This is a genomic window from Acidisoma silvae, assembly GCF_020618775.1.
Lineage (GTDB): Bacteria > Pseudomonadota > Alphaproteobacteria > Acetobacterales > Acetobacteraceae > Acidisoma > Acidisoma silvae.
In genome coordinates this window covers 1-115343 of record NZ_JAESVB010000004.1, presented here as the reverse complement: position 1 = coordinate 115343, position 115343 = coordinate 1, and the positions used below count along the sequence as shown (strand labels likewise).

At 64.4% G+C, this 115343-nt stretch carries 99 protein-coding genes, 1 tRNA gene and 1 riboswitch (1 of these 101 running past the window's edge); of the genes, 48 read left to right on the top strand and 52 right to left on the bottom strand.

Annotated features, from left to right (window positions below):
* Window positions 1-279: the start of a glycosyltransferase gene (locus ASILVAE211_RS11120; RefSeq protein WP_227321390.1), read on the bottom strand. 2844 nt of this gene lie to the left of the window's left edge; only the first 279 of its 3123 coding nucleotides appear in the window; its start codon is at window positions 277-279; its stop codon lies beyond the left edge, outside the window.
* A gap of 481 nt (window positions 280-760) precedes the next feature.
* On the opposite strand from ASILVAE211_RS11120, the gene ASILVAE211_RS11115 reads away from it, so the two are divergent.
* From ASILVAE211_RS11115 to ASILVAE211_RS11025, 19 genes are all read left to right on the top strand, one after another.
* Complete coding sequence (locus ASILVAE211_RS11115; RefSeq protein WP_227321389.1) at window positions 761-1615, top strand: hypothetical protein; 855 nt, start codon at window positions 761-763, stop codon at window positions 1613-1615.
* Window positions 1616-1653: 38 nt separating this feature from the next.
* Window positions 1654-3021 carry a Hint domain-containing protein gene (locus ASILVAE211_RS11110; RefSeq protein ID WP_227321388.1) on the top strand — a complete coding sequence of 456 codons (1368 nt, stop codon included), beginning with the start codon at window positions 1654-1656 and terminating at the stop codon, window positions 3019-3021.
* Between the two features lie 71 nt (window positions 3022-3092).
* Complete coding sequence (locus tag ASILVAE211_RS11105) at window positions 3093-4214, top strand: hypothetical protein (protein WP_227321387.1); 1122 nt, start codon at window positions 3093-3095, stop codon at window positions 4212-4214.
* A gap of 75 nt (window positions 4215-4289) precedes the next feature.
* Window positions 4290-4718, top strand: a complete 429-nt coding sequence (locus ASILVAE211_RS11100; RefSeq protein ID WP_227321386.1) for a hypothetical protein — start codon at window positions 4290-4292, stop codon at window positions 4716-4718.
* Between the two features lie 161 nt (window positions 4719-4879).
* Window positions 4880-5263, top strand: coding sequence for a hypothetical protein (locus ASILVAE211_RS11095; protein ID WP_227321385.1), 384 nt, complete (start codon window positions 4880-4882; stop codon window positions 5261-5263).
* Window positions 5264-5690: 427 nt separating this feature from the next.
* Window positions 5691-6347 (top strand): response regulator transcription factor, encoded by a 657-nt coding sequence (locus ASILVAE211_RS26315; protein ID WP_227321384.1) that lies wholly within the window; start codon window positions 5691-5693, stop codon window positions 6345-6347.
* A 48-nt stretch (window positions 6348-6395) separates the two neighbouring features.
* Window positions 6396-7829: an aminotransferase-like domain-containing protein gene (locus tag ASILVAE211_RS11085; protein WP_227321383.1), complete on the top strand. Its 1434-nt coding sequence runs from the start codon at window positions 6396-6398 to the stop codon at window positions 7827-7829.
* A 294-nt stretch (window positions 7830-8123) separates the two neighbouring features.
* Window positions 8124-8606 (top strand): MSMEG_0572/Sll0783 family nitrogen starvation response protein, encoded by a 483-nt coding sequence (locus ASILVAE211_RS11080; RefSeq protein WP_227321382.1) that lies wholly within the window; start codon window positions 8124-8126, stop codon window positions 8604-8606.
* A 22-nt stretch (window positions 8607-8628) separates the two neighbouring features.
* On the top strand, window positions 8629-9696 hold the full coding sequence (locus tag ASILVAE211_RS11075; RefSeq protein ID WP_227321381.1) for a Nit6803 family nitrilase: 1068 nt from the start codon (window positions 8629-8631) through the stop codon (window positions 9694-9696).
* A complete protein-coding gene (locus ASILVAE211_RS11070; protein WP_227321380.1) occupies window positions 9644-10729 on the top strand; it encodes an MSMEG_0568 family radical SAM protein in 1086 nt (361 codons plus the stop codon). Before ASILVAE211_RS11075 ends, ASILVAE211_RS11070 begins: the two co-directional genes overlap by 53 nt.
* The gene (locus tag ASILVAE211_RS11065; RefSeq protein WP_406566048.1) at window positions 10690-11277 is read left to right on the top strand and encodes an MSMEG_0567/Sll0786 family nitrogen starvation N-acetyltransferase; all 588 of its coding nucleotides are present in this window, start codon (window positions 10690-10692) and stop codon (window positions 11275-11277) included. Before ASILVAE211_RS11070 ends, ASILVAE211_RS11065 begins: the two co-directional genes overlap by 40 nt.
* Window positions 11277-12236: a sll0787 family AIR synthase-like protein gene (locus ASILVAE211_RS11060; RefSeq protein ID WP_227321379.1), complete on the top strand. Its 960-nt coding sequence runs from the start codon at window positions 11277-11279 to the stop codon at window positions 12234-12236. The genes ASILVAE211_RS11065 and ASILVAE211_RS11060 overlap by 1 nt, the downstream gene beginning before the upstream one ends.
* The gene (locus ASILVAE211_RS11055) at window positions 12233-13351 is read left to right on the top strand and encodes an MSMEG_0565 family glycosyltransferase (protein WP_227321378.1); all 1119 of its coding nucleotides are present in this window, start codon (window positions 12233-12235) and stop codon (window positions 13349-13351) included. The genes ASILVAE211_RS11060 and ASILVAE211_RS11055 overlap by 4 nt, the downstream gene beginning before the upstream one ends.
* Window positions 13344-13637: an MSMEG_0570 family nitrogen starvation response protein gene (locus tag ASILVAE211_RS11050; protein ID WP_227321377.1), complete on the top strand. Its 294-nt coding sequence runs from the start codon at window positions 13344-13346 to the stop codon at window positions 13635-13637. The genes ASILVAE211_RS11055 and ASILVAE211_RS11050 overlap by 8 nt, the downstream gene beginning before the upstream one ends.
* 13 nt (window positions 13638-13650) lie before the next feature.
* Complete coding sequence (locus ASILVAE211_RS11045) at window positions 13651-14922, top strand: MSMEG_0569 family flavin-dependent oxidoreductase (RefSeq protein WP_227321376.1); 1272 nt, start codon at window positions 13651-13653, stop codon at window positions 14920-14922.
* Window positions 14915-16723 (top strand): AMP-binding protein, encoded by a 1809-nt coding sequence (locus tag ASILVAE211_RS11040; protein WP_227321375.1) that lies wholly within the window; start codon window positions 14915-14917, stop codon window positions 16721-16723. Before ASILVAE211_RS11045 ends, ASILVAE211_RS11040 begins: the two co-directional genes overlap by 8 nt.
* 49 nt (window positions 16724-16772) lie before the next feature.
* Window positions 16773-18161 carry an amidase gene (locus tag ASILVAE211_RS11035; RefSeq protein WP_227321374.1) on the top strand — a complete coding sequence of 463 codons (1389 nt, stop codon included), beginning with the start codon at window positions 16773-16775 and terminating at the stop codon, window positions 18159-18161.
* Complete coding sequence (locus tag ASILVAE211_RS11030) at window positions 18158-18517, top strand: MGMT family protein (RefSeq protein ID WP_227321373.1); 360 nt, start codon at window positions 18158-18160, stop codon at window positions 18515-18517. The genes ASILVAE211_RS11035 and ASILVAE211_RS11030 overlap by 4 nt, the downstream gene beginning before the upstream one ends.
* A 164-nt stretch (window positions 18518-18681) precedes the next feature.
* Window positions 18682-19575 (top strand): hypothetical protein, encoded by an 894-nt coding sequence (locus tag ASILVAE211_RS11025; protein WP_227321372.1) that lies wholly within the window; start codon window positions 18682-18684, stop codon window positions 19573-19575.
* 139 nt (window positions 19576-19714) lie between these two features.
* On the opposite strand, the gene ASILVAE211_RS11020 is transcribed toward ASILVAE211_RS11025, so the two are convergent.
* The 4 genes from ASILVAE211_RS11020 to ASILVAE211_RS11005 are packed head-to-tail and all read right to left on the bottom strand — an operon-like array spanning window position 19715 to window position 24471.
* Entirely contained in the window at window positions 19715-21016 is a 1302-nt protein-coding gene (locus ASILVAE211_RS11020) for a c-type cytochrome (protein WP_227321371.1), read from the bottom strand.
* A gap of 17 nt (window positions 21017-21033) precedes the next feature.
* Window positions 21034-22806, bottom strand: coding sequence for a GMC family oxidoreductase (locus tag ASILVAE211_RS11015; RefSeq protein ID WP_227321370.1), 1773 nt, complete (start codon window positions 22804-22806; stop codon window positions 21034-21036).
* A gap of 49 nt (window positions 22807-22855) precedes the next feature.
* Window positions 22856-23602, bottom strand: coding sequence for a gluconate 2-dehydrogenase subunit 3 family protein (locus tag ASILVAE211_RS11010; protein ID WP_227321369.1), 747 nt, complete (start codon window positions 23600-23602; stop codon window positions 22856-22858).
* Window positions 23599-24471, bottom strand: coding sequence for a sugar phosphate isomerase/epimerase family protein (locus tag ASILVAE211_RS11005; RefSeq protein ID WP_227321368.1), 873 nt, complete (start codon window positions 24469-24471; stop codon window positions 23599-23601). The genes ASILVAE211_RS11010 and ASILVAE211_RS11005 overlap by 4 nt, the downstream gene beginning before the upstream one ends.
* Window positions 24472-24533: 62 nt before the next feature.
* On the opposite strand from ASILVAE211_RS11005, the gene ASILVAE211_RS11000 reads away from it, so the two are divergent.
* Complete coding sequence (locus tag ASILVAE211_RS11000; RefSeq protein ID WP_227321367.1) at window positions 24534-25466, top strand: LysR family transcriptional regulator; 933 nt, start codon at window positions 24534-24536, stop codon at window positions 25464-25466.
* A gap of 20 nt (window positions 25467-25486) precedes the next feature.
* Here the strand turns inward: ASILVAE211_RS11000 and cobS are convergent, their stop codons facing one another.
* The 4 genes from cobS to cobA are packed head-to-tail and all read right to left on the bottom strand — an operon-like array spanning window position 25487 to window position 29411.
* Window positions 25487-26239 carry an adenosylcobinamide-GDP ribazoletransferase gene (cobS, locus tag ASILVAE211_RS10995; protein WP_227321366.1) on the bottom strand — a complete coding sequence of 251 codons (753 nt, stop codon included), beginning with the start codon at window positions 26237-26239 and terminating at the stop codon, window positions 25487-25489.
* 15 nt (window positions 26240-26254) lie between these two features.
* On the bottom strand, window positions 26255-27265 hold the full coding sequence (gene cobT, locus ASILVAE211_RS10990; RefSeq protein WP_227321365.1) for a nicotinate-nucleotide--dimethylbenzimidazole phosphoribosyltransferase: 1011 nt from the start codon (window positions 27263-27265) through the stop codon (window positions 26255-26257).
* An 8-nt stretch (window positions 27266-27273) separates the two neighbouring features.
* Window positions 27274-28593: a cobyrinate a,c-diamide synthase gene (locus ASILVAE211_RS10985; protein ID WP_227321364.1), complete on the bottom strand. Its 1320-nt coding sequence runs from the start codon at window positions 28591-28593 to the stop codon at window positions 27274-27276.
* Complete coding sequence (gene cobA, locus ASILVAE211_RS10980; RefSeq protein WP_227321363.1) at window positions 28593-29411, bottom strand: uroporphyrinogen-III C-methyltransferase; 819 nt, start codon at window positions 29409-29411, stop codon at window positions 28593-28595. The genes ASILVAE211_RS10985 and cobA overlap by 1 nt, the downstream gene beginning before the upstream one ends.
* 50 nt (window positions 29412-29461) lie before the next feature.
* Between cobA and ASILVAE211_RS10975 the strand changes: the two genes are divergently transcribed.
* Window positions 29462-30541, top strand: coding sequence for a cobalt-precorrin-5B (C(1))-methyltransferase (locus tag ASILVAE211_RS10975; RefSeq protein WP_227321362.1), 1080 nt, complete (start codon window positions 29462-29464; stop codon window positions 30539-30541).
* Here ASILVAE211_RS10975 and cobM read toward each other — a convergent pair.
* Genes cobM through cbiE form a run of 3 tightly spaced genes read right to left on the bottom strand, consistent with a single transcriptional unit; the run spans window position 30529 to window position 32869 of the window.
* Window positions 30529-31290 carry a precorrin-4 C(11)-methyltransferase gene (gene cobM, locus ASILVAE211_RS10970; RefSeq protein WP_227321361.1) on the bottom strand — a complete coding sequence of 254 codons (762 nt, stop codon included), beginning with the start codon at window positions 31288-31290 and terminating at the stop codon, window positions 30529-30531. The two genes, ASILVAE211_RS10975 and cobM, sit on opposite strands and share 13 nt — an antisense overlap.
* Window positions 31287-31661 (bottom strand): cobalamin biosynthesis protein, encoded by a 375-nt coding sequence (locus ASILVAE211_RS10965; RefSeq protein ID WP_227321360.1) that lies wholly within the window; start codon window positions 31659-31661, stop codon window positions 31287-31289. The genes cobM and ASILVAE211_RS10965 overlap by 4 nt, the downstream gene beginning before the upstream one ends.
* A complete protein-coding gene (cbiE, locus tag ASILVAE211_RS10960) occupies window positions 31658-32869 on the bottom strand; it encodes a precorrin-6y C5,15-methyltransferase (decarboxylating) subunit CbiE (RefSeq protein ID WP_227321359.1) in 1212 nt (403 codons plus the stop codon). Before cbiE ends, ASILVAE211_RS10965 begins: the two co-directional genes overlap by 4 nt.
* Between cbiE and ASILVAE211_RS10955 the strand changes: the two genes are divergently transcribed.
* Entirely contained in the window at window positions 32869-33660 is a 792-nt protein-coding gene (locus ASILVAE211_RS10955; RefSeq protein WP_227321358.1) for a cobalt-precorrin-6A reductase, read from the top strand. The genes cbiE and ASILVAE211_RS10955 overlap by 1 nt on opposite strands.
* Here ASILVAE211_RS10955 and cobJ read toward each other — a convergent pair.
* The 7 genes from cobJ to ASILVAE211_RS10920 are packed head-to-tail and all read right to left on the bottom strand — an operon-like array spanning window position 33594 to window position 41421.
* The gene (gene cobJ / locus ASILVAE211_RS10950) at window positions 33594-34409 is read right to left on the bottom strand and encodes a precorrin-3B C(17)-methyltransferase (RefSeq protein WP_227321357.1); all 816 of its coding nucleotides are present in this window, start codon (window positions 34407-34409) and stop codon (window positions 33594-33596) included. The genes ASILVAE211_RS10955 and cobJ overlap by 67 nt on opposite strands.
* Window positions 34406-35131: a precorrin-2 C(20)-methyltransferase gene (locus ASILVAE211_RS10945; protein WP_227321356.1), complete on the bottom strand. Its 726-nt coding sequence runs from the start codon at window positions 35129-35131 to the stop codon at window positions 34406-34408. The genes cobJ and ASILVAE211_RS10945 overlap by 4 nt, the downstream gene beginning before the upstream one ends.
* Window positions 35131-35763 carry a precorrin-8X methylmutase gene (locus tag ASILVAE211_RS10940; RefSeq protein WP_227321355.1) on the bottom strand — a complete coding sequence of 211 codons (633 nt, stop codon included), beginning with the start codon at window positions 35761-35763 and terminating at the stop codon, window positions 35131-35133. Before ASILVAE211_RS10940 ends, ASILVAE211_RS10945 begins: the two co-directional genes overlap by 1 nt.
* Window positions 35760-36860 (bottom strand): hypothetical protein, encoded by a 1101-nt coding sequence (locus ASILVAE211_RS10935; RefSeq protein ID WP_227321354.1) that lies wholly within the window; start codon window positions 36858-36860, stop codon window positions 35760-35762. The genes ASILVAE211_RS10940 and ASILVAE211_RS10935 overlap by 4 nt, the downstream gene beginning before the upstream one ends.
* Window positions 36857-39991: a cobaltochelatase subunit CobN gene (locus tag ASILVAE211_RS10930; RefSeq protein ID WP_227321353.1), complete on the bottom strand. Its 3135-nt coding sequence runs from the start codon at window positions 39989-39991 to the stop codon at window positions 36857-36859. Before ASILVAE211_RS10930 ends, ASILVAE211_RS10935 begins: the two co-directional genes overlap by 4 nt.
* Window positions 39992-40009: 18 nt before the next feature.
* Window positions 40010-41035, bottom strand: a complete 1026-nt coding sequence (gene cobW, locus ASILVAE211_RS10925) for a cobalamin biosynthesis protein CobW (RefSeq protein WP_227321352.1) — start codon at window positions 41033-41035, stop codon at window positions 40010-40012.
* On the bottom strand, window positions 41032-41421 hold the full coding sequence (locus tag ASILVAE211_RS10920; protein WP_227321351.1) for a DUF1636 family protein: 390 nt from the start codon (window positions 41419-41421) through the stop codon (window positions 41032-41034). The genes cobW and ASILVAE211_RS10920 overlap by 4 nt, the downstream gene beginning before the upstream one ends.
* A 102-nt stretch (window positions 41422-41523) precedes the next feature.
* A riboswitch (cobalamin riboswitch) is annotated at window positions 41524-41758 on the bottom strand.
* Window positions 41759-41767: 9 nt separating this feature from the next.
* On the opposite strand from ASILVAE211_RS10920, the gene cobU reads away from it, so the two are divergent.
* The 3 genes from cobU to ASILVAE211_RS10905 all read left to right on the top strand — a co-directional run bounded on the left by cobU (window position 41768) and on the right by ASILVAE211_RS10905 (window position 44252).
* Window positions 41768-42286 (top strand): bifunctional adenosylcobinamide kinase/adenosylcobinamide-phosphate guanylyltransferase, encoded by a 519-nt coding sequence (cobU, locus tag ASILVAE211_RS10915; RefSeq protein ID WP_227321350.1) that lies wholly within the window; start codon window positions 41768-41770, stop codon window positions 42284-42286.
* Complete coding sequence (gene cobO, locus ASILVAE211_RS10910; protein ID WP_227321349.1) at window positions 42283-42903, top strand: cob(I)yrinic acid a,c-diamide adenosyltransferase; 621 nt, start codon at window positions 42283-42285, stop codon at window positions 42901-42903. Before cobU ends, cobO begins: the two co-directional genes overlap by 4 nt.
* 92 nt (window positions 42904-42995) lie before the next feature.
* Window positions 42996-44252: a GGDEF domain-containing protein gene (locus tag ASILVAE211_RS10905; protein ID WP_227321348.1), complete on the top strand. Its 1257-nt coding sequence runs from the start codon at window positions 42996-42998 to the stop codon at window positions 44250-44252.
* A 16-nt stretch (window positions 44253-44268) separates the two neighbouring features.
* Here the strand turns inward: ASILVAE211_RS10905 and ASILVAE211_RS10900 are convergent, their stop codons facing one another.
* From ASILVAE211_RS10900 to ASILVAE211_RS10875, 6 genes are all read right to left on the bottom strand, one after another.
* Window positions 44269-50289: an autotransporter outer membrane beta-barrel domain-containing protein gene (locus ASILVAE211_RS10900; protein WP_227321347.1), complete on the bottom strand. Its 6021-nt coding sequence runs from the start codon at window positions 50287-50289 to the stop codon at window positions 44269-44271.
* 109 nt (window positions 50290-50398) lie between these two features.
* Window positions 50399-56050, bottom strand: coding sequence for a Hint domain-containing protein (locus ASILVAE211_RS10895; protein ID WP_227321346.1), 5652 nt, complete (start codon window positions 56048-56050; stop codon window positions 50399-50401).
* Between the two features lie 335 nt (window positions 56051-56385).
* Complete coding sequence (locus tag ASILVAE211_RS10890) at window positions 56386-57588, bottom strand: autotransporter strand-loop-strand O-heptosyltransferase (protein ID WP_227321345.1); 1203 nt, start codon at window positions 57586-57588, stop codon at window positions 56386-56388.
* 84 nt (window positions 57589-57672) lie between these two features.
* On the bottom strand, window positions 57673-59034 hold the full coding sequence (locus tag ASILVAE211_RS10885) for an alpha,alpha-trehalose-phosphate synthase (UDP-forming) (RefSeq protein WP_227321344.1): 1362 nt from the start codon (window positions 59032-59034) through the stop codon (window positions 57673-57675).
* Window positions 59035-59075: 41 nt separating this feature from the next.
* Window positions 59076-59819 carry a trehalose-phosphatase gene (gene otsB / locus ASILVAE211_RS10880; protein ID WP_227321343.1) on the bottom strand — a complete coding sequence of 248 codons (744 nt, stop codon included), beginning with the start codon at window positions 59817-59819 and terminating at the stop codon, window positions 59076-59078.
* 81 nt (window positions 59820-59900) lie between these two features.
* On the bottom strand, window positions 59901-60308 hold the full coding sequence (locus ASILVAE211_RS10875; RefSeq protein WP_227321342.1) for a YraN family protein: 408 nt from the start codon (window positions 60306-60308) through the stop codon (window positions 59901-59903).
* Window positions 60309-60472: 164 nt separating this feature from the next.
* Here ASILVAE211_RS10875 and ASILVAE211_RS10870 point away from each other — a divergent pair, with 164 nt between their 5' ends.
* Window positions 60473-61567, top strand: a complete 1095-nt coding sequence (locus ASILVAE211_RS10870; RefSeq protein WP_227321341.1) for an aldose epimerase family protein — start codon at window positions 60473-60475, stop codon at window positions 61565-61567.
* 8 nt (window positions 61568-61575) lie between these two features.
* Here the strand turns inward: ASILVAE211_RS10870 and ASILVAE211_RS10865 are convergent, their stop codons facing one another.
* A complete protein-coding gene (locus ASILVAE211_RS10865) occupies window positions 61576-63132 on the bottom strand; it encodes a cryptochrome/photolyase family protein (protein WP_227321340.1) in 1557 nt (518 codons plus the stop codon).
* Between the two features lie 49 nt (window positions 63133-63181).
* On the opposite strand from ASILVAE211_RS10865, the gene ASILVAE211_RS10860 reads away from it, so the two are divergent.
* Window positions 63182-64084, top strand: coding sequence for a PPK2 family polyphosphate kinase (locus tag ASILVAE211_RS10860; protein WP_227321339.1), 903 nt, complete (start codon window positions 63182-63184; stop codon window positions 64082-64084).
* On the opposite strand, the gene ASILVAE211_RS10855 is transcribed toward ASILVAE211_RS10860, so the two are convergent.
* A complete protein-coding gene (locus ASILVAE211_RS10855; RefSeq protein WP_227321338.1) occupies window positions 64081-64998 on the bottom strand; it encodes a LysR family transcriptional regulator in 918 nt (305 codons plus the stop codon). The genes ASILVAE211_RS10860 and ASILVAE211_RS10855 overlap by 4 nt on opposite strands.
* A gap of 134 nt (window positions 64999-65132) precedes the next feature.
* Here ASILVAE211_RS10855 and ASILVAE211_RS10850 point away from each other — a divergent pair, with 134 nt between their 5' ends.
* The gene (locus ASILVAE211_RS10850; protein ID WP_227321337.1) at window positions 65133-65687 is read left to right on the top strand and encodes a hypothetical protein; all 555 of its coding nucleotides are present in this window, start codon (window positions 65133-65135) and stop codon (window positions 65685-65687) included.
* A 1-nt stretch (window position 65688) separates the two neighbouring features.
* Here the strand turns inward: ASILVAE211_RS10850 and ASILVAE211_RS10845 are convergent, their stop codons facing one another.
* Window positions 65689-66138: a MarR family winged helix-turn-helix transcriptional regulator gene (locus ASILVAE211_RS10845; RefSeq protein ID WP_227321336.1), complete on the bottom strand. Its 450-nt coding sequence runs from the start codon at window positions 66136-66138 to the stop codon at window positions 65689-65691.
* A gap of 150 nt (window positions 66139-66288) precedes the next feature.
* On the opposite strand from ASILVAE211_RS10845, the gene ASILVAE211_RS10840 reads away from it, so the two are divergent.
* On the top strand, window positions 66289-66717 hold the full coding sequence (locus ASILVAE211_RS10840) for an organic hydroperoxide resistance protein (protein WP_227321335.1): 429 nt from the start codon (window positions 66289-66291) through the stop codon (window positions 66715-66717).
* Between the two features lie 72 nt (window positions 66718-66789).
* On the opposite strand, the gene ASILVAE211_RS10835 is transcribed toward ASILVAE211_RS10840, so the two are convergent.
* Genes ASILVAE211_RS10835 through betB form a run of 3 tightly spaced genes read right to left on the bottom strand, consistent with a single transcriptional unit; the run spans window position 66790 to window position 70966 of the window.
* On the bottom strand, window positions 66790-67194 hold the full coding sequence (locus tag ASILVAE211_RS10835; protein ID WP_227321334.1) for a DUF2177 family protein: 405 nt from the start codon (window positions 67192-67194) through the stop codon (window positions 66790-66792).
* A 26-nt stretch (window positions 67195-67220) separates the two neighbouring features.
* Window positions 67221-68876 carry a choline dehydrogenase gene (gene betA / locus ASILVAE211_RS10830; RefSeq protein WP_456304492.1) on the bottom strand — a complete coding sequence of 552 codons (1656 nt, stop codon included), beginning with the start codon at window positions 68874-68876 and terminating at the stop codon, window positions 67221-67223.
* The gene (betB, locus tag ASILVAE211_RS10825; RefSeq protein WP_227321333.1) at window positions 68876-70966 is read right to left on the bottom strand and encodes a betaine-aldehyde dehydrogenase; all 2091 of its coding nucleotides are present in this window, start codon (window positions 70964-70966) and stop codon (window positions 68876-68878) included. Before betB ends, betA begins: the two co-directional genes overlap by 1 nt.
* A gap of 291 nt (window positions 70967-71257) precedes the next feature.
* Between betB and ASILVAE211_RS10820 the strand changes: the two genes are divergently transcribed.
* The 6 genes from ASILVAE211_RS10820 to ASILVAE211_RS10795 all read left to right on the top strand — a co-directional run bounded on the left by ASILVAE211_RS10820 (window position 71258) and on the right by ASILVAE211_RS10795 (window position 77091).
* On the top strand, window positions 71258-72220 hold the full coding sequence (locus ASILVAE211_RS10820; protein WP_227321332.1) for a choline ABC transporter substrate-binding protein: 963 nt from the start codon (window positions 71258-71260) through the stop codon (window positions 72218-72220).
* A gap of 197 nt (window positions 72221-72417) precedes the next feature.
* Complete coding sequence (gene choW, locus ASILVAE211_RS10815; RefSeq protein ID WP_227321331.1) at window positions 72418-73266, top strand: choline ABC transporter permease subunit; 849 nt, start codon at window positions 72418-72420, stop codon at window positions 73264-73266.
* A gap of 4 nt (window positions 73267-73270) precedes the next feature.
* On the top strand, window positions 73271-74506 hold the full coding sequence (gene choV, locus ASILVAE211_RS10810; protein ID WP_227321330.1) for a choline ABC transporter ATP-binding protein: 1236 nt from the start codon (window positions 73271-73273) through the stop codon (window positions 74504-74506).
* Between the two features lie 200 nt (window positions 74507-74706).
* On the top strand, window positions 74707-75549 hold the full coding sequence (locus tag ASILVAE211_RS10805) for a hypothetical protein (protein WP_227321329.1): 843 nt from the start codon (window positions 74707-74709) through the stop codon (window positions 75547-75549).
* A 103-nt stretch (window positions 75550-75652) separates the two neighbouring features.
* A complete protein-coding gene (gene parA, locus ASILVAE211_RS10800; RefSeq protein ID WP_227321328.1) occupies window positions 75653-76282 on the top strand; it encodes a ParA family partition ATPase in 630 nt (209 codons plus the stop codon).
* A complete protein-coding gene (locus tag ASILVAE211_RS10795; protein WP_227321327.1) occupies window positions 76279-77091 on the top strand; it encodes a phosphate/phosphite/phosphonate ABC transporter substrate-binding protein in 813 nt (270 codons plus the stop codon). The genes parA and ASILVAE211_RS10795 overlap by 4 nt, the downstream gene beginning before the upstream one ends.
* Before the next feature lie 245 nt (window positions 77092-77336).
* Here the strand turns inward: ASILVAE211_RS10795 and ASILVAE211_RS10790 are convergent, their stop codons facing one another.
* Window positions 77337-78329 carry a fatty acid desaturase gene (locus tag ASILVAE211_RS10790; RefSeq protein ID WP_227321326.1) on the bottom strand — a complete coding sequence of 331 codons (993 nt, stop codon included), beginning with the start codon at window positions 78327-78329 and terminating at the stop codon, window positions 77337-77339.
* Window positions 78330-78469: 140 nt separating this feature from the next.
* Here ASILVAE211_RS10790 and ASILVAE211_RS10785 point away from each other — a divergent pair, with 140 nt between their 5' ends.
* Together ASILVAE211_RS10785 and ASILVAE211_RS10780 are read left to right on the top strand one after the other, a co-directional pair.
* Window positions 78470-79333, top strand: coding sequence for a helix-turn-helix domain-containing protein (locus ASILVAE211_RS10785; protein ID WP_227321325.1), 864 nt, complete (start codon window positions 78470-78472; stop codon window positions 79331-79333).
* Between the two features lie 130 nt (window positions 79334-79463).
* Window positions 79464-82025 carry a GcvT family protein gene (locus tag ASILVAE211_RS10780; RefSeq protein WP_227321324.1) on the top strand — a complete coding sequence of 854 codons (2562 nt, stop codon included), beginning with the start codon at window positions 79464-79466 and terminating at the stop codon, window positions 82023-82025.
* A gap of 147 nt (window positions 82026-82172) precedes the next feature.
* Here the strand turns inward: ASILVAE211_RS10780 and ASILVAE211_RS10775 are convergent, their stop codons facing one another.
* From ASILVAE211_RS10775 to ASILVAE211_RS10765, 3 genes are read right to left on the bottom strand one after another with little or no spacing between them, the layout of a single operon-like run.
* Window positions 82173-82928, bottom strand: a complete 756-nt coding sequence (locus tag ASILVAE211_RS10775; protein ID WP_227321323.1) for an ABC transporter ATP-binding protein — start codon at window positions 82926-82928, stop codon at window positions 82173-82175.
* Complete coding sequence (locus ASILVAE211_RS10770) at window positions 82925-83776, bottom strand: ABC transporter permease (RefSeq protein ID WP_227321322.1); 852 nt, start codon at window positions 83774-83776, stop codon at window positions 82925-82927. Before ASILVAE211_RS10770 ends, ASILVAE211_RS10775 begins: the two co-directional genes overlap by 4 nt.
* Window positions 83769-84749 carry an aliphatic sulfonate ABC transporter substrate-binding protein gene (locus ASILVAE211_RS10765; RefSeq protein WP_227321321.1) on the bottom strand — a complete coding sequence of 327 codons (981 nt, stop codon included), beginning with the start codon at window positions 84747-84749 and terminating at the stop codon, window positions 83769-83771. Before ASILVAE211_RS10765 ends, ASILVAE211_RS10770 begins: the two co-directional genes overlap by 8 nt.
* A 70-nt stretch (window positions 84750-84819) precedes the next feature.
* Here ASILVAE211_RS10765 and ASILVAE211_RS25980 point away from each other — a divergent pair, with 70 nt between their 5' ends.
* The 3 genes from ASILVAE211_RS25980 to ASILVAE211_RS10755 all read left to right on the top strand — a co-directional run bounded on the left by ASILVAE211_RS25980 (window position 84820) and on the right by ASILVAE211_RS10755 (window position 86375).
* On the top strand, window positions 84820-84954 hold the full coding sequence (locus ASILVAE211_RS25980; RefSeq protein ID WP_264478824.1) for a hypothetical protein: 135 nt from the start codon (window positions 84820-84822) through the stop codon (window positions 84952-84954).
* 28 nt (window positions 84955-84982) lie between these two features.
* Window positions 84983-85405, top strand: coding sequence for a cupin domain-containing protein (locus ASILVAE211_RS10760; RefSeq protein WP_227321320.1), 423 nt, complete (start codon window positions 84983-84985; stop codon window positions 85403-85405).
* Window positions 85406-85529: 124 nt separating this feature from the next.
* A complete protein-coding gene (locus ASILVAE211_RS10755; RefSeq protein WP_227321319.1) occupies window positions 85530-86375 on the top strand; it encodes an FkbM family methyltransferase in 846 nt (281 codons plus the stop codon).
* 134 nt (window positions 86376-86509) lie between these two features.
* Here the strand turns inward: ASILVAE211_RS10755 and ASILVAE211_RS10750 are convergent, their stop codons facing one another.
* The 12 genes from ASILVAE211_RS10750 to ASILVAE211_RS10695 form a co-directional block, all read right to left on the bottom strand.
* Window positions 86510-87286 carry an anti-sigma factor family protein gene (locus ASILVAE211_RS10750; RefSeq protein ID WP_227321318.1) on the bottom strand — a complete coding sequence of 259 codons (777 nt, stop codon included), beginning with the start codon at window positions 87284-87286 and terminating at the stop codon, window positions 86510-86512.
* Window positions 87283-87819 (bottom strand): sigma-70 family RNA polymerase sigma factor, encoded by a 537-nt coding sequence (locus ASILVAE211_RS10745; protein ID WP_227321317.1) that lies wholly within the window; start codon window positions 87817-87819, stop codon window positions 87283-87285. The genes ASILVAE211_RS10750 and ASILVAE211_RS10745 overlap by 4 nt, the downstream gene beginning before the upstream one ends.
* Before the next feature lie 134 nt (window positions 87820-87953).
* Entirely contained in the window at window positions 87954-88691 is a 738-nt protein-coding gene (locus tag ASILVAE211_RS10740) for a class I SAM-dependent methyltransferase (protein WP_227321316.1), read from the bottom strand.
* A 149-nt stretch (window positions 88692-88840) separates the two neighbouring features.
* Window positions 88841-89104, bottom strand: a complete 264-nt coding sequence (locus tag ASILVAE211_RS10735) for a hypothetical protein (protein WP_227321315.1) — start codon at window positions 89102-89104, stop codon at window positions 88841-88843.
* A 224-nt stretch (window positions 89105-89328) separates the two neighbouring features.
* Window positions 89329-90774, bottom strand: coding sequence for a flavin monoamine oxidase family protein (locus tag ASILVAE211_RS10730; RefSeq protein ID WP_227321314.1), 1446 nt, complete (start codon window positions 90772-90774; stop codon window positions 89329-89331).
* A gap of 211 nt (window positions 90775-90985) precedes the next feature.
* Window positions 90986-92173, bottom strand: coding sequence for a glycosyltransferase (locus ASILVAE211_RS10725; RefSeq protein WP_227321313.1), 1188 nt, complete (start codon window positions 92171-92173; stop codon window positions 90986-90988).
* 283 nt (window positions 92174-92456) lie between these two features.
* Window positions 92457-93227, bottom strand: coding sequence for an L-iditol 2-dehydrogenase (locus tag ASILVAE211_RS10720; protein WP_227321312.1), 771 nt, complete (start codon window positions 93225-93227; stop codon window positions 92457-92459).
* Window positions 93224-94051 carry a carbohydrate ABC transporter permease gene (locus ASILVAE211_RS10715; protein ID WP_227321311.1) on the bottom strand — a complete coding sequence of 276 codons (828 nt, stop codon included), beginning with the start codon at window positions 94049-94051 and terminating at the stop codon, window positions 93224-93226. The genes ASILVAE211_RS10720 and ASILVAE211_RS10715 overlap by 4 nt, the downstream gene beginning before the upstream one ends.
* Complete coding sequence (locus ASILVAE211_RS10710) at window positions 94048-94977, bottom strand: carbohydrate ABC transporter permease (RefSeq protein ID WP_227321310.1); 930 nt, start codon at window positions 94975-94977, stop codon at window positions 94048-94050. Before ASILVAE211_RS10710 ends, ASILVAE211_RS10715 begins: the two co-directional genes overlap by 4 nt.
* Window positions 94978-95108: 131 nt before the next feature.
* Window positions 95109-96413 carry an ABC transporter substrate-binding protein gene (locus ASILVAE211_RS10705; RefSeq protein WP_227321309.1) on the bottom strand — a complete coding sequence of 435 codons (1305 nt, stop codon included), beginning with the start codon at window positions 96411-96413 and terminating at the stop codon, window positions 95109-95111.
* A gap of 131 nt (window positions 96414-96544) precedes the next feature.
* Window positions 96545-97534: a sugar-binding transcriptional regulator gene (locus ASILVAE211_RS10700; protein WP_227321308.1), complete on the bottom strand. Its 990-nt coding sequence runs from the start codon at window positions 97532-97534 to the stop codon at window positions 96545-96547.
* Window positions 97535-97615: 81 nt separating this feature from the next.
* Window positions 97616-99631: a ComEC/Rec2 family competence protein gene (locus ASILVAE211_RS10695; RefSeq protein ID WP_227321307.1), complete on the bottom strand. Its 2016-nt coding sequence runs from the start codon at window positions 99629-99631 to the stop codon at window positions 97616-97618.
* Window positions 99632-99769: 138 nt separating this feature from the next.
* On the opposite strand from ASILVAE211_RS10695, the gene gltX reads away from it, so the two are divergent.
* From gltX to ASILVAE211_RS10680, 3 genes are read left to right on the top strand one after another with little or no spacing between them, the layout of a single operon-like run.
* Window positions 99770-101182 carry a glutamate--tRNA ligase gene (gene gltX, locus ASILVAE211_RS10690; protein WP_227321306.1) on the top strand — a complete coding sequence of 471 codons (1413 nt, stop codon included), beginning with the start codon at window positions 99770-99772 and terminating at the stop codon, window positions 101180-101182.
* A gap of 15 nt (window positions 101183-101197) precedes the next feature.
* Window positions 101198-102133 carry an aspartate carbamoyltransferase catalytic subunit gene (locus ASILVAE211_RS10685; protein ID WP_227321305.1) on the top strand — a complete coding sequence of 312 codons (936 nt, stop codon included), beginning with the start codon at window positions 101198-101200 and terminating at the stop codon, window positions 102131-102133.
* 23 nt (window positions 102134-102156) lie between these two features.
* Complete coding sequence (locus ASILVAE211_RS10680) at window positions 102157-103431, top strand: dihydroorotase (RefSeq protein ID WP_406566054.1); 1275 nt, start codon at window positions 102157-102159, stop codon at window positions 103429-103431.
* Between the two features lie 32 nt (window positions 103432-103463).
* Here the strand turns inward: ASILVAE211_RS10680 and ASILVAE211_RS10675 are convergent, their stop codons facing one another.
* A complete protein-coding gene (locus tag ASILVAE211_RS10675) occupies window positions 103464-103760 on the bottom strand; it encodes a type II toxin-antitoxin system RelE/ParE family toxin (RefSeq protein WP_227321303.1) in 297 nt (98 codons plus the stop codon).
* The gene (locus ASILVAE211_RS10670) at window positions 103757-103936 is read right to left on the bottom strand and encodes a hypothetical protein (protein WP_227321302.1); all 180 of its coding nucleotides are present in this window, start codon (window positions 103934-103936) and stop codon (window positions 103757-103759) included. Before ASILVAE211_RS10670 ends, ASILVAE211_RS10675 begins: the two co-directional genes overlap by 4 nt.
* 36 nt (window positions 103937-103972) lie before the next feature.
* Here ASILVAE211_RS10670 and plsY point away from each other — a divergent pair, with 36 nt between their 5' ends.
* Genes plsY through ASILVAE211_RS10645 form a run of 5 tightly spaced genes read left to right on the top strand, consistent with a single transcriptional unit; the run spans window position 103973 to window position 112332 of the window.
* A complete protein-coding gene (plsY, locus tag ASILVAE211_RS10665) occupies window positions 103973-104566 on the top strand; it encodes a glycerol-3-phosphate 1-O-acyltransferase PlsY (protein ID WP_227321301.1) in 594 nt (197 codons plus the stop codon).
* The gene (gene dprA / locus ASILVAE211_RS10660) at window positions 104563-105699 is read left to right on the top strand and encodes a DNA-processing protein DprA (RefSeq protein ID WP_227321300.1); all 1137 of its coding nucleotides are present in this window, start codon (window positions 104563-104565) and stop codon (window positions 105697-105699) included. Before plsY ends, dprA begins: the two co-directional genes overlap by 4 nt.
* Window positions 105700-105719: 20 nt before the next feature.
* Complete coding sequence (gene topA / locus ASILVAE211_RS10655; RefSeq protein ID WP_227321299.1) at window positions 105720-108440, top strand: type I DNA topoisomerase; 2721 nt, start codon at window positions 105720-105722, stop codon at window positions 108438-108440.
* An 11-nt stretch (window positions 108441-108451) separates the two neighbouring features.
* On the top strand, window positions 108452-110839 hold the full coding sequence (rnr, locus tag ASILVAE211_RS10650; protein ID WP_264478822.1) for a ribonuclease R: 2388 nt from the start codon (window positions 108452-108454) through the stop codon (window positions 110837-110839).
* Complete coding sequence (locus tag ASILVAE211_RS10645; protein ID WP_227321298.1) at window positions 110836-112332, top strand: S41 family peptidase; 1497 nt, start codon at window positions 110836-110838, stop codon at window positions 112330-112332. The genes rnr and ASILVAE211_RS10645 overlap by 4 nt, the downstream gene beginning before the upstream one ends.
* 55 nt (window positions 112333-112387) lie before the next feature.
* On the opposite strand, the gene ASILVAE211_RS10640 is transcribed toward ASILVAE211_RS10645, so the two are convergent.
* The 3 genes from ASILVAE211_RS10640 to ASILVAE211_RS10630 all read right to left on the bottom strand — a co-directional run bounded on the left by ASILVAE211_RS10640 (window position 112388) and on the right by ASILVAE211_RS10630 (window position 115179).
* On the bottom strand, window positions 112388-113368 hold the full coding sequence (locus tag ASILVAE211_RS10640) for a glutathione S-transferase family protein (protein WP_227321297.1): 981 nt from the start codon (window positions 113366-113368) through the stop codon (window positions 112388-112390).
* A gap of 98 nt (window positions 113369-113466) precedes the next feature.
* Window positions 113467-113541: transfer RNA gene (locus tag ASILVAE211_RS10635), tRNA-Thr, on the bottom strand.
* 391 nt (window positions 113542-113932) lie between these two features.
* A protein-coding gene (locus ASILVAE211_RS10630; RefSeq protein WP_227321296.1) for an IS3 family transposase occupies window positions 113933-115179 on the bottom strand; the annotation gives its coding sequence in 2 pieces (ribosomal slippage) (window positions 113933-114840 and window positions 114840-115179; 1248 coding nt in all).
* Window positions 115180-115343 lie beyond the last annotated feature (164 nt).

The window sequence follows — 115343 nt, the reverse complement described above, 5'->3', positions numbered from 1 at the left end:
CAACCGCAGATCACCGATCAGGAGCGTGATCAGGCTGCTGGAGGGCGCCTGGCGCTGGGCATAAAGCAGATGCGACAGCGCGTGTTCAGCCTGACCGTCGCGCAGCGCCACGGCCGCCATGCGCACCGCATCGACCGCACGGCCATTGGCCTCCAGCCTGGCCAAGGCATCGGCCTGCGATGCCAGAAAGGCCATGCCGCCGTCGCGGACAGCCCAGACCGTCAGCAGTGTTTCGACACCGGGGGGCGCGGCGCCATCGCCCTTCGGGACGATGCTCATGTCACGACCCCGATGTCACGGGATGCCGCCAAGGGACGCAAACACAGCACTGAGCCACAGGACAATAACCTCTCGATACGGGTTTGCCTGTCCCCTGCCATAGCGTGAAAAAACGACGATTTGGTAAAGATCCGCCTCGTCACATGCACCTGCCTTGCCGGCGCAAATTTTTTAAATGCGACGCGCCGCACAAACGCGCGCATTCGTATCGCTAATTTTTAGTTAACACACCGCGTTATTCCCGCCGCGCTTTACCCATTCCTGTCGTCACATCACCTCTCTTCTATAACCGACCGATCAGACCTTCATGATTCTCGGGGGCAGCGCCGTGAGGCTTATGCGCAGAGGATCGCGGTCCTTGTCGTAAAGACAGGCAATACCGACAGCGTTGTTATGAATTCATTCATAATTTGACGATAGTTTTCGCAAAAGCGCTCAGCACTGACGCTCAGCCTCTGACCTTTTGAAGGAGACGGGATAGATGTCAGACTCCGTAACCCAATCCGGCGGCACGCAGCCGGCAAATTATTCCGCCGCCGGAGGAACCAACTCAATCTTCCAGGCCAATTTCGGACCGGGGACGACCTATTCCACGACCACGGATAGCGGCGTCAGCACAATGCCCGGCGCTTTGGTCGTTTACGGCACCGGCACGACGCAGACCATTTCCGGCCCCAGCATCGTCAATGACTCCAATCCCCTCGGCAGCAACGCCTTCACGATCACCAGCCCGACGACCATCATTGCCGCGCCCAGCGATACCATCACGGCGGCGACCGCCGCCACCACGGTCTATGGCGGCTGGGACGGCATCACCCAATTCTCGCTCGGCGGCGACAATAGCTCGATCACGGGCGGTCCTGGTGCCATTACCGGCATCTCGACCGGTGCCAATACAACGCTGATCGGCGGTTCCGGCAACAGCATCTTTACCGTGACCGGCGCGAACAGCCTGGCCGTCGCCGGCCCTTCCGGCATCACCGGCATCGATGCCAGCACCGCCACCGCGCCCATCACGATCGCCACCAATCCCAACGGCAATTCCGGCACGCTGGTCGCAAAGCTGGGATCGGGCGCCGATAGCGTGATCGGCGGCTCCGGTGCTTCCACCGTCACTGCCGGCAGCGGCAAAGACGTCTTCGGTTTCGTCAACGGCCATGCCGGCGGTACGGAAGTCATCATCGGGTTCAACAGTTCCGACAATCTCGCCTTCGGCGGCTATGGCTATTCAGCCAATAATCTTCCGACGGAAACGGTGACATCGGCCGGCGATGTGATGACGCTGACGGACGGCACGCAGATCCTCTTCGCCGGTGTCGACCACAAGATTTTCTGAGACTGGGTCTCGCAGATTCACACGAGGAGGATTAGGATATGGCGAATAGCAACGGCGTTACCTATACATATACCGGCACGACTCTTACCCGCACCTATAACGGCGCTGTCACAGGTTATACCGGGAGCAGCGGTTCTCTCGCATCGGTAACCTCTTTGCCGTCAAGTAACGTATTTACTGACGGAACAACACAAACTCTGACGAGTGTTATATTTACCACGTCCAACTATGCCGTGATGAATGGCGTCACGGATACGGTCAACGTCACCTCTCTTGGTGGGACTATCAACCTCTATGTCGGCGGCACCACGACGATCAACTCCTCACTGAGCGCTCTATCTGGACTCAATGTTTTTGTCGACGGCGGCTCAGCAACCCTCGCCGGGGGCATCACCGCTTTGAGCGGCGCGGTGATTACATTGGACAATGGCGGCACATTCACCAATGGCACGGCTTTGCTCAATGTCCTGTCTGGCATTACGGTCAATTATAGCGTGAATGGCGGTACGTTTTTAATCGATGGCAATGGGTCCGCCGCCACCGTATCGGGCGTTACCATCAATAATTTCAGCACGCAGGCGAATGCCAATCTTGAATTCGCGCATCTGCCCTCAGCCGTGACATCCTATACGATTTCGGGAACTGGCAATCAGACGATCACCTTGTTGAATGGCAGCACCACCATCGGCACTGTCACTGTCAATGGCACGAGTTTCGCCACTGGGACATATACACAAGGTCAATCCGGTCCCCTTACTTTCAGCTATGATGGCAATGGCGATATCTTTGTATCGGCCGGAACTTCGATTTTCTACTGCTTCCTGCCCGGCACGCATATCCTGACACCGCAGGGCGAGGTTCTGATCGAAGACCTGCGCGATGGCGATATGGTCATCACCGCTTCGGGCGAAAGCGTGCCGATCGCCGCCATCACCACCTCCCGCCTATCGACCCAATTCGCCGATCACAGCAAAATCATGCCCGTGCGGATCGCCGCCGGTGCTTTCGCCGAAGGACTGCCGACGCGCGATCTTTATGTCTCGCCTGATCATTCCTTCTTCTTCGATGGCGTTCTGGTGCCGGCGCAGCTTCTCATTAATGGCAGCAGCATCCGTCAGGTCAGCCGGGCCGGGGAGATCACCTATTACCATCTGGAGCTTGAACCGCATGACCTGATCATCGCGGAAGGCGTGGTGACGGAATCCTTCCTCAATACCGGCGGCCGGCAATACCAGAGCCAGGGCAGCGTGGTAACGCTGCTGCCGCCGGCCGAGCCCAAAACCTGGGAAGATGCCTGCGCGCCGCTGCTGCTCGCCGGTCCCCGGCTTGAGGCGATTCGCGCTGCGCTGAACGGGCGGGCCGAGATTGCTCTGGCATCGTCAGGCCCGCTGACCGCCGCCGCCTGATCTGCACGCCAGAATGCCTCAGACACAAAGCCACCGTTTCAACGCGGCCTGTGTCTGAGGTTTCGCGCGCCATGATTCACGACCATGCCGCGACAATCGCGGCCGATATTGCCGCCCTGGCCGATTGCAGTCTTTTCGACGCAGGCTGGTATAGGATGGAATACCCGGACTCCGTCGCCGGCGGCCGCGATGCGCTTCTGCATTTTTGCGACATCGGCTGGCGCCAGGGATGCAAGCCCAATCCCTGGTTCGATCCGGCTTTCTATCTCGACCAGAATAGCGATGTGCGTGACATCGGCCGGAATCCCCTGCGGCATTATCTGGACCACGGCGAGGCGGAGGGGCGTTGCCCCAGTCGCGGTTTCGACCCGAATGCCTATCGCGCGCATAATGCGGATATCCGCGATGCCGGGCTTAGTCCCCTCGCCCATTTTCTGGCCTACGGCGCGGCCGAGGGCCGCGACCCTTGCCCAGTTGTTGTCATGGTCGCAGATCAACACACCCGGGTGGCGGCCGATGACACAGGCTCGGACGGCGATCCCTATGGGCTGATTGACGGCTCCGGGTTGTTCGATGTGGATTTCTATCTTACCAGCTATCCCGATGTGCGCGGCAGCGGCCAAGACCCGCTGACCCATTTTCTGGATTTCGGATGCCAGGAAGGCCGGCGGCCCAATCCCTATTTCGACCCTGACTGGTATCGCCGGCATTATCTGGCCCGCCAAGCCGATGCGGCGAAAAACCCCCTTCTGCATTACATCACGCAAGGGGAGAGGCACGCCTTGCGCCCGATTCTTTATTTCGAGACGGAATGGTACCGACGTAGCTATCGGCTGGCCGATGGCCAGTCTCCGCTTCTGCATTATCTGCGCCACCGCCGCTCGCAGCGCTTCAGTCCGCTCTCCTATTTCGATGTCGACTTCTATATGCGGCAATGGGGCCAGGACGTCGGCCGCAATCGCGACCCTTTCGCGCATTTTCTGCGCGTCGGCATTACGCGCGACGTCGATCCCTCTCCCGCTCTCAACATGGCGCAATACCGCGCGGCCGTTATGCCGGGACGCACGCCGCCGCCTGACCCGCAGCCGGGCGCCGAATTTCTCGAAAAAATTCGTAGAGAGCAATTTAATCCACTCATATTTTTTCTTTCGCAACAAATTCCGCTGGATGATGCTCTCACAACTTCCGGCTGATCATGCCCTTGGCTCAAAGGGCGGATAAGAGACTTAGTACAGTGGGTTTACGTCACATAAGGTAAAGACATGCATATGTTGCCGTTCAAGCTTCTGGATTCGCTGTTTCCGATTTCGCCGGATAACCGCGTGACCATCCCGGCCGCCCTTTTTCGGTTTCTGCTGTCGGAACTGTCACGCAGCACGAAGCTGGATGAGGAGGATTATATGCGGCGCAACCCCGATGTCGCGCTCGCGATTCGCCAAGGTCTTTGGTCCTCGGCGCATGATCATTATGCCATGAGCGGATATTTCGAAGGCCGTACTGGCGCCGGTGCCGGCGCTGTGGTGTCTGAAAGCTGGTATCTGAAGAATAATCCTGATGTCGCCCGCGCCGTGAAGGACGGCGAATGGAAATCCGCCGAGGACCATTACCTCCGGCAGGGCCTGTTTGAATGGCGGATTCCCAATAAGGATATTCAGGATGATATAACGGCCTGGAAACATATGATCGCCGCATCTTAGCTGCGCAGGATTGCGCGGCATATCCTGCTCTAAGACGCAGCACGTCACGACGCATGATACGCGGCCTAAGCTCTGAACTTCAGGAAATATTTTGGATAACCTACTCGCTGACTCATTCTGTGGCGCTCGTTCCATAGCACCCGTTCTGTGGCACTCGTTCTGTGGCAGTGGCCGCTGTCGACAAGATTGTGGCGCAAGATGCAAAAACGTTTTTACTAGGATTTTTACTCAAGGCCCAATCAAGAAGCCGCCTGATTTTTCGAACGTTTTTATCATGTCACGTTGTAAATATTCAGATTTTTAATAAGAATGACCACCATCGCACAATCGTTTTTAACGTCGAGTTCTGCACATTTGACAAATACCAGTCGGTTTTCTTTGATTTTTCTGATTTATCAGAAATATTTCGGCGCTTTCGCCCCATAAATTCGGGGGCTTTTATCGCGATGATGGCGAAATTGACCTCGGGATATTGCGAAGTCGTTCTCAAAATTCTGGTCGAAACGACAGAATTCAACCTACAAGATCTAATGCTTTGGTGCTGATTTTGCAAAAAACCTGACCTTTTGGCGTCACTCTGTCGTGAGGACTCTGCCATAATGCGCTCTGTTGCTTGACCTTATCGGTCACTAAGGCAAGTTGGGACCGGAAATGCTTAAGCCCAAAATTATCCAATGCATCCAAATCTACCCCAAGTGCGTAAACCGGATTAGAGACGAAACCATTGCGGATATGCTATATTCCGTTACAGTATCGTCTATGTAAAAATCCTCGATACGGCGGACCGTCACAGGCTGACGCGTAGTAATCGGATTAATTTACTTTTGCATTGGCGAGATGCGTTTATCTCGTTCAGCTTGAAGGATCATGGCTGTGAATGAATTTTTTCAAGCAGTGGTGTCGCCCCAACGTCAGTTGAGCGCAACTGCGTCGCCATCCGACCGGTTGGCAACCACCCCTCAGATGATTTGCGTGGCTCTCATCGACAGCCATCAATTCACGCGAGAATGCTTCATCAGCGCGGCATTCTCCATGCAGCCGATGTTGGCCTTCACGCCTTACGCATCCGTCGGAGAATTCGCCGGCAGTTCCATCCAATCCGTGGATCTTGTCGTCTATGTTCATCACGGCGCCGCATCGGTCGGGCTTGAGGACGTCACCGCTATTCTGCGTTATGTGCCGCCGCGCTGCCTGATCGTGATTTCGGACTGGCTTACCGAAGATAGCGGCCATCTGCTGAATGAATTCGAAACTCGCTCGGCCGCCGTTGTTCAGGCAAGGCATTCCAGTCTGCAAAAGACGGTTTCAACCTTCTACCTCGTCCATCATGGCCGCCAGGGCAGCATCAGCTTGCCGGTGCAGCATGACAGTTGGATGTCGCAGCGCGAAACGATGCCCCTGCGGCACGGCTACGCGTCCCGGGTCGAAGTGTCGGATCTGACGCGGCGCGAACGGATGGTGCTGGAGCATGTGCGGCAGGGCGAATCCAACAAGGAAATCGCCGAAGGGCTGATCATGAGCATCAGCACCGTGAAGGCCCATGTCCGCAATATCATGCAAAAGACCGGCGCCACCAACCGCATTCAGCTTGCCTTGAATGCCGAGCGCTATTCCGGGCAAGCCAACTGATCAGGCGACCGCCTCACGGATGGTCCGGCTTTTGCTTGCTAGTCGTGCATGCTCAAGAAGCGCGCTGGCCTCCCGGCCGGCCAGGACATGGTGCAATGGGCACCCAGCCTGGTCGGCCGCACCGGACCGATCTACCGCGAACTCGCTGGGGCGATTGCCACAGCCATCCGTGATGGCCGGCTGCTGCCCGGTGACCGGCTGCCGACGCAGCGTATTCTAGCCCAGAAACTGGGCGTCGATCTGGCCACCGTGACGCGCGGCTACGCGGAAGCGCATCGCCAGGGCCTGGTCTCAGCCACCGTTGGGCGCGGCACCTTCGTGCGGGCAGACGTGCCTATGCTGCGCCATGTCGGACGCGGCCACCCCGTCATCGACATGACGATGAACCTGCCGCCCCTCCCGGCCGAACCCGCTTTGCACAGTATGTTGCAGGACGGTCTGGCCCGCCTGCTGCGCCGGCAGGATATCGGCGCGCTCATGACTTATCACTGGGATACCGGCAGCGCCGAGGACCGCGAGGCCGGGCAGTCCTGGCTGACCCCGACGCTCGGGCGGATCGATTCGCAGCGCCTGCTGCTCTGTCCGGGCGCGCAAAGCGGCATGATCAGCGTCATCACCAGCCTGGCCCGCGCGGGGGATGTGATTGCCACCGAGCAGATGGCCTATCCCGGTCTGCGCGCCGCCGCCGCGCAGCTTGGCATCACGCTTGTCGGCGTCGACATGGATGATGAGGGGATGCTGCCGGAGGATCTGGACCGCGTCTGTCATGAAAGCCAGCCGCGCCTCATCTTCTGCACGCCGACCATCCAGAACCCGACGACGTCGACCATGTCGATTCCGCGCCGCCAGGCCATTGCCGATATCGCGCGCCTGCACGGGTTGCCGATTTTGGAAGACGATGCCTATGGGCTGTTTCCGACCGAGCCGCTGCCCTCTCTGGCCCATTTCGCGCCGGAACTCGTCTTTCATCTGGCGACCTTCGCCAAAACCCTGACGCCGGGATTGCGGCTGGCCTATCTGGTGGTGCCGACGCTGAGCCATGTCGACCGTTTGACGGCGGCCTTGCGGGCGACGGCGCAAATGGGATCGGCGCTGATGGCCTCGCTCGTCACCGGCTGGATCAGAGAGGGCGATGCGCAGCGCCTGTTCAAGGCCATCCGGCAGGAAGCGACGGCGCGGCAGGCCATGGCCGATACCATCCTGGCCGGACTGGACAAGGCCCGGCACCCCGAGGGGCTGCATCTGTGGCTGACGATGCCACCGCATTGGCACTCCGCCGATTTCACCGCCTATGCCCGCCGCCATGGCCTCGCTTTGGTGGCCGAGGATAGTTTCGCGGTCGATAGCGCCGCCCATGCCGGCCGCCATGTGCGCATCGCGCTGGGGGCAGCCGAGGATCGCGGTGCTTTGGCGCAGGCTTTGATGGCAATCGCGGCGGCGCTGCGCCACCCCATGCCGCAGGCCTATACGACCGTCATCTGACCTGTGCCGGACCGCAATGCTCACGAATACGTGAAGATCAATGCCTCAAATATAGCCACTGGCCATCGGCGATATTTTTCGGCAATTGCCTGATTTTTGTCCATGGCTTGGCAATTTTCGGAGCGGATTATGTCCGGCATTGGCAGGACTGCCGAAACTTGTCTGTATCGCGCGTGACATTGTCTGCGCTTGTCTGATTTTTTTGCCCGACAATCGCCCTGCATTGTCGCGTTGCGGCGGAATTTTTCCGCGTGCTTCTCTGGCTCGTGGAAACGGGCGTCAGAGGAGAAAACCATGCCGGTTGTCGAAAAAGCCAAGAACGAAATTGGTGAGCATCTCGTTGATTTCGAAGAGAAGGTCTTTGAGGATGTAAAGGCCGAGCCTGGCCAAAAGGCTTTGGTCACCTTCCATACCGTGGCCTTTGAGGGGTCAATCGGCCTTGTCAACCTGTTGCAGGCGACACGCTTGCAGCGCAAGGGGTTTGACACGTCGGTGCTGCTCTATGGCCCTGGCGTGACCTTGGGCGTGATGCGCGGCTTCCCGCGCCTGGGTGACGAAGCCTTCCCCGGCCATCAGAATTTCAACAACCAGATCAAGAAATTCATTGCCGAGGGCGGCAAGGTCTATGCCTGCCGCTTTGCGCTGCAAGCTTTGTACGGCCATGGTGAAGGCGCGCTGATCGAAGGCATTCGCCCCATCAGTCCGCTCGATGTTCTCGACATCGTGCTGCTGCACAAGCGGGACAATGCCGTCATCCTCGATACCTGGACGCTGTGACCGGGCATTGAGGAGACACGCCATGCCGCGCAGTATTCGCGCCGCCGCCGCCCAACTGGCGCCGGTTCTGGACAATGCCGATGGCACCGTCGAGAAGGTGCTGGCCACCATTGCGGATGCGGCGCGGCAGGGCGTGCAGTTCATCGTCTTTCCTGAAACCCTTGTACCCTATTATCCCTATTTCTCCTTCGTGCAGCCACCGGTGCTGATGGGCCGCGAGCATATGCGGCTCTATGACAATGCACCGACGGTGCCGGGGCCGGTGACGGATGCGGTGGCCGCTGCCGCGCGGCAACATGGCATGGTCGTCGTCCTTGGCGTGAATGAGCGCGACCATGGCAGCCTTTATAATGCGCAGCTGATTTTCGATGCCGATGGCAGCCTGGTTCTGAAACGCCGCAAAATCACGCCGACCTTTCATGAACGCATGGTCTGGGGCCAGGGTGACGGGTCCGGGCTGCGAGCCGCGCAAACGGCCGTCGGTCGCGTGGGTGCCTTGGCCTGCTGGGAACATTACAACCCCCTCGCCCGCTACGCGCTGATGGCCGATCACGAGGAAATCCATGCCAGCCAATTTCCGGGCTCGATGGTGGGGCCGATCTTTGCCGATCAGATCGAGGTGACGATCCGCCATCACGCGCTGGAAAGCGGCTGTTTCGTCGTCAATGCCACGGGCTGGCTGACGGATGAGCAGATCAAAAGCATCACGCCGGATGCCGGCTTGCAGCGGGCGCTCCGCGACGGCTGCAATACCGCCATCATCTCCCCCGAAGGCGTTCATCTGGCGCCGGCGCTTAAGGAAGGCGAAGGCCTGGTCATCGCCGATCTGGATATGAGCCTGATCACCAAGCGCAAGCGCATGATGGACAGCGTCGGGCATTATGCCAGACCCGAACTGCTTCAATTGATGCTGCGCGACGCACCCGCCAATCCCCTTGCCCGCGCCAGCGACCTTCCTTCCACGCCCGTTTCATGGAGCAGCAGCGATGCAGACCAGCCTTTCGGAACGCCGTCCTCTGCCGAGCCCGCCACCCGCCTTGAGCCGTCATCTGATTACCGATCTGCAATCGCTCGGGCTGCGGCTGGCTGACCCGGAAGCGGGTGCTGCCGGCAGGCGGGGTGGCGCCGGGCCTTCCGACCATAAGGCGATCACGCTCGGCGGACAGACGGTGATGGTGCCGATCTATACCGGCCAAGCGCAAACCTCGCCCTTCGAGGCCGGGCTGCCGGATGATCTGGGCCGGCGGATTTTGCTGCGCGACGGCGCGCCGGTCGGGCGCATCACCTTTCCACGCCCGCCGCGCTTCTACGGCATGCAGACGCTGGACGGCATTCCCTATTGGAAGATCGCGGTTCTGCATGGCGCGGATGTTCTGGCGACGACATTGATGCAGACCTGCATTCGCTATAACGACCGCCGCACCGCCTGCCAGTTCTGCGCCATCGGCCAGTCGCTGGAAGCCGGGCGCACCATCGCCCATAAGACGCCAGCGCAACTGGCGGAAGTCGCCCGCGCCGCTGTCATGCTCGACGGCGTCAAGCATATGGTGATGACGACCGGCACGCCGAACGTCATCGACCGCGGCGCCAGCCTGCTCTGCGACAGTGCCGTCGCCATCAAGGCCGCCGTCGATCTGCCGATCCAGGGCCAATGCGAGCCGCCGCGCGACCATGAATGGTTCGGCCGCATGCGCGATGCCGGTATCGACACTTTGGGCATGCATCTGGAAGCCGCGACCCAGGCCGTGCGCGCCCGCATCATGCCCGGCAAGGCCACCGTCTCGGTGGACCGGTATAAGGAGGCTTTCGCGCAGGCCGTGCCGGTCTTCGGACGCGGCCAGGTCAGCACCTATATCCTCGCCGGCCTGGGTGACACGGCATCCGAAATCCTGTCGCTTTGCGAAGAGCTTGTCGGCATGGGCGTCTATCCCTTCGTCGTGCCCTTCATTCCCATCACCGGCACGCCTCTGGAGAACCATGCGCCGCCGACGCCGGACTTCATGCATAGCGTGCTGGCGCCATTGGGCCAGATGCTGTCTGAGGCCGGATTGCAGGCGGCGACCGTCAAGGCCGGCTGCGCCAAATGCAGCGCCTGCTCCTCCATCGCAAGCTACGGGGGCTGATGGCCATGTTCGACGGTCCCATCCCCCTCTTCATGCCCGGCGAATACCGCTTCACCCTGGCCACAGCCCCCTGGGAATTGGCCGCTCATCACGCGCTGCGCCGGCAGGTTTTCTGCGCCGAGCAGCGGATTTTCGAAGGTGACGACCGCGACGCCATCGATGACGTCGCGACCCATATCATCGCCTATACCTGCATTGCCGGCGCGCCGGATGAGATTGTCGGCACGGTGCGCATTCACCAGCCCGAGCCAAGCTTGTGGTGGGGGTCTCGCCTGGCGGTTGCCGCCGAGCATCGCCGCCTGGGCCGCCTGGGCGCGGAATTGATCCGCCTTGCCGTCTGCACCGCCCATACGCGCGGCTGCCGCACCTTTCTGGCCCATGTGCAGCGCCAGAACGTGCCCTTCTTTCGGCGCCTGCACTGGGATGATCTGGACAGTGTCGATCTGCACGGCCATCCGCATCACGTCATGCGGGCGCAGCTGGCGCATTACCCGGCGCATGGCCGCGTCGTTACCAGCCTGCTGCGCCCCGTGAAGCAGGCCGCGTGATGCTGGCGCAATCCCTCGCCCAGTCTTTGCGCAATCTGCGGGGCCTCGCGCATAAGACCGATATCGCCACCGTCGCCCGCCATCTGGGCACCGCGCCCGAGGGCATTCGCCTGGGTGACGATTGCGCCGCCATACCGGACGGTGACGGCTATCTGCTCCTCGCCATCGAAGGATTTGTGCCGGACTTTCTGAAGGCGGAGCCCTGGTTCGCCGGCTGGTGCGGCGTCATGGTGAATGCCAGCGATATCGCGGCCATGGGCGGCCGGCCGATTGCGGTGGTGGATGCGCTGTGGAGCGCCGATAGCGCGGAATCAGAGCCCGTTCTGGCCGGGCTGAAGGCAGCCGCCGACGCCTATCGCATTCCGGTCGTGGGTGGACATACCAATGCGCGCGCAAGCTCCGCCCAACTGGCCGTCGCCATTCTGGGCCGTGCCACCAATCTGCTGACCAGTTTTGACGCGCAACCAAACGAAGTTCTGCTGGCGGCGATTGACCTGCGCGGCGCCTATCATGACCCGATGCCCTATTGGGATGCTGCCACGCGCGGCGCCAGCGCCGAAAGGCTGCGCGGCGATCTTGATCTTCTGGCGCAGATTGCCGAGGCCGGATTGAGCAAGGCCGCCAAGGATATCAGCATGGCCGGGCTTGTCGGCACGGCGCTGATGCTGGCCGAATGCTCGCGCATCGGCATGGTAATCGACCCGTCTGCCGTGCCGCGCCCGGAAGGCGTGCCGCTGGAACGCTGGCTGAGCAGCTTCCCGAGTTTTGGTTTTCTGATCACCGCGACGCCGGATAATGCGCCTGCCGTTATCGCCGCCTTCGCGGAACGCGGCATTGCTTGTGCCGAAATCGGCCAATGCACGACAGGCACGACGCTTGATCTGCTCAATGCCGATGGCACGACCGAGACCTTTTGGGATCTGGCGGAAGCGCCCTTGATCGGCTGCGCGCCGGCATGAGCCCCCGCATCGCCATCTTCACCCATTCCACCAATCCGCGCGGCGGCGTGGTTCATGCCATGCAACTGGCTGAAGCCCTGTGTCGCCAGGGTGTAGACGCAACACTCATCGCGCCCGCGCTCTCCGGCCAGTATTTCTTCCGCGAGCCGTCTTGCCCCAGCCTGCTGATCCCGGCGGCGCCGGCGCTGAGCACGGTTGAAATGGTGGAAAGCCGCATCGGCGAGATCGAAACCGCGCTGCGCGGCCAGCGTTTTGACATTCATCACGCGCAGGACCCGATCAGCGCCAATGCGCTGGCCAATCTGCGCGCTGAGGGTGCCATTCCGGGCTTCATCCGCACCGTGCATCACCTGGATGATTTTGCCGATGCGCGTCTCGCCGCCTGGCAGGATCGTGGCTGGCACACGGCCGACCGTCTGCTGACCGTGAGCCTGCTATGGCAGGAAAAGCTCTGCGCTCTATCCGGCCAGCACGTGCATTTGACAGGCAATGGCGTCGATCACCAGCGGTTCAGCCCAGGCGAAAAAGCCCAGACAGGCCAGAAAACCTTCCTCAGCCTGGGCGGGATCGAGGAACGCAAGAATACCATCGGCGTGCTGCGTGCCTTCCTGCAAGTCCACGCCCTGCGGCCCGATACAAGACTGGTCATCGCCGGCGGCGCATCCCTGCTCAATCACAGCGCCGCCCATGGCGCTTTCGCATCGGTGCTGCGTGATGCGACGCCTGAGGCGCAGGCCGCCGTGCAGGTTCTGGGCGTCGTCGACGACGACGCCATGCCGGCGCTGTATCGCAGCGCCCATACGCTGGTCGCCCCCGCCTTCATGGAAGGCTTCGGCCTTTGCCCGCTGGAAGCGATGAGCTGCGGCATACCGGCCATCGTCTCTTCTATCCGGCCCTTTACCGATCATCTGGCGGCGCATGAAGCGCTCTGGGCCGATCCGGCTGATCCGTCATCCATCGCCGCCGCCATGGCGCGATCTCTGAACGACGCCGAACGCGCGCGCCTGTCACATCTGGGGCCGCAGACCGCCGCGCGGTTCAGCTGGGACAAGGTCGCCGAAGATCATCGCGCCCTGTACGAGACTTTTGCCGAGGAGTGCCTCGCCGATGCCTGAGATGGAATTCGCCCTGCGCTGGCCGGACGGCAGTGAAAGCCGCTGCTATTCCCCCTCCCTCGTCGTCGAGGATCATCTGACGGTGGGGCAGGCCTATCCGGTCGCCGATCTCGTCACCCGCACGCAAGCCGCCATGACGGAGGCCAGCCGCCGCGTCGAGGCGAAATTCGGTTTTCCGTGCAGCCGCGCCATGGCGACACAAGCCACTGTCGCGCGGCAAGCCAGCCGCTGGCAGAGCGAGCCTGGTGCGGAAATCACCGTCCTTTCCTTTCATCGCCTGACGTGATGGATCAACAATCATGAACGCGCTTTCCCGCCCGCCTTCAGACACTCCCCTGCCGCCCCATGTCTCCGTCGCCATTGTCGGCGGCGGTCAGGCCGGGCTTTCCATGAGCTGGCATCTGCATCAGGCCGGTATCGACCATGTGGTGCTGGAACGGCACAGCGCCGGCCATAGCTGGCGGAATGAGCGCTGGGACACGTTTTGTCTCGTCACGCCCAATTGGCAATGCCAGTTGCCGGGCTATCCCTATGCCGGCACGGACCCGGACGGGTTCATGCTGCGCGACGAAATCGTCCGCTATATCGAGGGTTTCGTGGCCTCCTTCCCGGTGCCGTTGCACACGGGCGTCTCCGTCCGCCGCCTGTCGCGCGACGGCGACGGTTTTCTGATCCAGACCGATCGCGGCACCCTGACCGCCGATCAGGTTGTGGTCGCGACGGGCGGCTATCATGACCCGGTGCGGCCCAACTGGTCCTATGCCATAGACCCCGCCATCACGCAGATCCATTCACAGGAATATCTGCGGCCGGAGCAATTGCCGGCAGGGGCCACGCTGGTTATCGGCAGTGGCCAGTCCGGCTGCCAGATTGCGGAAGACCTGCATATCGCCGGCCGCGACGTGCATCTCTGCCTGGGTGACGCACCCCGTGTCGCGCGGCGCTATCGCGGGCGCGACGTCGTCGGCTGGCTGGACAGCATGGGCTATTACGACATGCCGGTGGATCAGCATCCGCTGAAGGAAGGCGTGCGCGACAATACCAATCACTATGTCACGGGCCGCGACGGCGGGCGCGATATCGACCTGCGCCAGCGCGCGCTGGAAGGGATGCAGCTCTACGGCCGCGCCGAGGGGCTGGAAGACGGCAGACTGGTCATCCGCCCCGGTCTGGCCGGTCTGCTCGATTCCGCCGACGCGACGTCCGAAAGCATCAAGACCAGCATTGACCGCTTCATCGACAAGGCAGGGATCGCGGCACCCGAGGAAGCCCGCTACACGCCGGTCTGGACGCCGGGACCGGATGACCTGTCGCTGGACCTGAAGGACGCCGGCATTACCAGCATCGTCTGGTGCATCGGCTTCCGCGCCAATTTCCGCTGGATCGATGTGCCGGTCTTCGACGGGCGCGGCATGCCCGGCCACAAGCGCGGCGTCACGGCCCAGCCGGGCCTTTACTTCCTTGGCCTGCCCTGGATGCACACCTGGGGGTCTGGCCGCTTTTCAGGCGTCGCGCGGGATGCGGGCTTTCTGGCCGAGCGCATCGCCGCCCATGTGCGCGTCGATGCCTGACGACGCCCGCTACACGGCAGCCGTCGAAGCCTGCCGCACGGACCCGGCCAGCTATTGGCTGAGCGCGAGCCGCGATATCGCTTGGCGCAGGCAACCTGAAACCGGTTTTACACTCCGGCCGGACGGCATGGCGGATTGGTTTCCCGATGGTGTGCTCAACATCACGGAAAGCGCGCTGGACCGGCATGTGGCGGCGGGTCATGGCGGCAGAACCGCGCTGATCTGGGAAAGCCCGGCCTCGGGCGACGCTGCGCGCTATACCTATGCCGAGCTGCTAAACGCCGTCGGGCGCTGCGCGGGTGCCTTCAAGGCCCTCGGCGTGATGCCGGGCGACTGCGTTCTCATCACCATGCCGCCGGTGCCGGAAGCCGTCATCGCCATGCTGGCCTGCGCGCGCCTGGGGGCCGTGCATGTGGTGGCCTTCGCCGGTTTCGCAGGGCCGGAACTCGCCAGCCGCATTGATGACGCACAGCCGCGCCTGATCGTCACCGCCACCTGCTGCTATACCGCCAGGCGGCCGATGCCGCTGCTGCCCGCCGTCACCGAGGCGCTGCTGCGGGCCGCGCACCAACCCGATGCCTGCCTGCTGCTGCACCGCGCGGGTACGCCTGCTGCACCGCTGCCGATCCCCGTGCATGATTTCGCAACTGCCATGGCCGCTGCCACGCCCGCCAGCGCCCTGCCCGTGCCTGCCTCGCATCCGCTGTATGTCCTGCATACATCCGGCACCACCGGCCAGCCCAAGGGCGTGGTGCGCGATCAGGGCGGCAATGCCGTGGCGCTGATGCGCTCCATGGCCGAGGTCTATGACATGGGGCCGTGCGATGTATTTTTCTCGACCGCCGATCTGGGCTGGGTAGTGGGCCATTCCTACGGCGTCTACGCCCCGCTGCTGGCCGGCTGCACCAGCCTTCTGTACGAGGGCAGCGCCACCGCCACGCCGGACGCGGGCACAATCTGGCGCCTGTGCGCGCGGCATAAGGTGCGCGTGCTGTTCACCGCGCCCAGCCTGCTGCGCGCCATGCGCGCCAGCGACCCGGATGGGTCGCATCCCGCGCAGGCGGACCTCAAAAACCTCGCCGCCATTTATGTGGCGGGTGAGCGGGCGGAAAGCAGCGTGCTGCACTGGGCCAGCCACGTCACGAACCGGCCGGTGCATGACCACTGGTGGCAGACGGAAACCGGCTCGGCCATCGCCGGCAGCCTGCGCGGCCTGGGCATTGTCGCCACGCGCGGCATCGGCCGCGCCGTGCCGGGCGCCGATCTGTGCGTTCTCGCCCCCGATGGCGCGCTGCTGCCGCCGGACAGCGAGGGCGAGTTGGCCATCCGCCTGCCGCTGCCGCCCGGCTGCCTCACCGGCCTGTGGCGGGCCGAGACACGCATGGCGCAGACCTATCTGGACCGTTTTCCGGGCTTCTACCGGACCTTCGACCATGGGCTGATCGGCGCGGATGGCGAGGTGCAGGTTATGGCGCGGCTGGACGATGTGCTGAAGGTCGCCGGCCGCCGCATCTCCGCCGGGCGGATCGAGGAGGTGCTGTCCCGCCACCCCGCCGTCATCGAATGCGCGGTCACGGCCAAGCCCGACGGGCAGCGCGGCGAAGTGCCGGTGGCCTATGTCGTGCGGCGGGACGACGCCATTGCCGAAAGCCGCCTGCGCGCCACCCTGATCGCAGCGGTGCGGGATGAGATCGGCGCCCTGGCCGCCCTGCGCCAGATCGTGTTTCTGGATGCCTTGCCGCGCACGCGCTCGGGCAAGGTGCTGCGCCGCGTGCTGGCCGATCTGCCGACGCTTGCGTGATCCGGCTTCATCCTTCAGCCTCCGCGTCAGAGACAAGAAGGATGACGTTTTGACTGATCTGAGCCTGTTGTCCGCGCAAGATCTGGCGGTCGGCTATCGCAGCGGTGCCTTTTCCCCGGTCGATGCGGTGGATGCCTTGCTGGCGCGCATCCATCGCCTCAACCCCCGGCTTCATGCCTTCATCGATCTTTACGCCGATGACGCGCGCCTGGCGGCGGAAGGCGCTGCCCTGCTACTGCGCGCGGGGCATGATCTGGGGCCGCTGCACGGCATTCCCTTCGCCATCAAGGATCTGATCGAGGTCGCCGGCAAACCCTATGCTGCCGGGTCCAAGATTCATCTCGGCCGCCCGGCGCGGCAGACGGCACAGGTGGTGCGCAAGCTGGTGCAGGCCGGGGCCATCATGCTGGGCAAGGTCCATACGGTGGAATTCGCCTTCGGCGGCTGGGGCACCAATCTGCATCTCGGCACCCCGCGCAACCCGTGGTCGGCAGAGGCGCATTACACGCCGGGCGGGTCTTCCAGCGGATCGGGCGTGGCGGTCGGCGCGCGTCTGGCGCCGCTCGCCATCGGCACGGATACGGGCGGGTCGGTGCGCATTCCCGCCTCCTTCAACGGCATTACCGGCTTGAAGGTCACGCGCGGGCGCATCAGCAATACCGGTATCGAGCCCTTGAGCCCGACGCTGGACACGCCGGGGCCGATGGCGCGCACGGTGGAAGATGCAGCCGTCATGTATCGCGCCATGCAGGGCGCGGACCCAGCGGACGCACTGACCTTCGGCATTATCCCCGAAGACCCGCTGCCCGGGCTGAAGCGCGGTGTCGCGGGCCTGCGCCTGGGCCGCATCACGGGAAGCGATTGCGGCGTGATCTGGGACAATGAGGTCGCCGCCGCCTATGAGGCCGCAACCGAGGTACTGGCACGGCTGGGTGCCACCATCGTGCCTATCCGCTTGCCCGGTCCCTTCTCGGACTATGCCCGCCTGTCCCATGTCGTGATGGCGGCGGAAGCCTATGCTGCGCATGGGCATCTGGCCGAGGATGCGGCAAGCCCGATGGGCGAGCCTGTCCGCGCGCGCATTCTGGCGGGGCGCGTTGCGGCGAAGGACTACCTGCAATTGCTGTGGCGGCGCCCGGACATGCAGGCGGAATTCCTGGCCGCGATGGATGGCGTGGATGCGCTGCTGACGCCGACCACCCCCTATCCCGCCCGCGCGGTGGAAGGCGTGGACGAGACGACCGCGCCGAGCGAGATGACGCGCGTCGTCAACCTGCTGGGCCTTTGCGCGCTCGCTCTGCCGGACGGGTTTTCAGCCCAGGGCCTGCCGCTATCCTTGCAGATCATCGGCCGGCCCTTTGCCGAGGCCGAGGTGCTGCGCATCGGCTTCGCCTATCAGCAGGCGACCGACTGGCATCTGCGCGCGCCGGCCCTGTGACGCCGCCGAAACGCAGGCCGCCCCAGGCGGCGCCTGTCCAGACCGACCAGGCGGTGGCGGCCATATGCGCCGTCATCGCCCGCATTCCCAAAGGCTGGGTCGCGACCTATGGCCAGATCGCGGCCATGGCCGGGCTGCCGCGCCGCGCCCGGCTGGTCGGGCATATTCTGCAAAACCTGGACAACGGCGCCCAAATTCCCTGGCATCGCGTCGTCAATGCCAAGGGCGAGATTTCAACAGGCCAATCGCGCAACGGTGGCGATGTCCTGCAGCGGCGCCTGCTGGAACAGGAGGGCGTGGAATTCAACGATCGTGGCCGCTTCAATCTGGAGCGCTTTCGCTGGCGGGATTCCTGACCCCTGTCAGACCGGTGCCGCCATCCCGCTGGCCCGCACTGGACAATTGCGCTCTAAATCCGTGCGGCTCCTAAAGTGTTAGGGAAATTCACCGATCTGGTGAATCGCCTGGAAAGGATATTGCGTTACAAGCGGCCCGGCGCACGCGATCGTTCGAGGTGACTTTGCCCCTGCCCCACAGCCAGCCGTCCCAGCCGCAGCCCTTGCCCGCCGCCGGCCGCACAGGCTCCGTGCAATGGTTGATGGAGACGACGGCCGCCGATTTGCAGCACAGGGCAGCGCCGCGAACGGCCAGCGCAAAGCGCCGTGGCATGCGCCCGCAGCTTTATCGGGCAGGCATGACGGTGCTGGGCGTGATCGTGGTCGTAGAGATCGCTCTCTTTGCCGCGCCGCATTGGCGGACGGACCTGCTGGGTCCGAAACCTGTCGCCGAGCCAAGACCGGTACCCCCGGTTGCCGCGCCCGCGACACCACCCCCGACCGTTATGCTGGTCGGGCCGGACACCCCGCCCGCCCCGGTTCCCGCCCCAGTTCCTGCCCCGGTTCCTGCCCCGGTTCCCGCCGCCAAGCCGCAGCCGATCGCCAAGCCGGTGACGGCCCCGCCTTTGGTCGTCGCGGCTCCGGTTAAACCTGCGCCGATGCCTGCGCCGCCGGCCCCTGCCGTGCCCGCAGTGAAACCGGCAGCCGTCGCCCCGGCCGTTCCCCAGGGCGCGGCCATGCCCGCAGTCGCGCCGGCGCCGGTTGCCGTCACCTATCCCATGAGCGTGATGCTGAATTTTCCGGCGGGCGAAGCTGCGAACGCGGCGCGCTTCGCGCGCCTGCTGGAAGCCGAGGGCGATGCCGTTACCAGCATCGTCATCGCACCGGACCCGAACCGCTGGCCGGGCGTCGCCTTCTTTTTCGAATCAGACCGCGCCAAGGCGACGCTGATCGCGCGCCAGCTATCCTTCGTCACCGGCCGGACGGAACATGCCCGGCTCAGCGACCGTCATCCCTATCCCCATGCCGGGACGATCGAGGTCTCGCTCCTCGATCACGGGATGCCGGCGGGCCAGTAGCCGAACGACGACTGGCCCTGGGCGTTTAAGGTTTTCGCTGAAACACCGTCATTCCCGCGCAGGCGGGAATCCTCGTCCTTTGGCACAGCGGCGAGGCTTAGAAGATGCCCGCTTTCGCGGGCATGACGGCTCTCCGCGGTTAGTTCGTCGCCCGCGCGCCGATTTCCTTGCGCTTGGCCGCAACCTCATCCGCCGTCACGGCCGGGGCCGCATTGCCGAAGCTGTTGCGCAGATAGGTCGTCACCGCCGCCAGTTGGGCATCGGTAAACTTCCAGTCGAAGGGCGGCATGGAGGCAGCCGTCGGGTTGATCTCCGTCGCCGCGACATGACCGCCGGCCAGAATGGTGCGGATCATATTTTCCGGATTCTGCGCCTGCACCGAGGGGCTGTGCACGAAGGCCGGCGCCATGCCCGGCACGCCGGTGCCGTTCAAGGCGTGGCAGGCGGCGCAGTTCTCGGCATAGATCGCGCGGCCGGCGACCATCGCCGGAATATTGGCCGGCACCGGAGACGGCGCGCTATCGTCGGACGCCGGCAGGCTTTTCAAATAGACGGCCATGGCATGGAGGTCCGGCACCGTCAGATGCTGGGTGGAATTATGCACGGCTTCCGCCATCGGGCCGGCCGCGACCATGCGGTCATTGGCGCCGGTCTTGAGGAAGTCGACGATATCGTCTTCCGACCAGGAGCCGAGACCGATGCGCTTATTGGACGTCAGGTCGGGCGCCCACCAGCCGGCGAGATCCGTGCCTTGCAGGAACTTGCCGGACTCATCCGCGCCCAGCAGGTTCTTGGTCGTGTGGCAGGTGGAGCAATGTTCCAGACCCTGCACCAGATAGGCGCCGCGATTCCATTCGGCCGTCTGGGTCGGGTCATTCTTGTATTGCTGGCCGCCGAGATCGAAGAACAGCATGTTCCAGCCGACCATCATCAGACGGATATTGAAGGGGAACGGCATCTGGTTGGCGATGACGTCGTGATGAACCGCCGGCAGCGTATCCAGATAGGCCTTGATGTCGGTCAGATCGGCGTCCGAGACCTTGGCATAGGCGGTGTACGGCATGGCCGGGTACAGCCGCTTGCCGTGGTCGCCGATGCCGCGATGCATGGCCAGGATGAACTGCTTCGTGGTCCAGCCGCCGATGCCGGTGTCCTTGTCAGGCGTGATGTTGCTGGCCGCGACAAGGCCGAAGCCGGTATTGAGCTGCAGGCCGCCGGCATAGGGCTGGCCGCCCGGCGCGGTGTGGCAGGCAATGCAGTCACCGGCGAGTGCGAGGTAATGGCCGCGCGCGATCTGACCGGCGGTGGGCGCCGGCGCGGCGGTCTCGGCGATCTGGCTGCTGTAATAGGCGCGGTTGAAGGCATAGAGCGCGCCCGCGCCAATAACGCCCAGAAAGCCTAGGCAGACGACAGCGACGACGATACGGCGAAAGGTGAACATGGTTGTGTTGACCTCTCTTACAGCGACACGAGCGCGCCGGGCGACTTCAGATATTTTGTCTTGATCGCCTCCGCCGCCCAAAGCGTCAAAGCGCCGACCGTGCCGGTCGGGTTGTAGCCGCCATTATTGGCGAAAGCGCTGGCGCCGCAGACGAAAGTATTGGGCACGTCCCAGCTTTGCAGATAGCGGTTCACCGCACTCGTCATCGGGTCATCGCCCATGATGGCGCCGCCCGTGGTGTGGGAAGACAGATTGTCCATCGGCGAGAAGTGTTTGGCGGTCGGCTCGTTCCTGAAGACCATCTTGGCGTTCATGGCATGGCCGAATTCCACCGCACGATCGGCCATGAAATGGCCGGAGCGCTTGTCGTTCTCGTTCCAGTCGAAGGTCACGCGCAGCAGCGGGCGGCCGAAGCGATCGGTATAGGTCGGGTCGAGGTCAAGAAAGACGTCCTCATGCGGATAGCTGTTGCCCTGGTTGTAGATGGAATTGCCGACCTGATAGCTGTCCTTGTAGGTCTTCTTCCATTCGCTGCCCCAGCGCGGCGTGCCTGGCGGCACGACATTGGCCGAGCCGATCGGCCGTCCATTGGTGGAATGGATCAGCATATTGGCGCCGCCGATGAAATCGAGCTTCGCGTGATCGAAATTATCGCTGTTGTAGTCATCGGCCGATTGCGCCAAGGCGCCCGCGCCGATGAAGGGATTGAGGTTCTCGTTCTCGAAGAAGACGCCTGCGCCTGACACCGTCTGGTTCGCATAATTGCGGCCGACGACGCCGGTGAGCGAAGCCCGGTCATAGGGCTTGCCGATGCCGGACAGCAGCATCAGCCGCACATTGTCCATCTGATAGGCCGAGATCACCACGATATCGGCTGGCTGTTCCCATTCACGGCCCTGCTTGTCGATATAGGTGACGCCCGTCGCCATCTTTTTGTCGGGCGTGAGATTCACCTTCATCACTTCGCTTTCGGTGATGACGGTGAAGTTGGGGCGCTGGATCAGCGCCGGCAGGATGCAGGCATTGGGGCTGCTTTTCGACCAATTGCCGCAGCCGAAGAATTCGCAATAGCCGCAATAGGTGCAAGGCGCCATGTGAATGCCGAGCGGATTGACATAGGCGCCCGAGGTATTGCCGGCCGGCACCGGAAAGGAATGCAGGCCGAGTTCCTTGGCGCCGATATCGAAAAGTTCGGCCGCGCGCGTACGCTCCAGCGGCGGCAGCGGATAGTCGCGCTGGCGCGCCCCTTCGAAAACATTGCCGCCGGGCTGGATCACGCCCTTGATATTGCCGGCCTTGCCGGAGGTGCCAGCGTAGCGCTCGAACTTGTCGTAGAAGGGTTCCAGGTCGTCATAGGTCACGCCCCAGTCCTGCACCGTCAGACCGGTAACGAAACGACCCTTGCCGTATTTGGCAACCGTATTGCTGTAGGTCTGGAAATCATTCGGCAGGAAGCGCCAGGTCATGCCGTTCCAGTGGCTGCCCGCGCCACCCGCGCCCCAGCCGAACTGGTAGGTATTGAAATCGCGCAGCGGCCGCGCCTGCTGGCCGGGATTGTTGCGGAAGCTCATGGTTTCCACAGACAGAGGCTGTAGCAATTCGCGGCGGGTCGCGTAGCGCAGCTCATCCGTATCCATACTGGTCGGGAAATCGGTGCTGGTATCGCGCCAGCCGCCACGCTCGATGGCGACGACATTCAGGCCGGCCATCGTCAGTTCATTCGCCATCAGCGAACCGGCCCAGCCGAGACCGATGATGACGGCGTCAGCCTTCGGGCGTTTCAGTGCCATGGGGTAACCTCACATGCAGTCGGATGGGCAACAGGGACCAAGCTGCCCATCAGGCAGGATTCCAACCGGGCCGCCCCATCAGGCCGACCGGTTCCAGATCGAGTTTTTCGCCGCGACGGCCGATGACGTCGCGATAGTCATAGCGGGCGCCGGGAAAGCCGATCAGCTTCCAGCCCGCCATGTCCTTATTGCCGCCATAGATGGGATCAGCGAAATAGCCTTCCCGCACATTCTGGATCAGCTGATTGAAGAAAGCCGTGCTGGTGACTGGGCCGGTGTAGAAGGCGCCGGCTTCCATCTCATGCAGCAACGCGTCCTGGTCGGCCGCCGACAGGGTGGTGAAAGCGGCGCCGCCATGTTTCGACGCGCAGAAGGCCACGAGCGCGGCCAGGCCTTCGCGGTAGCGCTGCGCGAAGGTTTCCAGCGTCTGCGGTCCCTGCTGCGGCGTGCCGGGGCGATAAGGCCCCTTCAGATAGTAATTGGTGCCTTTGCCATAGTTGCCGGCCAGCTGCTTATCGATGAAGACGGCGCAGCCGGCTTCCTTGCCACCGATGCTGAGGTCATCAGCCGGAATGATGCGATCGGCAATCGCGCCGACTAGCGCCGCCTCGTCGGCCGTGAAGAATTCCCAAGTATAGGGCTGCGTCGGTTCCACCGGCGGCGGCGTGCCTTCGCTCGGCGACCAGGGCAGGCTGCCCGATATCTGAGCGGCTTCGGCCGCCGGCAAAGTGGCGGCGGTGCCGACCAGCGCGGCTGCCGTTCCCAGCAGGTCGCGACGCAGAATGGGAGATGTCACGGTTTTGCACTTTCGCATGTGAAAGACGCATCGAGGCTGCGGCGAAGAGCGACCATCGCACGGCCAGCGACTTCCATTGGATCGAGAGTCTTCAATTCATCGTTAAAAACTTCGAGGCCGATCGGTCCGGCATAGCCGATATCCGCAAGCACCCGAAGCAGGCCGCCAATAGGAAATTGTCCATCGCCCGGCAAAAGACGGCTGTGCCGCGCGACCTGCTTATGCTGGCCGGGTGCGATGGGTTTGCCATAATCCGAGAGCTGCACGAGCGCGATGCGATCCGCCGCGATGCCGGCCACATCGGCGACCGTGCGATCGCGCGAAAAAATATGAAATGAATCGACCACGAAAAGAAGATTGGGTCGTTTCGCGGCATCCAAAATCTGAGCTGCCATCGGCAATGTATGGACGCGCGTGCTCCAGGCCATCGGCTCATAGGCGATGCGCATCCCCATCTCCGCCGCGCGGTCTGCCAGCCAGCCGATATCCGCGACGATGCGATCGGGCTCGCAATCCGGGTCCGTGGATGCCGGCGCCAAAAGCGTATGCGCGCCGAGCGCATGGCCGGTTTCCAGCATCGCCAGTGCCTCGTCGCGCTTGGCCGCGCGCTTGCTGTCAGGCGCGCCGTCGAAGTCGAGCAGAACCTGATAATCGACAAGGCCGAGGGCGCGATCGGTCAGCGCGCTGCGCACGGAGGAGACGCTGCCGGCCGCTTCCACGTCCTGACGCCAGATTTCGACCGCGTCGAATCCGGCGGCGCAGATGGCGGCAATCTTCTCATTCACCGTGCCGCCCAGAAGAATCGTATTGATAAACAATTCGTTGAGGGGCGGAGCCGGACGAGGCGGCGGAGACTGGTCGGTGGGCATGGGCGCAAAATGCGCCGCCAGACATAAGAGACAAGCCTGACAAACTAGTCAGATCGATAAGATTGACTTATGTCATAGACATGGAGCTGCGCCATTTCCGGACTTTCGTCACTGCCGCCGAGCTGTTGAGCTTCGGCCAGGCCGCCGAGCGTCTTGGCATTGCTCAGCCTGCCATCAGCCAACTCATCAAAACCATGGAAGATGAGCTGGGCTTTCAATTGTTCCGCCGCCTGCGCCGTGGGGTGGAACTGACGCCGGCGGGTGCCGCCATGCTGCCGGAAGCGCGTGCAACGCTGGAGCAAGCGCAGCGCAGCCTGCGCGTTGCCCGCAGCGCGCGGCGCGGTGAAATCGGGCGCCTGGATATCGGCTATAGCTTTTCGATCATGGCCGAGCCTTTGCTGCCGGCGCTGATTCGCCGCTTCGTCGCCGCCTGGCCCGACATCACGTTGGAATTCTCGGCGCGCGCCGTGGAAGACAATATCAATCAGGTTCTGGAACAGACTTTGGACGTCGCTTTCGTGCGCACGCCCTTCGGCAGTCTGGCGCGGGAACTGGTGGTGGAGGAGTTCAGCCGTTCGGAGCTGGCAGCGGTGCTGCCGCTGGGTCATCCGCTGACGCAGGCCAGTGCCGTCTCGCTGCTATCGCTGTCGACCGAGAAACTGATTCAGATCGACGATCAGCCCGGCTTCGGCCTGGGACAAAGCGTGCAGAACCTGTTTGCGGCGGCGGGCCTCGCCCCGCGCATCGGCCTGCTCGTGAATAATATCACCGGCATTACGGGCATGGTGGCGGCCGGCATGGGCGTCGGCATCGTGCCGCGCGCCATTGCCGAACAAGGGGGCGCCGTCGTCGTGCGCCCGCTGGCCGATTGCGATGCCCATATCCCGGTCTGCATGATCCACCGCCGCCAGCTGTCGCCGCAATTGCAGCGTTTCATTACGATGGCACGCACGATGGCGCAGATTGAGGAAAAACCCGTGGTGCTCCCCTTCTGAGGTCAGCGCCAGCTTTTCGATCAAACGGGGGCTGATATCGCCGCCAGCGCCAGCAGGACCGCGCATTCCGTCAGCTGCTCGGTCGCACCCAGCGTATCGCCGGTATAGCCGCCGAGGGTACGGCGGCCGAGTGCGGCCATGGCCAGAACAGCGATGACGGTCATGACGACGACCGGCAGCAGGTGATGACCGTGCAGGGCGGTCAGGCTGAGCAGCAGGGCAATGGCCCAGCCGGCATAGACGCGCGTGCGGTCCAAATCCCCCAGCGCCGCCGCCAGCCCGCCGGGCCGCGCCGGGGTCGAGAGCAGCACCACGCCGGCCATGGCAGCGCGGCCGGCCATGGCCGCCGCCAGCAGCGCCGGCACAACCAGATGCGGCTCCGCGATCTGCGCCAAGGCCCCCACCCGCAGACCGACAGAGGCGATCAGCGCCAGACCGCCGAAACTGCCGATGCGGCTGTCCTTCATGATCGCCAGCCGCCGTTCGGCTGTGGCACCGCCGCCGATACCGTCCGCCGTATCGGCCAGCCCATCCTCATGAAAGCCGCCCGTGGCGATCACCATGGCCAGGACAGAGAGCAAGCCGGCCAGAAAGGGCGACAGATGCCAGTGCCAGGTCAGGCCATAAACGGCCGCGCCGATCAGCCCGACGACCAGCCCGGCCAGCGGCCAGGCCCAGACGCCCGCCGCCATGGAGCTGACGCTGCGGGCCTTCGGCAGCGGCAGGCGCGTCAGCAGCCCGAAGGCCGAGACCAGATCACCCAGGATCGCCATGGCGCGGCGCTCCACTCAATCGCGATTCGTGACGCCGGCCTGGGTGAAGGTCGCCATACCGGTATGGCAGGCGACGGCGGCCCGGACGATGGAGACGGCGAGTGCGGCGCCTGACCCCTCGCCCAGCCGCATGTCGAGATTCAGCAGCGCCGGGCGGTGCAGTTCCTGCACCAGATGGCGATGCCCGGCCTCGGCCGAGACATGGCCGATCATGCAATGGTCCAGCCCATCGGGCAGCAGTTTCGACAAAGGGGCGGCTGCGGCGGAACAGACGAAACCGTCCAGCAGCACCGGAATGCTGTGGCGGCGGGCAGCCAGCACGGCGCCGAGAATGGCGGCGGTCTCCCGTCCGCCCAGGCGGCGGGCGACTTCCCATGGGTCATTCAGCGCCTCGCCATGCAGCGCCAGCGCGCGGTCGACGACGGCGGCCTTGTGGCTAACCCCATCGGCATCCAGCCCGGTGCCGCGTCCGGCCCAGCGCGCAGCCGGACCGCCGAAGAGGGCCGCCGAGATGGCGGCGGCGGCCGTGGTATTGCCGATGCCCATTTCGCCCAGGCAGAGCAGATCGGTGCCCGGCACCACAGCGTCATAGCCGACGGCCAGCGCGCGGCGGAATTCCAGCGGCGTCATGGCGGGCTCGACCGTGAAATCGGCGGTCGGCCGATCCAGCATCAGCGGCACCACGGAAAAGGCCGCGCCATTGGCTTTGGCGATCTGATTGATGGCCGCGCCGCCGGCCTCGAAATTGGCCACCATCTGTTCGGTCACCGAAGACGGATAGGGCGAGATGCCCTGCGCGGTGACGCCGTGATTGCCGGCGAAGACAACGACATCGACCTGATCCAGGCGCGGCATGTCCCGCCGCTGCCAGGCGGCCAGCCAGGAAACCGCCTCTTCCAGCACGCCGAGGCTACCCGGCGGTTTGGTGAGAATGGCTTGGCGCTGCATCACGGCTGCGGCTGCGGCCACATCGGCGCCAGGCAGTTTGCGCACCAGATCCTGAAGAAAATCTGCGGTATTGGCCATCATACCAATCACTCCTCCGGTGCGATGAGGTGAAAGAAGCTGCCCGTGACCTGGCCCCGGCAACTGCCGGCAGCACCTAGGGCCGAGCCCTTCGCGTCCGCAAGTTCGACAAAAGGTGAGTCGTCTCCTGGGTCGGAGACGGTGGCGTAGTGGAATTCATGGCCGCGCAGACGCATGCCTTGCGGCCCGAGCGGATTGTCAGACAGCAGCCTGGCGCGGCGATAGCCCAGGTGCATTTTTCGCACTGCAAAACTCGTCGCGTGGTTGAGCAGTCTCACCATTTCGTGAGTTTGTCCAGCGGCGTCCGTCACCGTTGCGCCCAAAACCATGTAACCGCCGCATTCGCCATGGACAGGTCTGGTTTGGGCGAAAGCGCGAAGGCCGGTCTTGAAGCGCGTGGCGGCGGCCAGCGCGGCCCCGTGCAGTTCCGGATAGCCGCCGGGCAGCCAGCAGGCGCTTGCGCGCTCATCCGGCGCTTCATCCGCGAGCGGCGAAAAGAACGAGATGTCGGCGCCTTGCGCGCGCCAGCCGGCCAGAAGATGGGGATAGACGAAGGTGAAGGCGGCATCTTTGGCGACCGCGATGCGCTGTCCCGGTGGGCGGATGGCCGGCATGTCGCTGATCACGGCCGGAATGGGCCTCGCCAGCCCGATGATGGCGTCCAGATCGAAGCGCGTTTCCGCAAGCGTCGCCAGCGCATCGATACGGGCCGCGAGGTCTCCCGTCTCCTGCGCCTGCACCAGACCCAAATGCCGCTCTGGCAGCGTCAGCTTCGCGTCGCGCGGCAGGCTGCCGAGGACCGGCAGGCCGATGGCCGCCATGGCCGGGCGGATGCCGGCCTCATGCTTGGGGCTGCCGCAGCGGTTGAGGATGATGCCGGCGATGTCGACCCCCGGCTCGAAGCCCATGAAGCCGCGCGCGACCGCTGCCGCCGTCTGGCTCTGGCCCGACACATCGGTCACCAGCACCACCGGCAGGCTGTAGCGCGCGGCAAGATCGGCGGCGCGGCCCGAAGCGCCGGCCGGCGCGTTGCCCACATCGGCACCATCAAACAGGCCCATCGACGCTTCGATGATCAGAATATCGGCGCCATTGACCGCCTCGGCCAGCAGCCCGTCCAGCAGCCCAGCCGGCATGGCCCAACTGTCCAGGTTCAGGACCGGCCGCCCGGTGGCGGCGGCATGAAAGGCCGGGTCGATATAATCCGGGCCGGATTTGGCGACCGCGACCACCAGCCCCCTGGCCTTCAACGCGGCGGCCAGACCCAGCGTGACTGTGGTTTTGCCGGAGCCCGAGCGTGGCGCGGCAAGGATGAGACCCTTTGCCATCAGCGGCAGAGTTCCGGCTCCACCGCCGCGACGAGGTCCATAATCTTCGCGCGCATGGCGACGATGCGGCCGATGACGATCAGCATGGGCGCTTCCTCATCCGCGTCGCCCACCGTCTCGGCGATGTGGTCGAGGTCGGTGACGGTCACGGCCATATCGGGCGTGGTGGCCCCGATAATCAGCGCGGCCGGCATATCCGCGCCCATGCCGCCGGCCATCAGGCGGCGGGCGATGGTGCCGATGCGCTTTGCGCCCATATAGAGCACGATGGGCTGGCCGAGGCTGGCCATCACTTCCCAGTTCAGCGTCGCGTGCTGGCTTTCCGCGCCATGGCCGGTCGCGAAGATGATGGCCTGATTGATGCCGCGCATGGTCGCCGGGATGAAGGCCGCCGCCAGACCCGCCACGCCCGCCGTCAGGCCGGGAATGACGCGGAAGGGAATGCCTGCCTCGACCAGCGCCAGAACCTCCTCGCCGCCCCGGCCGAAGACGAAGGGATCGCCCCCCTTCAGCCGCAGCACGCGCCGGCCGCGCTGGGCCTGCGCTACCAGTTGCGCGGAAATGCCCGCCTGTTCGGCGGAGGGCCGGCCGCAGCGCTTGCCGGCATAGATCAGTTCGGCATCGGGCTTGAGCAAAGACAGGATATCCGGCCCGACCAGCGCATCCGTCAGCACGACATCGGCCTGGGCCAGCGCCGAGACCGCGTGCAGCGTCAAATGCCCGACATCCCCCGGGCCAGCGCCCGCCAGCCAGACATGGCCCGGTTCCAGCCTCGGCCCCTGTGCCATGAGGCGCGACAGCGCCGTCTCGACCGTCATTCCCATTCTCCACCGTGACTTGCCGTCACGGCCCCTATAGGTTCCGGCGTGTGGATACGCCCTCTCTCCGTCGCGGCTGGACGACCGGCGCTTGCGCCACCGCCGGCACGCGCGCGGCGGCAATGGCCCTGCTGACCGGCCAATTCCCCGACCCCTGCACCATCCGGCTGCCCGGCGGCCAGGAGGCCGCTTTCGCCCTGGCCGAGACCAGGCTGCTTCCAAACGCCGCCATGGCCGCTGTCGTCAAGGACGCTGGCGACGACCCTGATGTGACGCATGGCGCTCTGATCCGCGCGACGGTTTCCCGGGGCGATACGGGCAGCGGCATTCTGTTCCGGGCCGGCCCCGGCGTCGGTCAGGTGACCCTGCCCGGCCTGCCTATTCCGCCGGGCGAGCCCGCCATTAACCCGGTGCCGCGCCGCATGATGACGGAAGCGCTTGAAGCCGTTTCGACCGAAGCCGGTGTCGGCTGCGACTGGGTGGTGGACATCGGCGTCGATGACGGCGAAAGGCTCGCGGAAAAAACCCTCAATCCGCGACTGGGCATTCGCGGCGGCCTGTCCATCCTCGGCACGACGGGAATTGTGATTCCGTTTTCCTGCTCGGCCTGGATCGACAGCATTCATCGCGGCGTCGATGTAGCGCGCGCGCTGAATCTCTCCCATGTCGCGGCGGCGACCGGCCGCACGTCGGAGGAAGCCGTGCAGGCGCTGTACGGCCTGCCCGAACAGGCGCTGATCGATATGGGCGATTTCGCCGGCGGAACGCTGAAATATCTGAAGCGCCATCCCGTGCCGCGCGTCACCATCGCCGGCGGCCCGGCCAAGATGACCAAACTGGCGCAAGGGCGGCTGGACCTGCATTCCAAGCGCGGCGCGGTGGATGCCACTGAACTGGCCGCCATTGCGCGCGGCATTGGTGCGGATGCTGCGCTGACGGAGGCCATCGCGAACGCGAATACGACGCTCCATGCCTTTGAACTTGCGACAAACCTGCCGCTTGCCGCCGCTATCGCCGCCCGCGCCCATGCGGTCGCGCAGGATGTGCTGGGCGACGCGCCCATTGCCCTGGATATCGTGATCTTCGACCGCACCGGCCAAGTGATGGCGCGGCACGGTCAGTTGTCCTGACCGCGAAAGCGGCGGACGTAATCGAGGTTGTAGAGCGCGCTTTCGCGGAAGCCGGCCGGGTCTATCGCCGGCCCGACCAGCACCAGCGCCGTGCGCGCCACCGGATCAGCCTCATGCAACGCGACCAGCGTCGCCAAGCTGCCGCGCATGACACGCTCATCCGGCCAGGTGGCGCGGGCGACGATGGCGGCCGGGCAATCCGCGCCGTAATGGGGCGTCAGCGTCTCCACGATCTCACCCAGCCGATGGATCGCCAGATGAATGGCGAGGGTCGCCCCCGTCGCCGCGAAGGCCGCTAGTTTTTCACCCGGCGGCATGGGGCTGGCACGGCCGTCCATGCGGGTCAGAACCAGGCTTTGCGCCAGACCCGGCACCGTCAGTTCTCGCCCCAAGGCGGCGGCCGCGGCAGCGAAGGCCGGCACGCCCGGCACCATCACCCAGGGGATGCCTAAGCCATCCAGCCGCCGGGTCTGCTCGGCGACGGCACTGTAGAGGGACAGATCACCGGAATGCAGCCGCGCGACGTCCTGCCCGGCAGCATTGGCCGCCGCATATTCGGCCGTAATCTGATCCAGGTTCATCGGCGCGGTATCGATCAGCCTTGCCCCATCCGGGCAATGGACCAGCATGTCACGCGGCACGATGGACCCGGCATAGAGGCAGACCGGGCAGCGGGCCAGGATATCCCGCCCGCGCAGCGTCAGCAGGTCCGCTGCGCCCGGTCCGGCACCGATGAAATAGACCGTCAATGCACGCGCCCTTCCGCCAGCGCGCAGGTGACGCCGCCAGCCGAAATGCGCGGCAGAACCAGCCGGCCGGACGGGCCGGTCGCGGCCAGCGCCGCCGCCTCGGCGACGGAGGCAAGCCCGACCTCGGCCTCGGCCCGGCGGGATCGTGTCAGGCAGCGCCCCTGCTCCCCCTTGAGGTCCGATTTGGCGATCCAGAGGATGGTCAGGCCCAGGGTTTCGGCGGCTTCCAGAATGCCGGCCTCGGCATTGCGGAATTCCGGCACAGCCAGCAGATCCGGCCTCTCGAAACCCAGTTCGGCGGCATCCTCCAGCAACTGGATGATAGCTTCGGCGGAAATGCCGGTGCGGCAGCCAATGCCCGCAACAATCATGGTTTTACCGCCCGATATTGCAGTACGGTCCGTGCCGGCGCGAAGCCCTGCATCGTCCCCAAAGGTTCCAGCCGCTCGATGCCGATGCGCGTCAGCCGGCCGCCCCAGCGCGCGTGCAGATCCAGCACCGCGCGCTCGGTCTCCAGCGTCACGGCATTGACGACAAGCCGGCCGCCGGATTTCAAAGCCGACCAGCAAAGTTCTGTTATTGCGGGATTTGCGGCGCCACCGCCGATGAAGACCGCATCCGGCACCGGAAAGCCGTCCAGCGCGTCCGGCGCTTGCCCCTGCCGCACGATCAAAGCAGGCACCCCCAGGTTTTGGGCATTGCGGGTGATGCGCGCGGCACGATCGGCCCGCGCCTCGATGGCGATGCTGCGATTGGCGGGGTGGCGCAGCATCCATTCGATGCCGATGGAGCCCGAACCTGCGCCGATATCCCATAGCAATTCGCCGCGCCGGGGGGCGAGCGAAGCGATGGTCAGCGCCCGCACTTCCCGCTTGGTGATCTGCCCGTCCGTCTCGAACCAGTCCTCATCCAGACCGGGGCTGAGCGGCAAGGCAGGACCGCCCGCGACGTCCAAAGCCATCAGGTTGAGCGCGGACACCGCATCATGAATACCGCGTGACGCCTTGAAACTGAAGGAATCCTCCTGCGGTCCGCCGATCTGTTCCAACACCCGGATGGTGGTATCGCCGAAACCCCAGCGCGTCAGCAGCGCGGCCAGAGCCGAAGGCGTGCCGGCATCGGCCGATAGCGCCAGGATGCGGGATTTTGGCTGAAGCAATGGGCGAATGGCTTCCAGCGGCCGGCCGCAAAAGGAAATGGTCGCGACTTCCTGCAAAGCCCAGCCCAGCCGGCTGGCGGCCAGGCTGAAGGCGGACGGCGCGGGAATGGTGCGGATTTCGCCGATGGGAATTTGTTTGGCGAGCAGCGAGCCCATGCCGAAGCAAAAGGGATCGCCCGAGGCCAGCACCACCGCCCGGCGCGGATGCCAGGACGCGATGATCGGCACGGCATCCGTGATCGGGCTCGGCCAGGTATAGGCCTCGGTCTCGCCGATCAGGGAGGCCGCCAGATTGAGATGCCGCTCACCGCCCGCCACGATCTGCGCCTGGGTCAGCGCCGCGCGGCCGGCAGCCGTCAGCCCCTCGACACCGTCCTCGCCGATGCCGACAATCGTCAGCCATGGCACACGGCTTACCATTGCGGGTTCTTATCCTGGGCGGCACGACCGAGGCATCCGGTCTTGCCCGGCTGCTGGCGGTGCAGGAATGGGTTGCCCCGGTCCTGTCCTTCGCCGGGCGCACCGCCTCTCCGGTTCTGCCGCCCATTCCGCATCGCATCGGCGGTTTCGGCGGCGTGGCCGGTCTGGACGATTATCTCCGCGCCGAAAGCGTCGATCTGCTGATCGACGCGACCCATCCTTTCGCGAACCAGATATCCACCAATGCCGCACAAGCCTCTGAGATTGCGGGAATTCCAAGGCTGGTTCTTCAGCGCAGCGGCTGGCAGCCCGTACCCGGCGACGACTGGCGCATGGTGACCAGCGTCACCGAGGCAGCGCGCGCCATCGGCGCCAAAGCGCAGCGCGTCTTCCTCACCATCGGCCGGCAGGATCTGCTGCCCTTCCGCGATCTGGCGCCGCAGCATGACTATCTGATTCGCAGTGTCGATACGCCCGACCCCGCGCTGCTGCCGCCGCATGCGGAGATTGTCACCGGACGCGGCCCCTTCGATGCCGAGGCCGAACGCGCCCTGTTGAAAATCAAGCAAAGTCAGATCGTTGTGACGAAAAATTCGGGCGGCGCGGATGGCAAGCTGGAGGCGGCCCGCGCGCTGGGCCTGCCCGTGATCATGGTCGCGCGGCAAGCGCCGCCACCGGGCGAGACAGTTGAAACCCCGGCCGAGGCGCTGGCCTGGATCAGCGCTCATGCCGGTCGCGCCCCAGCCGAACGCGGCCCGGTCGATCGCGGCCCGGCCGAACGCGGGGCATAGACCCAGTCGCTCAAACCATCGCCACGCGCGATGCGCCGCGTTTCGGCCGTGCCGATAAGGACCATGGTCCGCATATCGGCGCGGTCCGGTTCGGCCGCCGCTTCCGCCAGCGTCAGAATCTCGATCCGCTCATCCGGCCGCGTGACGGCGGAAGCGAAAATAACGGGCGTCTCTAGCGGCAGAATGTCGCGGAGTGCCGTCAAAGCAGCACCCAATTGCCAGGGCCGCGCGCGGGAGATGGGATTGTAGAGAGCGAGCGCGAAACCGGCCGAGGCCGCCGCGCGCAGCCGGTGCAAAACCAGCTCCCAGGGCTTCAGATTGTCAGAGAGCGAGACGACCGCGAAATCATGGCCCAGCGGCGCGCCGACGCGGGCGGCAGCGGCCAGCATGGCGGAAATGCCGGGCAGAACCTGAATATCCAGCGCCTGCCACGCGGCCGGGCCGTGCTCGATCGCCTCAAACACCGCGCTGGCCATGGCGAAAACGCCGGGGTCACCGCCCGAGACGACGGCCACCTGCCCGCCTGCCGCCGCGCAAGCGAGCGCCGCCTGGGCGCGGGCGATCTCCTCCCGATTGTCGGACGCGTGGCGCATCAGGCCGGGCCGCTCCGGCACGCGGGCGACATAAGGGAAATAGCCGAAGACATCGGTGCAGCGGGCGAGTGCGGCCGTGACTTCCGGCGTCACCAGCGCCGCATCGCCCGGCCCGAGGCCGATGACGAACAGCGCGCCGGGCAGTTTGTTGCTCATCGCTGACCTTGGCGGCCGGGGACGAGGATCATGGAGAAATAGGGCGCCGCGCCGTCCGCGATCTCGGCCAGCGGCAGAATGCGGCTATCGGCCATGGTGCCGCGCTCGACATAGATGGCGCGCTCGGCCCGTCCCTGCGCCGCCAGCACGCGGCGGACCTTCGCCAGATTGCGGCCCAGCTTCATGATGACGGCGGCATCCGTGCGCGCGAGTGCCGCCATCAGCTCGTCTTCCGGCAGGGTGCCGGGCACGACGGACAGCACGTCATCGCCATGGGTCATCGGCGCCTGCGCCTGAGCCCAGCAGCCGGTCATGCCCAGCACGCCGGGCACCACCTCCATGGGGAAACGCTCACGCAGGCGGTCAAACAGATACATGGACGAGCCATAGAAAAAGGGATCGCCCTCACACAGCAGCGCCACGTCCTGGCCCGCCGCCAGACGCGCGCCGATGGCCTCGGCCGCATGATCGTAGCAGCCGGTCATGGCGTCGATATAGCGGCCGTCGGTATGGGGGATTTCGACCGTCACCGGATAGTCGAAGCGCAATTCCTCCACACCCTCGCGCAGATAGCTGCTCGCGATGCTGCGGGCATGGCCCTGGCGGCCGACCTTGGCGAAGAAGGCGATAACCGGTACCTGGCCCAGAATGCGCGCGGCCTTGACGGTGATCAGATCCGGGTCGCCCGGCCCCATGCCGAGCGTGATGAGACGACCGCTCATCACTCGGCGTCGCTCGCCAGCGCATTGACGGCCGAAACCGCCATGGCGCTGCCGCCGCGCCGGCCTTCGACGATCAGATAAGGCAGGCGGCCATCGGCCCTGAGCGCTTCCTTGGATTCCGCCGCGCCGACGAAACCGACCGGCAGGCCGATGACGGCGGCGGGCATCGGCGCGCCGGCATCGAGCAGTTCCAGCAGATGAAACAAGGCCGTGGGCGCATTGCCGATGGCGACGACCGCGCCGCGCAGCCTGTCGCCCCAAAGGTCGAGCGCCGCCGCCGACCGGGTATTGCCGATGCGCTTGGCAAGCGCCGGCGTTTCCGGCGCGTCCAGCGTGCAGATCACCTCGTTATTCGCCGGCAGGCGCGCACGGGTAATGCCATGCGCCACCATCTTGGAATCGCAGAGGATCGGCGCGCCGGCCAGCAGCGCGGCGCGGCCGGCCGCCGCGAAGCCGCCGCCGAAATGGATGGCGTCCGCCACTTCCACCATGCCGCATCCATGGATCATGCGCACAGCGATGCGGCTTTCTGCATCCGAAAAACGGGACAGATTGCTTTCGGCCCGGATGATGGCGAAGGAGCGTTCATAGATGGCAGCGCCATCGCGGATGTAATCGTCGCGGTCGGTCATGACGGCAGGCTGTGCATCACCGCAGCGATTTGCGCCAGTGTTTGCGCCAAGGTCAGATGACATTTCGCGGGCATATCGGCGGTGCCGCCGTCATGCACGAGGTCGAAGAGGCCGTCGCGGCCGATGAGCGTCAGCGGCGCCTTGCCAGGATGGGCGCAGCCTTTGGCGCAGCCCGAAAGGTGGATGAGCGAATCGCTGGCCCGGCGGTGCTGCGCCAGCATCGCCGCCGCCATGTGGGTTTCGACTTCGCCCCGCGCGCAGGCGGGCTGGCCCGCGCAAGTCACGATGGACAGCCGCCCGTCATCGGCGGTGGTGATGAAGCCGAGGCTTTGCGCTGAGGCCAGAAGCCCGGTCGCGTCACCTGACCTGACGCCCGCGATGCACAGGCTTTTCCAGGGCGTCGGGCGCAGATGGCCGTCGCCATGGGTTTGCGCCAGACGCGCCAGGCCGCCGAAGGCGGCGGCGGTCATCTGGCCGAAGGCCGGCGCGACCAGGGCAAAGCTATCGGCGTGATAACCGGGTTTGGGGGCGGCGCCGGCGCGCGTGATGACGCGGGCCGTCTGTCCCGCCAGGGCCTGAATCCGTGCGGCAATATCGCCGGGCGCGCAGGCTTCGCCATTCATCTGCCAGCCGCTTTCGCGATAACGGATGGTGATGTCCAGGCCGATGCCGGTCAGCGGCAACGCCCCACCGCCATCGAGGACGATGCCGAATTTGGGCGCGAGCGCCATGTCATGAAGGGCGTGGGTGACGGCGTTACCGATTTGCACCGTATCCGCCGCCATGGTGGGGTCCGCGCCCAGAAGCGGGGAGACCAGCAGCCGGCTACCCTCACCCGCCGCACCGCCCGCCGCTTCGATGGCGTCCGTAAAAGGCGCGATGGTGGCCGGTTGCAGGCCACGTATCTGGATATTGGCGCGGTTGGTGACTTCGATAATGCCATTGCCGAAGCGCGCGGCGGCCTCGGCCACGGCCAAGGCGAGGTCAGCCGAAATACAGCCCGCCTGCGGACGCACGCGGGCCAGCCAGCCGTCGCCCGATTCCATCGGCCGGAACAGGCTGGGGCACCAGCCCCGCACCATGTCCGGGGCCGTCATTCCGCTGCCTCGCTCATGAGCGCCGCGAGACTGTTGCGGCGAGGCCGCCAAAAACCTTCCGCCAGCGCGCGGTTGAAATGGCGGCGCATAGCGGCCAGCGCCGCCGGGTTTTCGGCCGCCAGAAAGGCCGATACCGCCTCGTCCCCCAGCGTCGCATCAAACAGCAGATCGAATTGCGCGTCGAAGCGGTCCGGCAGGGTGACGGCGAAGCCGGTCAGGCTTTCCGTCGCGCGGGCGATTTCGGCGGCGCCGCGATAGCCATGCCGCATCTGCCCGGCGATCCAGCGCGGATTGGCTGCCCGCCCGCGCACGACGCGGCGGATTTCCTCGGCCAGCAGTCTGGCCCTTGGCGCATCGGGGTTCGCCGTATCCAGGTGATAGAGCGCAGGCGATGCGCCCAGCATAGCGGCGGCGGCGGCGAAACCGCCCTCATGCGCCGCGTAATCGGGGCTTTCCAGCACGTCGGTTTCGGCATGGTCCTGGCCATGGACGAAGCCATCGGCCGCCGCGATGCGCGCGGCGAATTTTCCGTCCGTTCCGTCCAGAGCGGTCGATCCTGCCATATAGCCGCGCGCAATGTCCGCACGATTGGCCGCGAGATCGACGCCCGATCCATAGCGTCCGTCCTCCGGCGCAAAGACGCGCGCGCCGTGCTGGCCGGCGAGCGGATTGAGGTTCACCGGTTCTTCCCGGCCTGCCACCGCCCGCACCGCCTGATCAAATAAGGAAATCTGACCCGCGAAAGCGTCCCGGAACAGGCCGGAAATGCGCAAGCTGATATCGACGCGCGGCCGGTCAATCTCGGCCAGCGGCAAAACCTCGAAGCCGTTCACGCGGCCGGTGCCATTGTCCCACAGCGGACGCACGCCGAGCAGGATGAGGGCAAGCGCGAAATCCTCCCCGCCCGTGCGCATGGTGGCCGATCCCCAGAGGTCGATGACCAGAGCGCGCGGCCAATCCCCCTGTTCCTGACGATGGCGGGCGAGCAGCGCTTTCGCGGCCTTTTCGGCCAATTGCATGGCCGTGCGTGTCGGGATCAGGCGCGGATCGAAGGTGACGAGATTGCGGCCCGTGGGCAGCACGTCCGCTCGGCCGCGCGTCGGCGCGCCGGCGGCCCCTGGCGGGATGAAACGCCCGTCCAGAGCGGCCAGCAGAGCCGTCATTTCCGCCTCCGCGCAGGCATCGAGTTTTGCGGCCAAGGTGTCAGGCGCGATATCGGGGCTTGCCGCAACGAGCGCCGCCAGCAGACCGGCGCGCTGGGTTTCCGCCGGGGCCTGCCCGAAAACGTGCAGCCCGTCGCGGATCTGCATGTCCTTCACGTCGCAGAGATAGGCGTCGAGCTTGGCGAGTGCTGCGTCCTCGCCCTCCTCCTCCAGCCTTGCCCCGGCCTCTGCCAGCAGGCCGGTGGCGCGGGCTTCCGTCAGAATGTCCTTTTTCAGCTTGGCCGCGCGGCGACGGTCCAGCCCATCGGCGCTCGCGAATTCGTCGATCAGCCGCTCCAGCGTTTCGGCGCGGCCGGACAGGCCGGCGCGTTGCAGTGGCGGCGTCAGATGACCGATGGTCACCGCGCCCAGGCGGCGCTTGGCGGGCGCGGCCTCTCCGGGATTATTGACGATGAAGGGGTAGATCACCGGCAGGCCGCGCGTCAGCCGCAGCGGCCAGCAATCGGCGGACAGCGCCGCCGGCTTGCCCGGCAGCCATTCCAGCGTGCCATGCGTGCCGAGATGGATGATGGCATCCACGTCCCGGCGCAGGCCATCATAGAAGGAGATGTAATCGGCCGCAGGCGGCGCATCCGGGTCATGATAGGCCGTCTTGCGGTCGGCCGAGCCGGCACGATCCGGCTGCACGGCGATACGGATATTGCCGCGCGTCAGCACCTCTCTCCGGCCCAGCGCTGCCAAGTCCAGCGGCGCATCGCGTCCTGTTTCATACCCCACGTCCTTGAGACGGGACAAAATGGCTTCGATGCTGGCGATAGAGTCCAGCCCCACGGCATAGCCGAGCTCATGGCTGACAGGCCCTTCGGCGGCCGGATAGTCGGACAGGATGATGGCGACGCGCCGTGCGGCGGCGGGTGTTGCGGCGAGCCGCACCCAGCCCAAAGCACGGTCGGCCGCAAGGGCCACACCATACGCGTCCGGCATCAGCCGCGCCTGACCGCTCTCATCCCGTTCCTTGAAGGAAATCGCCGTCGTCAGCAGCCTGCCGTCCGCCTCCGGCAGGACCACCTGCATGGCGAGATCGGCCTGGGACAGGCCGCGCGCGGACGCATCCCAGGCGACACGCGACGAGCCCGCCTGCACGCATTGCAGAATGGGGCATCCCGCTGCCTCCAAAGGCGAAGGCGCCTCGCCCAGCCGCGCCGAAAATCCGGTCAGGTTCAGGATGACGGCTGGTTTCCATGCGATCAGCCAGTCCCGCACGAAAGCCGCCCCGGTCGGGCTTTTGAGGCTGTCGACATAAAGCGCGCGCACACCCAGACCGCGCGCCGCCAAAGCCTCGGCCAGCGCCGTGACCGGTGCCGTTTCACCGGCCAGAAGATGCGAGCGATAAAAAAGGATCACCGCGTCGGGCGCGCCTATCGGCTGGCCGAACAGGCCGCAGGCCGGCAGCGGTTGTGCTTCGCCGGGCTTATCCGTCCACAACCCAGCCGCATGAGCCGCGCCCTGCAAAGCGCGCGCGATATTGGCCACACCACTTTCGCGAAAGCAGCGGTCTATCGCCAGCCGTGCCTCGGCCGCCATGGTGGAGAGCGCGGCCAGTTTCGGGTCATCGCCCCTTCCGTCACCCGGCAGCACGGCCAGCGGAACACTGGCAGCCCGGCAGGTCGCGGCAATCTCCTCGATACCGTAGCGCCAGTAGTCGATGCCACCGAGTAGGCGGATGACGACGACCTTCGCTTGGCCGACAATTTGCTCGCACAGCAGATCGACCGAGAGCGGATGCAGGAAGCGGGAAATCCGCTCCAGCCGCAGGCTCGGGAAACCAGCGGGCAGCGGGGCCGCAGCGGCCGCACTCAGGTCGCTATCGGAAAAGGACAGGAACAGGATATCGGCGGGCGCGCCGCCGGGCTCCGTCGCCTGTTCGCCCTCCTCCAGCCCATGGCCTTCCCGAAACAGGATATGCATGGCGGTTCGGTTTCGCCCTCAGCCCTGGATGGCTTGGGTGATCGCCGCCTGATCCAGCCCCTTGCGGCCGATGACGACGATGCCGCCCGCCGTTTCACCCGGCGCCCAAGCGCGGTCATATTCATGGCGGAAACGGCTGCCGACGCCCTGCACCAGCAGGCGCAGCGGCTTGCCTTCCACCGCGACGAAACCCTTCATGCGCAGCACGTCATGCACCGCCGCCGTCTGCTGCAAGCGGGCAATCAGCGGCTCGGGCGCGCTTTGCGCTGGCAGCGGCACCACGAAGCTCTCCCAGTCATCATGCTCGTGATCGTCCAGCCCGTCATGATGGGACGGGCGGCTGGCCAGATCATCCTCGGCCGCGGCGCCAAGGCCCAGCAGGATGGCCGGGTCGATGCGGCTTTCCCGGCTGGGCAGCACCTTCACCGCGCGCGGCAATTGCGCCGCGATACCGGCGGCCAGACCCGCGATATCGCTTTCGGCCAGCAGATCGGTCTTGTTGAGCAGAACCAGATCGGCAGAACCGAGCTGATCCTCGAACACCTCGGCCAGCGGATTGTCATGGTCATAGGCCGGGTCTTCCGCCATCAGCCGGGCCACTTCCTCCGGGTCATCCGCGAAACGACCGGCGGCGACGGCCGGCCCGTCCACCAGCGCGATGACGCCATCGACGGTGACACGGCTGCGGATGGCGGGCCAGGTGAAGGCCTTCAGCAGGGGCTTGGGCAAAGCAAGGCCCGAGGTTTCGATGACGATATGCTCGGGCGGGTTGGGCCGATCCAGCAGCGCTTCCATGGCGGGCAGAAACTCGTCCGCGACGGTGCAGCACAGGCAGCCGTTGGAAAGCTCGACGATCTGATCCTCATCGCAGCCCTCGATGCCGCAGCCGGCAAGCACGCCGCCGTCGATGCCGAGGGAGCCGAATTCATTGACGATGACGGCGATGCGCCGGCCACCGGCATTTTGCAGCAAATGGCGCACCAGGGTGGTTTTACCGGCACCGAGGAAGCCGGTGATGATGGTGGCGGGAATGCGCGGGGTCATTGGGCAGTCTCCATGGCCGGGATACGCCCGACGACGACATTCTGGCGCAGGCTTTCCGGCCGGCGGCTGGGCAGCAGCGCGCCCGTTTCATGCGCCGCATAGGCACGGGCATAGGTGACGATATCGGCTGCCAGATCGGGGTTGAGGCGGCTGAGCAGATAGCCCCATTTGCCCGGCGCGGTGACGGCCAGGCTGCACCCCTCGCCGCAGCGCGCTAGGCATTTGACGCCCTGAAGCCTGAAAGGTTCCGTGTCGGTCATCAGCTCCGCCACGCGGTCATGCAGCGTGGCACCAGGACGCGGCTCATCCGGATGGCCGCAGGTCAGGCAGATATGGAGCGTGGTCGGGGGTGCGGCGTCGGTCGCCAAGGCGCGATCTCCAATCATTCCTGCATCCGGACGCCGGATGAAAACGGGGATGCGACCAGGGACACATGTCCTTGGTCCTGGGATCGCGGTCATGATCCAGGGCACCCCGCCCGGAAAGACCAGAGACGTCAGATGATGGCAGGTCTCCTGGCTCGCGGATCAGGCGCCTTCCCGTCTGCCTTCCCAGATGGCAATCCATCCAGTGGCCGGTGACGGAGGCTTTCCGCTTACAGTTGCGGGGGCAGCCGCGGCTTGGGACGAGACCCGATCCTCTCGGGCCGTCCGCACCGCATTCCCTTTTCATCCGCCGGCACGACCGAAGCCGTTTGGCGGAACCATCGCGAATGATCTAAGAGGCGCGGCCATGGCCCGTCAATCAGATAGCAGCGTGACCCTGATCCTCGGCGGTGCGCGATCCGGCAAGAGCCGTCATGGCGAAAGCCTCATCGCGGCCCTGCCCGCGCCGTGGACCTATATCGCGACGGCGGAGGCCTGGGACGAGGAGATGCGGACGCGCATTGCCGCCCATCGCGCCCGGCGCGACGACCGCTGGCGGACGGTGGACGCCCCCCTCGCCTTACCCGAAGCGCTGCGCGACGCGGGCGACGCGCCGGTTCTGGTCGATTGCCTGACGCTATGGCTGACCAACCTGATGCTGGCCGAGCGGGATGCGACGGCGGCGACCGACGATCTTCTGGCCAACCTTGCCGCCCGCGCCGCGCCGACCGTGCTGGTGGCGAACGAAGTGGGCCTCGGCATCGTGCCGGACCATAAGTTGGGGCGGGATTTTCGGGATGAAGCCGGCATCCTGCATCAACGCATCGCGGCCCAGGCCGACCGCGTGCTTTTCATGGTGGCCGGCCTGCCGATGGTGGTGAAATGACCGAACAATCCGACCACTCTGACGCCAATGCCGCCTGGGCGGCGAAAATGGCCCGCCGCAAAGCCGTGCAGGACGCGGAAGTGGCCAGCAAGACCATCGAGAAGGGTCTGCTCATGGTCCATACCGGTCCCGGCAAGGGCAAGACGACGGCCGCCATGGGCCTTGCCTTGCGGATGCTGGGCCGCGAGCGGCCGGTCGCCGTCGTGCAGTTCATCAAGGGCGCCTGGAGCACGGGGGAGCGCTTCGCCTTCCAGCGCTTCGACGATCTGCTGACCTGGCACAGCATGGGCGAAGGCTTCACCTGGGAAACGCAGGACCGCGCCCGCGATATCGCCGCCTGCCGGCGCGCCTGGGACGAGGCGCTGGCCCAGATGGCGCGGCCTGACCTGTCAATGCTCATCCTGGATGAGCTTTGCATCGCGCTGCGCTACGACTATCTGAGCGCTGACGAGGTTGTGGCCGCATTGCAGGCGCGCCGCGCGGATTTGCATGTGGTCGTCACCGGCCGCAACGCGCCGCCCGCCCTGCTGGAAGCGGCCGACCTCATCACCGAGATGCAGGCGACCCGTCATCCGTTCAAGGCCGGGGTCAAGGCGCAGGAAGGGATTGAGTTTTAACACTGTAACGCCGATTTTTTCGCGCGGTCCCGTCACGCATGCCCTGGCAAGGACTCCGTGACGGAAAAGCAATTTTGTGATTTGATCGGTATATGAACCCACCCCCTGATAGCGGGCTTCACTGGCTTGACCTGATCCACGCGCCTGTTTTCGTTCTCAACGTCGAAACCGGGCAGGTTCCCCGCGCCAATGCCGCCTTCTATCGCATCCTGCCGCCCGCTTCCCCCGTCGCGCCAGTCGCCTTGTCCGATCTGCTCGGCGACGGCGCGGCCCTTAGCCTGCTCGGCTTCATTGCCGCCATGCCTAGGGATGGCTCGCGCAGCACGCTGAGCCTGACCTGCCCGACGGCTAATGGGCCTTTGATGCTGATCATGCATCTCAAGCCCATGCCGGGGCAGCCGCATGTCTGGGTCATCACCGTCGATGACCGCACCTTGTTTTTCCAGGGCGGGGCGTCCGGCAATAGCGAAGATACGTTTCGCGGAATTATTCAGGAGCTACCGATCGGCATCGATATTCTCGATTCCTCGCTGAGCGCGGTCTTTTATAACCGCTATTCCGACAGCATCTATCTCTACGATTCCTATTATGACCTGGATATGACGGAATGGTTCGAGCGCGCCTTTCCCGCCCTTCATGACCGGGGTCGCGCACGCGTGGAATGGACCGACGCACTCGCGGCGCTGCAACACGATCCCGATCAACCGCAGACCATGGAATGGCGGGTCATGTGCCGGGACGGTGAATACCGCGTGTTACTAAACCGCGTCAGCAAAATCGGTAGCCATTACACGTTCATCTATTGGGATATCACTGAGCAGCGGCGGCTGGAGAATCAGCTTCGCACGCTGGCTATGACAGACACGCTGACAGGACTGCATAATCGCCGGCATTTTTTTGAAGCATCGGAAACGCTGCTGGCACAGGCCCGCGCTGAGCGTCTCGACCTTTGCCTGATCATTCTCGACATCGATCATTTCAAGCAGATCAACGATACAATGGGCCATCGTGCCGGGGATGATGCGTTGATCGTCGTCGCCGACCGATGCCGGGCGGCGCTGCGACCAGGCGATCTTCTGGCGCGCTTCGGCGGCGAGGAGTTTACGATCGTCCTGACGGATATCCCGTCCGACGAAGCCCAAGCCGTCGCCGAGCGCATTCGTGCCGCAATCGCGGATCAGCCGATCCTGCACGATCATGAGACGTTTTGCGTCACCGCCAGTATCGGCCTGGCGGCAGCCGAGCCGGGCATGGCCAGCATGGATCAGCTGGTCGAAAAAGCCGACAAGGCGCTATACGCGGCCAAGCGGGGCGGCCGTAACCGCGTGGTGGTGGCGGCCATACCCTGACGCGCCACCCTTGCCGTCAGAACCGCCAATCCGCGCGGATTGTGCCCATATTATTGACATAGGCGGGGCTGTAGGTGCCGTCATATTCCGCCTCCAAAGACAGATTATGCCAGGCGACCAGCTGCGCGCCGACCGCAAAATTACCGACCAAGGCAGGCGTAAAGGCATAGGTGGAGAATGACGCATCCGGCAGCCCCACGAAACTGCCTTCCTGCTGCCAGGTCGGGTCGATAAACCAGGTCATGCCGATATCGGCATAGAGACGCGCCACCAAATTTTTGTAGTCCAGGCGCTTGCCGATTTCGAAGGTGGGGGACAGATCCGGCACGACTTTGTCGGTTGCCTTGTAGCTGACGTCCAGAAAACTTCCGCCGCTTTCAGTGAAAGGCGTCATATGGGTGTAGGTCAGATCCACATCCATCATCGGCCGGATATACCAGTCCTTGAACGGAATATCGTATTCGGCGCGCAGGCGGCCGGTGCCGCGATTGAGCTCCTGCTGCGCCTGCGTCGTCAAAGTGCCGTCTTCCGTACCGGTTTCCGTGCGTGACAACGTGGTGCTTTGATTGCCGTAGCTGAGCGACCCCGCCAGCAACAGGCGGCTGGTCACGAAATGCTTGACCACAATACCGACGTCCAGCGTGTTGCTGCTGGCTTCGCTGTTATCGGCGGAATCCGCACTCCAGCTTTGGCCTGGCGCGATGGCGCCGCCGATGAACCAGCCGGGCGCGAACTGCTTTTCCCCGCCCAGTTCCACCGCATAGCTGGAGCCGTGATAGCCGGAACCGCCGGCATTGCCCGCCATCGTCGATGCGGAGGCGATATTGCGCAGATAGACGCAATCCTGCTCGTTCAGCAGCGTGGTGTCTTCCACGAAGACCGGACAACTGTGCAGCGTCTTCTGGAACTGCAAAGCGGAAAAGAGCATCGCCATGGCGGGAACCGCTGCCTGCTCATCATCCGACATCGACAGCGTATGAGCATAGGTCTCGGGATCCGTGATATTGCCGAGATAGGTGAAGACCTGACTATAGTCGTCCAGGTTGCCCGCATCCCATGCGCCTTGCAGGGCCTGCGCGACGGACTTCATATTGTCCGTCACATCCGGCAGGGATGATACGGATTGAGGCATGAAATTCGCCTGCGTTATCTTCACGCCTTCCGCGTTGCTGCCGGTATTGACCAGACCGTAGGTCAGGGCGACGGTCGGCGATGCCATAAAAGCGCTATTCACGCTCAGGCTTTGCGCTGTCACCACCGATACGGCCGGCATATCCGCAGGGTTGAAAGCCGATGGCAGGTCGATAAGATTGACTGCAATCTGACCGCTGTTGAGCTGCGCCGCGCCGCTCACGTTCAGCAGATCGGATTGCAAAGTGTCGTAATCGACATCCGCGCCGATGGTGCCGCCGCTATTGACGAAGTTGCCGGTGACGTTGGTGGTGCCGATGACGTCGCTCTGGGCGATGTTGAGCCTGCCACGGTTGGTAACCAACCCGGCCGCACCGACATCAAGCACGTCTCCGGCATTGAGGACACCACCGGTCAGGATATTGACCGCGTTGCTTTCCCCTGCCTTGCCGCCATCGAGGTCGATGCTGCCGGTGATGGTGCCCGCGTCATTCACGGTGTCATTGCCGAAACTCGCCTGAACGGCATTGCCGGACAAGGCGCTGAGGTCGCCGTCCGCGCCGATGGTCAGCGTGTTCGTGGCACCACCGTCGATCAGAACGCCGACGCCGGTGCCGTCGCCGCCGACCAGGGTGCCGTCCCAGTTGATGGTGATATTGCCGCCGGCCTTGGACGGATCAAGCGATCCATCCGCCTTCTGCATGCCGCTTTGCGCGATGATGGCGGAAGCATCGTCGCCCAGCGTCACGATGCTGCCGCGGCCGTCGACGGTGATGGCGCCACCCGTGCCGCCCGTGCCGGTGCGCGAGGCCGAGCTGTTTTCCGCCACCACGACAGGACCGATGGCATTGGTGACCAAACCGCCACCGCCGCCCAGGCTTTGCAGATACAGGCCGTCGGCCTGCGCACCCATCGTCAGGATATCGGCATCGGCCCCCACTGCAACCGCAATGGCACTGCCATTGCCACTGGCAGCCGTGCTGGAGACGGTCGATGTCAGCCAGGATGCCGTGCCGCCATAACCACCGCCACCCCCCACAGACTGCGCGACGACGCCGATGGAGCCGTCACCGAGCGTCAGCAGGTCCGACGCACCGGACAGATTGACCGTGACGACGCCGCCATTGCCACTGGCGCCCGTTGCCCCCAACTTCGCCACCATGCTCGTCAGAGAGGCAAGGTTGCTGTTCAGCGCCGCGCCGCCGCCGCCGCCGATTGACTGCGCCAGAATGCCGAAAGATGCGGCGCCGGCCGTCACGATCAATCCGTCATTTTCAATGCTGACGGTGCTGCCGCTGCCGCCGCCACCGCCACTGCCGCCAATGACGTCGGCAAAGGCCAAGGACGGCGTCAGACTGATCTCGGTCGTCGATTGCGCCGTGCCGCTTTGACCGGCGGTATCGTCGCTGACATCCGGCGTGCCTTCCAGCAGGCTGACGCCGCCGCCGCCGCCAATGCTTTGCGCCATGATGGCCTGGGATTGATCACCCAAGGTTTCGATGACGCCGCTATTGATGGCACTGACCGTGCCGGCATTCTGGGAGGATCCACCCGAACCGCCGACCTGAAGGGCTTTGCTCAGGCTCAGACCTTTCGCACTGCCCGACGATGCGCCGCCGATACCGCCGCCGCCACCCACGCTTTGCGCCAGAATTCCCTGCGACAGACTGCCGAGCGTCGTGATGTCGCCCGCATTCGTGACGGCAACATCGCCGCCGACACCGCCGGAACCACCCGTGCCGCCCACGGATAAGCCGACGTTAATCGCATTGCCCTGGTTGAGCGCACCATTGCCGCCGACGCCGCCACCACCACCGATGCTTTGCGCCAGAATGCCGTCCGACTGGTCACCATAGACGAGAATGCTGCCATCATTGGCGACCGTTACGTTCCCGCCATTGCCGCCACTACCGCCGGTTCCACCGACACCGACATTGAGCCCGACATCGACCGGAATCGTCACGCCAGCGGCAGAAACTTTATCGACGAGCGCCGACGAAAGACCGCTTCTTGTCGCCTCGCTCGCATCGTTCAGGCTTTTAATCCATTTATTGTAGTCAGCGAGGTAGCTGCCCTTCGTTCCGCCCACGAGGGTGACCGCTTTGCTGAGCACATAGTCGATACCTTCGACGCCCTTCGCCGCCAGCGCCTTGGTAACCACCTTATAGCCGCTCTTGGTATAATTGATAAGCTTCGTGTATTTAACGCCCGCTTTCGTTATCGTGGCGCTGTCGGTTTTGAATTTGACCGCGACCGTGGAAGACGCGGTGCTGGTAACGCCCTGACTGCCGGCGGAACCGCCGCCGCCGCCGATCGACTGTGCGACAATGCCGGACGAGCCGTTTTCCGCCGTGTCGATAACCCCGCTCGCGGCATTTTCCACGGTCACCGTGCCGCCGTTGCCGCCAAGGCCGCCCGACCCACCGACGGTCACATTCAGGTCCAACGATACATCACTACTTGCTTTGGACGCAGAACCGGTACTGCCGACGCCTTCGGCGGTGCCGCCGCCCCCGCCAATCGACTGTGCGAAAATGCCGGTCGAATTCAGGCTTGTCGTTTGGATCGTGCCGCTATTGGTCACGGTCACGGCGCCGCCGGACCCACCATCGCCACCACTGCCGCCAACCGCGAAGTTAAGCGCGACCGTGAGGCCGGAATCCAAGGACGAGGTGAGGGACGACGTGTACGTATCGAGCAGCACGGTTCCGGCATTGCTGCCCCACAGCGCATTGGCCAAATCCGTCGAAATGCCGAATCCCGTTCCGGTCTTGGCGGTGGCAACACCGCCGTCGCCGCCGCCGCCGCCCACGCTTTGCGCCGTGATACCGTTGGAAAATGCGCCGGTCGTCAGAAGCTGGCCTTCGTTGACGACACTCACATTGCCGCTGACACCGCCACTGCCCCCTGACCCGCCCACGGCCGTGGAAACGCCGAAAGCGCCGTCCAGTCCGACAAGTTGCGTCGATGCGGCGGTCGCACCGCCATTGCCGCCGCCACCGCCGATTGATTGCGCAAATATGGCCGCCGCCTGCTGGCCGCTGGTGCTGATGGCGCCAAGATTGGCAACCGTCACATCGCCGCCATTGCCGCCCAAACCGCCGGAGCCGCCAACGGCAACCGTGATGCCGATGGTGGGCAATTCGGCCCCCACGGAAACGGCCGTCGCGGTTGCCGACCCGCCATTGCCGCCGCCGCCACCCACGCTCTGCGCCAGAATGCCATTGGCATAATTGCCGCTGGTGGAAATCGTGGCGAGATTGCCGACATCCACTTCCCCGCCAGTGCCGCCCTGCCCACCCTTGCCGCCGATGGAGACACTGGCGTCGAACAATGCGCCGGCCGACAAAGACCAGGCGGCACCGCCCGTGCCGCCGCCGCCGCCCACGCTTTGCGCGAAAATACCGGTCGCCGAGGCCCCCGTGGTCGTGATGGTCGGTTCATTGGTCAAAGTGACGTTGGAGAGCGTGTCTGGCAGCGTCCATCCGGCATAAGGCAGGACCGTGACGCTACCGCCATTGCCGCCGCCGCCGCCATTGGCCGCCGATGCGCTGCTGAAAAAGAGACCGAGCGAGGTCGCACCACCGCCCGCACCGCCGACGCCGCCCACGCTTTGCGCCAGGATGCCGTACGCATTGGTGCCGGCGGTGGCAATGCTGCCGCTGTTATAGACGGCGACCGTGCCGCCATCGGCCCCTTGCCCGCCCTTGCCCGGGAAGGCGCCAAACAAGGTTGAGCCACCCGCACCACCGCCTCCGGCGGCGGTTGCACTGCCGGGCGCCGCGGTCTGGAAGCTGGAATAGAGCGTGCCGCCGCCGGTGCTGTCCGCGACGATGCCCGCAGAGCCGGTGCCGGACGTGGTGATGGACCCGGTATTGGTAACGGTGACGCTGCCGCCGCTGCCCGCCTCGCCCCCATCGCCACCGATGCCGAAAAGGCTACCGGCACCCTTGCCGCCATTGCCGCCAGCCGATTGCGCGACGATGCCGAAACTATAGTTGCCCGTGGTGCGGATCGTGCCGTTCTGATAGGCGACGACCGTCCCACCATTGCCGCCCTTGCCGCCCGTCTGCGCCCCCGAAGAGACGGCCTGCACGCCGCCATTGCCGCCGACGCTCGCCAGATAGACGGCACTCGAACTCGCGCCCGTCGTGGTGATGGTGCCGTTATTGGTGAAGGTCACCGCACCGCCATTGCCGCCCTGGGAAACGTCGGCGCTCGCGAATGACGCATCCCGCGCCACGCCCGCGCCGCCGACCGACTGCGCATAGACGCCGATCGCATTCGAGCCGCTGGTGCTGATGACACCGGTCGGCCCGATCGTAACCGTCACCGCGCCGCCATTGCCGCCGGGCGATGCCGCCGGCACCGAAGTGCCGCCCGTGCCCGCCGCGCCGCCCACGGACCTTGCCCAGAGCGCCGCATAGTAATTGCTGACGGTCGTGGCCGTGCCGGTGACCGTCACGGTCACCGTGCCGCCCGCGCCACCGGCCCCCGCGGCGGTGCTGTTAGTTCCTCCCGCGCCGCCTAGCGACAGAACCGATACCAGCGCCGCTATGGCCGTGTCGTTGCCAAGCCGCGTCCCCCCGGCATTGCCGCTGAGGGTCAGCGTGACCGCGCCGCCATTGCCGCCACGGGTGCCGGAACTGGAGCCGGTGCCGCCGGTCGAACTGAGAGAAACGGCCGCGTTAAAATTTCTGGCGACCAGGGTCGTCTTGTCGTACGACTTGGTAATGGACGCGCCCGGCGATCCCGGGAACGACCCGGTGCCGTTGGCGCCCTTATTGCTTTCGCTCAGAACCTGAGCCATCGCGGCGGAGGCTGGCACGCCGATGGCGAAGACCGGCACGAGGCAGGTAAAGGCCCGCAGGCTTTGCAGCAATACCCGGCGGTCCCTGCCCATCACGCGCACTCCATTCCCGCTTCGAAGCGATGGGGACATTCGCGCCCCAAGGCTCCGCATTCAACGCACGGCTACTTGATTTAACAAAGATCCGAAGGCCGGGCCTTTCGGCTCAGGCGGCTTCGGCATGCCGCGCCAGCCGTCGGGCACGGTCCATCAGGGCCGCCCGCATGTCAGGCGGCACCTGACGATGCGCCTGCACACGCGGATAAGCCATTTCGGCCACTTGCCTGTCGCCATGCAGCGCCTGATATTCCGCCCAATTGTCAAAGGCCATGCGTGTGACGTTGTCGACGAAACTCTCAGCCAGCGTCCCTTCCGCCCAGATCAGCGCATGTTCGGGCAGCTCGACATGATAGTAGGTGAAGGTTTCCGGCACATCCGCTTCACGCAGGATGGAAACGCCATTCACCAAAGCGCCGGCCTGCACCAGAACATGGCCGACCAGCACGGCATGTTCGGGCGAGACCAGCAGGTCGCGCACCGGGCGATTTTCGGCCAGCGCCCCCGCCTTGATGCGGATCGGCAGCATGCGCAGCGGATCACCGAACCGGGTGGAGACGGTGTTGCGGCCGATCCAGCAAACCGGCTGGACCGCGCCATCCGCCGTCACCACCGCGTCGCCGATGCGCAAGGTCTCGACCGCGACGTCACCGACCGGCGTGCGGATCAAGGTACCGGGATAGTAGCAGACCGCCGTCATCATGACGTCGCCGTTCTTATCCTGCGACAGCGTATAGTTCTGCGCCGACGCGCCCGTCATCGTCAGGTGATAGATCTCTGTTCCGCCTGACGTCAGCGTCACGGAATCGCCTGCGACCGTAAGGCCGATGTCGCTCGACGATGTCAGGAAGGCGAAGTCGACCTGATCCTGCCCGGCGAAACCGGAAATCGTCACATCCGGCACCGTGCCGCTGTCTTCCAGGATCAGCAGGCCGCTTGTCGCGCTGAAGGTGATGGCGCCCGCCGTTGCGGCGCCGGACATCAGATCGACCGTGCCGCCCGCGATCACCACATTCGTGGCCGTGCCGCCGGCCATGACGGTTTCGGTGCCGCCATTGCCCAGCACGGTCGCGACCGTCACGCCACCGCTATCCGTCACCGCGCCGCCGCTGATCACGGTCAGCGCACTGGTATAGCCACCGGCCCCCACCGACACGCGGCCGGCACCACTGACGGTTGCGCTGGCAAACGCCAGGATTCCACCGGAATCGGCAATACCGCCGCTGATGGCAATAGCGCCCGACAGATTGGCATAGGCCGAGACCGTGTCGGCGATCGTGCCGCCGGCATAAACCAATGTGCCGCCGCTATCGACGACCTCACCAATAAGGCTGCCACCGCTGGACAGAACCATGGCGCCACCGGCGGAAATGATGCCGGCCTGTTCGGTGCCGCCGGCGCTCACGATCTCCGTTCCGCCGCCCAGCACAAGGCTGCCGCTGACCTGCCCGCCAGCCGCCATGATCTCGGTACTGCCGCTGCCCACCACGGTGCCGCTGAGGCGGTTCACGGTTGTGACCGTGAATACCGCGCCGCTTTGCAGCACCGTGCCGACCGCCGCACCGCCCGAGGCTATCGTCAAGGCACCGCCGCCGTTAAACACCGTGCCGCTTACGGTGATTCCCGAGGAGACCAGCAAGGCACCGCCACTGCTGAGGATGGTGCCGCTGGCCGTGCCGCTGGATGCGACAATTTCGGTGCCGCCACTCTTCACGACGGTCGCGACGCTTTTACCGCCCGAAACCAGTTCAGACCCGCCGGCCACAATGACGGCCGCGCTGGCAACGCCGCCGCTGACGACGATCTGCGTGCCGCCGCTGCTGATGACCGTGCCGCTGGCAGTGCCGCCCACGCCGACGATCTGCCGCCCGCTGCCGAGCAGCACCGTGCCGATCGTGGTGCCGTAGTCGGTCTCCGTGCCGCCGCTGCTGATCGTGGTAGCACTGGCAAGGCCACCGAGCGAAACGACCTCCGCCCCGCTGCTCAGCACCATCGTGCCGATCATGGTGCCGCCGGACAGAATGGAGGCGGTACCCGCGGATAGCACGCGAAGCCCGCTCGCGAGGCCGGCATTTGCGATCACCTCGCTGCCGCCGCTCGACAGGATATCGAACTCCGACACGCCGCCCGAGGAGACCGTGACGATGCCGCCGTTAAAGGTCACGCCGCTGGTGGTGCCGAGGTTGGTGACGGAGAAAAGCGTTCCGCCAAAGGCTCCGCTGGACAGCAGGCCACCAGACAGAAGACCGCCGCCGTCGATGACAAGAAGCCCGCCCTGCGTGCCGCCGGCTTGAAGCAGTTCGGTGCCGCCGCTGCTGATGATGCCGTCAATCGCCGTGCCGCCGGACGTCACAAGCAGCACGCCACCATTCTGCTCGGTGGCGGCACTCACATAGCCCTTGCTCTGCGCGGTCAGCGTGCCGCCGCTATACACATAGGCGGCGATCGACGTGCCGGAGGCATAGACGGTTTCAGTCGCGACGATGGCGTCACCGGCCGCTGTGCCGCCGGACGAGACTAAAACCGCAGCGCCCTGGCCGCTGACGGTCGCTTGCGACAGCTGGCCGCCGTTGGAGACGACGACCGAGCCGCCGGCCAGCACCTGTGTCGCGCTGCCCGTGCCGCCGGAGGAAATATACTCAAAGCCGCCGAAGGACAGCAGCGTCCCACTGGCGCTGCCGCCGCTCAGAATAAGCTCGACGCCACCGCCGAGGACGGTCGAGCCGCTATCGATGGAGCCGGTATTGGAAACCACCAGCGATCCGCCGCTGGAGACGACGGATTTGATGGCCGAGCCGCCCGACAGCGCCGCTTCCGTGCCGCCCGACAGGATCTGGGTCGCGACGCTGCTGCCGCCGGAGGAGATCTTCTGATAGCCGCCACGCGACACAACGGTGGCGGAATCAATCGCGCCGAGATAGGCGTTCTGGACACCGCCTGAACTCAGGATGGTGGCGCTGACGACACCGCCGCGGAAGGTCTGCTGCTGCCCGCCGGCCAGCACGACCGTGCTGAGCCCATTGCCGACCACCATTTCGGTCGCGCCGCTGTTGATGATGGAGCCGCTGTCGGTGCCGCCGGCGGAGATATATTCGGAGCCGCCCGCACCCAGATTAGCGCTGACCGCCGTACCGCCCGCCGCCACCAACAGGCTGCCCGAATTATAGACCAGCGTGCCGCTGGCGACACCCCGCGCCAGGACAGTCTCTGTCCCGCCCGTCCCCATGGTGACGCCTTGCGTCGTGCCACCGGCGCCGACGGTGATGGTGCCGCTGTAATCGACGACGCCTGTGACGAAACCATAGTCGACAATGGCCTGACCGGCACTCAACTGGCCGTTGCTGCCGATCAGGCTGCCGCCGGCACTGATGGTTTCGGTTCCCACCACATAGCCGCCACTCAGCAGAAGCGTGCCGCCCGCAAGAACGGTGCCGCCATTCTCATAGCCGCGTGAATACACAATCTCCGTGCCACCGGAACTGACGACCGTCGCCGAGGCGTAGTTTGACGTCAGAACGTTGGTGCCGCCGCTGGCGATGATGAAGGTGCCGCCGGAACTCACCACCGTATTGAAGTAATAGCCGCCGGACAGCGCGACGGTTTGAACGGCGCCGCTGCTGATGATCGTGCCGTAGGACGAGCCGCTGCCGAGAATGAAGGTGCCGCCGGAGGATAGAGTGGCGCCCGAGATGCTGCCGCCGGACATGACGACCGTGCCGCCGGCATTGATGGTGGTGCCCGTCACCACGGCGCCTGCTGAAATGATCTGCGTGCCGCCGGACGACACAACCGTGCCGCTTGCCCGACCGTTGGAGACGACCTGACTGCCGCCCGCGTTGACGGTCACGCCATAGGCCACCGCCGATGTATAGATCTCCTGCGTGCCGCCGCTGCCGATGATCGTGTCACCGGCCGTACCGCCGGAGACATATTCCTCGCCGAAAACCTTTCCGCTATAATCGCGGCCGTTGGATATTGCAGATTCAACCGCACCCGCCGACAGAATACCGCTGATGGACGTCCCGCCGGACAAATAGACGTAGCCGCCGCTCGATACCTGATCGAACAAGGTCGTGCCGCCGGCATAGACAAATTCCGCGCCACGGCTGATGACGGTGTCATAGGCTTCACCGCCGTTGGAAATCTTCTGGACGCCGCTGGTCAGCACGGTCGTGCCGGTCACGGTACCATAGGTCTGTTCGGTGCCGCCGCTGCTGACGACGGTGCCGGACGCGGACCCACTCAGGAAAACGGTTTCCAGGCCGCCCTGTTGGACCACGGTACTGACCATCGTGCCGTCGGTATAGATATAGGCGCTGCCGGCCGACTGGATGACATAGCCGCTGGCGACGCCGCCACTGGACACCAGTTCATAGCCGCGGCTCGCGACCGTGCCGCCAAAACCGGTGGCACCGAGGAGAACTTCCGAGGCCGCGCTTTGAATCACGGTGCTGCTGGCTGTCGCGCCGGAATTGACCGTCAGCACGGCCGAACTGCCATAGACCGTGGCACCGCTGACCACGCCGCCGGATGAGACCGAAACCGTCTCGACCGATCCCGAAATCAGCCAGGCATTCGCGACGCCGCCATCCGCAATGGTGGCGGAACCGCCGCTGCCGATCGTGACGCCACGCGCGATTGCGCCGAGGCCCGATATCAGCGCTGAACCGCCGGCGCTGACCGTGTCGGCCGAGGTATAACCGCCCGGCCCGACGACAAGCGCGCCGCTGCCGGTCACATTGGCGCTGAGAACGGTGAAGACACCGCCCGACAATATGATGTCGCCGGCAAGCGAGGTGGTGGACGCCGCCGTGAAGGCCGACAGTACGCCCGTGGAGAGATTGGAGCCGACGACAATGCCCGTGCCGCCGTTCGTCACCGTCATCGCCGACGAGCCACCGCCCAACACCCGCGCCGTGCCACCGGACGCGACCACGATGCCCTGGGCCAAGCCGCTGGAATACACGGTCAGATTGCCGCCCGTGCTGACGGTGACGCCTGCGGCGGAGGCACCGCTGCCGACAAAGCCCGCGCCGCCGGTCGCGACAGTCATATTGACGGCGGAACCGCCATTGCTGACGGCCGCGATACCGCCGGCAGAGACGACGGTATTCGACGCTACGGCGCCGCTGCTGATCGTCTCGATGCCGCTATTGAGGATGAGCGCACTCGTCGCTGTCCCGCCTGCGGACAGGATGAGGCTGCCACCGCTGCTGACGGTCGCATTGCTGACGACGCCACCAGATATCGCCGTCTCGATGCCACCGCTATTGACCGTCGTGCCGAAGGCCGTGCCGCCGGACAAAATTTCCGAGCCGCTGGAATTGACAACCGTGCCGCTGGCGACCCCACCAGACAAAACATAGGCGTAGCCGCCGCTATTGACGACGGTGTTGACGACGCGGCCACCCGCCGCCGCGCTGACGGTGCCACCGCTATAGACGGTGGTATTGGACAAAAGCCCGCCGGAGGAAGCGATGGCCGTAGCCGAATCACCGAAGGTGCCCGCATTCGTGCCGCTCAGAATCGTGCCGACCGCCGTGCCGCCGGATGAAACGATAAGCTGTTCGTGCGATCCAATACGCGTGCTGGCGTAAACCAGCGTGTTGCTGGCAAGACCACCGGCGAAGACGATTTCCGTACCGCTGCTGCCGACATTCGCACTGACCGTCGTGCCGCCGGCATAGACGTTAATGCTATTGCCGCTGGACACAGCGGCGCCGCTGTTCACCTGGCCGGACGTAACGCTGGTGATCGTCATTCGCGAACCTAGCCCGATCAATTGATCAAAAGGGTAATATTTTCGATGTCAATACGGCCAATCGCCATCGGCCGCAAGTTGCACATTCAATTAAAATTTACTGCGATAGTGGTAAATTTGCCGCTGCACACTTCAGTTTTGGCGACAGTTTTGGCCAAAACTCCGGCACGTCATGCAGATTGGCCAGAGCGTCCCCAGGGGCAAGCGCGTCTCAACAGCGCACGCGCCCTTGGACTGCGCACAAAGTCACACTGCGCGCTTTTGGATTATGAAACGGGAGGCCGCGTGATCTCGCAGCCCGTCACATCGGACGCCGGACGACGATTGCCGGGCCGTCAGCGCGCCGCGGCCTCGGCGACGGTCAGCGGGGCCGCGGGCGACCCGAAATCCGGCACGCTGCGAATGGCGCGGATGACCTGTTCGGCGGTGATGAGCCGCGTGCATTCGAAGGCCCGCGGCGTATCCTTGTGCCGGGGACACCACAGGAAATCCGACGGATCGAGCTCGTGCCGCAGGTCGTTCGAGCAACTGTTGCAAGCATGCCAGTTGATGACCCGGAAGGGCGTCTGGAATTCATTGAGCGGATGCGTGAAGCCGCTGATCATGACGGCGGGAATGCCCGCCGCCCAGGCCAGCCAGGCAAGGCCGCTGGACAGGCCCACGAAAAACGCCGCGTGGCGCAGCCAATTGACGCGCTCATCCAGCGGGCGGCTGCCGGTCTGATCCTCGGCACCATGCGGAATATGGTTCCAGACGATGCCACGGCCGTTGACCGTATTCTGGTCAATGCAGATCACCCGGTAGCCCTGCGCCTTCAGGAAGGAAATGACCTCGGGCCAGCCGTGCGGATTGTTCCAGTATTTGTTTTGCGATGACGCCTGGGTCGCGATGCAGACATAGGGTTCGGCGATGGGCCGGCGGTCCTGATCCGGCAGGAAGAGAGGCCGGCGGTCGATGGGCGGCACACCCAGAATATAGGAGGCCGTGTGGCAAAGGCCGGCGAAACGATAGTCGGTCGGCTGATAGAGATTGTGATGGTCGTTGTAGAAGACCAGCACCTTGTAGCTGGCGTAGCAATCGGCCGGGTCGGGGTCCGCGTTGGTGACGAAACGGATATGCGGATAGGCCTTCTGGAGCAGCGGGCGGATATCGGGCCGCACCCGGCACAGCATCACGCAGCGATGGCGGGCCGCGAAGGCATCGACCGCGCCCACCCAGGCGATATGGTCGCCAAGGCCGCCAAGCTCCATCTTGACCATGACGATGCGGTCTTCCGCCGCATAGACTTGGGAAAAGACCGAGACATCGTCCTTCCAGATTTCCAGCCCGAAGCGGACATAGAAGCGCTTGCTGCTGGTCATCATGCCGCCGGTCATGGCCTGGTCGAACAGGATATTGCCGGTATCGACGTCGCGCATCCGCACGCGCCACTGTCCAGGCGGCAAGGCCACCCGGCATCCGTCGTTAAAGTCATAGCGGATGCCGTGCGGGCCGGCATGGACCGGAAGCTTGCTGTCGGGGGCGGCGGCGGCGCTCATGACGGGTCAGTCTGGTCCATTCGGCAGGTTAGTTCAGGGCGCGTTATGACGCCCTGCGCCGGATAAACCAAGCCGCAGCTGGTGTCAGTCTCGCAAAACGCTGAGAAAAGTCTCCGTAAACCGCGCCGGCGTGCCGGCCCAGACGCGTTCCCGCAAGGCCTGCCAGCGTTCCTTGCGCTCGCCCAGGTCCATCGCCAGCGCCTGATCGATGGCCTCGGCCACCTCATCCGCGTCATAAGGGTTGACGATCAGGGCTTCCTTCAGCTCATCCGCCGCGCCGGCGAAGCGGGACAGGATGAGCACGCCCGGGTCGGCGCTGGATTGCGCGGCGACGTATTCCTTGGCGACCAGGTTCATGCCGTCGCGCAGCGGCGTCACCAGCCCGACCCGCGCCACGCGATAGAAACCGGCGAGGCTTTTGCGGCTCAACGCCCGCGTCATATAGCGAATCGGAATCCAGTCGAATTCCGAATAGCGGCCGTTGATATCCCCCACCAGCCGGTCCAGCGTGCGGCGCAACTGCTGGTAGCGATCGACATCCTCGCGCGAGCGCGCCGCCACCTGCAGCATGGAGACCTTGCCGCGATGCTCGTGAAAGCGCTCCAGCAGCTGGTCGAAGGCACGGAAGCGGTTGGGCAGGCCCTTGGAATAGTCCAGGCGGTCGGCGCCGATGACGAGCGCGCGGCTGAACAGGCTTTCGCGGATGCGGCGCACTTCCGCCCCGCGCGCCGCCCGCACGGCGGTCTGCGCAAATTCCTCGGCATCGATGCCGATGGGTGCCGTCACCGTCTTCACCAGCCGGCCTTCGAAGACGAAGCTGCCGTCATCGGCCGAAGCCAAGCCCAGAAAGGTCTCAACGCAGGACAGGAAGGCATTGCGATGCTCGTCGGTATGGAAGCCGACGACGTCATAGGCGCAGAGGCCTCGCAGCAATTCGAGACCGCAAGGCAGCGCGTCGAGAATTTCCGGCGGCACGAAAGGAATATGCAGGAAGAAGCCGATTTTTTGTGTAGCCCCGCGCGCGCGAAGATTTTCGCCGACCAGGAACAGCTGATAGTCATGCACCCAGACGAGATCGTCATCCTTCAGCAGCGGCAGCAGGGCCTCGGCGAAATAGGCATTGACGTCGCAATACCCCTGATGCTGGTGCCGGTGATAGTCGAGATAGTCCAGCCGGTAATGCAGCAGCGGCCATAGCGCGCCGTTCGAGAAGCCGACGTAGAAATCGTGATATTCTTTCTCGGTCAGGTCGATCGTCGCATAGGTCACGCCCTGGGCATCATGCAGGCTGGGCGTGCGGCCGTTATGGCCGCGCTTGCCGCTCCAGCCGAACCAGAGTGTGCCGGGCGCCAGGCCGCTGCCGAGCGCGACCGCGAGGCCGCCGGCGCGTGGCGCCTTTTCGGTCGGGATCTGCACCCGGTTGGAGACGATGACGAGGCGGGACAAGGCGCTTCCTTTCTAACGGTGCAGCGGGCAGCGAAGCGAAGTCAGCGGGCAGCGCCCTGGTCGAGACGATCCGCCTGCCGCGCGAGCCAGGCGCGCACCGAAGCCGGCTCCCCGTCGAAGACGCGATGCACATGCAGCCCCTGCCCGCCCAGGGCTTCCGCCGCCGCCATGCCTTCCTCATCCGTCACGTCATCGCCGATGAAGACCGGCGCGCGGCCGGCGAAGGGCGCATCCGCCATCAGGTGGCGGACGGCATGGCCCTTGCCGACGCCCTCGGCGCGGATTTCGAAGGCCATGAGCGCCGGCAGAATCTCTGCGCGGCCCCCAGCCGGGGCGATGAGGTTTTCCAGAAACTGCCCGATATCCGGCCCATGGCTCGGCGCCTGCCGGTAATGGACGACGAAGCCGACCGATTTTTCCTCGAGAAAGGCACCGGGCCAGAGATGGAGCGAGGCCTTCACCGCGCCGATCCAGTCGCCGCGCTCGGGCAGATCGGCCGCATGCGCCTCGATCTGCCCATCCGGCCGGCGCAGCCGCGCACCGTGTTCGGCCGCGACCGCAAGGCCTGGCAGCGGCAATAGCCGGTCGACGTCGGACAGCGGACGGCCGGTAACGATGGCGACGGCGCCGCCCAGTGCTGTGGCAAGCCGGGTAATCACATCCGGCAATTCCGGGGCGACCCAGACAAGATCGTGCCGCTCGGCGATATCCAGCAGCGTGCCGTCCAGATCGAGGAACAGGGCGCTATGCGGGGTCAGGTCGGGGATCGTCGCAGGCTCGGTCATCCGGGACAGGCTCTCTTGGGCTGCAGGGGGCCGATGACCGACCCTCTTTGCCTCTAGAGATAGGGCGCTTCGGCGGAAGCGCTACCCCAAAACCCGGTCAGGCAGCATCCCGAAACGCATCCAGAATATGCTGCATGCGACCCAAAGCATCGACCAGCCAGGCATCGAATCGCATGCCGTTCCGCCCCCAGTCCGGATGCTGGCCCTGTAGAATGGCGCCGGCATCAGCAGCCTTCGCTGCTGGCGGGCGGAGAGCGCATAGGCGGCGGTCGTCAGGTCCGGCCCGGTTTTGACTTCGACCAGGGTGAGAATACCGTCGCGTTCCGCCACGATATCGACCTCCCCCGCCGGCGTGCGCACGCGCCGGCCATGAATGATCCAGCCCCCTTGCCCCAGGGCATGGACCACCCGCGTTTCACCCTGCAGCCCCTGGCGCTGCGACCGGGTGCCTCGCGCCTGACGGCGGCTGCGATCCGCATGAAGGGTCAAGAGCCTCTCCTGTTTTGCACGCAGGGGTTGTATCGCATCAATCGAACAAAATGGAAACAATTATAGTGATCCCGGACCGAACGCCGATCGGCGTGCTGGCCCCTGGGCGCATCAGCCCGGTCAGTCTAGGCTGGGCGCAATACCGCAGCAGAAGGGAAAGCAACATGCCCAATCAGGACGTCCATTCCGGTCCGGGCCTTCATCACCAGACCTTCGGGCGGTTGTCGGACGGCCGCGCGGTGACCGAATATCGCCTGCGCAATGCGGCGGGTTTCGAACTGCGCTTTCTCGACCTGGGTGGCATCGTTACCACCATCCTGGCGCCCGACCGGCAGAACCGCTTCGCCAATGTCAATCTCGACCACGCCGATCTGGCGCTCTACGAGCAGAATCCCGGCTATTTCGGCGCGCTGATCGGCCGCTTTGCCAATCGCATCGGCGGCGCGGCCTTCACGCTCGGCGGCAAGCGCTACGACCTGGCCGCCAATAACGGCCCCAATACCCTGCATGGCGGCGCCGTCGGCATCGACAAGGCGATCTGGGACGTGCGCGCCGCACAAAGCGGCACCTCTCTGTCAGCCGTGCTGACCCATACCAGCCCGGACGGCGAAGAAGGCTTTCCCGGCGCGCTGAAGATGGAGATCGTCTACAGCCTGCATGAGGAAAACGAATTCCGCATCGACTACAAGGCGACGACCACCGCCGAGACCGTCCTCAACCTCACCAACCACGCCTATTTCAATCTCGCCGGCAATGATCAGGGCTCCATCCTCGACCATATCATCGAGATCAATGCCGAGCGCTTTACGCCCGTCGACCTGAACGGCATTCCGACCGGCGAGATCGCGCCGGTTGAGGGCACACCGCTGGATTTCCGCACAGCCAAGCCCATCGGCGCGGGCATCCGCATTCCGCATCCGCAGATCCTGCGCCAGAACGGGTATGACCATAATTTCGTGCTGGAAAAACCCGCGCCGCATGCGCTGACGCTCGCCGCCCGTGTTTATGACCCGAAAAGCGGCCGCATCATGGAAGTGGAGACGACCGAACCCGGTGTGCAGTTCTATACCGCCAATTACCTCGGCGGCGGCTCGGCCGGCACGGCCGGCGTTGCCTATCGCCAGTCGGACGCCTTCTGCCTGGAGACGCAGCATTTTCCGGATTCACCGAACCAGCCTGATTTCCCGACGACCGTGCTGCAACCCGGCCATATCTTCACCTCCAGCACCATCTACCGCTTCAAGACAGATCGCGACTAAGGGGCGCGTCACAGCGCGTTTAAAAAGTCCTTCGCCTGTGACGTTACCGCCGCGCGCTTGGCCGCATCCATGCGGCCAAGCGAGGCATAGATCAGGCTCATGCGCTGATTGGCGCCAAGCCGTTTCTCATTTTTGATCAGAAAATTCCAATAAAGAAAGTTGAAGGGACAAGCCTTGTCGCCGACAACGGTTTTGACGTCGTATCGGCAATGGCGGCAATAGTCCGACATGCGGTCGATATACTTACCGCTCGCCGCATAGGGTTTTGACCCCAGATAGCCGCCATCGGCATGCAGCACCATGCCATGGACATTGGGCAGTTCCACCCATTCATAGGCGTCGAGATAGACCGCCAGATACCATTCCGCAACCTCCTTCGGTCTGGCCCCGATCAGCAGCGCGAAATTGCCGAGCACCATCAGGCGCTGAATGTGATGCGCATGGGCCAGCCGCCGCGTCTGGTCGACGCATTGCGCCATGCAGTTCATCGCCGTCTCGCCGCCCCAATAGAGCCAGGGCAAGGGCCGCTGCGCATCAAGCGTGTTGCTCTCGGCATAGTCCGGCATTTTCAGCCAGTAGATGCCGCGCACATATTCGCGCCAGCCCAGGATCTGGCGGATGAAGCCTTCAACCGCATTCAGCGGCGCCTGGCCGTCGCGATAGGCCGTCTCGGCCGCCGCACAAACCTCCCGCGCCCCCAGAAGCCCAGCGTTCAGATAGGGCGAGAGCAGCGAATGGAACAGCCGGTCTTCGCCCTGCCGCATCGCATCCTGGTAATCGCCGAAAGACGGCAGCGCGTGGCTGATGAAATGCGCCAGCGCGCGAAGCGCATCCTTGCGCGTCACCGCATAGTCGAACCCGTCAAGACTGCCGAAATTGCGGCCGAAACGCGTGGCGACCAGCGCCAGAACATCCTCTGTGATCCGATCCGGCTTGACGAAGAAGTCCGGCGGCAGATGAATGCGCGCGGGCAGCGGCTTGCGATTATCGGCGTCGAAATTCCATTGCCCGCCGACGGGTTCGCCCTCATCCATCAGCAGGCCGGTCTCGCGCCGCATGTCGCGATAGAAGAATTCCATGCGCAGCTGGCGCTTGCCGTCCGCCCAGCCACGGAAGCGCGCGGTTGGACAGAAAAACCGGTCATCCTCGCGGATCTCCACCGGCACGCCGCAGGCTTGCTCCCAGCCCTGCATATCGTCCAGCACGCGGAATTCGCCCGGGAACGTGGTAATCACCTCCGCTGCCTTATGGCGCTGCACGGCACGCTGCACTTCGCCGGCAAAGCTCTGCGTATTGGCTGTGTCATCCAGCGTCACGTAATCGACGGTGAATCCCTCTGCCCGCATCTCCTCGGCGAAATGCCGCATGGCCGAGAACAGAAAGGCGATCTTCTTGGGGTGATGCGGCACATAGTCGGTTTCCGTCCCGACCTCGGCCAGCAGCAGGATATCGGTGGCGGGCTCTGCATCGCGCAGCGCGGCAATGTCCCGCGAGAGCTGATCGCCCAGAATAAACCGCAGCTTTGGTCTGTGCTTTTTCGACATAGGCCCGATATGGTGTGACATGGTCGCCGTCAAACGGCGCTGGCGGCATTTTAGCGCAGCGGAGGACAGGATGTCGGAGATTCTTTCGGCCGAGGGCGCCATCGCCGCCCTTCTCAAACGCTGCATGGTGACCGAGCCCGGCAAGGTCAAGCTCGGCGATTACCCGACCGACGCGCGCATCACCGGCCTCGACAAAAAAAGCGGCAAGGATGCGCTGCTACGGGAGGTCAAAGCCATCGCCGCGCTGCAACAGCGGCTGTTCGCCGCCAAGCACTGGGCGCTGCTCATGATCCTGCAATCCATGGACGCGGGCGGCAAGGACAGTTCCATCCGCCGCATCTTTCGCGGCATCGACCCGGAAGGCGTGCGCGTCACATCCTTCAAGGCACCGTCGCGGGAAGAGCTGGGGCAGGATTTTCTGCGCCGCACGCAGCAGGGCCTGCCGGTGCGCGGCGAAATCAGCGTCTTCAACCGCAGCTATTACGAGGAAGTGCTGATCACCCGGCTGCACCCGGAAATGCTGGCCGCACAGCATATCCCGAAACCGGAATTGACGGATCAAATTTGGAACAACCGGTTGCAGGATATCGCGGGGCATGAGCGCTATCTGAGCCGGCAGGGCATGCCGGTTCTGAAATTCTTCCTGCATATCTCGAAGGAAGAACAGCGGCAGCGCTTTCTGCGCCGGCTGAACCGGCCGGACAAGCTGTGGAAATTCGACGGCGCCGATATCAGCGAACGTAAGCTATGGGACCGCTACGACCACGCCTATGCCGAGGTCTTCGCCGCCACCGCCGCGCCCCATGCGCCCTGGTTCCTGATCCCGGCGGACCATAAATGGGTGGCGCGGTTGCTGATGGCCCATGCGCTGCGCCGCGCGCTGGAAAAGCTGGACCCGCATTTTCCCAAACTCGACGCCGAAGGCGTGAAAGCGGCGGACGCCGCGCGGAAAGCGCTGGAGGCGGAAGGCTAATCCCAGACGGGCGGGCTGCCGATCACCGCTTTGATGGCATCGATCACCGCCCGCAAGCGCGCCGAGGGCTGCGCCAGGGCGCGCAGCATCCAGATGCCGGTCGGGTCGGCATTCCAGGCTTCACCATCCAAAACCAGCCGCGTCAGCAGGCCAGCCTTGACGTCAGGCCCCACGACCCAATCCGCCAGCAGGGCGATGCCCATTCCGGCAAGCGCCGCGAGCCGCATCGCCTCGAAGTCATCGCAGCGGAAGACGGCGGGCGGGTTTGCGCCGTCGCCGACCCGCCGCCCCAGCACATCCGCCCAGCCGAGCAGGTCGGCACCGTGCAGCTTGTCGATGAGACGATGCCGGGCGAGATCAGCCGCTGTCTCAGGCTTGCCCGCACACGCAAGATAATCAGGGCTTGCGACCATAAGCCGCCGCTGGTCGGCCAGACGCGTCGCGATCAGCCCGCTATCGGCCAGATGCCCGATGCGGATGACGGCATCGAGGCGCTCCAGCACCGGATCGGCCAGCCGCTCGGTCAGATCAAGCTCCACACAAAGCTGAGGATGCTCGCCCATCACCGCTTCCAGCGCCGGGATGACATAGCGCTTGCCGAAGGTGGGGAAGCAGGCCAGGCGCAAGGTGCCGGAGACCGATCCGTCAAAAGCCGCGACTTCGGCATGGGCATCGGCCAGCTGATCGAGCAAATTCTGCGCGCGTTCCATTAGCCGTGTACCGGCATCCGTCATGCCGAGCGCGCGCGTAGAGCGCACCAGCAGCGGCACGCCGAGGGACTGCTCCAGCGTATCGATCTGCCGCACGACGGCCGAGGGCGTCTGCCCCCGTCTGCGAGCGGCGGCGGAAAAGCTGCCGTGACGGACGACATCGACGAAGACCGCCAGATGCTCGGCGAAGCGGGGGTCTATCATAGCAGGCGGCCTCATCTTTGCCGGATACGCAAAAGCGTTTCATCGCGACTCTGCCTTATCGCGCGCCCCAAGCCGGCGCAATTCTGCGGTCACCGGCAGGGCATCGCGCCCTTCCCAAGCCAAGGACAAAACCGATGAAAGTGCTTGAACAGATCCTGTCCCAATCGGCCTATTCGCATGAGGTCGACATGCCCTTTGCCGAAATCGACATCGCCGACTGGCTGTTTACTTTGCCGGAAGCCGAGTATCTGCGCTGCTGCCCGCCCGACCATATCGCGGCTGGCATCACCACCACCGATGACGGACGCCGCATGTCGATCAATGTCGAAATGGTCGGCACCGGTCTGGTGGTGCAGCATTACGTCGCCGAGGAAGCGACGCCGAGCTATTGCCGGATGAATTCGATCTCGGACGTCTTCACCGCCAATGGCCGCACGCAGGTGAATGTGGTCTGGGAATTGATGGCGGAAGACGCGGGCAATGGCCACACGCGCTATACCAATCGCGTCACCGCGCATCCGACCGACGCCTTCATGGCTTTCCTGGCTGAACACGGCATCGATTTCGAACAGGCCGCCGCTGGCCGGCAGGCGGCCGGCAGCGACCATAACCGCCGCGAGACGCCGCTTTTCGCGGAAAGCATCGCCCGCCGCGCCCTGGCCCGCCGGACTGCGACGGCGGAAGCGTAATCTACGTCCCGCCCGCCAGCAGCCTGTCGCGCAAGGTCGTCAGATCGCGCGTCAGGCGCTGGATCTCGTCTAGCGTCAGGCCCGTCGCCTCGAAAATGCAGCCCGGCACGCTTTGGGCCTGGGCTTCCAGCGCCCTGCCCGCCGCGGTCAGCACCACGCGCACCTGCCGCTCATCCGCAGGATCTCGTCGGCGGGTGACGAAGCCCGAAGCCTCCAGCCGCTTGATCAGCGGCGTCAACGTATTCGACTCCAGGAACAGCCGGCCGCCCAGCGCGCCGACCGTCTGATCGTCCTCGGCCCAAAGCTGCACCATGACCAGATATTGCGGATAGGTCAGGCCCATCGCCTCCAGCAGCGGCTTATACAGGCGGTTGAAGGCATGGCCGGTGGAATAGGCCGCGAAACAGAGGAAATCGGGCAGCGCCGGCATGGCGGTTGGGGCGTCAGACATGGTCATCTCCTGGCCGGACAATCACCGGCCGATCACGAAAGAGAGATAGGTCGCGCACGATCCTATCGCAACGCTTGACACCCTCATACCACTCGGCTAGTTAAATCGCACACGATTTAATCGTGAGCGATTATCAAAAGGAACGACGCCATGTCCGTGAATGTTCTCTATACCACCGCAGCCCGCGCCACCGGCGGCCGCGATGGCCAGTCCGGCACGCTGGACGGCAATTTCTCCGTCAAGCTGGCGACCCCGAAGGAATTGGGCGGTGCGGGCGGCGAAGGCGCCAACCCCGAGCAGCTTTTCGCCTCCGGCTATGCCGCCTGCTTCCTGGGCGCCATGAAATTCGTCGCCTCCCAGGGCGGCCCGGCCAAGGTGCCGGCGGATGCGACGGTCACGGCGACGGTCGGAATCGGTCCGCGTTCGGAAGGCGGTTTCGGCCTTGAAGTCTCCCTCGCCGTTTCCCTGCCCGGCGTGCCGAAGGACGCGGCGGAAGCGCTGGTCGCCGAGGCGCACAAGGTCTGCCCCTATTCCAACGCGACGCGCGGCAATATCGACGTCAAGCTGAGCGTCGCCTGAACGCGGCGAAGCCGAAACGCAAAAGGCCCGGGAGCGATCCCGGGCCTTTTTCATGTCTGCCGCGTGGGGCGCCTAACGCCGCCGCCGGCTGCCACGCTCGCGCATCACCAGCCAGCCGATACTGGCCGCGACACTGCTGACGACCATGCCCCAGACCATGTCCTTCACCGTCAGCGTCAGATCCCAATGCTTCAGCACCGCGAAATTGGTGAGGTCATAGGTGCCGTAGGTGAAGAGGCCGAAAAGCGCCGCATGAACAATGACCCAGGCCAAGCCGCGTGACCGCCCGGGCCGCATGACGAAGACCATCAGCCCCAGCACGTCCAGCAGATAGAAGGCAACGGCCGGTGCGACGCGGATGCTGGGGGCCAGCATATCGCCCATGGTGGCACGGTAGCCGGGGCCCATCAGCCCAAGCCAGATGATATCGAGCGCCAGAAAGACCAGCAGAGACAAGATATAGGCCAGAACCGCCATGGCATCCTCCCGCGTGGTAGCGCCATTCAGCGCTGCGCCGTCTCCCAGTTCCGTGCCTGATAGAAGGGCGCGTTGGAGGGCGCAAGCATCGGCTTGCCCAGGATATGATCGGCCGCCTTCTCGCCCATCATGATCGTCGGCGCATTGAGATTGCCGGTGGTCACGCGCGGCATGATGGAACTGTCGACGATGCGGAGTCCTTCGAAGCCGATGACACGAGTTTCGGGGTCCACCACCGCCATAGGGTCCGAGGGATCACCCATCTTGTTGCTACAGGAGGGGTGATAGGCGCTTTCGACCTTCTGGGCGATGAAGGCGTCGATCTGCTCATCCGTCACCACATCCGTCCCCGGCTGCAATTCCCGCCCGCGATAAGGTTTGAAGGCGTCCTGGCCGAAAATCTCGCGCGTCAGGCGCACGCAGGCGCGCATTTCGGCCCAGTCATCGGCATGGCTGAGATAGTTGAAGAAGACCTTGGGCTTGTCGCGCGCATCGCGGGAGCGCAGGCGCACCCAGCCCCGGCTTTTGGAGCGCATGGGACCGACATGCGCCTGCATGCCATGTTCGGTGGCCAGGCTGTTGCCGTCATAGGAAATGGCGAGCGGCAGGAAGTGATACTGGATATCCGGGTACGGCACGCCGGCACGGCTGCGGATGAAGCCGCAGGTCTCGAAATGATTGGTGGCGCCCAGACCGTCCTTCCGCAGCAGCCAGCGCGCGCCGATGAGCCCCTTGGCAATCAGCGACTGCGCCGAGAAGAGCGTGATGGGCTTTGTCACCGCCATCTGGAAATAGAATTCCAGATGATCCTGCAAATTCTCGCCCACGCCCGGACGGTCGGCGACCACCGGAATGCCAAGGCTTTGCAATTCCGCGGCCGGGCCGATGCCGGAGAGTTTCAGCAATTGCGGGGAATTGATGGGTCCACCGGAGAGGATAACCTCTTTCCGGGCGCGCACCTCAATCTCCTGCCCGCCCTGGCTATAGCGGATACCGACGGCGCGGTGGCCTTCCAGCAGAATCTGACTGGCCAGCGCATTCGTCCGCACGTCCAGATTTTTCCGCTTCATGGCGGGTTTCAGATAGGCGTTCGCCGCACTCCAGCGCTGGCCCTTCCGGACCGTCTGGTCCATGCGGCCGAAACCTTCCTGCTGGAAGCCGTTGACGTCTTCTGTTGTAGGGTAGCCCGCCTGTTCGGCCGCCTTGACCCAGGCATTATAGAGCGGATTCTTGGTCGGGCCGTACGAAGTGTAGAGCGGGCCGTCACCGCCGCGATAGGCGTCCCCGCCCTCCTCCCGGTATTCCGCCCGGCGGAAATAGGGCAGCACATGGCGGTAGCCCCAGCCCCGCGCGCCGCCCTGCTCCCAGCCTTCGAAATCCATGGCATTGCCACGGATATAGACCATGCCGTTAATGGAGGACGACCCGCCCAGCACCTTGCCGCGCGGCGTATGCATGCGCCTGCCGCCCAGATGCGGCTCGGGCTCGGTCTCATAGAACCAGTTATATTTCTCCCGGTTCATGGGGATGGAGAGTGCCGCCGGCATCTGGATGAAGATGGAGGAATCCGATCCGCCATATTCCAGAACCAGAACGGTAGTCTTGCCGTCTTCCGTCAGGCGGTTGGCCAGCACGCAGCCGGCGGACCCGGCACCGACGATGATATAGTCGAAGGCGTCCATCAGTAGGGGCTTTCCACCGGCGTCAGCGCCACATAGACGCTCTTGATCTGCGAATAATGATCGAGCGCGGCGCGGCTGTTTTCGCGACCGAGGCCGGATTGCTTATAGCCGCCGAAAGGCAGTTCGATTGGCGTGATGTTATAGGTATTGATCCAGCAGGTGCCGGCTTGCAGTTCCGCGATGACGCGATGGGCGCGCGTGATGTCCTGCGTGAAGATGCCGGCGCCGAGGCCGAATTCCGTGTCATTGGCGCGCGCCACGACCTCCGCTTCCGTATCGAAGGTGAGGATGGTCAGCACGGGTCCGAAAATTTCCTCGCGCACGATGGTGACATCATCGCTGGTGGCATCGAAAATGGCGGGGGAAACGAAATTGCCGGCGGCCAGGGCGCCCTCCGTCACCCGCGTGCCGCCGCAGAGCAGTTTGGCGCCCTCAGCGACGCCGCGCTGGATATATCCCAGCACCTTCTGCATATGCGGCTCGGAGATCAGCGCGCCCATCTGCGTTTCGGGGTCCAGCGGGTCACCGATGCGGATTTTGGCCGTGCGTTCCAGCAGCCGGGCGATGAAGCGGTCCTTGATGCTGCGATGGACGAAGACGCGCGTGCCGTTGGAGCAGACCTCGCCGGCCGAATAGAAATTGCCGAGCATGGCGCCGCCGATGGCGCTTTCGATATCCGCATCCTCAAAGACAATGATGGGCGACTTGCCGCCCAGTTCCAGCGTCACATGCTTCAGCGTCTCGGCCGCCGCCGCCATCACCTTCTTGCCGGTCGGCACGGAGCCCGTCAGCGAAATCTTGGCGATGGCCGGATGCGCCACCAGCAGGCTGCCGGTGCGCCCGTCACCGGGCAGAACATTGAAGACGCCATCCGGCACGCCGGCTTCCGTCATGATTTCGGCCAGTTTGAAGGCCGTCAGCGGCGTCAGTTCCGAGGGCTTGAAGATCATCGCATTGCCGCAGGCCAGTGCCGGCGCGGATTTCCAACAGGCGATCTGGATGGGATAGTTCCAGGCGCCGATGCCGGCGACAATCCCCAGCGGCTCCCGCCGCGTATAGCCCATGGCATTGGGGCCGAGATCGACGCTTTCTCCGGTGATGCCGCCCGCGAGGCCCGCGAAATACTCGATGCAATCGGCGCCCGAAATGACATCGACGACATCGGTTTCCTGGATCGGCTTGCCGGTGTCCTGCGTTTCCAGCCTTGCCAGATCATCATTCTTGGCACGCAGCAGGTCAGCGACACGGCGCAGCACGCGACCGCGCTCCATGCCTGTCATCCGTGCCCAGACCTTCTGCCCGGCCCGTGCGGCGGTGACGGCGGCATCCAGCGCTGCCGCATCCGCGATCTCGATCTCGGCCAGCACCGCGCCGGTCGCCGGATTGCGGGTGACGAAGGTTTCGGCGGCCGGATTGGGGCGATAGGCACCATTGATCCAATTGGCGATGCGCGGGGGTTTGCCAGATGAGGTGGCAGGCACGTGCGACATGGTCGGTCCTTCAGGGCTCACGGGGAGCTGCGTGTCGATAAAGCCGGCCGCGATGCGGCGGGCGGCTTCGGAATCCGCCGGGCTCCAGGCGGCGGCCAGCGTCGTGCGCAGCCACAGCCCGTCGATGATGGCGGCGATGATGACGGCAAGGCGCTCGGCTTCCGCCGCCGTGGTCATGGAGCGCAGCGCGTGGCGGAGATTGGAGAGAACACGCAGCTGATAGATGCGCTGCACGCGCTTGAGACGGTCGGAATGGATGGCCTGGCCCCAGAAGGCGAGCCAGACGGCGCTGGTCTGGCTGTCCATTTCCTCGGGCGCGAGATTGGCATCGACGACGGCTTGCAGGCGTTCGCGCGGGGTGCGCGCGTTACGCATGCGGGCAGCGGCGGCGCGGCTGAGGCGCGACGCCAGGCTGCGCAGCGTCGCTTCCAGCAGCCCGTCCTTATCCCCGAAATAATGGGCGACGAGACCCGCAGACACGCCGGCATGCTTGCCGATGAGCCCCAAGGTTGTCGCATTGAAACCAACCTGCGCCATGACGTGAATCGTCGTGTCGATCAGTTGCTTGCGGCGACTATCTTCCTGATCCCGGCGCGACAAGCGTCTCTCCACTGTAAGCGGCGGATCCGCCGCGACGGATTTGTATGATTGCTTGAACGTTCAATCAAGCCGAGAAACACGTCATGCTTGAAAGGCTCGATATTAGGCAGTTATTGCCTAATTGCGCAGCAAACCGACAATCTTGTGCGCTGCAACAGCATTATGTCGCATTTTTTCTGTCGAAAAACGCGTGACCGACAAGGAAGATTGAAAGTATGTTCAATCCATGGCTCCGGGCGGAGCGGCTCTGAGCGCTTGAGACCTTCCAAAACGCGAATAAAGGACGGCAAGATGCGTAAACACCTTCTTCAGGCTGTAGCGGCTGTGGGATTGATCGCGGGTAGCGCTGGGCTTAGCGCCGGCGCCCATGCCGCCGCCGATCCGGCCTCCTGCAAGAATATCGCCTTCTCCAATGTCGGCTGGACCGATATTTCGGCCACCACCGGCACCGCGACCTATATCCTGGATGCGCTGGGCTATAAGACCACGACGACCATCCTGTCGGTGCCCGTCACCTTCGAGGAAATGAAGCAGAAGAAGATCAATGTCTTCCTCGGCAATTGGATGCCGACGATGGCCGACAATATCAAACCCTATGTCGCCGCCAAGACGGTCGACGTGCTGGGCGCCAATCTTGAAGGCGCGAAATACACCCTCGCCGTTCCGACCTATCTGTACAACCAGGGGCTGAAGTCCTTCCAGGACATCGCCAAGTTCTCCAAGGAACTGGACGGCAAGATCTACGGCATCGAGCCGGGCAATGACGGCAATGCCCTGATCCTGACCATGATCAAGAACAACACCGATGGCATCGGCAAGTTCACGCTTGTTCAGTCCTCCGAGCAGGGCATGCTGGCCGAAGTGACCCGCAAGACCAAGGATCACAAGGGCATCGTCTTCCTGGGCTGGGAACCCCACCCGATGAACACGAAGTATGACATGCAGTATCTGTCCGGCGGCGATGCCATCTTCGGGCCGAATTACGGCGGTGCGACCGTCTACACCAATACCCAGGGCGGCTATGTGGAACAGTGCCCGAATACCGGCAAGTTCCTGACCCAGCTCAAGTTCACGCTGGAGATGGAGAACAAGATCATGGGCTCCATCATGTATGACAAGCAGGACCCGCAGGTCGCCGCCGCCGCCTGGCTGAAGGCCAATCCGGATGCGATGACGCCTTGGCTTGCCGGCGTCACCACTGCCGACGGCAGCCAGCCGGCCGAGTCCGTGGTCAAGAAGTCGCTCGGCCTGTAATCCGACGCCGTTTTGTCTGTTGCCATGTCGCCCGCGTGCAAGCCGCGCGGGCGACACCGACGCTTTCAATAGCGCTCTTCCCCTGCTTTCCGATCATCGATTTCCGCTGGCCGCCCTCATAAAAGTCTGAACGGTTCAGGCGTTTTATGATTTGATGCCGACAGGACCGTTGCGACCATCTGGAATGGAGTGCCTTTATGCTGAACGGGCTGGCGGATATCGTCTCAGGCCATAAGATCCCGCTCGGCGACTGGATCGCCAATATCGTCAACTCGATCAGCGGGTCCGACGCGATCGACGCCGTCTCCAACGGTGTCGCCGCCGCCATCAACGGGCTGACCTTCGTGCTGGAGGCGATTCCCGCGATCGTCCTGATCATCGCTGTCGGTCTCATCACCTATCTTATCCAGAAGTCCTGGAAGCTGGTGCTGTTCGTGGTCATCGCGCAGCTTTTCATCCTCAACCAGGGCTATTGGTCGGCGACGATGGAAACGACCTCGCTGATCATCTTCGCGACCGTCATCTCCATGGCGATCGGGGTGCCGATCGGCATCGCCTGCGCGCATCGGCCCTGGCTGTTCACCTTCGTGCGGCCGCTGCTGGACCTGATGCAGACGCTGCCGACCTTTGTGTATCTGATCCCGACCGTCGTGCTGTTCGGCCTGGGCGCCGTGCCGGGCCTGATCTCCACCATCATCTTCGCCATCGCAGCCCCCATCCGCCTGACGCAGCTCGGCATCGCCTCGGTGCCGCCGCCGCTGATCGAAGCGGGCGAGGCTTTCGGCGCGTCGAAAAGCCAGCTGCTGTGGAAGGTGGAACTGCCGCATGCGCTGCCGACCATCATGGCCGGGCTGACGCAATGCATCATGCTCAGCCTGTCGATGGTCGTGATCGCCGCCCTGGTCGGTGCCGGCGGCCTGGGCGTGCCGGTGGTGAGCGCGCTGAACACGCTGCGCGTCGATGTCGGGTTCGAATCGGGCCTCTGCATCGTCGTGCTGGCGGTTATCCTGGACCGCGTCTGCCGTCCGCGTGACAGCGAGGGTTGAGAGAATGAGCGACACCTATCCCGCTATCGAATTCTCCAAGGTCGATATCCTCTTCGCCGGCAAGGGCCGCGCCTCCGGCAAGTCGGAGGCCGCCGCCATCGCGCTGATGGACCAGGGCCATACCCGCGAGGACATCCTGGCCAAGACCGGCACGGTCATGGGCGTGAAGGATGCGTCGCTGACCGTGAACGAAGGCGAAATCTGCGTGCTGATGGGTCTGTCGGGCTCGGGCAAATCCACCCTGCTGCGCGCCGTCAACGGGCTCAACAAAGTCACGCGCGGGCGCGTTCTGGTGCGGGACAAGGACCGGCAGGTCGATATCGCCAATTGTGACGCCGGCACGCTGCGCTATATGCGCACGCGCCGCATCGCCATGGTGTTTCAGCAATTCGCCCTGCTCCCCTGGCGCACGGTGCGCGAGAATGTCGGCCTCGGCCTGGAACTGCGCGGCGTCTCGGCGGCCGAAAAGCGGCGCATCGTGGACGAGAAGCTGAAGCTCGTCGCCCTCGACAAATGGGCCGATAAATACGCCCGCGAATTGTCGGGCGGCATGCAGCAGCGCGTCGGCCTGGCGCGCGCCTTCGCGACGGATGCCGATATTCTGCTGATGGACGAACCCTTCTCGGCGCTCGATCCGCTCATCCGCACCAAATTGCAGGACGAGCTTCTGGCGCTGCAAAAAGAGGTCAAGAAGACCATCATCTTCGTCAGCCACGATCTGGACGAGGCGCTGAAGCTCGGCAACCAGATTGCGATCCTTGAAGGCGGGCGCATCATCCAGGCCGGCGCGCCCGAGGATATCGTGCTGCGCCCGGCCAATGATTACGTGCGCGAATTCGTGCAGCATATGAATCCGCTGAATGTGCTGCGCGGCCGCACCTTTATGACGCCACTGGCCAGCCTGCCGCAGCGCGACGGTTTCGCGGTGCTGGATGCCTATCGCCCCGTACTGTTGCAGAGCGCCGGCACGGTTGATGGCAGCACCGTCACCGCCGCCGGTGTAGCGGTTCCCGTCGTCGCGGTCGCGGATGCGGCGACCGACCTGCCGCAAGCCGGAACCTGTGCCGCCGTCGATTGCGAAGCGACGATGAAGACCGTCATCCAGCTGCGTCAGGCGACCGGCATGCCGGTGCTGATGACCCAGGCCGGCCAGATCATCGGCATGTGCGGCGAGGACGAAATTCTGCACGCCCTGGCCTCCGAAGGCTGGCAGACGGTGCAGGCAGAGGCGGCGGAATAGCGCGCCTGTCTTCCGGGCCGGACCACCTCACGACGATGCGAAGTATCGCGCCCGCATTAAGGTCTAGTAATTAAGGCGCCCAAGCCCAATCTCCGAGCCATAAGCAAGGAGGAAATGATGCCTATTCTTCTATGGCTACTGGGCGTTCCCATTCCCATTATTATTCTGCTGCTGTTGTTCTGGCATTGAGAGATCAGACCATGGCAATCATCGGCGAGACTGTACCCGGCGTGGTCACGGCCCGTCCGGGTGTCACTTGGGCTGCCATCTTCGCCGGCGCGGTGGTCGCGACCGCCGTCACGGTCATGCTGACCGCGCTCGGCTCCGGCATCGGCTTCGCCTGGGTTTCCCCCAATACGGCGACCAATCCATCGCCGATCGCCTTCACGGTCACGGCCGCGATCTGGCTGATCATCGTGCAATGGGTCGCGTCCTTTTTCGGCGGCTATCTGGCCGGGCGGTTGCGGCCGGCGACCGGTCAGGGACTGCACCATGACGAGGTGATGTTCCGCGATACGGCGGCCGGCTTCGTCGCCTGGGCCGTGACCGCCCTACTGGTTCTGGCTCTGCTCACCACCGGCCTCGGCTCGGTGCTGGGCTCGGTCGGCAAGGCCGCCAGCGCGCTGGTGGAAAGCAGTGCGACGAGCAGCGCTTCCAGCCCGATGGCACCGAGCAGCTATATGCTGGACAAAATGTTCCGGCCCAGCCGCAATTCCGCACAGACCAGCAGCCCGGCCGCCAAGGCGGAAGCCGGCCGCATTCTGGCGACGGAGGTTGTCGGCCCGCTGGACCCGCAGGACCATGACTATCTGGTGCAGCTGGTCGAAGCACAGACCGGTCTGGCGCCGGCGGATGCCACTGGCCGCGTGGATCAGGCGGTTGCCGATGAAAACCAGATGATCGCGAAGGCCAAGCAGGCCGCGAATGTCGCCCGCAAGGCGGCCGCCTATTTCGCGCTCTATACCTTCTTCTCGATGCTGGTCGGTGCCTTCATCGCCTGTGTCGCCGGTGCCATCGGCGGACGGCAGCGCGATACCTACTAAAACGCCTCAGCGATACGCGGCGTGACAGAAGGCCGGGGCGCATTGCCTCGGCCTTTTTTCGTAAATCGCCTATGCTGTTGCGATGCAGCGGAGTCTGTGACCGATGGCGCTTGTGATCACCGTCGCCCAGCAGAAGGGCGGGGCCGGCAAAACCATGCTGGCCGCCAATCTGGCCGCAGCCATGGCCACCGGACAGCGCGTCTGCCTGCTGGATATCGATCCGCAGCGCAGCCTGACACGCTGGCATGAGATCAGAAGCCGTTACGCCAAGCCGATCCCCGCCATCGGCCTGTCCGATGTTTCGGGCTGGCGGCTGCGGGCGGAGCTGGACCGGCTGACGGCCAGCCATGACGCCGTCATCATCGACACACCACCCCAGGTCGATACCGAGGCCAAGCTCGCCATCCGCGCGGCCGGGCTGGTTCTGGTGCCGTTGCAGCCGAGCCCGCCCGATCTATGGGCGGCCCAGGCCACGGTGCAGCTGGCCAAGGCCGAAGGCCGGCCGCTGCGCCTTGTGCTCAATCGCGCCCCGGCATCCTCGCGCCTGCGCACGCAGGTGGAGCGTGAGGCCGCCGCTGCGGGTTATGATATTCTGGGCAGCACCATCGGCAACCGCGCCGGCTTCGCCAATGCCTTCGCCCAAGGCCTGGGCGTGACCGAGGCGAGCCCCAAATCCCAGGCGGCGGACGAATTGCGCGCCGTCCTGGCCGAGATCGAAAAGCTGACGACATGACCGCCCTAGCCGCCCTGCCCATGTATGCCCTGCCGGAAATGGCGACGGCGAATGCCGCGCTCTGGACCGCCTTGCGCGCGGCCGCCGCAATAGACGAGCCGGCGGACCTTTCGCCCAGCCCCCTCGCCCTGCCCGGCACCATCGCGCCGGAGACCGTCTTCAGCCAGATGTGCGGCTATCCTTTGCGCAAGATCTACCAGGGCCAGTACCGGCTGCTGGGGACACCGCTGTATGACCTGCCGGGTTGCCGGCTGCGGCCGGACGGCGTGCCGACCCATTGCTCCTTCCTCATCGCCCGCGCCGATTCGCCGGTTTTCGTGCTGGAACATCTGCGCGGCAAAAGCTTCGTCATGAACGGACCGGATTCCAATTCCGGCATGAACCTGGCCCGCCGGCTGGTCGCCCCTTTCGCGCGCGACGGCCGGTTTTTCGGCGAGGTTCTGACCAGCGGCAGCCATCTGCGCAGTATGGAAATGGTGGCGGATGGCTTGGCGGACGCGGCGACCATCGACTGCGTGACCTATGGTTTCGTGGCGCATTATAGGCCGGAGCTGACGGCCCGGCTGCGGGTGATCTGCGAAACGCCCGCCAGCCCCGCGATTCCCTTCATCACCGCTTCCGCCACGCCGCTCGCGCTGGCGGCACGCCTGACGCGGGCCTTAACGGCCCCGCTGCCCGCGCCATCTCTGGCTTTGGCCTTTGAGGCCCTGTCTATCCGTCGCGTGGCACCGCCCCGGCCGGATGCTTATGATGCGGTGCTGGCGATGGAGGATGAAGCGGCGGCGCTGGGCTATGCCACGCTGCGCTGACCGGCCGGACCGGCCTGCGCGGCGCGGCCTGCGCGGCGCGGCGCGGCGCGGCCTGCGCCGGGACGGCCGCCCACAGGCTCGTCGAAGACCCTGAGAGGGCAAAAGCTTTGGCCGAATCGCCCCAGACTTACGCACAGGCTTATCCACGAAATCTGGGGATAAGCTGCCGAGTCGGTTCTAAGCTAGATGCGTGAAATGCATGCCGTGAAACACAACATGCGTTTGACACATGACCGCGCGCCTGCTCAATCGCCCGCCGCCGCGATTTGATCCACGTTTGCCGGACGCGACGCGGGCCGGCCCGGCAAAGCCGCGCGCGGTGCCGCAAAGCCCGGATGCGGGCCGCGATGATGCGGCGTGGTGAGATAGCGCCGCGCCACATCCCAATAGCCGTCATAGACCAGCCCGCCATTGGCCCGGACGATCGCCGCGCGATGCGCCCGGTAATAGGCCGGAATGCGATACCAGGGCATGCCCGGCGCGTCGTGATGCACGACATGAAGATTGTTATAGAGAAACAACAATCCGAAGATCGGCGCATTCTCGACAATGGCCGTGCGCTCGGCCTGGTCGGGCGCCGCCCGGTGTTCCGCGAAGGAGCGGATGGAGGCCAGGATACGGCCGGGGATGACGAAGCACAGCAGATAGAGCCAGATGGGCATCTGGCAGACGCCCATCACCCAGACCAGCACGAGAATGACGCCCAGCGCGTGGGGCAGCCAGATGCGCTGCTCGGCGCGATTGCCGCGCAGGCAGGCACCGATATGCAGCCACAGGAAAATCACCATGCTGCGCAGCGCGCCGAAGGTGATGCGTCCGAAAAACGTATTGCTGAAGCGGAGGAAAGCCAAAGCGGGCTTCCCCAGTCGGCCGAAGCGCTCTTCCGTCAGGTAATAGGTTTCCGGGTCTTCCAGCGGGTCCGTCAGATGTTCGTCGCGGTGATGGCGCAGATGGCTGAGGCGATAGATCTGGTAGGGCAACCACAGCGTCAGTGGCGGAAAGCCCAGCGCGTCATTCAGCCGGCGGGAGCGCGTGGGGTGGCCGTGCAGCAGTTCATGCTGCAAGGACATATGCCAGGCGATGCACCAGCCGCCCGCCAGCGCCAGCAGCGGCCAGGGAATATGTCGGTAGAAAAGTGTCAGCCCAAACCAGCCACTATAGATGACAAGACATAGCAGCACCGTCGGCCATTCGATGGCGGGAACGGGCGGCTGAGCGGCATGGGATCGGTTCGGCATAATGCGATGCTGATCCGTGAAACCCCCGCCATCAAGAAGGAAACCAATCCGTGATCGTGGATAATGCGCACCTTTCGTGACTATCGCCACATTTACACCCTCTATGGTGCGTTTGGTCATATCTGTTTATAAAACACGGCATGACCTTCACCTCCGCCGACCGTGCCGAGCTTGTCCGCCTGTTCCGGGAAAGGCTGATCACGGTCATGACCCGCAGCGGCCTGAACCAAAGCGCCTTCGCGAGCCGCGTCGGCGTCGACCGCTCGACCCTGTCGCAATTGCTGTCCCCCGCGAATGACCGGCTGCCACGCCTGGAATCGGTCGCCAGCATTGCGCGGCTGGGCCAGGTCTCGCTCGACTGGCTGCTGGGCCTGCGCGATGCCGAAACCGCCGAGCCCGAACTGCTGACGGATACGCTGAGTTTCGAGCGCGATGCCGCCTCCCCGCTCGATGGACGGCTGGTACGCTGGCTGGAGGAAGCGGCCGGCTACAAAATCCGCCATGTCCCGGTCAGCTTCCCGGACGTGCTGAAGACCCCGGCGGTGATCGACTTCGAATACGAGCATTTCGTGGAACTATCGCCCCAGCGGCGGCTGGAAATCACGCAATCCCGGCTCGATTACCTGCGCCGGCCGGAGACGGATATGGAGGCCGCGACCCCGGCCCATATGATGGAAAGCTTCGCGCGCGGCAGCGGCCGCTGGCAGGGGCTGCCGGCCGATATCCGCCGCGCCCAGCTCGATCATCTGATCGACCTCTGCGACGAGCTTTATCCGCGCTTCCGCTGGTTTTTGTATGACGGGCGCGAACTCTATTCGGCCCCCGTCACCATCTTCGGGCCGGTGCGCGCCGCCATCTATATCGGCCAGTCCTTCCTGGTGATGCAGAACCGCGACCATGTGCGGTCATTGATCAGTCATTTCGACCAGCTGCTGCGGGCGGCGAAGGTCGACCCCCGGCAGATGCCGGACTACCTGCGCCGCCTGCGCCAGCTTTGCCGGTAGGGGCCGGTCCGACAAGGGCGTCGTTTTCAGACAAGCCGGAGGGCGCAGCAATGCGTGACGCCATTGGCTTGCCACGCGAAGCTGGGGCAGCTTGGTGCACAGCACAGATTAACCGTGAGGGACGAATCAGATGGCCGCGTTTCCTGAGAAAGCCCGTGTCGTCATTATCGGCATAGGCGGTATCGTGGGCGCATCGGTCGCCCATCATCTGATCGAACGCGGCTGGGACGATATCGTCGGCATCGACAAGTCCGGCATCCCGACCGATATCGGCTCCACGGCGCATGCCTCCGACTTCTGCTATGCCACCAGCCATGACTATCTTTCGACCTGGACGACCCTCTATTCGGTCGATTTCTACGAAAAGATGGGCCATTACGCCCGGATCGGCGGTATCGAGGTTGCGCGCACCGACAATGACGGGCGCATGGATGAGATCCGCCGCAAGGTCGCGTCCGGCAAGGCTTTCGGCACGCGGGCCAGGCTGATCAGCCCCGCCGAGATCAAGGAAAAATTCCCGCTCATCGAGGAAGACCTGGTTCAGGGCGGGTTATGGGATCCGGATGCGGGACTCGTTATTCCGCGTTCGCAGACGGTCGCCGGCAAGCTGGTGGATCAGGCGGTGGATGCCGGAAAGCTCCAGATTTTTGCGAATACCTCGGCGCTGTCTCTCATCATCGAAGACGGCCGCATCAAGGGCGTGGTCACGGAACGCGGCACTATCATGGCCGATCATGTTGTGGTCTGCACCGGTCTCTGGGGCCGCCTGACCGCAAAACTGGCGGGCGAGGATCTGCCGATCTTCCCGGTCGATCATCCCCTGACCTTCTTCGGCCCCTACAAGGAATTCGAAAACACCGGCAAGGATATCGGCTGGCCGCTGCTGCGCGACCAGGGCAATTCCGCCTATATGCGCGACACCGGCGACCCCAAGACGGCCGAGGGCGGCCAGATCGAATGGGGTTATTACGAGGAAGCCGAGCCGCGTCTGGTACATCCGCGTGACCTGCTCTCGAAAGAAGAGGCGCGCCTCTCCCCCTCTCAGCGCGATCTGGACCTGGAACAGGTTCTGCCGGCGCTGGAGCGCGCCATGGAGCTGACGCCAATTCTGGGGGAGCTCGGCTATAACGAAAGCCATTCCTTCAATGGCCTCCTCCAGACGACGACCGACGGCGGCCCCTCGATCGGCGAAAGCCAGAAGGTGCGCGGCCTGTGGTATGCCGTCGGCATCTGGGTCAAGGACGGGCCGGGCATGGGCAAGCTGGTGGCTGACTGGATGACGGATGGCCGCACGTCCATCGACCATGCCAGCATCGACTATTCCCGCTTCAACGATTTTGCGCTGACCGAAAAGTTCATCGAGGAACGCTGCCTGGAAACGGCAGCCAAGATCTACAATCCGCCTGTGCATCCGCGCGAACCCTTCGGCGGCGGCCGCAATATCCGCCGCTCGCCCTTCTGGGAACGCGAAAAGGACTTGGGCGCCTATTTCATGGAACTCGGCGGCTGGGAACGCGCCCATGGCTATGCCGCCAACGAGCACTTGCTGGAAAAATACGGCGACCGCGTGCCGGTGCGCGCGAATGAATGGGATACCCGCCATTTCTGGCGCGTCTCCAATGCCGAACAGCTGGCGATGAGCGACGATTGCGGCATCATCAATCTCTCGCATTTCCATATTTCGGATATCGAGGGGCCGGATCACGTCGCTTTCATGGAATGGCTCTGCGCCGCCAAGATCGGTGGCGATGCCAGCATCGGGAAAGGCATCTACACGCATTTCCTGGATGACGAAGGCAATGTGCGGGCCGATTTCACGGTTCTCCGCATGGCCGACCGCATTCGCATGATCAATGGTGCCGATGCAGGACCGCGCGACATCCACTACATGCGCCGCACGGCGCAGGACAAAGGTTTTGATGTCACCGTCACGGACATCACCGAGAAGGTCATCACCATCGGCATCTGGGGCCCCAATGCCCGCGTGAATTTGCAGAAGGTGGTGGAAGACCCGGAAGCGCTGTCGCTGGAAAACTTCGGCTTCGCGACCTTCAAGCCGGTTCGCATCGCTGGAAAGGGCGTCACGGCCTTCCGCATTTCCTATGTCGGCGAACAGGGCTGGGAATTGCACATGGCCTATGAGGATGGCCTGGCCGTGTGGGACGCGCTGCGCGCCGAAGGGGTTATGGCCGTCGGCGTCGAGACCTATGCCAATTCGCGCCGCATGGAAAAAAGCTTGCGGTTGCAGAACGCGGATCTGCTGACGCATTACAATCTGCTGGAAGCCGATCTCAATCGTCCGAAGGTCAAGGAAGCCGATTTCCGGGGCAAGGCGAAGCATCTGGAACATCGCGCCCGCGACCATCAGCCGGCCAAACTCTGCACGCTGGTGCTGACGGATAACGTCGACAGCAAGGGCGTGGCGCGCTTCCCGCTCGGCATCCTGCCGGTGATGGACCCCGCGACGGGCGAGACGCTGGTGGATGAACTGGGCCGCCGGTCCTACACGACCTCCATCGCCTTCGGCCCCTCCGTCGGCAAGAATATCGCGCTGGCCTACCTGCCCTGGTCCTATTGCCAGGAAGGCCGCAAGCTGGTGGTTGAGTATTTCGGCGAAACCTATCCGGTGGAGGTCGTTTCCGTCGGCTACAGGCCGCTTTACGATCCCGAGAACAAAAAGCCGAAAAGCTGAGCTTTAGAGCTTACCAAAATAGGTTGTGTTGATTTTCCGACCGTCATGCCCGCGAAAGCGGGCATCTTCTGCTTTTCGCAGCGCTACAAAAGAAGATCCCCGTGACAAGCACGGGGATGACGATCGTTCAATGACATCTCACACACGCTAGGCTGCAAGCGGCCTCTCCTCCAGCGCGTCGATCAGGCGGCGGCGCATGGCCTGGAAAGGCGCGCTGGTGCGGTCGCGCGGGAAGGCATAGGCCGGGTCATGCTCGGGGATGGTGACATCGAGCACGATGCGGCCGGGCGGTCCGCGCAGGACGATGACGCGATTGGCGAGCGCCAGCGCCTCATCCATGTCATGCGTGATCAACAGAATGGTGGCACGAATATGCTGGGCCACATGCAGGATATGCGCCTGCATTTGTTCCCGGGTCAGCGGATCGAGCGCGCTCAGCGGCTCATCCAGCAAGAGCAGTTCAGGCCTTGGCGCCAGTGCGCGGGCCAGGGCCACGCGCTGGGCCATGCCGCCCGATAGCTGCTTGGGCAGATAGTCGGCCGCCGCCGACAGGCCGACCAGAGCCATGGCGTCCTCCACCGCCTGCTTGCGTTCGGCCTTGGGCAGATGGCCGAGGCCGAAGGCGATGTTGCGGCGCACGGACAGCCAGGGCATCAGCCTTGGCTCCTGAAAGACGAAACCCACTTCCGCCGGGCGGATAGGCTTGCCGCCCAGCGTGGCGGTACCCCGCGTCGGTGTTTCCAGCCCCGAGAGGCAGCGCAGGAAGGTGCTTTTGCCGCTGCCGCTGCGCCCGATGATGGCGGTGATCCCCTCGCCGTCCAGCGTCAGCGAGACCGGACCCAGAACCGGTGCGGCTGTGCCGAAAGCCTTGGTGAGGCCCGCGATGTCCAATTGCCGGGTCATGCGCCGCTCTCCGCAGACAGTTTGTCCTGCCAACCCGTCAGCCGCGCAGCCAGGCGTGCCACGATCCAGTCGGTCGTTTTGCCCAGCACGGCGAAAGCCAGGATGGCGACAATGATCTGGTCGGGCCGGCCGACTTCCTCGCCATTGGTCAGGATGAAGCCGAGGCCGTTATTGGCGCCCATCATCTCGGCGGAAGCGATGAACATCCAGCCCAGACCCAAACCGCCGCGAATGCCCGTCAGATATAGCGGCATGGCGGCGGGCAGCTGGATGCGCAGCATCAGCCGCAGGCGGCCGTAATCATGCACGCGGCCGACTTCGATCAGCTTGCGGTCGACGCCCGCAATCGCCGCCATGAGGTTGAGATAGACCGGAAAGAAGACGCCGACCGCGATGAGGATGACCTTGGATGTGTCGGCGATGCCGAACCAGAGGATGAACAGCGGCACCCAGGCGAGCGACGGCACGCTGCGCAGCGCCTGCAAGGTCGGGTCCAGCAGCCTGCGGGCGAAGGGCATGGCCCCCGTCGCCATGCCGGCGACGGTGCCGGCCACCGTTCCGAAGACAAAGCCCAGCGCCAGGCGATAGACCGTGACCAGGATGTCATTGGCCAATGACCCGTCCTGCGCCATGGCCCAGAAGGTCTGGGCGATGGTCACGGGGGCCGGCAGCAGATCGGCTTCGATCCATTGCTGGCCGGCCGCCAATTGCCAGGCCAGCAGCAGCACGGCCGGCACGATCAGCCCGATGGTCCAGCCCAGCGTCAGTCGGCCGCCTTGCGCGGCCGGACGTTCCTGCGCCTGATCCCGGGTGGCGAGCGCTTCCGCCGTGGCGCTGTGCTCAGCCATGGGCGAGCTGATCCGTAAAGCTGCGGTTGTTCAGTTCCGCGACCGTCTTGGCGACATCGACGCTCGGCTTGATGAAGCCGAATTGCTGATAGATCTTGCCGTCAGCGGTGATTTTGGCGAGGCCCGCGTCATCCAGAACCGGGTTGGTGAAGCTCTGCCGCCCGATTTCCAGCTTGGCCACATCCGGCGTCAGGCTGGCTTCCTTGACCAGATTCGTCACAAGCAGATCAGGATTGGCGATGGCCTGCTTGCGCACGATCTCATAGGCTTGAATCAGCTTGAGGATCAGTTCGGGCTGTTTCGTCGCGTAATCCTCGCGCACCACCAGCACGTTCGGCGTGATGATAGCCGGGTTGCGGTAGAAAAGCCGGTCGCCGTTCTGCAACTGCCCTTCCGCCATGAAGGGGTCGAGCCCGGCCCAGGCATCGACATCGCCGCGCGTCAGCGCCGCATGGCCCAGTGGATGCTGCAAGGGTACGATGGTGATGTCGGCCGGCTTCAGACCGGCGCCGGACAGCGCCTGGAGCAGGAAGGCATAGGGTTCGGTGCCCGGTGTCACCGCAACCTTCTTGCCCTTAAGGTCCGCGACCGTCTGGATGGGGGATACCTTTTTCACGACCAGCGCCGTCGTCTCGGCATGGTCATTGACATAGACGGTCTGCACCGGCGTGCCGTTGGCGCGGGCCAGCAGCGTGGCGGAGCCGGCGGCCGAACCCAGGATGATGGCGCGGCCACGGAGGAATTCCAGCGCCTTGTTGCTGCCCTGGCTGAGCACGAAATTGACCTTGGTATCCGGCAGCACCTGTTTCAGCGCGTCGCTGTTCTTCAGCAGCAGGCTGAGCGGGCTGTAATAGGCGTAATCGATGGTGATCTCACCCGGCAGGGCGGCACGCGCCCGGCCGATGGAAAACAGCGGCAAGGCACCGGCGGCGAGACCGGTGGCGAGAAACCGGCGGCGATATACACTTTTCATAAACGCTATTTCTCAAATGTTCCGACGTTTATCTCTCCGCATTTTGTTATTTTTTTCAATAGATGAATTCATGAATCTGCCCGATATTTTCCGCTGTCAAAAATCGCTAATTCTCCATCTGCCGGCAATTTTGGAAAAATCATCTCTCACCCCCCAGGGAACCGCCTGTGCGCGCGAATTTTGGCCTGCCGCCGATTTGTGCTGAAGTCGCATCGAAGCGAAGGAAGAGCGTGATGGGCGAATTGATCCGCGTCGGCGGCCTGGATATCCGCTTTCTGCACACCAAGGATGACACCGGCGGGGCGCTGGACGCCTTCGAGATGACCGCCCACCCGAACGCCCGCATGCCGGTGCCGCATTACCATGAAAGCTGGGACGAATGTGTTTATGGGCTGGAAGGCACCCTCACCTTCCGCGTGGACGGCCAGGATGTCCCGCTTCCGCCCGGGCAGTCCCTCTTCATCCGGCGCGGCGTGGTGCATGGCTTCCGCAATGACACGGCAGCCCCCGCGCGCTGCCTGTGCCTGCTGACGCCCGGCGCGCTCGGCCCCGCCTATTTCCAGGATATCGCCGCCCTGCTGGCGGTAACACCACCGGACGTTGCCCGCATGAAGGAGACTATGCTCCGCTACGGGCTGGTGCCGGTCGCAGCCTGAAAGGCGGCGTGGGTCGCGCCCCATGTTCCGGTGGCGTTTGTGATCCGGAAAGTCAACGAACCGCACCAGCGGCCATGGCATATGAGCCGGATTGCCCATCCGGCGCAGCGAGAGTGCTATTCCCATGTCTTCCAAAGTAATTCCGTTTGACGCGCCCGGACGGATCGAAATGGTCCAGGGACGCCACGGCCCGATCATGTATCACGCCAATGACATGTATGTCGGCGCCAGCCTGCGACTGTACGGCGAATATTCCCCGGCCGAGGCAAGATTGTTCGCCCAATTACTGCGGCCCGGAGCCACCATCGTCGAGGTCGGTGCGAATATCGGATCGCAGACCGTGCATCTGTCGAAACTGGCCGGCCCAAAAGGGCGAGTCTTCGCCTTCGAACCGTTTGGCATCAATTTTCGTCTGTTATCCGCCAATCTCGCGCTCTGTGGCGGTCATAATGTCCAGGCCCATCATATCGCACTCGGTGATACAGACGGATTTCTACGGTATTGCTGGCCGAGCGATGAGCATCGCCAGAATTTCGGCTCCTATATGGTCAAGACCGGGGAGCCGAACACGCCGATATCGGAACGTATTCCCATTCGCACGCTCGACAGTTTCGCGCTGAATGCTTGCGATTTTCTGAAAGTCGACGTCGAAGGCTTTGAAACGGCGGTTCTGCGTGGCGCGGCGGATACCATCCGCCGCTGCCGGCCGATCATCGTCGCCGAGAATGACCGCAGGGGCCAATCACCGGCTTTGATCCAGCTCCTGCAAGACTACGGCTATCAATGCTATTGGTGGTACACAGCGCTGTTCGACGCTGATAATTTCTTTGCCGAGCCCGAGAATATTTTTGGTGGACTGTGCTCGGGCAATCTATTTGCCGCCCCTGCCGAATTGAACCTGTCCATCGTCGGCATGACGCCCGTATCGGGGCCCGATGACATCGGCCAAGAAATCTTCGTCGATGACTGACCAGGCATCCAGAACCCCTAGAGTTTGTCAGCCTCGGTTAGAATCACCTTCAACCGTCATGAGGCCCGCCACGGAAAATACCCGCTTTCGCGGGTATGACGCTGTTTCAATCAAAAGCTGATAAACTCTAGCCGTCAGATGCTCTGCTGTATCTGACGGCGCATTTCATTGGCCAGCGGATGCAGAATGTCCGGGGATGTGCTGCCAACCAGACTATAGCCGAGGCCCTGATCGGCCCAGGCATAGCCGTTGACGGCGCCATTGCTGTGCTCGGCCATGCGCGCTGACTTGTCGATGGTCATCGGCCGCACCAACATGCCCAGGCGCACGCCCTGGCCATTGTCATACATCAGCAGCCCGGCCGGGCCGAAAGGCGTTGCGACCAGGCGGCCGCCCATGAAGCGATAGCCGGCGGCGGTCAGATCCGGCACCGCGATGCTGCGTTGCAGGCGGCTGGAAATCCAATCCACCAGCTGCGCCTTGTCCTCGGCCTTGAATTCCACCGGATGGGCCTGATCGGCACCATAAACGTCATAGGTATAGGCCGCTTCCTGGGCCAGACCGGCGATGCCGTGCTGCATCATCTGCCCCGGCGCGGGTCCGCGCAGCGACCAGCCGCCGGCCCCCCCCAGCGCCAGCAGCACGACGGCGGCGGCGGCCATGCGCCATGGCACGCGCCGGTCGGGCCGGCGCGCTTCCAGCAGATGCCGCAGGCTGAGTTCCGGCGGGATCGGCTCGGCCGCGACCGGCGCCAGAGCCGCGCGCAAGGCCGCGCGCTGGCGGATATAGGCCGCAACCCGAGCGGCGCTGTCGGCATGGGTTTCAAGATGCGCCTGCACTTCCGCCCGGCGCGCATCGTCCAAAGCGCCGTCGACATAGGCGTTCAGATCGTCTTCCAGGATCGGTCTCATTGGACGCTCCGTAGATGGGGTCGCGCAGGCGTGGCGGTGGCGGCAGCCGTGTCGTCCTGCATCAGGCGGCGCAGCCGCTCTCGCGCGCGGGCCAGGCGGGACATGACGGTGCCGATCGGCACGTCCAGCACGCGGGCGGCATCGGCATAGCTGAGTTCCTCCACCGAAATCAGCAGCAGCACGCTGCGCTGATCCTCCGGCAACCGGTTGACCGCCGCCATGATGTCGGTCTCGCGCAGGCCGTCTTCCTGATGGGCGGGCTCGGAAATGGTGGATTCATCGATATCCTCCAGCTCGATATGGCGGCCGCGCCGCACCGTCTGGCGCATCCGGTTGACGGCGAGGTTATGCAGGATGGTGAACATCCAGGCCCGCGTATCGCCGTCATCCCGCCGCTGGTGCCAGCGGCTGATGGTCCGCTCCAGGCAATCCTGCACCAGATCGTCGGCCGCTGCCGCATTGCCCGTCAGAGCCCGCGCATAGCGCCGCAAGGCAGGGATCAGCGGCTCGATCAGCCGTGCCATGTCGCTCATTTGGCCGCCGCCATGATGGGTCTCTCCTGGTCGCGATGATGCGGCCTCAGCCATTAGACAACGGGCAGGGCAGATTATTCCCCAGGTCTCAGTTTTTTATATGCCTTGGACGTGAAGTGATCGAGAGAGCCGTACTAGCCATGCTCCTCATGCAGCGCGCGGATTTCGTGCTCTGGCCGGCGCAGTCCCGTGGCGCGGATCGCATCGTCGGCGGCCATATTACTTGGCTCGGAATTGTCACCTTTATAGATAAAAACTAAATTATGATAAAAATGGATGGATTCGATATGCAGATCAAAGTAATTCGGCTGATAGTCGTTGATTTCAGCATGGTTCAATCCATGCACGAGACTCTTGAAGAACCCCATGCTGGTCGTTAGGGCATCGCGGTCATGCGGATCGCCGCCAAAACCAGGCCAATAGGACGTCTGCGTGTCCTCAACCACGTAAATGCCGCCGGACTTGAGAAGTGGGAACAGCGTCGTGAACGAGGCAATGACATGCTCACTGCGGTGGCTGCCATCATCGATGACGATGTCAAACCCACCTGCCTCCGCATTCATGCGCCGCAGCAGCGCAGCGTCATCCTGACTACCCTGGTAAATCTTCATCCGATCCGTCGCGTGAGGGGACTTATCGAAAAAATCCAAGGCAAAGATGCGCGCCTTAACAAAATAGTCTTGCCACATGCGCAGCGAATTGCCGCCTGCATGCGGATCCTCGTAACCGCCAATCCCAATTTCCAGCAAGTTGGCTTCCCGGTCACGAAAATCACGGAAATGGGTCTCGTAATGTTTCGTGTAGCTATGGCCGCCCCATTTGTCGCTTTTATACCTGATGGCCAGGGCAGTAAGAGGACCAGTCGCAGACATCAGGCGGTCTCCAGGCGATAAAAGCAAATCCGCCCACATAAACCTGTTTCCGCCTATGGTCTTTGACAGCAGGCACCTTTTTCGCCAGCGAAAGGGGCCACGCGCGCTGCGCGAAGCCCCTTTTTTCAGCCTAGGCCGCGTGGGGCGGTTCAGTTCTCGGAGGCCGCCTCGTCCCACTGGCCGAAATCCGCCAGCGGCAGCTTCTTGGGCTGCTGCGTCACCTGGGGCGCGGACAGACTATTCGCCGGCTGCGGGCTATTGGCGGCGAGCGTCGGCAACTGGCTGCTGTCGCTCTGCTGCGTGGCGACGGAGGATTGCTGCATCTGCTGCGCGGGGATTGTGGTTGCGGAGGCAACTGCGCTGCCCAGCATCGTCGCCACCACAGCCGCACCCATGAACCGCATGATAGTCATAATGGAAAACCTTTCCCAAACCGATGAATGCCACTCACTGACTGCATGTTTTGAAAGCAGCGCGAGAGGGGGTCGGCGGATAGGCCAGTCTGAACTGCCATCCTTGCCGTCGATCTCCTGATGACATAGACGGCGCGGCGGGCAGGTTTATTCCATAGGGCCAGTTTCTTTTTTTACCGGCGCGGAATGGCGCCTGAAAAGCGCCCCGGCGCCGTGCGGCAGGATTAGGACTTTTTCTCCTGCCGGATGGCGGGGTTGCCTTCCGCCTTGGCGTCCGGGTCCACCTGGCGGGCGGCGCGCAGGCCTGATTCGATCGCACCTTCCACCCATCCGGTTTTCAAGGTCGTGAAATCCCCGGCGAAATGGATGCGCCCCTCCGGCTGTAGCCATTCCTTGATCATCCAGCCGCCGCCGAGCGGCATGGCACCGAAAGACCCCTTGATCCAGGGCTGCTCGGACCAGGCGAAAGACTTGGTCATGACGATATCGCCGAGCAAAGACGGCATATCCTGCTGAAACTGTTTGACGACGACATCGGCGCGCGACTGGCGCGGATGAGCCAGAACGGCCTCGGCATTCTTGTCGTTCAGATAGAAGAAGACATTTCCGTATCCGCCGCCCTCATTGCCTGTGATGTCGATCACACGCTCCCACGGTCGGTCTCCGCCAGCCATCGGCCATCCATAGGCGCCCTGTTCCAGCCATACCGGGCTTTTGGTTTGTGCAATGACCTTGACGGTCTTGTCCCACAGCATTTTCTGAAACATCTTCAGCTTTCCGGACGACCAGCCGGGATTGACCTTGACGTCGCCCAAGACGCTGAAGGGGATCGTCGATATCACGGCGTCGCCGGAATAAGCCTTTCCGGACGCCGTGACGACGCGGATTTTGGGTCCGTTGTCGTCGATCTCCGTGACAGGCTCACCCAGAACGATATTTTCGATGCCGATCGTATTGGCCAAAGCCATGGGAAGCCGATTATTGCCGCCCTGGACACGAAACAACGCGGGACTGCCGAAATGATAGGCGAACCTGGGTGCGGCTGCCAGGGCCTGGGCCTGCACACTGAAGGTTCCCGCATGAGCACTCAGGAGTTGGCAAAACGCCTCGGACGCGCCGTGGTTGCGCAGCAGATCGCCTATCGTGACATCGTCCAGCGCTTCGAGCGCGCCCGCATCGGGCCAAGTCGCGTCAAGGACGGTATCCGTATCAAGCCCGGCCCTGAATAAATAGCGGTTGAACGACGAGGCAAGGGTGACGTTGCGCTCCTCCCGCGTCAGAGGCCAGGGCCGGTCGGCGAGGTTCCAGCCGTCCGCCGTCTTTCCGTCCACGAAATAGCGCGGCAAGCCGTCATTGAGGGCGAGAATGGGCAGCTTGAAGCGCCGGATATAACTGAGCGTATAAGGCATGTTCGACCGAAAATGGCCGCCGCCTGCCTCCGAAAACTGCCCACCCATGAGCGGCACGGACAAAAGCCGTCCGCCAATGCGGTTCTGAAATTCGATCACGGTGACTTTGTGTCCGCGCCGCAACAGCGACAGCGCGGCCGTCAGACCCGCCATGCCGGCGCCCAGCACCAGGACTTCTTTCTGTCCGGGACGGATATCGGCCTTCGCGGCCGGTACCGTCGCCGCAAGCAGCGGCGCTGCCGCCGCGACCCCGGCCAGCATGCGTCGCCTTGTCAATCGCGGCGTGTGATTTGTCTCAGCACCCGCATCGTCTTGGGGCGGGGTGTGATCGTCTGGTGCTTCGCTTGACATTCGATGCCGGACCGCAAGTTGCGCGGATGAGATGGCAGAAAGGCTCCTGCATGGGAAGCCTCGCCTCGATCAAGCGTGCGGCGGCCCGGCTAAACGGGCGTGACGAAACGCCGAATGTCTTTCAGGCCGCCAGGCGGCGGATAGGGCGCGTCATCGCCGTCATGGCAGCGGCGGCCTCACCGGCCAGGCTATGCGCCCGGGCATAGCGCAGGGCGGCCGTCTGCGCCGCGTCATAGGCCGCCGCATCCGTCAGCAGACGCCGGCAGATGCTTTCCTCGATCGGCAGAACGGCAGCCTCATACCCCGGTGCCAGACCTTCCATGGAACTCGGCGAGGCCAGAACCGGCAGGCCCGCGCGGATGGCGGACAGGATCTTCATCTTGGCGCCCGTACCCGACACCGGCGACAACGCCAGCCGCGCCCGCTTCAGGGTCGCGCCCAGATCGTCAACATAGCCCAGCAGGCTGATCGTGTTGTGGCGCGAGGCCAAGGCAATGACATCGGCATCCTCGCAAACCTGGCCGCAGACCGCGACGTGATAGCGAGACAGCCAATGGCCCTCAGCCTCGTAGAGGGCGCAAAGGCCACGGCCGTTCATCTGATAGGCGGACCCCACGAAGATGAAATCGAATTCCGTGCCGCCGACCTGCGGCACGGGCGCGGCTTGCGACGGCAAGGTCCATGACGAGATGAAATAGGTCGGCACCTCGGGCAGCATCATCTTGAAGACGGTCGTCTCGGCCGGGGAAATGGCGAACAGGCCCTGCACCGCGGCATAGGCGCCGAATTCCGCCCGCAGCTTCAGAAGCGAGGTCAACGCGAAGGGGCTGGTGCCATGCACCCTGGCGCCCTTCAGGAAATGCAGGTCATGCGTTTCGATCAGGCAGCGGGACGGGTCGACACCGTTGACCTCGCAAAGACCTTTTTGATAGTTGATGATGAAGGTGGATGTCGACTGCTGAAGCGCCTGCCATTCCGGCGTCGCGCCGCCGATCTTCAACGACAGAATCTTCTTGGCCTTGAAAGGGAACAGTCCGAGCAGCAGTTTTTTGGCGTAGCTGAGATACTTGACCGATTTCGGGCGGGATTCCGTGATGAGATCGATATTCGGCCAGCGCGCGGCGAACAGGCTTCTGCGCTCGGGCGTCCAGGAATGCTGCTGACCGCCGGAGAAGCTGTAAAGTGCCACGGATTTCGGTTCATCCGCCAGCCGATCCATCAGATCGACGACGCGCGCATGGGCACCATCCATCTCGGGCAGGATGGAACCGGGAAAGAACACGACGATGTCATAGGTCCGCTTGGTCATGCACAGACTCCCGTTTTGTCAGATTGGTCTGCGCGCGACGCAAATTCACGCTGAGACTTATGCTTCAAACTCCCGGTTCATTGCGGCGAATACTTGGACATCTTGGTATTGAGCCGGGCGCTTGACTGAAATTAGCGGCACACGAAGCCGTGAGCAATCTAACCAAATGAATGAAGACCGCAGTCAAAAGCTTCTCAAACGCATTAAGACCTGCGGCCGATCCCGAACACAAAAAAGGGGCCGCGCGGGCCCCTTTTCCGATGCAGCCCGCAGTGCGCCGGTTTCAGCTCATCCAGTTGCCGCCGTCGACATTCAGCGTCTGGCAGCAGATGTAATCCGCATCCTTGCTGGCCAGAAAGACGGCCGCGCCGGTCATGTCATCCGCATGGCCCATGCGACCATAGGGCACGGCGGCGCCGACCTGCCGCTTCTTCTCGCCCAGCGGCAGATTCTCGTATTTGGCGAAAGCCGCGTCCACCACGTCCCACATCGGGGTATCGACCACGCCCGGCGCGATGGCATTGACGTTGATGCCGTATTTGATGAGGCCGAGACCGGCGCTCTGCGTCAGGCTGATGACCGCCGCCTTGGAGGCGCAATAGGCTGCGACCAGTGCTTCACCCCGACGGCCGGCCTGGGAGGAGAAATTGACGATCTTGCCGCCCTCCCCCTGGCTGACCATCTGACGGGCCACGGCCTGAAGGGTAAACAGCAGCCCTTCGACATTGACGGCGAACTGCTTGCCGTAGCTTTCGCGCGTCACTTCCAGCACCGGCGCCATTTCGAAAATGCCGGCGCCATTGACCAGAATGTCGATCCGGCCGGCGCGTTCCACCACGGCTGCGACCATCGCGTCGATCGACGCCTGCTTGGTGACATCAAGCCCGACGCCGAAAGCGCCATGCCCGATTTCGTTCGCGACACTTTCCGCTTCCGTCCCATTGATATCGGCCACGACGACACGCGCGCCTTCGGCGGCGTAGCGTGTGGCGATCGCGCGGCCAATGCCGCGCGCCCCACCTGTAATGATGGCAACCTTGTTCTCAAGCCTCATTTAACCGCTCCGAAGGTCAGGCCACTGACCAGTTGCTTCTGGCTGATCCAGCCGAAGATAAGAATGGGCGCGATGGCAAGCACGGAGGCCGCCGAAAGCTTGGCCCAGAATAGACCTTGAGGTGCCGAGAAGCTGGCGATGAAGGCCGTCAGGGGCGCCGCGCTATGGGCCGTCAGGTTCAGGCTCCAGAAGGCCTCGTTCCAGCACAGGATGATGCCGAGCAGGCCGGTGGAGGCGATGCCGGGCATGACCAGCGGCAGCAGCACATGGACCAGCACCTGGCGCAGATTGGCTCCGTCGATGCGGCTGGCCTCGATGATGTCCTTCGGCAGGTCACGGAAGAAGGTGTAGAGCATCCAGATGGCGATCGGCAGGTTGCTCAGCATATTGATGATGATCAGCGCGGTCTTGCTGTCCAGCAGCCCGGCGTCACGGCAGAGCAGATAGATCGGCACCAGCACGCCCACGGCCGGCAGCATCTTGGTGGACAGCATCCAAAGCAGCAGGCCGCGCGTGCGATGCGTGGGGTAGAAGGCCATGGAGAAAGCCGCCGGCACGCCGATGATCAGCGACAGCAGCGTGGCGCCCACGGAAATGGCGATGCTGTTCCAGGCGAATTGCAGGTAATTCGCCTCGGCGAAAATATCGCGATAATTGATCAGCGTCGGATGGAAGATGATCAGCGGGGGCGACTGCACCGCCTGCACTTCCGTCTTGAAGCTGGCCAGCACCATCCAGGCGATGGGAAAGAACATGAGCAGGGCCACGATCCAGGCAATGGTGCCGGCGATCGGGCTGCCCTTTTTGGCGACACCGTAGCTCATACCTCAAGCCTCTTGGCGACGCTGCGCGTGAGAAACGCGGAGACGATATTGGCGAGAATGATGGCGATGACACCGGCGGCCGATGCGCCACCGACATTGAAGGCCAGCAGAGCGCGCTGATAGATCAGGAAGGTCAGGTTCGTCGTCGCATAGCCGGGACCGCCGCCCGTGGTGACGTAGATTTCCGCGAAGACGCTGAGCAGGAAGATCATCTCGATCATGATGGTGACCGAAATGGCGCGCGACATATGCGGCAGCTGAATATTGAAAAAGATGTCCAGAGCTGAAGCACCGTCCAGACGGGCTGCTTCAAGCTGCTCCTCGTCCATCGACTGCAATGCCGTGAACAGGATCAGGAAGGCATAGGGCAGCCATTCCCAGCACAGGATGGTCATCACCGAGCCCAGCGGAAAGACGCTGAACCAGGCGACCGGTTGCAGGCCGACCATGCGGAACATGGCGGCGAACAAGCCGCTGACCGGATCAAGCAGCAGGTTCTTCCAGACGAGGGCGGAAACCGTCGGCATGACAAAAAATGGAGAGATCATCAGCACGCGGGCGACGCCCTGGCCACGAAAGGGCTGGTTGAAGATCGCCGCCAGCACGGTGCCGAGGCAGATGGTAATGACGATGACGCCGACGACGATGATGACCGAGACCACCAGCGAATGCAGCAAAGCCGGGTCTTTGAGCAGGAATTCGAAATTGCGGAATCCGGCCCAGCCGTGGATCATCGGATTGAGCAGGTTATAGCGCCGGAAAGCGAAAAACAGCGTCATCGCCAGCGGCACGATCATCCAGATCAATAGCAGGATGACAGATGGGGCCAGCAAGGGCAGCGTATTGACGCCACCGCCCGGACCCTTCTTTTTCTGGCGCGGCTTGGGTGAAGCCGGCGCCCCTCCGCTCGCAGTCGTGGCACTCATGATGATCCTTTCCGGTCCGCCCCGTCAGCCTGCCCGCAGTCAGTCTGCCGTCTTATTCTGAACCGTTCGCGAGAGACGAACGGCCCGGGCGAAATAGGCCCCGGGCCGCCCTGTCTTGGTTTAGACGCAGATCACTGCGTGTAGCCGGCCTGCTCCATCGTGGAGGAGACGGAAGCCTGAGCCTGCTTCAGCGCGCTGTCGACCGTCTGCTGACCCGTCAGGGCAGCGGCCACCAGCTGGCCGACCGTCGTGCCGATCGATTCGAATTCCGGGATCGAGACATACTGGATGCCGGTATAGGGAACCGGGTTCAGCGTCGGATGATCGAGGTCAGCGGTTTCGATGGCGGTCTTGACGGCACCGGCGAAGGGCGCGGCCTTCAGATAATCAGGGTTGGAATAGGTGGAGAGGCGCGTGCCGGGCGGCAGCGTCGTCCAGCCTTCCTTCTCACCGACGAGGTTGATGTAATCCTTGGAGGTCGCCCAGGCGATGAATTCCTTCGCCGTCGCTTCCTTGGTGGAGGTGGCCGGCACGGCCAGCGCCCAGGCCCAGAACCAATGCGAGCCGTTCGGCGTCACATCGACCGGTGCCGCGGTGAAGGCGGTCTTGTCGTAAACCTGGCTGCTGTTCTTGTCATAGATCAAGCCGGCGCCCGAGGTCGCGTCGATCCACATGGCGCAATGGCCGGTGGAGAACAGCGCCTGGTTTTCATTGAAGCCGTTGGAGCTGGCGCCCGGCGGGCCGTAGTCCTTCAGCAGATGGACATAGAAGGTCAGCGCGTCGTTCCAGGGCTTCTTGTCGAGCTGGGCGTTCCAGCCCTTGTCGAACCATTCGCCGCCATAGGTGTTCAGCAGCGTGTCGAAGAAGGCCATGTTCTCGCCCCAGCCCGGCTTGCCGCGCAGGCAGATGCCGTATTGCTGCTTGGACTTGTCGGTGAGCTTGGCAGCGTATTGGTCGATCTGCGCATAGGTCGGGTTGGACGGCATGGTCAGCCCGGCCGCCTGGAACAGATCCTTGCGGTAATAGGTGAAGGAGCTTTCGGCGTAGAAGGGCAGCGCATAGAGCTTGCCGCCTTCAGTGAGCGATTGCAGCACGGACGGGAAAACGTCCTTGTAGTCATAGTCGGCGATGCCATCGAGCGGCTTCAGCCAGCCCTGCTTGCCCCAGAGCGGCGCTTCGTAGGAGCCCAGCGTCACGATATCGAACTGGCCGCCATGGGTCGCGATGTCGGTCGTCACGCGCTGGCGCAGCACGTTTTCTTCCAACACCACCCAATTGATGTGGTTGCCGGTCTTCTGCTCCCAGGTGCTGGAGAGCTTCTGCATCACAACCATCTGCGAGTTGTTGACGGTGGCGATGGTGATGGTTTCGGCGTGCGCAAGGCAGGTGCCGGATAGAAGTGCCGCTGCGAAAGCGGCAATCGCTTTTAGACGCATGTCCCGTTCCCTATGGTTTTCTTAGTCGATTCTAGACGACGCTCGTTGGATCGAGCGTATGCTCAGATCGCGGGCAGAACATCAAGACCTGACGGAACTGTCAAGATGTCTCCACACGACCGTTCACTTGTTCAGTCAGCGGTCAAAAGTGCCTGGGCCGTCGCTTCGTCGGTAATCAGCCCGTCGATCATCTGGCCGGTCATCGCCGCACGAATGGCCGCGACTTTCTGCGCACCGAACGCCGCGCCGATCCGCAAGGCCTGCGTGGACAGCGCATGTTCCCAGATGCCCACCACACGTTGATTGACAGGCCCGCCCAGCAATTTGCCCGCTGCATTGAAGGACCAGCCGCAAATCTCGCCGACCGCGCCATCCTCGATCAAATTCGCGAGCTCGAGGTCTGACACGCAACCGTCATTGTGCAGCGCACATTTCCAGTCGATGGAGCCGACGCCGACCAGAAGGCAACGCGCCTGCGGCAGCAATTCGCGCATCGTCGCGTAGGGTTGTTGCTTCTGCAACACATCACGCTCCTCCACCGTCGCCGCGATCACCGGGCAAGGCAGCGAGAAACATTGCGCACCGGAAAGCTCCGCTACACGCAAGACAGGGTCTAGGGCAATAGCGCGGCCCATGGGCAAAATACTGCCGCAAAGCGAGAAGACTTTATGCTGCGGCGCAGCAACCGGTGACAGTTCATTCGCTATAGCGCGCAAGGCTCGCCCGGTGCCTAAGCCAAGCACCACAGGCGTGCGCTGCGACAGCCATTTTTCGATGAATTGCGCGCCTGCGATGGCAATCGACCCCAGTGTCGCCGCAGTGCTCCCCATGGTCGGCACCACTTCGCAAACCGACAGTCCGTAGCGGCGGGATAGCGCATCGCCGGCTTCCATGCAGGGGCCGACTTCATGGTCGAAGCGGAACTTGATCAGCCGCTCCGACAAGGCCAATGAAATGAGGCGCTGCGCCGCCTGTCGCGATATATTGAGCTGCGACGCGACTTCATCCTGGGTGTGGCGGCCGACATAATACAGCCAGGCGGCACGCGCCGCCTGTTCCAGCCGCAGCCCCTGACGAGACCGCGTATCCACCATCGACCGATCGGGCGACTTGTCCGCCATGAACCTCCCCTGGATGTCATCGCACCCTTGGAACGAAGTAATGCTCGGATTATGGGCATTTGCCAAGGGCGTATTGGTCGATCAATCCTGATTTTCGTGGCTGCGCTGCACCATGGGCAGCCAGGGCCAGTCCCCCCGCGCCGGACGGTCCAGGCGCATGCGCGGGCGCGCGCCGAGAAAGACCGCGGCCGCGCCGGCCCTTTGCACCAGGCCGCGATCGACGAAGGGTATGCCCGCACAGCCGCCCGCCAGTGGCCGGTCCCAATAGTCCAAGGCCAGGATAATGCCGATACCGTCGCAGGCGCCTGGCGGGTTATCCGCGCGCCATAGCAGCGTCCGATAGCCGCTCGCCTGCCGTAACACGCAGCCCTGCGGCGCGCAGGCAATGCCGGAAGCAGCCGTCAGCGGCAGAACCGGGCGACCGCCAAAGAAGCGCCGCCATTCCCCCAGCGTGAAATCGTCCTTGGTCGCCGAGAGCAGATAGACGGCTTGCGGCATCCGGAAGGCGATGAGCCGGTAATCCGGCGAGACCAGGATATCCGGCGGGCGCTGCAAGGGCGGCAGCAGAAAGACCGCAAACAGCAATGGCGGCAGACCCAGCAGGCGCAGCCGCGTCTGCCACAGGCAGAGCCAAACGAGGCTGAACCCGGCCAGAACCAGCCCCCAAAGCGGCGCGGGCGGCACGGCGATGGAGGCCGCCGGCAAGCTGGCGGCCAGCCGCGCGATGTGGACAAGGAGACAGCAACCCCAGCCCATCGGCACGAAGCCGAGGGCGGCCAGATGCAGCGGCCATAGCGCCAGCCCCACCAGCCCCAAGGGCAGCACCCAGAAGGCCGTCAGCGGCACCGCCAGCATATTGGCCGGGATGGAATAGGTTTCGACCTGCCCGAAATGATAGGCGGCGAAGGGCGCGGTCGCCATGGCCGCCATCACGCTGGTGATCGCGACCAGGGTCAGATCGCGCAGCAGAAAGCCCAGAAAACCCGCCCGGTGACGCAGCAAGCCCAGCGGCGCACGGCGCAACTGCTCATACCCGGCGATGAGCACCAGAACGGCCGCGAAGCTCATCTGAAAACTGACGCCCGCCAGCGCCTGCGGTTGCAGCATCAGCAACAGGCTGGCCGCCAGCGCCAGGCTGCGGAGCGACACGGCCCGCCGGCCGGCCAGCAACCCAAGCGTGATCAGCGCCGCCATGATGAAGCTGCGGATGATGGGCAGATGCATCCCCGTCATGGCCATATAGGCGCCACCCACCGCAATGGCCGCCACGCCCGCAATCTGCTTGATGGGCAGTCGCAGAGCGATCCAGGGCCAATGCGCCAAGGCCCAGCGCAGGGTGACGAAGACCGTCGTCATGACGATGCCGATATGCAGCCCCGCGACGGCCAGGATATGGGACAGGCCGGCGGTGGCGAAGGCCTGCCGGTCCGCCAGCGGAATGGCCGAACTCAATCCCGTCAGCAATGTCGCCGCCACGCCGCCCGCCGTGCCGGGGGTCAGGCCAAGCACGCGGGCCGCGACATGCTCCCGCAATCCCTGCCACCAGAGAGACAGGCCGCCTGGCCGGGCCGGCGCCTGTCGCTGCGCGAGTCCGAGGGCGAATCCGACGCCGGCAAGTTTCTGAAAATAAGCGTCCCGCCGCTGATCCCAGCCGCCGGGAAAGCTCGGCGCGTAGGGCGGCCGCAGCAAGGCGCGAAGGCGCAGATGGTCGCCCGGCAGAATAGGCCCGATGTCATTACCGCGCAGGCGGATGCGCAAGGCCCGGTGCAGCATAGGGCCGCCATCCAGCCGCACCGCGCTGAGCAGCACGCGCCGGCCCTGCGGCAGCGGGTCAACCGCGACGACGCGGCCATCGACCAGGGTGGCATGGCGCGGCAGGTCCGGCAGCGGCGGCAGGGAATGGGTTTTGATGCTCGCGGCGGCGAAACCGAGGCTGGCAGCCACCAGGCACAGCCCTGCCGCGCGCCCAAGATGGCGGCGCCACACCAGCACGAGCGTCGCCAGGCTCAGCAGGACCGGGGGAAAAGCCACCCAGACCGGCGGCATAGCCGGCAGAGAAAAGAAAGATTGCCGGCGGCGATACAGACGGCCAGCCATGGGGAGAAGCGACCTTGTTCGGCCGATATCCATTTTTCCACAAGCGCCGAAAGCGCCGGTCGCCATCGCGTCAGAAAGGGGGCCGCCAGACCCGCGCGGACGTTTTCAGCCAAGGGCGAAATGCTTTAAGCAGCCGGCATGACCGACAAGCCCCTCATCCGCACGCGCTTCGCCCCCAGCCCCACGGGGCTGCTGCATATCGGCGGCGCCCGCACCGCCTTGTTCAATTTCCTGTTCGCCCGCCACCATGGCGGCGAATTCGTGCTGCGGATCGAGGATACCGACCGCGCACGCTCCACGCCCGAGGCGACCCAGGTGATTTTGGACGGTCTGGCCTGGCTGGGCCTGACCTCCGACGCGCCGCCGGTCTACCAGAGCAGCCGCGAGGCGCGTCACCGTGAAGTCGCCTTGCAGATGCTGGGCGAGGGCCGCGCCTATCGGTGCTATGCGACGAAGGAAGAACTGGACCAGATGCGGGCCGAGGCCACGGCCGCCGGCCGGCCGCCCCGCTACGACGGCCGCTGGCGCGACCGCGCCGCCGGCGCGGACGAGGAAGGCAAGCCCTTCGCCATTCGCCTGCGCGCCCCGCGCGACGGCGCGACCGAGGTTGACGATCTGGTGCAGGGTACCGTCCGCGTCGCCAATGCCGAGCTCGATGACATGATCATCCTGCGCAGCGACGGCACGCCGACCTATCTTCATGCCGTCGTGGTCGACGACCATGACATGGGCATTACCCATGTCATTCGCGGCGACGATCACCTGACCAATACCTTCCGCCAGATCCAGGTCTACAAGGCCATGGGCTGGGACATGCCCTTTTTCGCCCATATTCCGCTCATCCACGGCGCGGACGGGGCGAAACTCTCCAAGCGCCACGGCGCCGTCAGCGTGCTGGAATTCGAGCGCGAAGGCTTCCTGCCGGAGGCCCTGTGCAACTATCTGCTGCGCCTGGGCTGGGGTCATGGCGACGCGGAAATCCTGAGCCGCGACGAGGCCGTTGCGCTGTTCGACCTGAAGGGTGTCGGCCGGGCCGCGAGCCGCATGGATTACGCCAAGCTGACCCATCTCAACGGCGTCTGGCTGCGCCAGGCCGATGACGCGCGGCTGACGCAGGATGTGGTGCGGCGCCTGTCCGCGAATGCCGATCTGACGCTGGACGACGCCGCGAAAGCCCGTATCGAACTGCTGATGCCGGCGCTGAAGGAACGCGCCAAGACGCTGGTGGAACTGGCGAACGCCGCCGCCTTCCTGGCGCGGCCCCTGCCCTTGCCCTTCGAGCCCAAGGCGGAAGCGCATCTGACGCTGGACGCCCGCCAGATGCTGGCGGAACTGGCCCCGCTGCTGGCCGAGACCGATTTTACGACCGAAGGTGTGGATGCCGCGCTGCGGGCCTTCGCCGAAGTCTCCGGCAAGAAGCTGGGCCAGGTCGCGCAGCCGCTGCGCGCGGCGCTGACCGGATCGACCACCAGCCCGCCGATCGACGCGACGCTGGCCGCTCTCGGCCGCACCGAGGCGCTGGCCCGCATTGCCGCCGTCAGTGAAGGTTGAAGGGAGCCTGAGACCATGCGCCACCTGCTTGCCATCGAAGGCCTGTCGCCGCAGGACATCGGCGATCTTCTCAACCTCGCCGAGAGCTATGCCCTGCTCAACCGCTCGGGCAAGACGCAGCGCGACCGGCTGCGCGGGCGGACGCTGATCAACCTGTTCTTCGAGGACAGCACGCGCACGCGCACCAGTTTCGAGCTTGCCGGCAAGCGCCTGGGCGCCGACGTCATCAATATGTCCGTCTCCACCTCCAGCGTGAAAAAGGGCGAGACGCTGCTGGATACCGCGTCCACGCTGAACGCCATGCAATGCGACCTGCTGGTGGTGCGGCATGACCAGTCCGGCGCGCCGAACCTGCTGGCGCAGAAGGTGGAAGCCGCCGTCATCAATGCCGGCGACGGCATGCACGAACATCCGACCCAGGCCCTGCTGGATGCGCTGACCATCCGCCGCCATCGCGGCCGGCTGGACGGGCTGACGGTGGCCATTTGCGGTGACGTGGCCCATTCCCGCGTTGCGCGGTCCAATATCCATCTGCTCAACGCCATGGGCGCCACCGTTCGCGTGGTGGGACCGACGACGCTGATGCCGAACAGCATCGCCGAACTCGGCGTCACCGTTTATCACGACATGCCGGCTGGACTGGCGGACGCGGACGTGGTCATGATGTTACGATTGCAGAAAGAACGCATGACCCGCAACCTTCTTCCCAGCAGCCGCGAATATTTTCGCTTCTTCGGTCTTGATGCGCAGAAGCTGGCTTTTGCGAAGCCGGACGCGCTCGTCATGCATCCGGGGCCGATGAACCGGGGCGTCGAAATTGACAGCGCAGTCGCCGATGACCCGACGCATAGCGTGATCAGCGAACAGGTGGAAATGGGGGTCGCCGTGCGCATGGCGGTGCTGGATATGCTGTCCCGGCCGGCCGCCTCTCCTCTCGGAGGGCGCCACTGATGAACGGCATCGTGACCACCAGCCTGCGCGATACCGTGATTGCCGGGGCGCGGGTGATAGACCCGGCCAGCGGCCATGACGCCGTCGCCGATGTGCTGATCCAGAACGGCCGCATCGCCGATATCGGCCTCGGCCAGGGTCATCCCGAAGGTGCTGAACGCGTCGATGCGATGGACGCCGTGCTGGCGCCCGGCCTGCTCGACATGCGGGTGGAACTGGGCGAGCCCGGACGCGAGGATCGCGAGACCATTAAATCCGTCTGCCGGGCGGCGGCGGCGGGCGGCATTACCAGCCTCTGCGCCCTGCCCGATTCGGTGCCGGCGACCGACGACCCGGCCCTGGTCCGCGCCCTGATCGCGCGCGGCGAGGATACCGGCAGCCTGTCCATCCTGCCCTATGGCGCCGTCACGCGCGGCTGCCTGGGCGAGCAGATGGCCGAGATGGGACTGATGAAGGAGGCCGGTGCCGTCGCCTTCACCGATGGCGCGCGCGCCATTGGACCCGCCCGGCTGATGCGCCTCGTGCTGGCCTATACACGCGGTTTCGGCGGCATCGTGGTGCAGCACCCGGAAGACCCGAGCCTGGCCGAAGGCGGCGCGGCGACCTTGGGCGAACTGGCGACCCGCCTGGGCCTGCCCGGCATTCCCGCCGCGGCGGAGGCCATTCAGGTAGCGCGCGATATCGCGCTGGCCCGCATCACAGGCGGGCGGCTGCATTTCGCCCATGTGTCGACCGGCGAAGCGCTGGATCTGATCCGCGCGGCGAAGGCCGAAGGACTGGCGGTAACCTGCGATACGGCGCCGCCCTATTTCGACCTCAACGAAATCGCCATCGGCAATTTCCGCACCTATGCCAAGCTGTCGCCGCCGCTGCGCACCGAAGCCGACCGCGAAGCCGTGGTCGCGGCGCTGGCCGACGGCACCATCGACGCCGTGGCGTCAGACCATCAGCCCCGCGACGCCGATGACAAGCGCCTGCCCTTCGCGCTGGCCTCGGCCGGCGGCGCCGGCATCGCGACTCTGCTGCCGATCACGCTGGCGCAGTTCCATAGCGGCCATATCAGCCTGCCGCGCGCCATCGAGCTAATGACGGCCGGCCCTGCCCGCGTGCTGGACGTCTCCGCCGGACGCATCGCCAAGGGCGATGCCGCCGACCTCTGCCTGTTCAACCCGGACCGGGTCTGGAAGATCGAAGCCGGCAAACTGCCGGGCAAGGCGCAGAACACGCCGTTCGACGGCCGCGCCGTCGAGGGCCGGGTGGTCGGCACCTGGAAAGCGGGCAAGCGGGTTTTCGGATGAACAACGCAACCAGTCACCACGAGAGCTATGGCTCAGAGGCGATTGGGGATATTCGGGGTCACATAGAACACACCGGAGATGACCGGGGGCACGGTCAGACTATAGGATATCCAGTAGCGTTCCTCGATGATCCATCTCCGGCCCTGTCGCTTCAAGGATGGGTAAGGTCGCGGCGCAAGCAATCCGGCATGCGGGGCAGACACGATCCGATGGCTGGCTTTTTCAAGCGCATTCAAAAGATTGCGTGCGGCCTCTATCCGTCCTCTCGCCTCGAAATGCGCAATCAGGCTATCGACCTGCGCCTCGGCCTCCGGACTAAGGGCAATCAAGCTTTCCGGGCAGGCGTGACGGCAGCTTTATTCGCCTGCATCCGCTCGATACTGGCGCGAATCCTGTTAAGCACAGGTTCCAGCGGCACAGTTTCTCCAGCCGCGATCTGGGCCTCGCTACGCGCGAGCGAGTCTGCCATCCAGGATGGCAGCAGGGTGTTTGGCACATCGTCCATGTCGAATAGCTTAATCCTTAGCCGGGGCCATTGCCAGTGATACCCATTCTTCCCATCATCCTGGGCTATCTGCTCGGCAGCATTCCTTTCGGTCTGATCATCACGCGGTTGGGCGGCGCGGGCGATATCCGCCAGATCGGCTCGGGCAATATTGGCGCCACCAATGTGCTGCGCACCGGCCGCAAGGGTCTGGCGGCGGCGACGCTGCTGCTGGACGGGCTGAAGGGCGCGGCCGCCGTGCTGCTGGCCGCTAATTGGCCGCTGATGGCGCAGTTCCCGCATGCCGGGCTGTGGGCCGGCCTCTTTGCCGTCATCGGCCATCTGTTCCCGGTCTGGCTGCGCTTTCGCGGCGGCAAGGGCGTGGCTACCGGCCTGGGCGTGGCGCTGGCCGCCTGCTGGCCGCAGGGCGTGCTGATGTGCCTGATCTGGCTGGTCGGCGCGAAGGTCACCAAAATCTCCTCCGCCTCGGCGCTGGCGGCCTTCGTCGCCGCGCCCTTCCTGGCCTGGATCTTTGCCGGCCCCGGCCATGCGCTTCTGGCGCTGCTGGTGACGCTGCTGGTGCTGGCGAAGCATCACGCCAATATCCGCCGCCTGATGGCGGGCACCGAGCCCCGAATCGGCGCCGCATGACGCAGGCACCCTCCGCCCTTGTCGACCGCATCCGGTTGGCACGGACGGAGGGTGTCGGCCCCATCGGCTATGCCCGGCTCATGGACCGGTTCGGCAGCGCCGCTGGCGTGCTGGAAGCCCTGCCGACTCTGGCCAAAACCGCCGGGCGCAGCCGCCTGTCGATCCCCAGCCGTGGGGCCATTGAGGATGAGATCGCGGCGACCGTCAGGCGCGGCGGCCAGTTCCTGACGCTGGGCGATGCCGCCTACCCCCCGCTGCTGGCCCTGCTGGCCGATGCCCCGCCGGTTCTGGTGGTGCTGGGCGATATCCGCCATCTGTCGCGCCGAGCGGTGGGCATGGTCGGCGGGCGCAATGCCTCCCTCAACGGCCAGCATATCGCCGCGAGCTTGGCGGCCGATCTGGCGGGCCAGGGCCTGACCATCGTCTCGGGCATGGCGCGCGGCATCGATGCGGCGGCCCATGAGGCTGCCCTCAGCGCGGCCGGCGGGCTGACGATCGCCGCCGTCGCGACCGGCATCGACCGCCCCTACCCGCCCCAGCACGAAGACCTGCAACGCCGCATCGCGACCCAGGGCGCGGTGGTGACAGAAGCGCCGCTGGGCACCGAACCGCAGGCGCGGCATTTTCCGCGCCGCAACCGCATCATCGCCGGGCTGTCGCTCGGCGTCATCGTGGTCGAGGCCGCCCGCCAGTCGGGCAGCCTGATCACCGCGCGGCTGGCGCTGGAAGCCGGCCGCGACGTTTTCGCCGTGCCCCGCTCGCCGTTGGACCCGCGTTCGCAAGGCAGCAATGATTTGATCCGACGCGGTGCGATATTGACCGAAACGGCCGAGGATGTGGTGGGCCTATTGCCCCCAGGGGCTGATGATTTCTTCTTTCACCAACGGCAGAGCGGCACGACTGATGCCTTAGAAGAGTCGCCTCCCCCGCCACCGGCCGAGGCCAATAAAATCCGCGCGGCGGTGCTCGCCGTGCTGGGTCCCGCTCCGACATCGGTTGACGATCTGCTCCGACACTGCCAGTTCACGAATAGAGCCGCTCTAGTGGCCACCCTGCTGGACCTGGAACTCGGCGGCTTCGTCGAATCCCTGCCTGGCAACCGGGTGGCTCTGATCGCAAATCAGGGCGGATGAGCGCCTAGTTCAGGATGAGCATGTCGGACGTCGTCGTCGTCGAATCCCCCGCCAAAGCCAAGACGATCAATAAGTATCTCGGCGATGGCTATACGGTTCTTGCCAGTTTCGGCCATGTGCGGGATCTCCCGCCCAAGGACGGGTCCGTGCGCCCGGACCAGGACTTCGCCATGGACTGGGAGTCGGACGAGCGCGGCAGCCGCCAGGTCTCGGCCATCGCCAAATCGATCAAAAAAGGTACGACCCTTTATCTGGCGACCGATCCGGATCGCGAGGGCGAGGCCATTTCCTGGCATGTCCGCGCCATGCTGGAGGATCGCAACGCGCTGAAGGGTGTCACCGTCCATCGGGTGACCTTCAACGAAATCACCCGCAATGCGGTGACCGCAGCCATGGCCGCCCCGCGTGAGCTGGACCAGCCGCTGATCGAGGCCTATCTGGCCCGCCGCGCGCTGGACTATCTGGTGGGCTTCACGCTGTCCCCCGTCCTGTGGCGCAAGCTGCCCGGCAGCCGCAGCGCCGGCCGCGTGCAATCCGTCGCCCTTCGTCTGGTCTGCGAGCGCGAGGCCGAGATCGAGGCCTTCCGGGCGCGGGAATACTGGACGATCGAGGCGCTGCTCTCGACCCCGGCCGGCGCGCCCTTCACCGCCCGCCTGACGCATCTGGACGGCCTCAAGCTGGAACAGTTCGACCTGAACAACGCAGCGACGGCGGAAGCCGCCCGCAGCCGCGTTCAATCCGGCGCCTTTGCCGTCAGCACCATCGAGCGCAAGCGGGTGCGGCGCAATCCGATGCCGCCATTCACGACCTCCACCTTGCAGCAGGAGGCGAGCCGCAAGCTCGGCTACGGCGCGCAGCAGACCATGCGCATCGCCCAGCAGCTGTATGAGGGTGCGGATGTCGGCGGCGAGACGGTCGGCCTGATCACCTATATGCGAACTGACGGCGTGCAGATTGCCCGTGAGGCGATCCACGCCATTCGCGACCATGTCGGACAGGCCTTCGGCAAGGATTACCTGCCCGGCGCGCCGCGCGAATACAGCACCAAGGCGAAGAACGCCCAGGAAGCGCATGAGGCCATCCGCCCGACCGATGTGCAGCGCCGCCCGGAAGACGTCGTCCGCTATCTCAGCCACGATCAGGCACGGCTGTATGAGCTGATCTGGAAGCGCGCCGTCGCCTCCCAGATGGCGCAGGCCGAATTCGACCAGGTCGTGGTCGATATGAAGGACGGCGCGCGCAATGTGCTGCGCGCCAATGGCTCGCTGCTGGCCTTCGACGGCTTCCTGAAACTGTATCGCGAGGATCGCGACGATCAGGCGGATGAGGACGACGAAAGCCGCGTGCTGCCGCCGATGACCGAGGGCGACCCGCTGGGCCAGCGGGAAATCAAGGCGAGCCAGCATTTCACGCAGCCGCCGCCGCGCTATACCGAAGCCTCCCTGGTTAAGAAGATGGAAGAACTCGGCATCGGCCGGCCTTCCACCTATGCCTCCACCCTCTCCGTTCTGCGCGACCGCAATTACGTGCGGCTGGACGCGAAGCGGCTGGTGCCGGAAGATCGCGGACGGCTGGTGACGGCCTTCCTCTCGAGCTTCTTCAACCGCTATGTCGATTACAGTTTCACGGCCAATCTTGAAGAGAAGCTGGACGAGATTTCGGACGGCCGCGCCGATTGGCGGGCGGTGATGCGCGCCTTCTGGCACGACTTCTCCGAGGCTGTGGATCAGACCAAAGACCTCAAGATCACCGATGTCATCAATGCACTGGATGACGATCTGGGCCGCCACTTCTTCCCGCCCAAGGACGACGGCAGCGATCCGCGCGTCTGCCCCGCCTGCGGCACCGGCCGCCTGGGCCTGAAGCTTGGCCGCCACGGCAGTTTCATCGGCTGCTCCAACTACCCGACCTGCCAGTATACGCGGCGTCTGGCCGTGAATGCGGGCGAGGAAGGCGAGGAGACGCTGAAGGAAGGCATGCGCCTGCTCGGCCAAGACCCTGAGACGAAGGAAGACGTGTCCGTGCGGCGCGGCCCCTACGGCCTTTATGTCCAGCTCGGCGAACCACCGCCGCCCTCGACCGACAAGAAGGCGAAGAAAGAAAAGCCCAAGCGCATGTCCCTGCCGCGCGGCATGGACGGCGAGACCATCACGCTGGACCAGGCGCTGGGTCTGCTGACCCTGCCGCGCCTGATCGGCCTGCACCCGGAAACGGGCGAGCCGATGGAGGCCGCGATCGGCCGCTTCGGCCCCTATATCAAAATGGGCGCGGTCTATGCCTCGCTCGACAAGGATGACGACGTGCTGGCGGTCGGCGCCAATCGCGCGGTCGATCTGCTGGCCAAAAAGCTGGCCTCGGTGCGCAGCCTGGGCGCGCATCCCAAGGACGGCGAAGGCATTGTGGTCAAGAAAGGCCGTTTCGGCCCCTATGCCCAGCACGGCAAGATCGTCGCGACTTTGCCGCGCACTGTCTCGATGGACGATATCACGCTGGACGAGGCCGTGACGCTGCTGGCCGAAAAGGGCAAGGAGCTGAAGCCCAAGGCTGGCATGAAGGGCAAGACCGCCGCACGCGGCAAGGCCAAGCCCGCCGCAAAGGCGACCAAGACCGCGAGCGCTGAGGCCAAGCCGAAGGCCGAACCGAAGAAAGCCGCCGCGCCGAAGAAAGCGGCTGCGGCAAAGAAGCCTGCTGCCAAAAAACCGGCTTCGCGCAAGCCGGCGCGCAGCGAAGCCGCCGATTGACGGCGGACGCATTGACGAAGACCGCCCGCAAAAAGCCGAAAGCCGCCCGTCAGACGACAGGGACTGAGACCGCGCCTCAGTCCCGTCCCTTTCCGAGCCGCGAGCAATTGCGCGAATTCATTGCCGAGAGCACGGGCCGCGTCGGCAAGCGCGAGATTGCGCGCGCGTTCGGCCTGGGCCCGGAACACAAGCTGGCGCTGCGCGATGTGCTGCGCGACATGGCCCATAAGGGCGAGGCCGCGCCCGCCGGCCATCGCCGCTTCGCCTCCCCCAGTGGCGCATCGTCCAATGCCCCCGGCCCGGCTGCGCCGGAGCCGCAGGCCGGCCGCCTGAGCCGGCGGCATAATACGGCCGTGCCGGAAGCGATCATCGTCGAGATCACCGGCATCGATACCGAGGGCGATGCCATCGGCCGCCCCGTCGACTGGCGCGGCGACGGCCCGGTGCCGACCATCTTCATGCAGCCGGAAGCGCGCGGCCAGGCCGCACTCGCCCCCGGCCATCGCGTGCTGGCGCGCATCCGCCCCATCGGCAATGCCTATGGCGCGCGTAAATACGAGGGCCGCACGCTCAAGCGGATCGAAGGCTCCGCCGGGCGCGTCATCGGCATTTTCCGCCGGCGCGGCGGGCTAATGCGGATAGAACCGACCGACCGCCGCGTAAAGGCCGAATGGATCGTGCCGGCGGGCGAGGATGGCGGCGCCCAGGACGGTGAGATTGTACGCGGCGAGCCGCTGCCCATGGGCGGTCTGGGCCTGAAACCGGCCCGCGTGACGGAACGGCTGGGTGACGCCAGCGGTGCCAAGGCCGTCAGCCTGCTCGTCATCGCGACGCTGAATATTCCGGATAGCTTCACCGCCGAGGTGATGGCCGAGGCTGAGCATGCGCGCGGCGTCAGCCCCGACGGGCGCGAGGATCTGCGGCAGATTCCGCTGATTACCATCGACGGCGCGGATGCGCGGGATTTCGACGATGCCGTGTTTGCCGAGCCCGACGGTGACGGTTTCCGCCTCATCGTCGCCATCGCCGATGTCTCCCATTACGTGACGCCGGGCAGCGCGCTGGATCGCTCGGCCCGCGAGCGCGGCAATTCCGTCTATTTTCCGGATCGCGTCGTGCCGATGCTGCCCGAGGCTTTGTCCAACGGCTGGTGCAGCCTGCGCCCGAACGAGGACCGCGCCTGCCTTTTCGCGGAAATGCGCATCGGGCCGGACGGCCGCAAGCGCGCGCACCGCTTCGGCCGCGGCCTCATGCGCTCGGCCGCGCGCATGACCTATGAAGAGGTGCAGGAGACGCGCAATACCGGGCGCGAGACGCCGGCCTTTTCGCTCGATCATCTCTATGGCGCTTATGAATTGCTGCTGGGCGAGCGCCAGCGGCGCGGCACGCTGGACCTTGACGTGCCGGAATGGAAAGTGTCGCTCGACACGGAAGGCCGCGTTTCCGATGTCAGCCGCCGCCAGCGCCTGGACAGCCACCGGCTGATCGAGGAATTCATGGTGCTCGCCAATATCGCGGCGGCCGAAGAACTGGAGCGGCTGAAACGCCCCTGCGTGTATCGCTGCCATGCCAAGCCGTCAGACATTAAACTCGACGGGCTTCGTACCTATCTGCACGGCATGAGCATCAGCCTGCCGGCCGGCGACCAGATTCACCCGCGCGATCTCGACTCCGTCCTCAGCCAGGTGGCCGGGACCGAGGAAGCGCCGCTCGTCAACGACGCCGTGCTGCGCAGCCAGTCCCAGGCCGAATATACGATCGAGAATATCGGCCATTTCGGTCTGGCATTGACGCGCTACGCGCATTTCACCAGCCCCATCCGGCGCTATGCCGATCTGATCGTCCATCGCTCCCTTATCGCCGGGCTGGGCCTGGGCAGCGACGGGCTGCGGCCGGACGACGCGCAGAAGCTGGTGGATACCTGCGAGCATATCACCGGCACCGAGCGCCGCGCCGCCCAGGCCGAACGCGATGCCGTGGATCGCTATATGGCGGCCTTCATGGCCGACAAGGTCGGCTGCATATTTGATGCGCGGATTTCCGGTGTGACGCGCTTCGGCCTTTTCGTTACGTTGATCGATACCGGCGCTTCCGGAATGATTCCGCTGAGTGCCCTGCCCGATGATTTCTGGATGCACGACGAAGCGACGCAAAGTTTGAACGGCAAGCGCAGTCGGGTGGTCTTCCATCTGGCGCAGACCGTCTCCGTCAGGCTGGCCGAGGCGAAGCCCGTGACCGGCGGCCTGCTGTTCCAGATGATGATGCCCGGCCGCGACAGCCGGCCGACCGCGCCGCCGGCCGGTGGCAAGCCGACGCCCGGCAAGCGGCCGCCCAGACCCGCAGTCAAAGGGAAGCATCCGCGGGACGGCGCCAAAAAAGCCCGCACCAGGCGGACGTGAGGCGCCAAGCCTTTCTCATCGTGCTGCTGTTTTCCCTGCCCTTCCGGGCGGAGGCGCAGAGCAACTGGAACCAGAACCTGGCCGGCAGCGTTTATACCGCCGCCTTCGGCTTCATGGGTCCGCGCACGTTGGAGCCGATTCCTCTCGCCAATCTGACGCTATGGGGGCTGCGCGGCCTGACCGCGCTTGACCCGTCCATCGCGCCGTCGCTGACGCCGCATGCGATCGACCTGAATGATCGCGGTGCCGTGGTGCTGAACCTGCCGCTGCCGAAGCCGGATGACACCGCCGGCTGGGCGTCGCTCGCCGCCCAGATCTGCGGCAAGGCGGCGGCCCTGTCCCCCGCCGTGGCGCAGGCCGGCACCAGCGGCATCATCACCAGCTTCTTCGACGAATTGTTCAATCATCTTGACCCCTATTCCCGCTATATCGCGCCGGATGACGGCGGCGGCCCGCCGCCCATGGCCGACCCTGGTTTCGATATCGCCCTGACCCGCCATCATGCGGCGATTGTGGGCGCCATCGACCCGGACGGACCGGCCGCCGCTGCCGGGCTGAACGCCGGCGACCGTATTCTGGCGATCGACGGCATCTCGACCTATCGCCAGGAGCTCTACAAGCTGAACGCGGCGCTGGCGGGGGCCGCCGGATCTGAAGTGACGCTGCGGGTTGCGGCGCGGCGCGCGCGTCCGCATGATTTATCCATCATCCGCGCGCCGGTGACACCGGTAACCGTCAGCTCCGGCATCGCCGGCCCCAATCTGCTGGTCCGCATTAGCGAATTCGACACCGGCACGGCTGCCGCCTTCCGCCAGCAGGTGGTGACGGGCCTGGCCGCCCATCCCGAGGTGCAAGGCCTGATCATCGATCTGCGCGGCGACCGGGGCGGCTTGCTGGAACAGGCGATCGGCGTCGCCAATAGCCTGATCAATACCGGCACCATTGCCCGCGCGGCCGGGCGCGACCCGGAATCGGACCAGCAATGGCAGGCCGATGCCGGCGATATCGCCCATGGGCTGGCCGTCGCTGTGCTGGTGGACGGCCGCACCGCGAGTGCGGCCGAAGTGCTGTCGGCCGCGCTGGCCGATAATCGCCGCGCCGTCGTCATCGGCAGTGCCACTTTCGGCAAGGGGCTGGTGCAGGCCGCGACAAACCTGCCGGACGGTGGCCATCTGCTTGTGACCTGGGCGCGGCTGCTGGCCCCGCTCGGCTGGCCGCTACAGGGCCTGGGCGTGATGCCGCAGATTTGCACCAGCGGGTCCGCCGACGCCGTGGAAAGCCAGTTGCAGGCGCTGACGGCCGGGCAGCAGCCGATGGCGGCGACCTTGCAGGCCGAGCGCGCCGCGCGGCCCGGCATGAATCTGGACCAGATTCTGCAACTGCGCGAAGCCTGCCCGGCGGCTTTGGGGTCCTCCCTCGATCTACAGGCGGCGCAGTTTCTGCTCTCGACCCCGCCCGCCTATCAGACGGCGCTGATCACCGCCGGCGGCTGAGGGTTTTGGTCCTTACGGACTTAATCTGCACCGGCCGGATAAGGCGCGGAACGCGCTAAACCAGCACGACCACGCGCTGGGAGGGCTGAGCGAAATCCAGCACCGGCCCGGCCGGCACGACGCCGGTTGGGTTGATCATGTCATGGCTCTGATAATAATGGCCCTTGATGTGCTGGAAATTGACCGTCTCGGCCACACCCGGCGTCTGATACAGCGCGCGCGTATAGTCCCACAGATTGGGATAATCGACGATGCGGCGCAGATTGCATTTGAAATGGCCGACATAGACCGGGTCGAACCGCACAAGCGTGGTGAACAGCCGCCAATCGGCTTCCGTCACCTGATCCCCGCAGAGGAAGGCGCGGGTGGATAGCCTGTCCTCCAGCCAGTCCAGCGTCTCGAACAACGGGAAGACCGCTTCCTCATAGGCTTCCTGGCTGGTGGCGAAGCCGGCCTTGTAGACCCCGTTATTGACGCGGTCATAGATGCGGGCGTTGAGCGCGTCGATCTCGGGCCTGAGCGCCTCCGGGTAATAGTCCCCTGCCCGCGCGCCCTGCCCGTCGAAAGCGCTGTTGAACATGCGGATGATCTCCGCGCTTTCGTTATTGACGATGGTGCTGGTCTGCTTGTCCCACAGCACCGGCACGGTGACGCGGCCGGAATACTGTCCGTCCGCGCGGGTATAGATATCGAACATGGTGGCGGCGTCATGCGGGTCGGCCACCACGCCGGGGCCGGGATCGAAGGTCCAGCCGCGCTCGCGCATGACCCAGTTGACGGTGGAGACCGGGAGGAAGCGCTCCAGCCCCTTGAGCGCGCGGAAGATGAGGGTGCGATGCGCCCAGGGACAGGCGAGCGAGACATAGAGGTGATAGCGCCCGGCCTCGGCCTTGAACCCGCCCTGCCCGCTGGGGCCAGGCGCGCCGTCCGGCGTGATCCAGCTGCGGAACTGGGCGGCGCTGCGCTGGAAGCGCCCGCCGCTGGATTTGGTGTCATACCAGCCGGTGTTCCAGACGCCGTTTTCGGCAAAGCCCATGACCCTGTTCCTTCTCCGCGCCTGGGCTGGGGACAGCCGTAGCGACGCCGATGGCGATGCGCCTGCAGGCGGCAAAAATCAAGGATTTCAGAGGGAAATGGTGCCGGCAGTGGGAATTGAACCTACGACCTACTGATTACGAATCAGTTGCTCTACCCCTGAGCTATGCCGGCGCTGGGGGTGATCTATCGCTATCCGGCGCGGGACGCAATACCCTGGTTTTGGGGGAGCGGTGTGCCGGAAATGCCGGGCCGTCGGTGGCATGGGCGCCGGAGAGCGGTCAGCGGCCTCTCCCTCTTCAGCCCAAGCAGCAGCCTGCGCCGAACGGCGTAAAACAGGCTTTTGCAGCGGAAATGGCAACGGGTTGCCCAAGCAGGTGCTTCATAACCCTCAACCTGCCTGCGCGCCGGAAGTCATATCAACCATGAACCGACCCATATCGTTATGATTTTCATTTCGAATTTTTTTCTCGAAACGATATTGGACCATTGCCAGCCGTTTAGACAAAAGTTATTAAATGTTAACTAATCACGGCATCGCGGTCGTTATCGGTGTTGTTGCCCCTTAATTTCCGGACAGTGCGACCTCACCGGTTGAATTTGCATTGAGAGCGATGAACTCCCGAGGGGATCGATAGCCAAGTGCGCGGTGTGGATGCAAGGCATTGTAATGCTCGAACCAGGCGGGGAGCGATTGGATAACGGTGGCGGCGTCCGGTTTCGGATTGAAGGCCACATAGTCACGCTTGAAGGTTCGCACGAAGGCTTCCGCCATGCCGTTGGATTGCGGGCTCTCAATCGGCGTCCGTAAAGGAAGGAAGCCAATCTCACGCGCAAAGCGACATGTGTCGGCTGCCGTGTAGCACGCGCCGTTGTCGGTCAGCCATTCAATAGTCTTGGGCAACCGGTTGAGACGGCCGAAGCGCTGCTCGACCGCCGTTACCATCAGATCGCGGATATCGTCGCCTTTGATGCCCGCCGTTGTCGCGACATGGCTCATGGCCTCTCGGTCGCAGCAGTCGAGAGCAAAAGCGACACGAACACGTTCCGCATTGTCGCAGGCGATCTCAAAACCATCGGAGCACCAGCGGAGATTGGATTGCCCGACCGCGACCCGGCCATCATGCTGACGTTCAGCCCCGCCCCCTGCGTGTTTCTGCAGGAGAAGGCCGTGCTTCTTCATGATCCGATAGACACGTTTGCGGTTCGCAGGCGCGTCACCCTGGGCTTCAGACCGACGGCGCAGCACGGCCCATACCCGCGGATAGCCGTAGGACGGCATCTCGGCGATCACAGCCATGATCTCGCTCAGCAGCGGCTCTTCGGACAGAACTGGGCGCCCACGGCGCTTGGAAGGGCCCTTCGTAACGCGGAGCGCGATATTCGACCGCGCCACCCCGAGCGTCTCGCAGACGGCCGTCATCGGGAACTGTCTCGTGGCAGCGACAGTAGCCGCAACGGCCGTTTTTTTGAGTCGGTCGCGACCTCAAGCGCCTCTTTCAAGATCTCGGTTTCCAGGGTCTTTTTGCCCAAAAGACGCTGGAGCTCGCGGATCATATCCTGCTGTGCTCGGAAAGCAGATGCCGGGACAACCTCTTCCTCGGCTTGCGTCGCGGCCAGTGCCCCTTGTTCGGCCAGGCGTCGCCATGTGAAGAGCTGGTTCGGTGAAACACCGCGCCGACGTGCGACAAGGCTGACCGTGGCGCCAGCCTCACGGGTCTCGTCGACCATCGCCAACTTCTCTACCACGGACCAACGCCGTCGGCGTTCCGGTCCAGGCAAAACCTCGGCTCGAGGATAAGAACCACTCATAGAACCGACCATATAACCAACCCTTAGCTAAGGGTGAGTCACGTCCGGCGATTTAGGGGGCAGCTCCAATCGGCATGGCCGGTGATCTGGTGCTGATGCTGAATCTACCTAACCTACACTTCGATTTAAAATCGAATGTTGTCATTATTTTATTGCTTTCTCAT

Coding starts and splice junctions, on each gene's coding strand:
- ASILVAE211_RS11115 (WP_227321389.1), top strand. CDS start 761: ATGTCAGACTCCGTAACCCAATCCGGCGGCACGCAGCCGGCAAATTAT.
- ASILVAE211_RS11110 (WP_227321388.1), top strand. CDS start 1,654: ATGGCGAATAGCAACGGCGTTACCTATACATATACCGGCACGACTCTT.
- ASILVAE211_RS11105 (WP_227321387.1), top strand. CDS start 3,093: ATGATTCACGACCATGCCGCGACAATCGCGGCCGATATTGCCGCCCTG.
- ASILVAE211_RS11100 (WP_227321386.1), top strand. CDS start 4,290: ATGTTGCCGTTCAAGCTTCTGGATTCGCTGTTTCCGATTTCGCCGGAT.
- ASILVAE211_RS11085 (WP_227321383.1), top strand. CDS start 6,396: ATGCTCAAGAAGCGCGCTGGCCTCCCGGCCGGCCAGGACATGGTGCAA.
- ASILVAE211_RS11080 (WP_227321382.1), top strand. CDS start 8,124: ATGCCGGTTGTCGAAAAAGCCAAGAACGAAATTGGTGAGCATCTCGTT.
- ASILVAE211_RS11075 (WP_227321381.1), top strand. CDS start 8,629: ATGCCGCGCAGTATTCGCGCCGCCGCCGCCCAACTGGCGCCGGTTCTG.
- ASILVAE211_RS11065 (WP_406566048.1), top strand. CDS start 10,690: ATGCAGCGCCTGCTCCTCCATCGCAAGCTACGGGGGCTGATGGCCATG.
- ASILVAE211_RS11060 (WP_227321379.1), top strand. CDS start 11,277: ATGCTGGCGCAATCCCTCGCCCAGTCTTTGCGCAATCTGCGGGGCCTC.
- ASILVAE211_RS11055 (WP_227321378.1), top strand. CDS start 12,233: ATGAGCCCCCGCATCGCCATCTTCACCCATTCCACCAATCCGCGCGGC.
- ASILVAE211_RS11050 (WP_227321377.1), top strand. CDS start 13,344: ATGCCTGAGATGGAATTCGCCCTGCGCTGGCCGGACGGCAGTGAAAGC.
- ASILVAE211_RS11045 (WP_227321376.1), top strand. CDS start 13,651: ATGAACGCGCTTTCCCGCCCGCCTTCAGACACTCCCCTGCCGCCCCAT.
- ASILVAE211_RS11040 (WP_227321375.1), top strand. CDS start 14,915: ATGCCTGACGACGCCCGCTACACGGCAGCCGTCGAAGCCTGCCGCACG.
- ASILVAE211_RS11020 (WP_227321371.1), bottom strand. CDS start 21,016: ATGTTCACCTTTCGCCGTATCGTCGTCGCTGTCGTCTGCCTAGGCTTT.
- ASILVAE211_RS11015 (WP_227321370.1), bottom strand. CDS start 22,806: ATGGCACTGAAACGCCCGAAGGCTGACGCCGTCATCATCGGTCTCGGC.
- ASILVAE211_RS11005 (WP_227321368.1), bottom strand. CDS start 24,471: ATGCCCACCGACCAGTCTCCGCCGCCTCGTCCGGCTCCGCCCCTCAAC.
- cobS (WP_227321366.1), bottom strand. CDS start 26,239: ATGGCGATCCTGGGTGATCTGGTCTCGGCCTTCGGGCTGCTGACGCGC.
- cobT (WP_227321365.1), bottom strand. CDS start 27,265: ATGGCCAATACCGCAGATTTTCTTCAGGATCTGGTGCGCAAACTGCCT.
- ASILVAE211_RS10985 (WP_227321364.1), bottom strand. CDS start 28,593: ATGGCAAAGGGTCTCATCCTTGCCGCGCCACGCTCGGGCTCCGGCAAA.
- cobA (WP_227321363.1), bottom strand. CDS start 29,411: ATGACGGTCGAGACGGCGCTGTCGCGCCTCATGGCACAGGGGCCGAGG.
- ASILVAE211_RS10965 (WP_227321360.1), bottom strand. CDS start 31,661: ATGATTGTTGCGGGCATTGGCTGCCGCACCGGCATTTCCGCCGAAGCT.
- cbiE (WP_227321359.1), bottom strand. CDS start 32,869: ATGGTAAGCCGTGTGCCATGGCTGACGATTGTCGGCATCGGCGAGGAC.
- cobJ (WP_227321357.1), bottom strand. CDS start 34,409: ATGAGCAACAAACTGCCCGGCGCGCTGTTCGTCATCGGCCTCGGGCCG.
- ASILVAE211_RS10945 (WP_227321356.1), bottom strand. CDS start 35,131: ATGAGCGGTCGTCTCATCACGCTCGGCATGGGGCCGGGCGACCCGGAT.
- ASILVAE211_RS10940 (WP_227321355.1), bottom strand. CDS start 35,763: ATGACCGACCGCGACGATTACATCCGCGATGGCGCTGCCATCTATGAA.
- ASILVAE211_RS10935 (WP_227321354.1), bottom strand. CDS start 36,860: ATGACGGCCCCGGACATGGTGCGGGGCTGGTGCCCCAGCCTGTTCCGG.
- ASILVAE211_RS10930 (WP_227321353.1), bottom strand. CDS start 39,991: ATGCATATCCTGTTTCGGGAAGGCCATGGGCTGGAGGAGGGCGAACAG.
- cobW (WP_227321352.1), bottom strand. CDS start 41,035: ATGACCCCGCGCATTCCCGCCACCATCATCACCGGCTTCCTCGGTGCC.
- ASILVAE211_RS10920 (WP_227321351.1), bottom strand. CDS start 41,421: ATGATTGGAGATCGCGCCTTGGCGACCGACGCCGCACCCCCGACCACG.
- cobU (WP_227321350.1), top strand. CDS start 41,768: ATGGCCCGTCAATCAGATAGCAGCGTGACCCTGATCCTCGGCGGTGCG.
- cobO (WP_227321349.1), top strand. CDS start 42,283: ATGACCGAACAATCCGACCACTCTGACGCCAATGCCGCCTGGGCGGCG.
- ASILVAE211_RS10905 (WP_227321348.1), top strand. CDS start 42,996: ATGAACCCACCCCCTGATAGCGGGCTTCACTGGCTTGACCTGATCCAC.
- ASILVAE211_RS10895 (WP_227321346.1), bottom strand. CDS start 56,050: ATGACGATCACCAGCGTTACGTCCGGCCAGGTGAACAGCGGCGCCGCT.
- ASILVAE211_RS10890 (WP_227321345.1), bottom strand. CDS start 57,588: ATGAGCGCCGCCGCCGCCCCCGACAGCAAGCTTCCGGTCCATGCCGGC.
- otsB (WP_227321343.1), bottom strand. CDS start 59,819: ATGACCGAGCCTGCGACGATCCCCGACCTGACCCCGCATAGCGCCCTG.
- ASILVAE211_RS10870 (WP_227321341.1), top strand. CDS start 60,473: ATGCCCAATCAGGACGTCCATTCCGGTCCGGGCCTTCATCACCAGACC.
- ASILVAE211_RS10865 (WP_227321340.1), bottom strand. CDS start 63,132: ATGTCACACCATATCGGGCCTATGTCGAAAAAGCACAGACCAAAGCTG.
- ASILVAE211_RS10860 (WP_227321339.1), top strand. CDS start 63,182: ATGTCGGAGATTCTTTCGGCCGAGGGCGCCATCGCCGCCCTTCTCAAA.
- ASILVAE211_RS10855 (WP_227321338.1), bottom strand. CDS start 64,998: ATGATAGACCCCCGCTTCGCCGAGCATCTGGCGGTCTTCGTCGATGTC.
- ASILVAE211_RS10850 (WP_227321337.1), top strand. CDS start 65,133: ATGAAAGTGCTTGAACAGATCCTGTCCCAATCGGCCTATTCGCATGAG.
- ASILVAE211_RS10845 (WP_227321336.1), bottom strand. CDS start 66,138: ATGTCTGACGCCCCAACCGCCATGCCGGCGCTGCCCGATTTCCTCTGT.
- ASILVAE211_RS10840 (WP_227321335.1), top strand. CDS start 66,289: ATGTCCGTGAATGTTCTCTATACCACCGCAGCCCGCGCCACCGGCGGC.
- ASILVAE211_RS10835 (WP_227321334.1), bottom strand. CDS start 67,194: ATGGCGGTTCTGGCCTATATCTTGTCTCTGCTGGTCTTTCTGGCGCTC.
- betA (WP_456304492.1), bottom strand. CDS start 68,876: ATGGACGCCTTCGACTATATCATCGTCGGTGCCGGGTCCGCCGGCTGC.
- ASILVAE211_RS10820 (WP_227321332.1), top strand. CDS start 71,258: ATGCGTAAACACCTTCTTCAGGCTGTAGCGGCTGTGGGATTGATCGCG.
- choW (WP_227321331.1), top strand. CDS start 72,418: ATGCTGAACGGGCTGGCGGATATCGTCTCAGGCCATAAGATCCCGCTC.
- choV (WP_227321330.1), top strand. CDS start 73,271: ATGAGCGACACCTATCCCGCTATCGAATTCTCCAAGGTCGATATCCTC.
- ASILVAE211_RS10805 (WP_227321329.1), top strand. CDS start 74,707: ATGGCAATCATCGGCGAGACTGTACCCGGCGTGGTCACGGCCCGTCCG.
- parA (WP_227321328.1), top strand. CDS start 75,653: ATGGCGCTTGTGATCACCGTCGCCCAGCAGAAGGGCGGGGCCGGCAAA.
- ASILVAE211_RS10795 (WP_227321327.1), top strand. CDS start 76,279: ATGACCGCCCTAGCCGCCCTGCCCATGTATGCCCTGCCGGAAATGGCG.
- ASILVAE211_RS10790 (WP_227321326.1), bottom strand. CDS start 78,329: ATGCCGAACCGATCCCATGCCGCTCAGCCGCCCGTTCCCGCCATCGAA.
- ASILVAE211_RS10785 (WP_227321325.1), top strand. CDS start 78,470: ATGACCTTCACCTCCGCCGACCGTGCCGAGCTTGTCCGCCTGTTCCGG.
- ASILVAE211_RS10780 (WP_227321324.1), top strand. CDS start 79,464: ATGGCCGCGTTTCCTGAGAAAGCCCGTGTCGTCATTATCGGCATAGGC.
- ASILVAE211_RS10775 (WP_227321323.1), bottom strand. CDS start 82,928: ATGACCCGGCAATTGGACATCGCGGGCCTCACCAAGGCTTTCGGCACA.
- ASILVAE211_RS10770 (WP_227321322.1), bottom strand. CDS start 83,776: ATGGCTGAGCACAGCGCCACGGCGGAAGCGCTCGCCACCCGGGATCAG.
- ASILVAE211_RS10765 (WP_227321321.1), bottom strand. CDS start 84,749: ATGAAAAGTGTATATCGCCGCCGGTTTCTCGCCACCGGTCTCGCCGCC.
- ASILVAE211_RS25980 (WP_264478824.1), top strand. CDS start 84,820: ATGAATCTGCCCGATATTTTCCGCTGTCAAAAATCGCTAATTCTCCAT.
- ASILVAE211_RS10760 (WP_227321320.1), top strand. CDS start 84,983: ATGGGCGAATTGATCCGCGTCGGCGGCCTGGATATCCGCTTTCTGCAC.
- ASILVAE211_RS10755 (WP_227321319.1), top strand. CDS start 85,530: ATGTCTTCCAAAGTAATTCCGTTTGACGCGCCCGGACGGATCGAAATG.
- ASILVAE211_RS10750 (WP_227321318.1), bottom strand. CDS start 87,286: ATGAGACCGATCCTGGAAGACGATCTGAACGCCTATGTCGACGGCGCT.
- ASILVAE211_RS10745 (WP_227321317.1), bottom strand. CDS start 87,819: ATGAGCGACATGGCACGGCTGATCGAGCCGCTGATCCCTGCCTTGCGG.
- ASILVAE211_RS10740 (WP_227321316.1), bottom strand. CDS start 88,691: ATGTCTGCGACTGGTCCTCTTACTGCCCTGGCCATCAGGTATAAAAGC.
- ASILVAE211_RS10735 (WP_227321315.1), bottom strand. CDS start 89,104: ATGACTATCATGCGGTTCATGGGTGCGGCTGTGGTGGCGACGATGCTG.
- ASILVAE211_RS10730 (WP_227321314.1), bottom strand. CDS start 90,774: ATGCTGGCCGGGGTCGCGGCGGCAGCGCCGCTGCTTGCGGCGACGGTA.
- ASILVAE211_RS10725 (WP_227321313.1), bottom strand. CDS start 92,173: ATGACCAAGCGGACCTATGACATCGTCGTGTTCTTTCCCGGTTCCATC.
- ASILVAE211_RS10720 (WP_227321312.1), bottom strand. CDS start 93,227: ATGAGGCTTGAGAACAAGGTTGCCATCATTACAGGTGGGGCGCGCGGC.
- ASILVAE211_RS10715 (WP_227321311.1), bottom strand. CDS start 94,051: ATGAGCTACGGTGTCGCCAAAAAGGGCAGCCCGATCGCCGGCACCATT.
- ASILVAE211_RS10710 (WP_227321310.1), bottom strand. CDS start 94,977: ATGAGTGCCACGACTGCGAGCGGAGGGGCGCCGGCTTCACCCAAGCCG.
- ASILVAE211_RS10705 (WP_227321309.1), bottom strand. CDS start 96,413: ATGCGTCTAAAAGCGATTGCCGCTTTCGCAGCGGCACTTCTATCCGGC.
- ASILVAE211_RS10700 (WP_227321308.1), bottom strand. CDS start 97,534: ATGGCGGACAAGTCGCCCGATCGGTCGATGGTGGATACGCGGTCTCGT.
- ASILVAE211_RS10695 (WP_227321307.1), bottom strand. CDS start 99,631: ATGGCTGGCCGTCTGTATCGCCGCCGGCAATCTTTCTTTTCTCTGCCG.
- gltX (WP_227321306.1), top strand. CDS start 99,770: ATGACCGACAAGCCCCTCATCCGCACGCGCTTCGCCCCCAGCCCCACG.
- ASILVAE211_RS10685 (WP_227321305.1), top strand. CDS start 101,198: ATGCGCCACCTGCTTGCCATCGAAGGCCTGTCGCCGCAGGACATCGGC.
- ASILVAE211_RS10670 (WP_227321302.1), bottom strand. CDS start 103,936: ATGGACGATGTGCCAAACACCCTGCTGCCATCCTGGATGGCAGACTCG.
- dprA (WP_227321300.1), top strand. CDS start 104,563: ATGACGCAGGCACCCTCCGCCCTTGTCGACCGCATCCGGTTGGCACGG.
- topA (WP_227321299.1), top strand. CDS start 105,720: ATGTCGGACGTCGTCGTCGTCGAATCCCCCGCCAAAGCCAAGACGATC.
- ASILVAE211_RS10640 (WP_227321297.1), bottom strand. CDS start 113,368: ATGGGCTTTGCCGAAAACGGCGTCTGGAACACCGGCTGGTATGACACC.